The organism is Streptomyces sp. NPDC094034 (assembly GCF_040303865.1).
Taxonomy (GTDB): domain Bacteria; phylum Actinomycetota; class Actinomycetes; order Streptomycetales; family Streptomycetaceae; genus Streptomyces.
Genome location: NZ_JBEOUD010000009.1, coordinates 114,614 through 197,320, shown reverse-complemented (window position 1 = coordinate 197,320; position 82,707 = coordinate 114,614). Strand labels below are relative to the sequence as shown.

Sequence of the window (82,707 nt, the reverse complement as noted above, 5' to 3'; positions counted from 1 at the left end):
GCAGCACTTGCGGTGGAGGGTTGGGGGTCAAGGGTGGAGCGCAGCGGAATCGGCGCAGCCGACGCGACGAAGGAGCGCCCTTGACGCCCGACCCGGAACCGCGAAACTGAAACCTAGGGGCGGCCCCCACCCGACACCACACCCCCCGGCCCACCCCGACTACCCCTCGGCACGAACCCGCACCCAACACACCGGACACCCAGCAGCAGTTCCCCTCCGGTCACTCGCCGAGCAGCACCCCGAAGATCCAGAAGAAGAGGATCGGCACGCTGGATACCGCTCCCATGATGGCGAAGCGTCGGCGAGCCCGCCGTCGTCGGCTGACAAGCGCCACCACGAACCCCACCGTCGGTGCCGCCACCGCACTGATGAGAGCGGTCCACCCGAACACCAGGCCGTACTCGTCCCGTACCCCCGGGAACCCCATCGCGCGGGCGATCGGAGGAGTCAGCAGGACGAGTGGGGCGGCTACCCACCACCACGACAACCCCGTGATCGCCCAACGGGTCAGTGAAGCCCTCCGGGTAGCAGAGGGCGCAGATCCGTCAGTAGTGGCGCTGGGAGATGACATGCCCGAAGCATAGGCACCCCGGGAGACGGTCGGGTCGGTCCTCAGGCTCTCACCGTCTCCAGTGTCCGCGCGCGTGCCTGCGAGGGAGTTCGGAGGCGCGGAGGGTGATATGGATCGGTTCACGGTGGCAGTAACAGGTGTACGTGTACGCCTCTTCGGCGGCTGCCGAAAGCTGGGGCGGTTCGTGTTCGGGGCGCCAGGTCGCCGCGTACAGAATGCCGATCACCAGCACGATGAGGCTGATGGCGAGGGCGACGACGCCCCACAACGCCCGGTCGGTGACGGGGTCGATCATCGCGCCGTATCCGTCCGTACGTCGATCTCGGCATAGACGGTCTTGCCGACGCTGCGGGGCTGGGTGCCCCAGCGGTCGGCGAGTTGGCTGACGATGTGCAGCCCCCGGCCGAAGCATTCGTCGTCCTCGGCGATGCGCGGGCACGGCAGCCGCTCTCCGCGCGGGTCGCTGACCTCGATCCGGAGGATCTTCGGCCGCAGCGTGGTCCGTACCTGGAAGAGGCGGTCGCGCAAGCTGCCGTGCAGGAGGGCGTTGGTGGCGAGCTCGCTGACCACCAGGGCGGTGGACCAGGCGAGTTCGGGGTGTCCCCACTGGGTGACGAGCCGCGCGGCGCGCCGCCGCGCGAGGCTGACGCTGCCGGCGGTGGGGGTGTAGTTCAGCCGGTCCTCCTGGAGCACCGGCTCGGGGCTGGGCTGTGCCGCCTCTTGGGCTGAGGTCATGGACGCGCACCTCCGTGTGCGGTCGGGTCTGCCCGTACGGGGTGCGCCTGGCAGTGGCGATGCCGCGGGCTGCTCTGGGAGCAGGGCAGGGCGGTGCACTTCTGCCGCACGGCGCCGCAGTGCGAGCGGTTGCATACTCACGGTAGTGGTGGATTTCCATGCAGAGCAAGTTCAATGGGAGAGAATTCTACTGAAACGAAGTTGTGTTCGCGTTCGAGTGCGGCGCAGACTGTGACAACTCGTAGGGAGGGAGTGCCAGATGACCGGCAGTAGCCCGGATCGTGGTGTGTCGGTGTCGACCGTGCTCGGGCGCAGGCTGGGTGGTGAGCTGCTGCGCATGCGCGAAGAGCAGGGCATGCGGCAGGCCGAGGCCGCGAAGGCCCTGACCGCTTCGGTGGCCAAGGTCGCGAAGATGGAACGCGGTCTGGTCCCTATGCGGGATCCGGACATTCGGGCGCTCTGTCATCTCTATGGGGAGCGTGGCGAAGCCGTCATAGACCGGCTTCTGGAGCTGGCGGAAGCTGACCGCGACCGTCGCAAGGCGAAGGGCTGGTGGAATCAGTACCCGCAACTCAGTTCACAAGCTGAGTACTTCGCGCTGGAGGACGTCGCGACGCAGATGCGTACCTGGCAAATCACCTTCGTGCCAGGTTTGTTGCAGACGCCGGATTATGCCCGCGCGCTGGCTGTCGGTAACGGCGCCTGGGACGACCTCGATGAGATCCAACCGTTCGTCGAAGCCAGAATGGCGCGGCAGGCATGTCTGCATGGCGAGCGACCGCTCCAGCTATCCGTGGCGCTGCATGAAGGTGCCCTGAGGCAGTTGGTCGGCGACCGCGACGTTATGCGCAGTCAGCTCGCGAGAATGCTGGAAGTCGCAGAACTTCCGCATGTGAGCTTGCGGATCGTACCGTTCAGTGCCGGTGCCCACCCGGGCATGACCAGTGCCTTCACAGTGGTCTCCTTCGGGGAGCCAGGGGCCCTCGACGTGGTCCAGTCGGACACCATTTCGACTAAGATTTGGGTGGAGAACGATCGCGAGACCGCCCGCCATCTTGCGATTTTTGACCGCATCGTGGGGCTCGGCCTGGATGAACGCGACTCCATCAGCCTGATCGGCAGCGTCCGCAAGGAGTTGTAGAGACACGTGGACGGCTTCGACTTCAAGAAGTCCAGTTACAGCAGTGGCGATCCACACGGCGAGTGCGTAGAAGTCGCCCTCAACCTCCCCGGCACCGTCGCCGTCCGTGACTCCAAAGACCCAGCCGGCCCGGTACTGCTCCTCGCCCCCGCCGCATGGGAGGCGTTCCGGGCCGGCCTGCTCACGTCGTAGGACCCTGGATCAGTCGCGCTGCGCGTCCGCCGGGAGCGTCCGCAGCTTCATCGTCTTCGCGGCCGACGAGCCGAAGCCGTAGTCGAGCAGCTTCGCCGCGTCCTTGTAGCGGTCGGGGCCGTTCAGGACGACGCCCACGAGGGTCTTGCTGCCGCGCGTGGCGGCGAAGACCAGGCAGGGCCCCGCGGCCGTGCCGGTGCCCGTCTTGATGCCGATGGCGCCGCTGTAGGAGCCGAGCAGCTGGTTCGTGTTGTACCAGGTGTAGGTGCGCGTGCCGCCGGTGCTGGTCGGCGCCGTGCTCTTGTACGAGGTGGCCTTCACGACCGCGCGGAAGGTGGAGTTCTTCATCGCGTACTGGGCGATCTTGGCGAGGTCGCGCGGGGTGGTGTAGTTGTTCCCGGCCTGCGATATGCCGTCGAAGGAGTCGAACTTGGTGTTCTTGAGCTTGAGTTCGACGGCCTTCGCGTTCATCTTCGCGATGAACGACTTGGTGCGGGCGGCGTTGGTGGAGCCGGTGCCGAAGGTGTCGGCGAGGGCGTAGGCCGCGTCGCAGCCGGAGGGCAGCATCGTGCCGTACAGCAGCTGCCGCACGGTGACCTTGTCGCCGGTCCGCAGATCCGCGGTGCTCGCGCCCTCCTTGGCGACGTAGTCGCGGTAGGCCTGCTTGACGGTCACCTTGCGGTTGAGGTCGACGCCCTTGGTGCTGAGCACCACGGCGGCGGTCATGATCTTCGTCGTGCTCGCCATCTGGCGCCTGGTGTCGGCGGTCTTGCTGTAGACCGTCGCGCTGGTCGCGTTGTTGAGCACGAACCCGCCCTTACCGCTGATGGACGGCGCGGTGGCCGCCTGGGCGGGTGAGGCCAGGGCCGAGACGGCCATGAGCGCGCCGGCGGTGAGAGAGATCACGGCGGCTTTGCGCGCGCCCGGAAGGGTGGATATCAAGTGAAACGCTCCGAATCCGCGAATGCGAGGGGAAGCACCGAGTGGGGCCGTCTTGGGAAACAGGCCCCTATAGGTGACGCATGAGGGGACCGAAGGGATGCACGGGACGGGGGAGCGAGTCCGTGATGCGCGTCATGTCGGCTTGATCGCCGTGGTGGTTCGGCCCGGTCTCGGAGTACGTGGGCCGGCGTGTGCGGTCAGGTTCATCACCCTGGGTGACCCCTGTCCGAATCCCGGACGCGGCATGCTGTTGCACCTCTGTTGTATCTAAGCTGTGCGCATGCCGCCCGCTCCTGCCCCCGCCCCTGCCGTCCCCGCCGCTCCCATGAAGCAACCGCCCGCCGCGGACCGTGTGTACAGCCATATCAAGGAAGCCGTGCTCGACCGCCGTTTCGAAGGCGGCACCCTGTTGACCGAAGGCGAGTTGGCCGAAGCCGTCGGGGTGTCTCGTACACCCGTACGGGAAGCGTTGCTCAAGCTGGAGGTCGAGGGGCTGATCAAGCTCTATCCGAAGAAGGGCGCCCTCGTGCTCGCCGTCTCCGCGCAGGAGATCGCGGATGTCGTCGAGACCCGGCTGCTGGTCGAGGAGTTCACCGTACGGAAGGCCGTGCCGGCGTCCGCGCGGTTGATCGCGCGGCTGGAGGAGGTGCTGGAGGAGCAGCGGCGGCTGGCCGAGGACGGGGATCTCGCCGCCGTCGCCGTCGCCGACCGGTGCTTCCACGCCGAGATCGTGCGCCACGCGGGCAACGAGATCCTCTCCAAGCTCTACGACCAGCTCAGGGACCGTCAGTTGCGGATGGGCGTCGCCGTGCTCGAAGCGCACCCCGACCGCATCGCCAAGAACATCACCGAGCACGCCGAAATGCTCGACGCCATCAGAACCGGCGACGCGGACGGCGCCGCGCAATGCGTGCGCCGGCATGTCAGCCGGGTCAAGGTGCTGGTCCGGGGTGAAGCCCGGTGAGCGGCGGCTCGGTCACTCTCCCCGGCGATCCACCCGGCGGTCGCCGGGCCACCTATGTCTGGGGCATCGGCGTCGCCGTCTACTTCGTCGCCGTCATCTTCCGTACCAGCCTGGGCGTGGCCGGCCTCGACGCCGCCGACCGCTTCGGGGTCAACGCCTCGGCGCTGTCGACGTTCTCCATACTTCAGCTGCTCGTGTACGCGGGCATGCAGATACCCGTCGGCCTGATGGTCGACCGGCTCGGCACCAAGAGGGTGCTGACCATCGGCGTCGTGCTGTTCACCGTCGGGCAGCTCGGCTTCGCGCTCTCCCCCTCGTACGGCACCGCCCTCGTCTCCCGCGCGCTCCTCGGCTGCGGCGACGCGATGACCTTCATCAGCGTGCTGCGCCTCGGCACCCGCTGGTTCCCCGCCCGGCGCGGGCCGCTGATCGCCCAGGTCGCCGCGCTCTTCGGGATGGCGGGCAATCTCGTCTCCACCATCTTCATCTCCCGCACCCTGAACGGTCTCGGCTGGACCACGACCTTCGCGGGCAGCGCGCTCGCCGGGGTCCTCGTCCTCGTCCTGCTGCTGCTCTTCCTCAAGGACCATCCGGAGGGCCACGAGCCGCCGCCCGCCGAGCACGCGGGGGCCGCGTACGTGCGGAAGCAGATCGCCGAGTCCTGGCGTGAACCCGGTACCCGGCTGGGCATGTGGGTGCACTTCACCACCCAGTTCCCGGCGATGTTCTTCCTGCTGCTGTGGGGGATGCCGTTCCTCGTCGAGGCGCAGGGGCTGTCCCGTGCCGTCGCGGGCGAACTGCTCACCCTGATCGTGCTCTCCAACATGGTCGTCGGGCTGGTCTACGGGCAGGTCATCGCCCGCCACCACGCGGCGAGGGCGCCACTGGCCCTGGGCACCGTCGGGGCGTCGGCGCTGGTCTGGGCGGTGACGATCGGGTACCCCGGCGACCGTGCCCCGATGTGGCTGCTGATCACGCTCTGCGCGGTCCTGGGCGCGTGCGGGCCCGCGTCGATGATCGGCTTCGACTTCGCCAGGCCCGCGAATCCGCCGGAGCGTCAGGGCACGGCCTCCGGAATCGTCAACATGGGCGGTTTCACCGCCTCGATGACGACGCTGTTCGCGGTCGGCGTCCTGCTGGACGCGACCGGTGACAACTACCGGATCGCGTTCTCGACCGTCTTCGTTCTCCAGGCGATCGGGATCACGCAGATCCTGCGGCTGCGGAACCGCACCGCGCGCCGGGAGCGTGAGCGGCTGGTGGCGAGCCGGGTGGAGGCCGTGCACGTACCGGCATGACCGGCTCGACCGGCATGGTCGTACGTACGCGGGCAGGGCCGTGCGTACGCGGCAGGTCGTACGTACGCGGCGGGTCGTACGCACGCGGCAAGGCCGTGCGTACGGGCCGGGCCCGGTGCCGCCGCCGTGCCCGGCTCCCCTATGGCGTGACCGCGAACTCCCGCAGAATCGCCTCGGCCAGATCGAGATCACCGTCGATCTTGACGCGGTCCGCCACCGCCGCGGGCCGCACGCGTCCGCACGCCAGCCGGAAGTACGTCTCCCAGTCCGTCGTGAGCGTCACCAGGGGACCGAGCGACGGGGAGCCGTCCACCGAACCGCGTCCATCGGCGTTCACCCTGACCGTACGGAGGAACTCCACCGGGCCGCTGACATCGATGACGACCGCCGAGTTCGGCGGCGCGCCCGCCTTCTTGGCGACGACCTTCGGCAGCGCGGCCAGCAGTACGTCGCGGGCGACCACCGCGCCCGGCGAGTCCAGGTTGCCGGGCGCGTTCAGCGCGGTGCGCAGATCCTGCTCGTGCACCCAGATGTCGAACGCCCGCGCGCGCATGGCCTCTTCGAGGGTCCACTCGGCGCCCAGCGGGGCACGGACCATGGTGTCGGGGGAGCGGTTCTCGTTCCGCAACTGCCGGTTGCGGCGGATGATCGTGTACTCCAGTTCGGAGGTCATCTCCGGCGCCGTGTGGTGGCGCCGTACGTCGACCTGCATTTCCATGTAGCGGGTGTGGTCGTCCCGTACGTGGTAGAGGTCGCGCGGCAGCGAGTGGATGGGCCGCGGGTCTCCGAGCATCTCGCATTCCAGGCCGATGACATGCGAGACGATGTCTCGTACGGACCAACCGGGGCACGGTGTGCGGCGGTTCCATTCGCCCTCGACGAGCGGCTGTACCAGCTCGGCTATGGCCTCGATGGAGTGGGTCCAGGCATCGGCGTAGTTTTGAAGGCTGGGATGGACGGTCACGGGACCCCTCGGCGGTTCTGCGGTACGCGGGCTGGCTTGCTGGCGGGCGGGCTGCGGGCGGGCTGCGGGCTGCGTGGGAGGTTTGGCAGCTAAGTTACGCTGCCCGATGGCACCCCGGCAGTGCTTTCGTGTGACGATCGTAGGCCCGTGTTGACGGCTCGAATGCCAGGACGGTGGTACTGTGCGCGCCTCGTTGCTCCAGATCGCGGTAGATCCGTACGAATCGGCCGATTCGCGCCGGCGGCGCGTGGCGGCGCTGGTGAGGGAGCAGCGCGGCGCCGATCTGGTGGTGCTTCCGGAACTCTGGCCGGTCGGGGCCTTCGCGTACGAGTCGTTCGCCGACGAGGCGGAGGCGGCGGACGGCCCCACGTTCCGGGAGATGTCCGAGGCGGCGCGAGACGCGGGCGTCTGGCTGCACGCGGGATCCATCGTGGAGCGAGCCGAAGGCGGGCACGTATCGGACGGGCATGTATCGAACGGGCACGTATCGGACGGGCAGGCCCCGGACGGGCAGGCCCCGGACGGGATTCTCTACAACACCTCGCTCGTCCTCTCCCCCGCCGGTGAGCTCGTCGGCGCCTACCGCAAGATCCACCGCTTCGGGTTCGACAAGGGCGAGGCGACGCTGATGGGCGCGGGCGACGAACTGGTCACCGTCCGGCTTCCGGAGACCACCCTCGGCCTCGCCACCTGCTACGACCTGCGCTTCCCCGAACTGTTCCGCGGGCTGGTCGACGCGGGCGCCGAGACGCTCGTCGTCCCGGCCGGCTGGCCCGCCCGCAGGCGCGCGCACTGGACGCTGCTCGCCCGCGCACGCGCCGTGGAGAACCAGGCGTACGTCCTGGCCTGCGCGAGCGCCGGTACGCACGCCGGCGTGGAGCAGTCCGGGCACAGCATCGTGGTGGACCCCTGGGGCGAGGTGCTCGCGGAGGCGGGGACGGACGAGGAGGTCCTGACCGTCGATCTCGACCCGGCGTCGGTCGCGACGACCCGCGAGCGCTTTCCGGCGCTGAAGGACCGTCGGCTGGGGCTGGAGACGCCGACCGTGACCCGATAGGCCCGCGGCCCGTCCTCGCCATTCGGATCAGACGTCCTCGCCATTCGGATCGGACGTCCTCCGGATCAGATGTCTTCGTGCTCCTTCTCCGCCATCCTGATCACACACACCGCCACGGCGATCAGCAGCGCGTGGTCGGCGTCGTCCCGTACGACATTCACGCCGTACGTCTCCCGCATCCGCAGCCGGCGCCGCGAGACATGGGCCAGGAGTTCGCCGTCGTACTCGATCGCGAACTCCAGATCCAGGATCCGCCCGCTCACATCCAGTTCGGTGCCCTCGGCCAGGGAGACCCGGTAGTGATTGCGCAGCAGCGAGAGCCGCTTCCTGCGGATCGTCGCCAGCGTCCGGTCGTCCCGCTCGATGATCATGGCGTCCCGCAGACTGAGCAGTTTCTGGCGCAGCGTGATCAGCACCTGCCCGGTGGGCGCCTTCAGTTCGAGCGTGTCGCGCAGCCGCAGCGCCTTGCCGTCGACGCGGAAGGCCCGTCGGCCCTGTTCGTCCTCGATCCAGTAGTCGTCGCCGATCGCGAAGATCTTGTCGCGCACGAGATATCTCATGGAGGACGGGTACCCGGGGAGCGGAGGCGGCGGTCGGCGGGCGCGCAGGTGCACGCGTACGAGCGCGGGCGCACGCGTACGGCCGTGCGCGGGGTGCGGCCCCCGCGGTTGTGGGGTCCCCGGGGTTGTGGGGTCCCCGCCGTTGTGGGGTCCCTGGCCGCGGGGGCGTTTTCGGTGGTGGCACCCTTGTTTCATGACCGACGCGACCCCCGCCCCCGCTTCACCCCCGTCCCGCCGCGCCCGGGTCCGTGCCCCCGAACTGATCGGCAAGGGCGGCTGGCTCAATACGGGCGAGATGGCGTACACCCTCGCCGACCTGCGCGGGCGCATCGTCATTCTCGACTTCTGGACCTTCTGCTGCATCAACTGTCTGCATGTCCTCGATGAGCTGCGGGAGCTGGAGGAGAAGCACCGGGACACGGTCGTGATCATCGGTGTCCACTCACCGAAGTTCGTGCACGAGGCCGAGCACCAGTCCGTCGTGGACGCCGTCGAGCGGTACGGGGTGCACCACCCGGTGCTGGACGATCCCGAGCTGGCGACCTGGAAGCAGTACGCGGTACGCGCCTGGCCGACGCTGGTCGTCATCGACCCCGAGGGCTATGTCGTGGCCCAGCACGCCGGTGAGGGGCATGCGCACGCCATCGCGAAGCTGGTGGAGGAGCTGGAGGCCGAGCACGCCGCGAAGGGGACGCTGCGGCGGGGGGACGGTCCCTACGTACCGCCGGAGCCGGTCGCGACCGATCTGCGCTTCCCCGGCAAGGCGCTGGTGCTGCCCGGCGGACACTTCCTCGTCTCGGACTCCACCCGTCATCAGCTGGTCGAGCTGGAGGCGGACGGTGAGACGGTCGTCCGGCGGATCGGCAGCGGTGGGCGCGGCTCGGGACCGGACTCCTTCAGCGAACCGCAGGGGCTCGCGCTGCTCCCGGACGGCAAGGTGATCGTCGCGGACACCGTGAACCACGCGCTGCGGACGTACGACCCGGTCAGCGGCGCGGTCGAGACCGTCGCCGGGACCGGCAGGCAGTGGTGGCAGGGCTCGCCGACCGAGGGGCCCGCCCTGGAGGTGGATCTCTCCTCGCCGTGGGACGTCGCGTGGTGGGCGGACCGGGTCTGGATCGCGATGGCCGGGGTGCACCAGCTGTGGACGTACGACCCGGCCGCCGGGACGGTCGCGGTGGCGGCCGGTACGACCAATGAGGGGCTGGTGGACGGGCCCGCCGCCGAGGCGTGGTTCGCGCAGCCGTCCGGGCTCGCGGCGGCCGGTGACCGGCTGTGGATCGCCGACTCGGAGACCAGCGCCCTGCGCTACGTGGAGCGGGCGGGAGCCGGGAACGGTGAGGGCGAAGGTGAGGGCGAGGGCGACGGGTTCGTGATCCGTACGGCCGTCGGCTCCGGGCTCTTCGACTTCGGGCACCGCGACGGCGCCGCGGAACAGGCGCTGCTCCAGCACCCGCTGGGCGTCACCGCCCTGCCGGACGGCTCCGTCGCCGTCTCGGACACGTACAACCACGCGCTGCGCCGCTACGACCCGGCGACCGGTGAAGTGACCACGCTGGCAACGGATCTGCGGGAGCCGAGCGACGCGGTGCTGGTCGGCGAGGACATCGTCGTCGTCGAGTCCGCGCGGCACCGGCTGACCCGGCTGCGGCTGCCCGACGAGGCGGTCAAGGTCGAGGCCGTCGCCCACCGCACCCAGCGGGAGGCCACCGAGGTCGCCTCCGGCGCGCTGACGCTGGACGTCGTCTTCACGGCGCCGACGGGCCAGAAGCTCGACACGCGCTACGGTCCCTCGACCCGGCTGCTGGTCTCCGCCACCCCGCCCGAACTGCTGGCGGAGGGTGCCGGCGCCGGTACGGACCTCCACCGCGAACTGGTGCTGGCCGACGGGGTCACCGAGGGCGTGCTGCATGTCTCCGCGATGGCCGCCTCCTGCGACGACGACCCGGCGAACGAGTACCCGGCCTGTCATGTGCATCAGCAGGACTGGGGCGTGCCCGTCCGCGTCGGCGACAGCGGAACGTCCCGGCTCACGCTCGTACTGGCCGGCCTCGGCGCGTAACAGGCCCTAGCTAGCCCTCAAGGAACGCCACGAGGGCGTTCGCCAGCAGATACGGGTCGTCCGCGCCGCACAGCTCGCGCGCGCTGTGCATCGACAGGATCGCCACGCCGATGTCGACGGTCTGGATGCCGTGTCTCGCCGCGGTGATCGGACCGATCGTCGTGCCGCACGGCATCGAGTTGTTGGAGACGAACGACTGCCAGGGCACGCCGGCCTTCTCGCAGGCGGCGGCGAACACGGCCCGGCCGCTGCCGTCCGTCGCGTACCGCATGTTGACGTTGACCTTGAGGATGGGGCCGCCGTTGGCGCGCGGGTGGTGCGTCGGGTCGTGGCGGTCGCTGTAGTTCGGATGCACGGCGTGGCCGGTGTCGGACGACAGACAGACCGTGCCCGCGAAGGCCCGCGCCCGGTCCTCGTACGTACCGCCGCGGGCGAGCACCGAGCGTTCGAGGACGGTGCCGAGGAGCGGTCCGTCCGCGCCGGTGTCCGACTGGGAGCCGTTCTCCTCGTGGTCGAAGGCGGCGAGCACGGGGATGTACGGAAGCGGCTCGGCGGCGGCGGACGTGGCGACCGCGGCCAGCGCCGCCGTACCCGCGTGCACCGACAGCAGGTTGTCCATCCGGGGCCCGGCCAGCAGCTCACGGTCGCGGCCGAGATAGGAGGGCGGCTCGATGGCGTGCGGCATCAGGTCCCAGCCGGTGATGTCCGCTTCGTCGACGCCCGTCTCCCGCGCCACGAAGCGGATCAGATCGCCCTCCTGGGGGTCGCCGAGGCCCCAGATCGGCTGCATGTGCCGCTGCCGGTCCAGCTTCAGGCCCTCGGTGTTGACGGAGCGGTCCAGATGCACGGCCAGCTGCGGGACACGGAGCAGGGCGCGGTCGATATTGATCAGCCGGTGTGAGCCGTCGCGCAGGGTGATGCGGCCCGCGAGGCCCAGATCGCGGTCGAGCCAGGTGTTGAGCAGCGTCCCGCCGTAGATCTCCACGGCGATCTGGCGCCAGCCGTACGAGCCGGTGTCCGGCAGCGGCTTCACCCGCAGATTCGGGGAGTCCGTGTGGGCTCCGACGATACGGAACGGGGTGTGCGGATCGGCGCCTTCCGGTACGAACCAGGCGATGATCGCCCCGCCGCGCAGCACGAACCGCCCGCCCGTCGAACCGTCCCAGGCGTCCGTCTCCCGCAGCTGCCGGAAGCCTGCCTTCTCCAGTCGCTCCGCGGCATTGGCCACCGCGTGATACGGCGAGGGACTGGCCGCCAAGAAGGAGATGAGATCGTCGGTGTGGCCGCGGTCGAAGCGGGCGGAAGTGCTCATGGGGTTCACCATAACGACGGGTCCTGGCACCGGGCCCGTCACCGGTTGGAACGGCATGGAAGTGGGCGGGACAAGCTCCGCACATGGGGAGAACAGCCACGCGGGACGGAGCGGCGGGCGGCGGAAACCGGCCGGACGGACCGTGAGGAGACGGCGGACAGACGGCGGACAGGCGGCGGTGGACAGACGGCAGGACACCCCCGGGGAGAGGTGTCCTGCCGTCCTGTCGTCTTGTCGTGCTGTCCAGCGGACCAGCCGTCCAGCCCGTCGTGCCGTCCAGCCGTCGTGATCCGGCGGGCCCGGTCAGAAGGCCGCTTCGTCCAGCTCCATGAGGGAGTCGTCGACCGTCTCGGCGAGCGCGCGCTGCGTCGAGACGTCCGGCAGGACATTCGCGGCGAAGAACTTCGCCGCCGCGATCTTGCCCTGGTAGAACGCCACGTCCTTCGCGGCGGCCGTCTCCAGCTTCTCGGCGGCCACGGCGGCGCCGCGCAGCAGCAGATAGCCGACGACCACATCGCCCGAGGCCATCAGCAGCCGCGTCGTGTTCAGCCCGACCTTGTAGATGTTCTTGACGTCCTCGCCGGTGGAGGTGAGATCGGTCAGCATCCGGCCGACGATCGCCTCCAGGTCGACGGCCGCCTTGGCGAGCGCGTCGCGGGCCGGGGCCAGCTCCGTACCGCCGGTGCCGACCGCGAGGAACGTCTTGATCTCCTCGGCGAGCGTGTTCAGCGACTGGCCCTGGTCGCGGACGATCTTCCGGAAGAAGAAGTCCTGGCCCTGGATCGCGGTGGTGCCCTCGTAGAGAGTGTCGATCTTGGCGTCCCGGATGTACTGCTCGATCGGGTACTCCTGGAGATAGCCGGAGCCGCCGAAGATCTGGAGGGACTGGGCGAGCTGCTCGTACGACCGCTCCGAGCCGTAGCCCTTCACTATGGGCAGCAGCAGATCGTTCAGCCCGTGCAGCGCCTTCGCGTTCTCGCCCTCGGCCTCCTTGACGGCGATCTCGTCCTGGACGGAGGCGGTGTACATGACGAGGGCGCGCATGCCCTCGGCGTACGCCTTCTGCGTCATCAGCGAGCGGCGCACATCGGGGTGGTGCGTGATGGTGACCTTGGGCGCCGCCTTGTCCATGAACTGCGCCAGATCGGGGCCCTGGACGCGCTCCTTGGCGTACGCCAGCGCGTTCAGATAGCCGGTGGACAGCGTGGCGATGGCCTTCGTACCGACCATCATCCGGGCGAACTCGATGATGCGGAACATCTGGCGGATGCCCTCGTGCTTGTCACCGATCAGCCAGCCCTTGGCGGGGTGGCGGTCGCCGAAGGTCATCTCGCAGGTGTTGGAGGCCTTGAGGCCCATCTTGTGCTCGACGTTCGTGGCGTACACGCCGTTGCGCGCGCCCAGCTCGCCGGTCTCCCAGTCGAACTCGTACTTCGGTACGAGGAAGAGCGACAGGCCCTTGGTGCCGGGGCCGGCGCCCTCGGGGCGGGCGAGGACGTAGTGAAGGATGTTCTCCGACATGTCGTGCTCGCCGGAGGTGATGAAGCGCTTCACGCCCTCGATGTGCCAGCTGCCGTCCTCCTGCTCGACGGCCTTCGTACGGCCCGCGCCGACGTCCGAGCCGGCGTCCGGCTCGGTGAGGACCATCGTGGAGCCCCACTGCTTCTCGACGGCGAACGCGGCGACCTTCTTCTGCGCCTCATTGCCCTCGTCGAAAAGGATCCCGGCGAAGGCGGGACCCGACGCGTACATCCACACGGCCGGGTTCGCGCCGAGGAGCAGCTCCGCGTACGCCCAGATCAGGGAGCGCGGGGAGGTCGTGCCGCCGATCTCCTCCGGCAGGCCCAGGCGCCAGTACTCGGAGTCCATGTACGCCTGGTAGCTCTTCTTGAAGGCCGCCGGGACCGGAGCGGTGTTCGTCTCCGGGTCGAAGACCGGCGGGTTGCGGTCGGCGTCCGCGAACGACTCGGCGAGGTCGCTCTCCGCGAGGCGCGTGACCTCTTCGAGGATGCTCCTGGCGGTCTCCACGTCCATCTCCGCGAACGGTCCGGAGCCGTACAGCTTGTCGCGTCCGAGGACCTCGAAGAGGTTGAACTCGATGTCGCGCAGATTTGACTTGTAGTGCCCCATGGCGACGACTCCGTAAGGATCGGGGAGGCAGGTTCCTCATACATGTACCGGTAAGTAGCTACGATGATGCTACCCATGGGTAATAAGGCGCAACCCCGTCCGGGAGACTGTGACGAGGCCGACCCGGCTCCCCAGGACACCATTCCTCAGTACTCTTGCGCTCATGTACGGCTACGACCAGAACCCGGGCGCTCAGCAGCAGTACACGCACCCGCCTCAGCAGCCGCAGCAGCAGCCGATGGGCGGCCCAGGCGCGGGCGGATACGGCGAACAGCCGCTGTATCCGGAGCCCTCGCCCCCGTCGCTGGGGGACGCGGTACGCGCGTTCACGACGGGGTCGTTGTCGGCCGAGGACTTCCAGCAGATCTTCGCGACGTCGAAGGTCTACTGCCCGCGGGGTGACAACCCCGGGTTCCTGGCCCTGCACAACACGCAGCAGCCGGTGATCCCCATGTTCAGCACGCTCAAGGAGCTGCGGCGGTACGCGGGCAAGGAGTCGAAGTACTTCGTGATCACCGGCGCCGAGGTGATCGATCTGCTGCCCACGGGATACGGCTTCGTACTGGACATGGAGGGCGACCACCGCATGGTGTTCGACGCGAAGGCGGTCGAGCAGATGGTGGACTTCGCGATGCGCCGTATGTACGGCTAGAAACCGTACGGCCGTACGACTCCGCACGGCTGGAAACCGATGTGCCGGCCCGTCCGCCGGGGATGAGGTGGACGGGGGAATGCGTTGCGCCTTGCCAGATGTTCATTGTTCAACTAAATTGAACGTTGAATCATCAAGGAGGCCCTCATGCCCGCTGTGACTGTCGAAAACCCGCTGACCCTGCCCCGGGTGGCGGCCCCGGCCGACGCCGTGGCCCGCCCCGTACTCACCGTCACGACCGCCCCCGGCGGATTCGAGGGCGAGGGCTTCCCGGTACGTCGCGCGTTCGCGGGGATCAACTACGAGCACCTCGACCCGTTCATCATGATGGATCAGATGGGCGAGGTGGAGTACGCGCCGGGCGAGCCCAAGGGCACGCCGTGGCACCCGCACCGCGGCTTCGAGACCGTCACGTACCTGATCGACGGCACCTTCATCCACCAGGACAGCAACGGTGGCGGCGGCACCATCCAGAACGGTGACACCCAGTGGATGACGGCGGGCTCCGGCCTGCTGCACATCGAGGCTCCGCCGGAGTCGCTCGTCATGTCCGGCGGGCTGTTCCACGGCCTCCAGCTCTGGGTGAACCTCCCGGCGTCCGACAAGATGATGGACCCCCGGTACCAGGACATCCGCGGCGGCCAGGTCCAGCTGCTGACCTCGCCCGACGGCGGCGCGCTCCTCCGGGTGATCGCCGGCGAGCTGGACGGGCACGAGGGCCCCGGCATCACACACACCCCGATCACGATGATCCACGCGACGCTGCGGCCGGGTGCGGAGATCAACCTGCCGTGGCGGGAGGACTTCAACGGTCTCGCGTACGTACTGGCGGGGCGCGGCTCGGTCGGTACGGACCGGCGTCCGATACGGATGGGGCAGACGGCGGTGTTCGGCGCGGGCGGCGCGCTGAGCGTGCGCGCGGACGAGTCCCAGGACGGGAACACGCCGGACCTGGAGGTCGTGCTGCTGGGCGGACGCCCGATCCGGGAGCCGATGGCGCACTACGGCCCGTTCGTGATGAACAGTCACGCGGAGCTCAGGCAGGCGTTCGACGACTTCCAGGCGGGGCGGCTGGGCACGGTCCCGGCGGGGCCGGCGTAGCCGACGGTCGCGCCCCACCGGGGGCGCGCCGCCGGACGGCGGCTCACCCGCGCGGAGCCCAACGCGGGACAGGTCCCCCCTCGCGTGGTCGGGTGGGAACGTGCAGATCTCGCCGCCGTCCGTCCTCCCCGAGAGCGCCCGGCGCCTCGCCGCCTGGTGCGGTGTGGTGCTGGTGATCGCGGGGGTCGGGGCCGTCGCGATCTGGCTGGTCGTCACCTTCAAGACCGCCGTCACGCCCGTACTGCTCGCCATTCTCGGCACCGCGCTGCTCGGCCCCTTCTACCGCCGCCTCGTCGCACTGCGGCTGAACCGGTCGCTCGCCGCCGGGCTCACCTGCGTCGCCGTCGTGGCCGTGGTCGGCGGCGCGGGGTACATCGTCGTCAGCGCGCTGGTCGACAACGGGGACCAGATCATGACCTCGCTGCGGCAGGCGGCGCGGGACCTGGCCCGGCACTTCGGCGCCGCCGGGACCTCGCTCGACGATCTGACGAAGAACGCCAAGACACTGATCGGGAAGTTCGGCGCCACCGCCGCCTCCGGGGTGCTCACCGGGATCAGTGTCGTCGGCGAGCTGATCGCCACCGCCGTGCTCGCGCTGCTGCTGATGTTCTTCTTCCTGCGCGACTCGGAGCGCGCGGCCGGCGCGCTCAGGGCCCTCGCCCCGCGTACGACCGGGGACACGGTCGATGCCATGGCCCGCCGTGCCTTCGGCGCCGTCGAGGGGTTCATGCGCGGCACCACCGTCATCGCCTTCATCGACGCGGTCTGCATCACCGTAGGCCTGCTGATCCTGCGGGTACCCGGCGCGGTCGGGCTCGGCGCGCTCGTCTTCGTCGGGGCGTACATCCCGTATCTCGGCGCCTTCCTCTCCGGCGCCGTCGCCGTGCTGGTCGCCCTCGCCGACCGGGGCCTGGCGATCGGGCTGTGGGCGCTGGGGGTGGTGCTCGCCGTGCAGGTCCTTGAGGGCCATGTGCTCCAGCCGATGATCCAGAGCCGTACGGTCCAGATGCACCCGGCCGTGGTGATACTGGCGATCACCGCGGGCGCCAGCGTGGCCGGGATTCTGGGGATACTGCTCGCCGTGCCGTTGACGGCCGCCGCGTTCGGTGTCTTCTCCGAGCTGAAGGACCGTTACGGGCGCTACGACGAGGCCCCGGGTTCCGCGCCGCCGCACTCGTAGAGCTCGAACCAGATCGACTTCCCCTCGCCGCGCGGATCCACCCCCCACGCGTCGGCGAGCATCTCCATCAGCACCAGACCGCGCCCGCTGGAGGCCAGCTCCCCGGGGTGTCTGCGGTGCGGCAGTTCGTCGCTGGCGTCGGCGACCTCGACGCGCAGGCGCCGGTCCCCTGGCTCGCCGCGCGCCTCCGCGACGAGCCGGGCGTCGCCGTCGGTGTGTACCAGGACGTTGGTGATCATCTCGGAGACCATCAGCTCCGCGGCGTCGATCTGTTCCGGGTCGGCCCAATCGTGCAGCAGTTGGCGCAGCTGGCGTCGTACGCCCGCGATCCGCTCGGGCTCGGCCTGGGCGACGGTCACCGCGGTGCGCCGGGGAACGCCGCCGGGGAGCCGGGCCGGCGCGAGGTCCCGGGAGAGCAGCAGGAGCGCGATGTCGTCCTCGCGGCGGTCCACGAGCGGTCCGGTCGTGTAGTGCGAGGTGGGGCCGTGCACGGCCTGGATGAGGGTGTCGGCGAGCTTCTCCAGGGATCCGCCGGTGTCCTGCTCCAGTACGGGCCGCAGTCGCGCCCAGCCGGTCGCGAGATCGTGTCCGCCGGTCTCGATGAGCCCGTCGGTGCAGAGCATGAGCGTTTCGCCGGGCCCCAGGACGATTCGGGTCGTCGGATAGTCGGAGTCGGACTCGATGCCGAGCGGCAGTCCGCCCGCGGTCTGCCGGACGAACGCGGTCCCGTCCGCCGTACGGATCGCCGGGTCGGGATGGCCCGCGCGGGCGATGTCGAGCGTGCCGCTCTCCGGGTCGACCTCCATGTAGAGGCAGGTCGCGAAGCGCGGGCCGGCCACGGAGTACCACTCGTTCATCACGGCGGCCCCCGCGTCCGTGCGCGGCCCGCCGCCGGGGATGGCGCTGCCGACCTCGCCCCCCGGGTAGTACTGGAGACCGGCCAGGAAACGGGACGCGCGGGAGAGCACCGCGTCCGGTCGGTGGCCCTCGGAGGCGTAGGCGCGCAGGGCGATCCGCAGCTGGCCCATGAGTCCTGCGGCCCGTACGTCATGGCCCTGGACATCCCCGATGACCAGCGCGAAGCGTCCGCCCCAGCGCCCCTCGGAGTGCGAGGTGCCGCCGGGCAGCGGGATCATGTCGTACCAGTCGCCGCCGATCTGGAGGCCGCCGCCGGTCGGTACGTACCGGGCGGCCATCGTCATGCCGGGGATCTCGGGGCCGAGCGTCGGCATCATCGTGCGCTGAAGGCCGAGGGAGAGCTCGCGCTCGGTCTCGGCGACGCTCGCGCGGGCCAGCGCCTGTGCCATCATCCGGGCCACCGTCGTCAGGACGGACCGCTCGTCGGGCGAGAACGCGACCCGGTGTTTGAAGGCGGCCATCCAGGTGCCCAGCGTGCGGCCCGCGACGATCAGCGGGAGGAAGGCCCACGAGTGGCGGCCGAAGCGCTTCACATACCGCCAGGTGGCGGGGTACCGGTCGGCATACGAATCCGGGGTCGGCAGATAGATGGCCCGGCCGGTCCGCACGACCTCGGCCGCCGGGTAGTCGGTGTCCACCGTCATGCCCTCGAACGGGGCCGAGTCCTCCGGCGCGTGCCCGTGGTGGCCGATGATCGTCAGCCGCTCGCCGGAGACGCCGTAGACCGCGAGACCGTCCGGCGAGAAGCCGGGCATGGAGAGGGAGGCGGCGACCCGCAGCACCTCGGCGGTCGAGCGGGCCTCGGCCAGCGCGCGGCCGGCGTCGAGCAGGAACGCCTCGCGGGAGCGCCGCCAGTCGCCGGTGACGGAGGACCGTTCGACGGTGGTGCCCGGCTGGGGCTCGGTGATCGCCTGGACCGTGCCGATCATCTCGTACTCCCCGTCGGCCGAGGACGTGATGGCCGGCTTGGCCCGGACCCGTACGGTGCGGAGCACCCGGCCGCTCTCGTCCACGACCCGCAGCCGTGCCTCGGCGAGGGTCCCCTCGGCGAGCGCGAGATTGAAGATGCCGTCGATCTCGTTCCAGTCGATGGGGTGCAGACGGGCGCGCGCGGCGGACACGGTGAGCGTCACGGGTTCCTCGGGCATGCCGAGCAGCCGGGCCGCCTCCCCGTCGAGGGTGACTGTGTCGGACGCGTTCTCCCAGCGCCATAGACCGGTCGCGATCGCGGCCAGGACATCCTCGGTGCGCATTGTCCCACTTTATGAATATGTGTAGAACAAACGCCACCGAGGGGTGTGTCATGGCCGGGCGGTAACCTGTTACGGCGTACGAGGTAATGCCCTCCTACGACGTAGCGCTTCCGTCCGGCCAACCCCGACTTGCCAAGAACTGGATGAAACGACGATGCATCGGTACAGGTCCCACACCTGCGGCGAGCTCCGCGCCTCTGACGTCGGTGCCGACGTCCGGCTGAGCGGCTGGCTGCACAATCGCCGAGACCTGGGCGGCATCCTCTTCATCGATCTCCGCGATCACTACGGTCTGGTCCAGCTCGTGGCCCGCCCGGGCACCCCCGCGAACGAGGAGCTGTCCAAGCTCACGAAGGAGACCGTCGTCCGTATCGACGGCAAGGTCTCCGCGCGCGGTGCGGAGAACGTCAACCCGGAGCTGTCGACGGGCGAGATCGAGATCGAGGTCTCCGAGGTCGAGATCCTCGGCGCGGCGGGTCCGCTGCCGTTCACGGTCAACGCCGAGGACGGGGTGAACGAGGAGCGGCGCCTGGAGTACCGCTTCCTCGACCTGCGCCGTGAGCGCATGCACCGCAACATCATGCTGCGGACGGCCGTCATCTCCGCCATCCGGCACAAGATGACCGCGCTGGGCTTCAACGAGATGGCCACGCCCATCCTGACCGCGACCTCCCCCGAGGGCGCCCGCGACTTCGTGGTCCCGTCCCGGCTGAACCCGGGCAGGTTCTACGCGCTGCCGCAGGCCCCGCAGCAGTTCAAGCAGCTGCTGATGATCTCGGGGTTCGACCGCTACTTCCAGATCGCGCCGTGCTTCCGCGACGAGGACGCCCGCGCCGACCGCTCGCCCGGCGAGTTCTACCAGCTCGATGTCGAGATGAGCTTCGTCGAGCAGGAGGACGTCTTCCGGCCGATCGAGAAGCTGATGACCGAGCTGTTCGAGGAGTTCGGCAACGGCCGCCATGTCACCTCGCCGTTCCCACGCATCCCGTTCCGCGAGTCGATGCTGAAGTACGGCAACGACAAGCCTGACCTGCGCGCCAAGCTCGAACTGTCCGACATCTCGGACGTCTTCGAAGGCTCCGAGTTCAAGGCGTTCGCCGGGAAGCACGTCCGCGCGCTGCCGGTGCCCGACACGGCGGGCCAGTCGCGGAAGTTCTTCGACGGCCTCGGGGAGTACGCCGTCGAGCACGGCGCGAAGGGCCTGGCCTGGGTGCGGGTCGGCGAGGACGGCTCGCTGAGCGGCCCGATCGCCAAGTTCCTCACCGAGGAGAACGTCAAGCTGCTCACCGAGCGCCTGGGGCTCGTCCCCGGCCACGCCGTCTTCTTCGGCGCGGGCGAGTTCGACGAGGTCTCCAAGATCATGAGCGCGGTGCGCGTGGAGGCGGCCAAGCGCGCGGGCCACTTCGAGGAGGGCGTCTTCCGGTTCTGCTGGATCGTCGACTTCCCGATGTACGAGAAGGACGAGGAGACCGGGAAGATCGACTTCTCGCACAACCCGTTCTCGATGCCCCAGGGCGGTCTGGAAGACCTGGAGACGAAGGACCCGCTGGACATCCTGGCGTGGCAGTACGACATCGTCTGCAACGGAATCGAGCTGTCCTCGGGCGCGATCCGTAACCACGAGCCCGAGCTGATGATCAAGGCGTTCGAGATCGCCGGGTACGACCGCGAGACCGTCGAGCACGAGTTCGCGGGCATGCTCCGCGCGTTCCGTCTCGGCGCCCCGCCGCACGGCGGCATCGCCCCGGGCGTCGACCGCATCGTGATGCTGCTGGCCGACGAGCCGAACATCCGCGAGACGATCGCCTTCCCGCTCAATGGCAACGCGCAGGATCTGATGATGGGCGCGCCCACGGAGCTGGCCGAGTCCCGCCTGCGCGAGCTGAACATCGCGCTGCGCAAGCCGGCCGCGAAGTCCGGCGAGTAGCGCCTTTCGGCACACCCGAAGGGGCCCGGAACCACACGGTTCCGGGCCCCTTCGCCGTGTTGCCCTGGGCGGTGTGCCGTGCGCGCCTAGGTCCTGTCCGGTCGATCTTCGCGGATAAGCCTGGTGGTGGCGGCGGTGCCGGCGGGGCGGGCTCCGTCGCCCCGCGCGGCGCGGGCGACTCGCCGGGGACCGTCGAGGACGCCCACGCGCTGATCACCGGCGCAGACTTCGGCAGAGCACCTGAGAACGCCCCGACCACTACCGAGCATCCCCGGAACGCGAGATGAAAGAGGCCCGTACATGTCCGTGCGCCCTGTCCGCCCCGTCCGCAGAGGACCGCTGATCCCCGTGCTGCTGGCTGCCGGCCTGCTGCTCACCGGCTGCTCGGGCCTCACCGGCACCACGGACCACGCGGACAACGTGGGCTCGGCGCCGGGCGGGACGGCCGCGAAGGACAAGGCCGGCGCCGATGCCACCGGCGGTGCCGCGGGAGGGCCCGCCCCCGAGCCGGGGGGCGTCACACCGGAGGAGATCCCCGATCTCGGTCCCGCGACCCGCGCCGAGATCTCCCCCCAGGCGTCCCAGGCCGTCGTGGTGACCGGCACGGGCCGGGACTCCAGCATGGCCTCGGCCGTCGTCTACGAGCGCGATCCGGTCACCGGCTGGCATGCGGTCTCGGACGTCTGGCCCGCCCACAACGCCGTGCGCGGCTGGACCGACGACCACTTCCAGGGCGATCTGCGTTCACCCATCGGGGTGTTCGACCTCACCGACGCGGGCGGCAAGCTGTCCGACCCCGGTACGAAGCTCCCGTACGACCGCGAGGCCATCTTCGAGGCGTCGGGCGACGGCTTCGAGGGCGAGGCGCTCGCGGGGTCCTTCGACTATGTGGTCGCGATCAACTACAACCGGCTGCCCGGCACCACCCCCCTCGACTGGACCCGGCCGCTCGGCGAGGACAAGGGCGGTGGCATCTGGCTCCATGTGGACCACGGCGGGCCCACCCAGGGGTGTGTCTCGCTGCCGCGCCGGTGGATGAAGGAGCTGCTGAGGATGCTGGACCCGGCGAAGCGGCCGGTCGTGGTGATGGGCGACGCGGAATCGCTCGGCGACTGACCGCTGCAAGCAAGGCCCTCGGGCGTGTCCTCGACGTACGCGCGAGGGCCCGGGACGTGCCGTCCCGGGCCCTCGCATGACCATCTCGGCGTCAGCCGGGCGTTCCCCGGCCGCGCGTCACGCCGCCGCCGGGTCCTCGCCGCCGAAGCGCTCCCGGTACGCGGCCAGGTCCTCGTCACTGATCTTCGCGAAGAGCACCGGCGGGACGGTGAACGCCGTACCGGCCGGCACGGACGCCAGCGCCTTCGCCTCCTCGGCCGTGACCCAGCGCGCCGTGTCGTCGGTCAGCGCGAACGCCTCCCGCATGGCCCTGGAGGACGCCGGGATGAACGGCTCGGAGACCACCGCGTACAGATGGATCAGGTTCATCGCCGTCCGCAGGGTCAGCGCCGCGCCTTCCTCGTCGGACTTGATCTCCAGCCACGGAGCCTTCTCCTCCAGATACGAGTTGCCCGCGGACCACAGGGCGCGCAGCGCGGCGGCGGCCTTGCGGAACTGGAGCGTCTCCATGTGGCCCTCGTACTCCGCGAGCAGCCCCGCGATCTCCTCGCCGAGCCGCGCCTCCGCCTCGCCCGCCGGCTTGCCCGCCGGCACCGCGTCGCCGAAGCGCTTGCGCGAGAAGGACAGGACGCGGTTCACGAAGTTGCCGAGGGTGTCGGCGAGGTCCTTGTTGACCGTCGCCGTGAAGTGCTCCCAGGAGAAGGACGTGTCGTCCGACTCCGGCGCGTTCGCGATCAGGAAGTAGCGCCAGTAGTCGGCGGGCAGCAGGTCCAGCGCGGCGTCGGTGAAGACGCCCCGCTTCTGCGAGGTGGAGAACTTGCCGCCGTAGTAGTTGAGCCAGTTGAAGGCCTTGACGTAGTCGACCTTCTTCCAGGGCTCGCGGGTGCCGAGCTGGGTGGCCGGGAACATCACCGTGTGGAACGGGACGTTGTCCTTGGCCATGAACTCCGTGTAGCGGACGGTGTCGTCGGCCTCGTACCACCAGGACTTCCAGTCGCGGTCCGCCGGATTCTGGTCGGACCACTCCTTCGTCGCGCCGATGTACTCGACGGGCGCGTCGAACCAGACGTAGAAGACCTTGCCCTCGGCCGCCAGCTCCGGCCAGGTGTCGGCCGGGACCGGTACGCCCCAGTCCAGGTCGCGGGTGATCGCGCGGTCGTGCAGGCCCTCGCTCAGCCACTTGCGGGCGATGGAGGAGGCGAGCTGCGGCCACTCCGCGCTGGTCGCGTCGATCCAGGTCTCGACCTCGCCGGCCAGCTTCGACTGGAGGAGGAAGAGATGCTTGGTCTCGCGGACCTCCAGCTCGCTGCTGCCGCTGATCGCGGAGCGCGGGTTGATCAGATCCGTCGGGTCCAGCACGCGCGTGCAGTTCTCGCACTGGTCGCCGCGGGCCTTGTCGTAGCCGCAGTGCGGGCACGTGCCGACGATGTAGCGGTCCGGCAGGAAGCGGTCGTCGGCGATCGAGAAGACCTGGCGGATCGCCCGCTCCTCGATGAAGCCGTTCTCCTTGAGCCGGCGCGCGAAGTGCTGGGTGATCTCGCGGTTCTGCGCGGAGGAACTGCGGCCGAAGTAGTCGAAGGCCAGCTCGAAGCCGTCGTAGATCGCCTTCTGGGCGTCGTGCTGCTCGGCGCAGAAGACGTCGACCGGCACGCCCGCTTCCTTCGCCGCCAGCTCGGCGGGGGTGCCGTGCTCGTCGGTGGCGCAGATGTACAGGACCTCGTGGCCGCGCTGGCGGAGGTACCTGGCGTACACATCCGCCGGGAGCATGGACCCCACCATGTTGCCCAGGTGCTTGATCCCGTTGATATAGGGAAGGGCGCTGGTGATGAGGTGTCGAGCCATTGCGGGCTGCTCCCAAGTCGCTACATGGAGTGACCGATTGGTCTACGGAATGTCAATATCGTATCCGACCCATCAAGCGCGAGTCGCCCGCATTTGCCGGGGGTGCGCAGGGGTGCGCGGGGGTGCTGGAGGAGCGGGCGCGGGTGCGCGGGAGCGCTGGGGCGGGGGAGAGAGCTTTCCGAAACACCCCTTGCCGTAGACAGGCACATCCCGGGAGAGAAAGGGCATCATGTACGAGGCGGGGCAGGGGACAGGGGCAGGGGACAGCAGCATGCGGGTACTGGTCGCCGAGGACGAGGAGGTCCTGGCCGAGCTGGTGGCCACCGGGCTGCGACGGGCGGGATTCGCCGTCGACACCGTGTACAGCGGTGACGCCGCCCTCGCCTATCTGGGACTGCACGACTACGACGTCGTCGTCCTCGACCGCGATCTGCCACGTGTCCACGGCGACGACGTCGCGCGCAAGCTGGTCGCGGAGTCGTCCCGTACGCGCATCCTGATGCTCACCGCGTCCGCCTCCATGGAGGAGCGCGTCGAAGGGCTCGATCTGGGCGCCGACGACTATCTGGGCAAGCCCTTCGACTTCCCCGAGCTGGTCTCGCGCGTGCGCGCGCTGCGGCGGCGCAGCGCCAGGCCCGTGCCGCCGCAGTTGGAGCGGCATGGCGTACGGCTCGATTCCGTACGGCGGACGGCGTCGCGGGACGGGGTGGCGCTCGATCTCTCGCCCAAGGAGTTCTCGGTGCTGCAAATCCTTCTGGAGGCGGACGGGGCGCCGGTCTCCGCCGAGGAACTGCTGGAGCGGGCCTGGGACGCGCACGCCGACCCGTTCACCGGAGCGGTCCGGGTCTGTCTCAGCAAACTGCGGGCCAAGCTCGGGGATCCGCCGCTGATCCGTACGGTCCAGGGGGTGGGGTACGCGCTGTGATACGCGACGCGAACAGGCGCGCCGCGAAGAGAACGGGGCGGTGCGGGGCGGACAGGACGCTGGGGCCCGGCTCGACCATCCGTGCGCGGATGGCCCTGATCTATGGGGGCGTCTTCGTCGTCCTCGGTGGCTGTCTGCTCGCCGTCGTCAATCTGCTCTCCAGCGCCGGTACGCAGAACGAGGCGCAGGAGATCGCCGCCCGGGTGGCGCCGGCCCAGGTGTCGCCGGAGCTCCCCGTCTCGCCGGGGAGCGGGCTGATCCGCCGGCAACAGGGCCAGTACGTCGCCGTATATCAGCTCACCGACACGGTCACGGACGCCGCCTCCGACGAGATGATGTTCTGGTCGGTCGCCGCGCTGCTGGTCATGGCGGCGTGCGCGGTCGGGGTCGGCTGGTGGACGGCGGGGCGGGTACTGCGTCCGGTGCACGCGATGACGGCCAAGGCCCGCCGGCTGTCCGAACACAATCTTCACGAACGGATCGGCGCGAGCGGCCCGGACGACGAGCTGAAGGAACTGGGCGACACCCTGGACGCGCTCCTGGCGCGCCTGCAGAAAGCTTTCGACAGTCAGCGCCGGTTCATCGCCAACGCCTCGCACGAGCTGCGCACCCCGCTGGCGACCCAGCGCGCCGCGATCCAGGTCGGGTTGGACGACCTCTGCACGCCGGAGGAGCTGGCCCGTACGAAGGAGACCCTGCTCGACAACAACCGGCGCAGCGAACGGCTCATCGAAGGGCTGCTGCTGCTGGCGCGCAGCGAGCGCGAGGTGGAGGACCTGGAGCCGGTGGATCTGGGCGAGGCGGTGGCCGAGGAGACGGCACGCTACGGCCGGCGGGTCTCGCTCAGCGTCGCCGACGCCGACGTGGTGCGCGGAAACCGGCTGCTGCTCGGGCAGTTGGTGGGAAACCTGCTGGCCAACGCGGTGACGTACAACGTGCCCGGCGGGACGGTGGACGTCGAGGTACGGGGCGGGGAGCTGGTGGTGCGCAACACCGGCCCTGTGGTCGCCGAGACGGACATCCCCGCCCTGTTCGAACCGTTCCGGCGCGGTGAGGGCCGCGACCGGATGGGGCTCGGCGCGGGGCTCGGCCTCTCCATCGTCCGCTCGATCGCGGTGGCACACGGGGGGACGGTCACGGCGGAGCCCGGCGGCGCGGGCGGGGGGCTGGCGGTGACGGTGTCGCTGCCGAAGGCGGAGCGCGACGGCGACTGACGGCGACCACCGCGGCGACCCGGGAGAAACCGAAACCGCAACCGAAACCGCCGCCGGAACCGAAACCGCCGCCGGCGCCGCGTACGGGACGCGGGCCGACGGCGGTGCATACGGCAATGGTGGTAAAGGCCCTACGGGTCAGGTCAGTTGGCGGCGGCGGACGGCTGCCAGGCGGCGAGCAGTTCGCGGTAGAACGTGGCGTTCGGCACCTCGCTGGGCACCGGACCCGCGTGGTAGAAGCCGACGTTCGCGGTGGCCTCGTCCGCGCCGAGCTTGCGCGCGAAGTCGAAGCCCTTGGCGTCCTCCTCGCCGAACGCCACGAACTGCCAGAAGAGCGGGTGCTTCGCGGCCTCGGTGAGGGCCTGCTCGGCGAGGCGTACGGCGCTGGGCGCACCGTCCGTCTGGAAGATCACCAACGCGGGCCCGGCCGAACCGGACTTCTCGTGGAGCGCGACGACCTCTTCGACGGCGCGGTGGTAGTTCGTACGCCCCATGCGTCCGAGGGAGCCGTGCAGTTCGTCGATCTTCCCCTCGTAGTCGGTGAGACCGATCTCGCCGGTCCCGTCGATCTCGGTGGAGAAGAACACGACGGAGACGGTCGCACTCTCGTCCAGGTGTGCGGCGAGCGCGAGCGCCTGCTCGCCGAGGTGCTGGGCGCTGCCGTCCTTGAAGTACGGCCGCATGGAACCGGACCGGTCGAGAATGAGATAGACGGTGGCCCGCTCCCCGGCGAGGCCGCGCTTCTTGAGGGCGGCGCCGGCGGCCTTGTAGTGGTCGGTGAGGCCGGGAGCACGGGACTTGACGCGGGCGAGGGTGAAGGCGGGGCGGGCCGCGGCGCCGGTGCTGGGGTCGTCGGCGACGGCGGCGGCGACGGCGGCGGCGACGGGCTCAGGCTCGGGCTCGGTTTCCCGTACGGGCTCGGGCTTGGTTTCGAGTACGGGCTCGACCTCGGCGGCCTTGTCCTTGACCTCGACGCCCTCGGCCTCCGTCTCCACCTTGAGCTCGGGTTCGGGTTCGGGTTCGGGCTCCCGTTCCGACTCCGGTTCCGGCTCCGCGGGAACAACCGCCTCCCGCACGGGAGTCCTGTCGAGTTCGGGCTCCGCCGTGGCCTGCGCGGGGACCGTGGGCGTGGGGGCGACCGCGGGGGTGAGGTCCGGGGCGGGCATGGCCGTCGCCGCCGGAGGCTCCTCGATCGCGCTCGTCCGCGGCAACTGCGAGGGGACCGCGCGGTCCGGATCGGCCGGACGGGGGTTGTCGAACGCGGCGGCCACCAGATCCGCCGCCACCCCCGCGACATCCCCGGGCTCCACCGGGTCCTTGGGCTCAACCCGGGCGGGAGCCGCGGCAGGCGCCGGATCGGGGGCCGTGGTGGAGGACGGGACCGAGGCCGCGTCCGAGGACGTGGCCGTCGTCGTGGCCCCGGCCGCGTCCTCCGGGACGGCCGTCGTGTCCGTACCCGAGTCCTTGGTCGTCGGCTCCGCCGGATCCGTACGGTCGGAACGCCCCGCCTGCGACGGTACCGAGGCCGAGACCGGCACCGACTCGTGGTGCTCCTCCGCACGGTCGCGTCCGAACACCTTGCGCAGCAAGCTCCGAATGCCCATGGGCGAGGCCTTTCAGATGAGTTGGGTGCGGTGTCCGCCCCCGGGGAAACGCGCATCCCTGGCCAGGGCGGATACGTAAGGTTAGCGGCCACCGCGAATGATCTCCGGCAGGGGCGGTCCACGTGTGGGGCGGGCCCTCCGGGCAGGACGGTATCCTCCCTGCCGCCGAAGGCATTACTCTCCCCCGACCACGCGGTCGGCGCAGGTTCATGTGTCGTTCACCTGAAGGCCGCCACCCTGGTGGCGGCCACACCTAGCGTCACCAGCCGAGACATCCCGACACCGTGTCGGCGCGGTGCGCGCCGAATACATCGCATTCCGGAGGCGAAAGTGCGCAAACTGCTGCCGCTGCTCAATTCGAGTTCCAGCCCCCACCCGGGCGGGCGTTCGGCCCTGACCTGCCGCTTCCGCTGCGGTGACGCCTGCTTCCACGAGGTCCCGAACAAGAGCGACAACGCGTACGTCGGTGACATCATCGCCGGTGCCATGACGCGCCGTTCCATGGTGCGCGCCGCCGCCGTCGTGACGGTCGCCACCGCTGCGGGCAGCGCGCTCGCGCTCGGCCCCGGCAACTCCCCGGCGTCCGCCGCCGCTGTCGCCGGAAACGGCAACGGCAACGGCAACACCGGTGGCGCGGGCGGCAAGGTCGACGGCGCCCGCGGTCTGCGTTTCACCCCGGTCGCCCCCAACACCGCGGACAAGGTGACCATCCCCGCCGGCCACGACCAGAACGTGGTCATCCGCTGGGGTGACCCGATCCTGCGCGGTGCGCCGGAGTTCAACCCGGACAAGCAGACCGCCAAGGCGCAGGCCGGCCAGTTCGGTTACAACGTCGACTTCCTGAGCCTGCTCCCGCTGAAGGGCGAGCGGGACCGTCAGGTCCTCGTGGCCAACCACGAGTACACCGACGAGATCCTGATGTTCAAGGGCTACGACTCGGCCAAGCCGACCCGCGAGCAGGTGGAGATCGCCTGGGCCGCCCACGGTCTCTCCGTCGTCGTGGTCCAGGAGGACCGCAAGAGCGGCAAGCTCACCGCCGTCACCCGTCACGAGCTCAACCGCCGCCTCACGGTCACCAGCGAGTTCCGGCTCACCGGCCCGGCCGCGGGCAGCGATCTGCTCCGTACCTCGGCGGACCGTACGGGCAGCAGGGTCCTCGGCACGCTGAACAACTGCGCCGGCGGCACCACCCCCTGGGGCACGACGCTGCACGGCGAGGAGAACTTCAACCAGTACTTCGCCAACGGTTCGAGCGACACGGACAAGCGCTACGGCATCGGCACCGCCGCCAGCGAGCGCAAGTGGGAGCTCTTCGACAAGCGCTTCGACCTCAAGCAGGAGCCCAACGAGGCCCACCGCCACGGCTGGGTCGTCGAGCTGGACCCGTACGACCCGAACTTCACGCCCCGTAAGCGCACCGCCCTCGGCCGCTTCAAGCACGAGGCCGCGCAGCCCCGGCTGACCGCCGACGGCCGCCCCGTCGTCTACATGGGCGACGACGAGCGCTTCGACTACCTGTACAAGTTCGTCTCGTCGAAGCAGATGAAGCAGGGCAACAGCCGCGCCGCCCACGAGCACAACCTGACGCTGCTCGACGAGGGCACGCTGTACGTGGCCAAGCTGACCGGTGACAGCCCGGCGGGCGAGATCGACGGCACGGGCAAGCTCCCGAACGACGGCGAGTTCGACGGTTCCGGCGTGTGGATACCGCTGGCGACCGGCGATGTCTCGCACGTGCCCGGCATGAGCGCCGACGAGGTGTACGTCTTCACGCGTCTCGCGGGTGACAAGGTCGGCGCCACCAAGATGGACCGTCCCGAGGACGTCGAGCCGTCGCCGCGCACGGGCCGGGTCTACGTCGCGCTGACGAACAACACCGACCGTGGCAAGGCGGGCAAGGCGGGCGTCGACGAGGCCAACCCCCGTAACGCCAACAAGCACGGTCACATCCTGGAGCTGGCGGAGAACTGGGACGACCCGGCGGGCGACGGGTTCGCCTGGCGCCTCTTCCTGGTCGCGGGTGACCCCAACGACCCGGCCACCTACTTCGCGGGCTTCCCCAAGGACAAGGTCAGCCCGATCTCCTGCCCGGACAATGTCGCCTTCGACTCACACGGCAACCTGTGGATCTCGACGGACGGCAACGCGCTCGGCAACCACGACGGTCTGTTCGGTGTCGCGACGCAGGGCGAGCGGCGTGGTGAGCTGAAGCAGTTCCTGACCATGCCGAACGGCGCGGAGACCTGTGGTCCGATCATCCAGGACAACCGCGTCCTGGTCGCCGTGCAGCACCCGGGTGAGATCGACGGCGCGACCGTCGAGAAGCCGGCGAGCGCGTGGCCCGACGGTCCCGGCAAGATGGTCCGTCCGTCGGTCGTCTGCGTCTGGCGCAAGGACGGCGGGAACATCGGCGTCTGACGCCGACTGACCTGACCCGACCGCGGGGTGGCGCCGTCTCGGACCGGCGTCACCCCGCTCGGCGTTTCAGCCCGGTCGATGACACAGGACCCGGTCGATGACAAAAGAGGGGAGCCGCGGGGCCGTCCGCGATTACCCTCGATGTATGACTTCTGAGGCTTCGGACACCGGGACCGCACGGGTCGACTCCTGGATCTGGTCCGTACGGCTCACCAAGACCCGCTCCCAGGCCGCCGCCGCCTGCCGGGGCGGTCACGTCCGCGTCAACGGGGAGCGGGTCAAGCCCGCGTACGCGATCAAGCCGGGCGACGAGGTCCGGCTGCGCCACGCGGCCCGCGACCGGGTCGTGGTGGTCTCGCGCATCGTGAAGAAGCGGGTGGGCGCGCCGGTCGCCGTGGAGTGCTACGTGGACAACAGCCCGCCGCCCCCGCCGCGCGAACTGACCGTTCCCATCGCCCTGCGCGACCGGGGGACGGGCCGTCCGACGAAGCGCGACCGCAGGGAGCTGGACCGGCTCCAGGACAGGGTTCAGGACCAGTGGTTTCAGGGCTGACCGCCCGGGTTCGGAACTGTCAGCGAATGAGTGAGTTTAGCTGCACACAGTCACCTTTGGTGCACGGAAAGTAAAACTCGCACCACAGGGAAGGTCCTTCCCATGAACCACGACGGTGAACAGCGCGACCAGCAGCACCAGCACACACAGCGCTTCATGTTCCGCCTCCCCAGTCACCCCCGTAGCGTCGGCCGGGCCCGCGAAGTCCTTCATACACAAGTGGGTCTGCCCGGAGATCCCGGCGAGACCGCGGCCCTCCTGCTCTCGGAGCTCGTCACCAACGCGCTGCGCCACGGCAGCCCACCCGGCCGGGAGATCGCCGTCACCCTGGAGCGGGCCGACGGGCTGCTCAGACTGGAGGTCGAGGACGCGGGGGACTATCTGCCACGTCCACGCACCCCCGACCTGGAGGACGAGTGCGGGCGGGGGCTCGCGCTGGTGGCCGCGCTCGCCGACGACTGGGGTGTGGCGCCCAGGCGGGGCCCCGGGAAGCGGGTCTGGGTGACGCTGAAAGTGCCCGAGAGATCCCTCAGGACGTCCGATCAATGAGACCGGTCCCGCGCTGTGGAGAGGCGATCGCCAGCGCCGCCCCGACCTCCTGGCGCAGTGGAGCCAGGACGCTCTTCTCGTCGCCGGGCGGCGGCTCGGTCCGTACCTCCACCAGGACCTCGCTCGACCGCACCCCGGCCGCCAGCTCCCGCAACTGGCGCTCGACGCCGGCGATCTCGGCCGGGGTGGGCGGCTCGGCGCCGTAGTCGACGCGCACCCGGGCCGCCGTCGTCGCGTCCACGACGCGTTCCACCGCGACGACCAGCGGCAGCCACGCCGCGGCGCGCGTCCCGGTGGGCGGCGGCTCGGTCACGGCGCGCTGGAACTCGCTGCGTACGACGGACAGATCGCGGTAGAGACGGCGCCGCATGCGGGCGCGTTCGCCTTGGTCGGGCCCGTACACGAACGCGCGCCGCACATACTCCGCCGTGTCCTCGACCGTGTCCGCGAGCCGGTGCCCGATCCGGCTGCGCCAGCTCTCCGGCCAGAGCAGATAGCCCACGATCAGGGCGATCGCACAGCCCACCATGCTGTCGACGAAGCGCGGAAGCACGAGTTCGAAACCCTCGTGGTTGAGGATGTCGGAGATCAGCAGGATCACCGGCGTGATGGCCGCCGTCTGGAACGCGTACCCCTTCGCGGCGAACGCCGGGATCAGCCCCGCGATGACGGGCATGATCGCCACGTCCCACCAGCCGATCGGCACCGCCGCCAGGATCGCGGCGGAGGTGACGAGGCCGAGCACCGTGCCGAGCGCGCGCAGCAGCGCGCGCGAGAAGACCGAGCCGAAGTCCGGTTTGAGGATGAAGGTGACGGTGAGCGCCACCCAGTACGAGCGGGGTACGGGGATGAGCGACACCAGCGCCTGGGCGAGGCCGATACAGAGCGCGAGGCGCAGCCCGTACCGCCAGGACGCCTCGGAGAGCAGGACGTTGCGCGCGCCGCGGCGGGCGCGGACCCACAGCGGGGCGGGGCGGCCGAGCCGGTCGTCGGTGTCGACACCGACGTAGGCGGCGCCGGGGTCGTTGTGAATGTCGGGGCGGTGCACCACGGCGAACGCGTGCCGCAGCGCGGTGTCGACGGCGCGCGCGCACCGGTCGTCGGGCGCGGGCAGCTCGGGCGGCGCCGGCGGCGGGCCTTCGGTACGGCCCATGGCGACCGCGTCCGCCAACTCGCGCACGGCGGCCGGGATCGCGGCGGGCAGCGGTCGCTCGCGCAGACGGGCGGCGGGCGCGGCCTCGACCAGCGGGATGATCACATTGAGCTGCGCGAGCAGCCGCACGAGCGGCCTGGAACGGCCGTGTTCGCGGGCGCGGCGGGCGAGGACGAGGTCGTAGGAGTGGTTGAGGGATTCGGTGACGGCCAGCCGTTCGGCGTCGTACGTGTTCCCCTTCGCGTCCTCGGTACGGCCGGCCGCCTCCAGCAGATCGGCCACCGCGCGGTACGTCGCGGCCACGGCGGCCCGTTCCGGCACCCCGCGGCGCAGCGGCCAGGCCAGCAGCGAGAGCGCGAGGACGAACAGCCCGCCGAGAACGAACAGCAGCGGGGCCTTCCACCAGGGCTGGGGCAGCGGCAGTCCCGCGCCGATCACCGCGTCGAGCAGCAGGAGCAGCCCGGCGGACGAGGCCACCGCGCCGATCGAGGAGATCATCCCGGAGACGAGCGCCACCACGGTCAGTACCCCGACGGCGACCCATCCGTGGCCGTAGACGAGCGTGCCGAGCGTGACGCCGAGGGCGCCGAAGAGCTGGGGGACCCCGGTGGTGAGGATCCGCAGCCGGTACGCGTCCGCGGTGCGGCCGGCGACCGCGAGCAGCGCGCCCAACGAGACGAGCGCGCCGTAGTCGGGGACCCCCATGGCGAGACCCGCGGCCAGGGGCACGGTCAGGGCGATGGCGGCGCGGGCGACGGCGGCCCAGGGGATGGGGGCGGACTGCGGGCGCAGCCCGGCGAGCAGCCATTCGGGCGGGGCCAGATGGGAGGCCGGTCCCAGGCGCCCGGACAGGCGCCGCCGGAGCGGCCGGGGTTTCCGCGTGGGGTTTCGGCTGTCTCCCATGGCTGCCACGGCTCCCACGGAGGGTGGGCGGCTTCAGCCCTGGTAGCCCTCGACCTCGCCCGGGGGCCGCACCGCCGCCTCGTCGGGGTTCTCGCCGAACTCCGACTTGGCGCGCCGCTGCCGCAGCAGATCCCAGCACTGATCGAGCTGGACCTCGACGGAGCGCAGCCGCGCCTTTTCGTCCGCGTCGAGGCCGAGCTTCTCGGACGAGCGTGCGCGCAGGGCGCGTTCCTCCGCGACGAGTGCGCCGATGTTGTCGAGGATCTCGTCGTCCTTGCCGGCGGCGTTGCTGGCTGCGTTCATGGTTCGATCCTCGCGCTCGCGCGGCACCCTCGCACCTCGGCCCCCTCGCCCGTGCTCTTCCGCAACGCACGTCCGCCACGCATATCGCGCACGTCGCACGTCGCGCGTCACGCGTCACGCACGTCACGCGCGTCACGTCACGCACGCGTATACGGGCACAGAAGCGGGAGCCGCTGTGCCCGTATGCGCGGACGTTGGTGGTCGGGGGGTCGGTTCGGCGAGCGGAGGGGAAGGGCCCCTCAGTGTCTGTTGCCCGCCCAGGACGTCGCGCGATCCGTGGTCAGTGCCCAGATCACGAACGCCGCCAGCGCCATGCCGACGATCGCCCAGATCGGCGCGTACGGCAGGTACATGAACTGCGCGACCAGATAGAGCGCCGCCACCCCTATTCCGAAGTACCTGGCCATCGGGACGCGCATGAGAATGGCCAGTCCAGTGGCGGCGAGCAGGATTCCGAGGGCTATGTTGATCCAGCCCCAGGCGCTGAGGTTGAACGTGTAGGCGTAGCCGGTGACCGCGTTGAACACCGCGTTGTGCCGTACGGCCGCCACGCCCTGAAGGATGTCTATCGCTCCCGCGACCAGCATGAGAACACCGGCGAAGAAGCTACCGCCAGTAGCCCAGGCTGCCTTCCTTTCCGCATGTGCGCCGGTATGCGCGCCGGTACCTGCTCCGGTGCCGGTGCCGGTACCCATGCCTGTTCCTGTGCCCGTACCTGTGCCCATGCCCGTGGTGGGGGGCCTCTGTGCTGTGTTCTGGCTCATAACCCCATGGTGCTCCAAATGCCGCAAAAGGGACATTCGGTCGAGTGGGATCGGCATAAAGATTTCGTAAAGTCAGACGGGGGAGGAGCTGTGCGGGGTGCTGGGCGCGATATGCGGCGCCTGCGAAGCCCGGGGTAACCGGCCACTCAGCCAGGCCCCGAGGCTCAGGGCGAGTCCACAGGCGAGCACACACCAGCCCGCCGTACGCAACGAGGCGGTCAACGCGTCGAAGATGGCGGCGGCGGCCGATCTGTCCCCGTTGTCCGGCAGGTCCTGGAGGATCGATCCGCGCGCCACGGCGACCACGACGAACAGCAGCGCCGCACCGGCCGCGTACGCGAGACCGGTGCCGATGAGCGCGCGGCGCCGGTGGACGGCGAGCAGCACGGCCGCGCCGCTGAGGGCCAGTGTGCCGACGGCGGGCCAGATCCCCGCCGCGCGCAGCCCCTGGGCGACCTCGCGCCAGATCCCGAGTCCGTTGGCCTCCAGGACGATGATCTGCGTATGCCGCACGGGGATCCGGTTGGCGTACGGCACGCTGTCGTCGGTCAGCTGCTTCTTGACCCGCGCGGTGATGGGCGCCAGATCGATCGTCACCGCGTTGCCGCCGCCGCTGGTCAGCGCGTGTTCCGCGGTGGCGTGGGCGGCGCGGGTCGCCGTGTTCCACGCGTTCTTGAAGGCATGGGTGGTCTCGAACGACAGCACGGCGTCGTGCAGCAGACCGCGTACCCCCTCCTGAAGGAGCGGCCCCACGGGGACCTCGGTCAGCACCTCGTCGGTGATCCGGTCGGCGACGGCGTTCTGTACGTCCGGATCGGAGGCGAGCGGCGCCATGGTGGAGACGAAGCGGTCGGTGTCGCCGATCTCCAGGTCGACCCAGGCCGCGACCGCGCTCAGCGGGACGAGGACCGTCAGCAGGACGATCAGCGCCGTGGAGAGGTAGGTCCGCACTCCTCAAGGGAACGGGTACGCGGCGGCGGGCGCGAGCGGTGCGCCGCCGACCCGGTGAGAGAGCGCGCCGGTCCGTCACCCCCGCTGAGGTTGACGCGTGGGGCGGGTGGGGTGTGCCCTGGAGAGGCGGGGGCGGACCCGGGGGGTGCGACGGAAGGAGCCCCTTGCCATGGCGACCCGGACACCGACGCCCACCCGGCACCGCACGCCGAGGCCCCATCTCCCCTGGCACAAGGACACGCGGTACGACGACACGCGGCAGGTCGACACGCGGTACGAGAACACGCGGCAGGTCGACACGCGGCAGGTCGACACGCGCCACGAGGACACGCGGCACGACGCAGCGCGGCATGAAGGGGGGCGGCGCGGAGGCGCGTCCCACGACGGCCTCCGGCGCGGCGGCGAGCGGCCTCCGGGCGCGCGGGACACCCGCCCCCAGGACGCGGCCCGGCCCCCAGTCTCGCCACGCCTCGTGGGGAACTCCCTCCTGCTGGGCGTCGCCTACGGCGCCTACGCGTCGTACATCGCCCGGGGCGGCGGCCCCGCCACCTTCGGACAGCTCGCCCTGGCCCTGATCTCCGGCGCGCTCGCGGCCCTGCTGGTCTTCGGCCTCGTCCGCGTACAGCACGGACTGATGCGTGAAGTACGCGCCGCGGCCTGGGGCGTACTTGTCGGCGGGGGCATGGGCTTTCTCTACAGCCTCGCCAATCACAGCGTTCTGCTGTCCTCCGGGATCGGGCTGGCGTTCGGCGTGGCCACGGTCATCGTGGTCTTCTACCGGCTCTACACGCGAGAACCCCGAGAACCCCAAGAACGCCGAGAACCCCGACAACGCCGAGAACCCCGAGAATCCTGAGGCGCCCGCTCACCCCATCGGCACCCCAGCGCTCGCGCCGCTCCCCCGCAGGCCATAGGACGGAGTCGGGGCGGCGCGCGGAGGCCGCGGAGGAGTGGACCGGGATGCAGATCGTTGTCGACCTCAACCGCTGCCAGGCGTACGCGCAGTGCGTGTTCCTCGCCCCTCAGGTGTTCGAGCTGCATGGCGAGGAGGCCCTGATGTTCACGCCGGCCGTACCCGACGGGCAGCATGGACACGTACGCCGGGCCGCGGCGGCGTGTCCGGTGCAGGCCATCCTCGTCGGCGAGCGGGCGGGCCCCGGTGACCGGTGAACCGTGGGACGGCCGGATCGTCATCGTCGGCGCGTCGCTGGCCGGTCTGCGCGCCGCCGAGACGCTGCGGGACAAAGGCTTCAGCGGACCGCTGACGCTGGTCGGGGACGAACCGCACCCCCCGTACGACAGGCCACCGCTGTCCAAACAGGTGCTGCTCGGGCGGGCGGACGCGCAGGGCCTCGGGCTGCCGCGCCGCCGCGAAGTGGACGCGCGGTGGAAGCTCGGCGTACGGGCAGGCGGCATCGATCCGATCGGGAAGCGGGTGATCCTCGCCGACGGTGAACTCCTGCCGTTCGACCGGCTGCTGATCGCCACCGGAACCCGGGCGCGCCCCTGGCCGGACCCCGCGGAGGCCCGGCTGGACGGCGTACTGATGCTGCGTACGAGCGACGACGCGGCACAGCTCGCGCGGCGGCTCGACGCCGGACCGCGCCGGGTCCTGGTGATCGGCGCCGGGTTCACCGGCTCGGAGATCGCCTCCGCCTGCCGGGAACGCGGCCTGGAGGTCACCGTCGCAGAACGCGGACCCGCACCGCTCGTCGGGGCGCTCGGCGGCGCCCTCGGCGCGTTCGCCGCCAAACTCCAGCGCGCGCACGGCGTCGATCTGCGCTGCGGTGTGACCGTCACCTCCCTGAAGAGCCGCGACGGACGGCTCACCGGCGCCGAGTTCTCCGACGGCAGCCGGATCGAGGCCGATGTCGCCGTGGTCGCCCTGGGCGCGGTACGCAACACCGAATGGCTCGCCGAATCGGGTCTGGCGGCCGGCCCCCGGGGCGTGGCGTGCGACGCGGGGTGCCGTGCGTTCGACATGTACGGGATCGTCACGGACGACGTCTTCGTCGCCGGTGACGTGGCGCGCTTCCCGCATCCGCTCTTCGAGTACCAGATGCTGGCACTCGAACACTGGGGCAACGCGGTCGCGCAGGCGGAGGTGGCTGCCCACAACATGGTCAGCGCGGGCCCGCACAGGCGCCCGCATCTGGCGGTGCCCGCCTTCTGGTCCAGTCAGTTCGGCCTCAACATCAAGTCCGTCGGCGTACCGACCTACTCCGACCAAGTGGTCATCGCCCAGGGCTCGTTGCGGGAGCGCCGGCTGGTCGCCGTCTACGGCTACCGGGGACGGATCACCGCCGCGGTCACGGTGAACCGGGCCAAGTGGCTTGAGCACTACGCCTACCTCATCGAGACGGCGGCGCCGTTTCCTCCCGAGACCGGCGCCGCCGACCGGCCCGACTCGGCGGTGCCCGTCCCCTCCGATGTGCCGGACCCGCGACTGATCTCGCACGCACCGACCATGGCCCTCACCGGCCATGTGCCGGACCGCCGCCTGACCGTGGTGCGGCACGAACCGATCCCGACCGCCGTCCGCCGTCGCTGAGCCGCCCACCCTTGTTGAGGAGCCCCCCGCATGTCCCCGTCCCCGGACACCCTCTACCAGCGCATCACCGACTACGCGAACCGCGCCGACCCCTATCCGCTCTACGCCGAACTCCGCGAGAACGGGGTGACGCGGCAGAACGACGGCAGCTATCTGGTCGGCACGTACCACGAGATCGCCGCACTGCTCCATGACCCGCGGATCAGCTCGGACAGCCGCAACCGCGCCGACCCGGCCACGGTCCCGCCGCTCAGACGGCTCGCCCAGGCTTCCTTCATCGGCCTCGACGACCCCGAGCACGACCGGCTGCGCCGCATCGTGACGCGCCCCTTCGGGCCGCCCCACACTCCGGGCAGGATCGACGCGCTGCGCGCCGACATCACCCGGATCTCCGACGAACTGATCGACGCGTTCCGGGACAAGGACCGCGTCGATGTCGTCGAGGAGTTCGCGTACCCGCTCCCCGTCACCGTGATCTGCCGGCTGCTCGGTGTGCCCCACGAGGACGTGCCCCGGATCCGCGCCTGGACGAACGAGATCATCGCCAGTCTCGACCTGAAGCCGGGGACATACGACGAGAGCCACCGCACCGCGGGCATGGACGCCCGGGAGGCGATGGGGGAGTACCTCGGGGATCTCTCCGACAAGCGCCGCGACCACCCCTCGGACGACATGCTCTCCGCGCTCGTCCACGACATCGGCCCCGACGGGCGGCTGACCAGGGCCGAACTGATGGCGACCGGGACCCTCCTGCTCATCGCCGGGCACGAGACGACCGTCAATCTCATCAGCAACGGCGCGCTCACCTTCCTGCGCTTCCCCGACGCCTACCGGCTCCTGCGCGACAAGCCCGAACTGATGCCCAGGGCGGTCGAGGAACTGCTGCGCTACGAACCGCCCGTCCATCTGCTCCCCCAGCGCACCCCGCTGGCGGACATCGAGGTCGCGGACGTCACCGTCCCCGAGGGCGCCCCGCTGGTCCTCGTACTCGCCGCGGGGAACCGGGACCCGCTGCGGTTCGACGACCCCGACCACTTCGACCCGACCCGCGAGGACAACCAGCACTTCGGGTTCGGCAGCGGGGTCCACAACTGCTTCGGCGCGCCGCTGGCCCGCGTGGAGGCCCAGATCGCCCTGAACGCGCTGCTCCCCCTTCTGGAGGGCTTCCGACTGTCCGAGGACCCGCCGCCCTACCGGCGGAGCCCGATCCTCCGAGGACCCCGGCACCTGCCGATCGAGCAGACGTGAACCGGCGTTCCGAACCGGCCTTCCGAACCGGCCTTCTGAACACCAGCCTTCTGCACCAGCGATCCGAACCGGCCTTCTGAACCAGCTCTCTGAACGATCGTTCAGAACGAAGCCCCGACCACCCCTCCGCCACGTCAGATCACCGGCGGCCGACCCAGCGCCGTCATCCGTCCCACCGTTCGCCACCGCATCGGCCGTCGCGTCCCGCACGCCGTGCGCACTCCCTCGAAGAAGCCGCCGAACCACGCCCGCAGCCCGCTCACCGACCGCGTGCGCGCCACGGTGAGCAGAATCCACGTACCGAGATAGAGCGGTACGAGCGGCGCGGGCAGATGCCGGCGTGCCAGCCAGACCCGGTTGCGGGCGGTCATCCGGTAGAACTCGGCGTGCCTCGCGGGTGAGGTGCGCGGGTGCTGGAGCACCAGCTCCGGCTCGTAACGGATCGTCCAGCCCGCGTCCAGCGCGCGCCACGCGAGGTCGGTCTCCTCGTGCGTGAAGAAGAACGCGTCGGGCCAGCCGCCCGTCTGCGCCAGCATCGCCATGGACAGCGCGTGCCCGCCGCCCAGGAAGGTGGTCACCTCGCCCGCGCGCATCGGATCGTCCACCCGCAGCCGGGGCACATGCCGCCGCTGGGTGAGGCCGGTCTCGTCCGCGATACGGAAGCTGACGATGCCGAGCCGGGGGTGCGCCTCGTACAGATCGGCGACGCGGGTGATCACATCGGCCTCGATCAGCAGGCCGTCATCGTCCAGGTCCACCAGAACGTCCACGTCGCCGCAGTCGCGGAGCCTCTCCATGGCGACATTGCGCCCGCCGGAGACCCCGAGGTTCTTCGTCAGCTCGACTCCGATGACGCCCTCGGGCAGCTCGGGCAGCGGAGCGCCGTTGCCCACGACCACGATCCGCGTCGGGGCCTCCCGCTGCTTGGCGACGGAGTCCAGCAGGGCCCGCAGTTCGACGGGCCTGTTCCCCATCGTCAGCACGGCCACACCCACACGCGGTCGGGACACGTCCAGATCACTCCAGCTCTCGGTGACGGGCAGGGAAGGGGGCACAGGGGAGACGCGATTCGATGCTAACCGGCGGACGCCATCCTGAGGACACCGGAAGGTATCCCCGTCGACGTCGTGGGTTCATCTTGCTGGCCGGCCGGAACCACGGCGTCCATCCACGCCGATGCCCCCGTGTGCGTGTTCGGGCCCCTGTGGCAAACTGCCCGCATGCTGGTGGCTGGTGGTGGGGTGTGAGCGAGCCGCGGTCTGCCCCGACAATTGGGCAACTCGTCCTGAGCAAAAGGCTCCAGGGGCTGCGCGAGAGAGCCGGCCTCAGCCGCGACCGGGCCGCCGGACTGCTGCATGTCGCCCCCGCGACGATACGGCGCATGGAGATGGCCGAGGTCGCGCTCAAGGTCCCGTACGTACAGCTGCTGCTGCCCGCGTACGGGGTGACGGGCGACGCGGCCGCCGCCTTCCTCCAACTGGTCGACGAGGCCAACAAGCCCGGCTGGTGGCAGCGCTTCCACGACGTTCTGCCGGAGTGGTTCGGCGGCCATGTCAGCCTGGAGGAAGCGGCCAAGACCATACGGTGCTACGAGCCGCATTTCGTGCCGGGGCTCCTCCAGACCGAGGACTATGCCCGCGCGATACTGACCTACGGCGAGGTCGGCCGGAACGACCCGGCGCGCATCGAACGCCATGTGGCGCTGCGCCTGGAGCGCCAGTCGCTGCTGACCGGACCGGAGGCCCCGGTCTTCTGGGTTGTCATGGACGAGACGGTTCTGCACCGCCCCGTCGGCTCGTCCGCCGTGATGCGCGCGCAGATCGACCGGCTGCTGGCCGCGGCCGAGCTGCCGAATGTGACGCTCCAGATCGCCGAGTTCGCCGCCGGGCATCACCCCGGCACCTACAGCCCCTTCGTGCTGTTCCGCTTCGCCATCCCCGAATTGCCCGATATGGTCATCGTCGAATATCTGACCGGTGCGCTCTATATCGACAACACCGGCGAGGTGGCGGAGCACATGGAGGCGATGGACCGCATGGTGGCCCACGCGGAATCCGCGCGCCGCACCAAACAGATCCTCGCCGATTTCCGTAAGGAGCTGTGAACGGAGATGACGGCAGGCATCCCCGGGCCCCAGGGCGAATGCCGGCCGCGGTAGGCGGGCCGAGGCCCCAGGTCACCCACACACAAGGGCACTTCTATGTGGGCGTCGCCCGGGTCCGCTGAGGCGGAACCGCGCAGGCGCCCACCCACACGCTGGTGATCGCGCTGATGTAGCGCGCCCCGCAGCGGTCCGTGGGCACCACCAGCTGGCTGCCCGCCGACTCCAGGCCGCGCCCGTCCATCGCCGTGGCCAGCAGGATCGGTACGTTGCCGAAGTCGGCGTCGATCTCCGCCCAGGAGAGCACCGTATGGTGCCCGTCCCCGCCGGTGACGGCGACAAGGAACCGGGACCTGTCCTTGCGGCGGCGGGGGTCGAAGACCGGCTTCGCTTCGTCGACCACCTCCCGGAGCAGCGGTCCCTCGAAGGTGTGGTGCCGCGGCCCGCTGGTCGCGCAGTCGAAGACCACCTCGGCGCGGTGCTGCTCCCAGCGCTCCCGCAGATCGGCGACGGTCAGCGAGACCGGACACGCGACCTCTCCACGGAGGGTGAGGGACATGCGCGCCGGGGCGGGCGGGACCGGCGATACGGTCGTGTCCGGCGGCAGGCAGGGTCGGCTCATCAGATTCCCCCTCGGGAGGTCCGCTGAGAGGTCCGCGTGGCGGCTGCACCCTGGTGATGCCCCGCCGAGCCGCCGGGGAATCGCGGATACGAGCCGACTGTGCTTCTTTGCCTCGCCTTTGTGAGGCGATACCCGCGCATGAGATGGCAACTGCGGAACCGTGTAACTGCGCAACTGCACACGCCCGAGGGGCCCGGTCGGCTTCCCCCCCCCGCCGACCGGGCCCCTCGCTGTGGTGCGGACAGAGCGCTCGCCCAGCCCGTCCAGAGCGCTCGCTCAGTCCGTGACCTCGATCTGCCCGTTGGCCTTGGCGGTCCCCGACGTCTTCGCCACCGCGCCCGCGCCCCCCGTCGTGCCCGCCGCGAGGCCCTTCAGCAGCTCGGCCAGGTCGACTCCGGTGGTGGAGCTGAGCAGTTCGACGCCCTGCGCGACATTGTCGGCGACGGTACGGGCCAGCTGACCGGCGCCGTCCGTCGAGATCACCGTCATCTTGTCCACCGCGCTCAGCGGCTCGGACGCCTTCTCGACGACCGACGGCAGCACCTCCACCAGCATCTGGAGGACGGCCGCGTCCCCGTACCGTGCGAACGCGTCGGCCTTCTTGTGCATCGCTTCCGCCTCCGCGGCACCCTTGGCGCCGATCGCGGCGGCCTCCGCCTCGCCCTCGATCCGTACGGCGGCGGCGAGCGCGGCGCGGTGCGCCTTCTCGCCCTCACCGGTGAGCCGGGACCGCTCGGCGTCCGCCTCGGCCTGCTTGACCAGTGCGATCCGCCGCGCCTCGGCCTCCTGCTCGGCCTGGTACCGCGCGGCGTCCGCGGGCTTACGTACCTTCGTGTCCAGCTCGCGGTCGGTCAGCGCGGCCTGGCGCTGGGCCACCTTCTCCTGCTCCATGAGCACGTCCTGCTCGCGCGCCGCCTGTGCCAGCGGTCCCGCCGCCGCGGCGCGCGCCGCCGCCTCATCCGTCTCGGCCTTGATCTCGGCCTGCTTCAGATAGAAGGTCCGCTGGGCGATCGCGATCTCTTCCTCCGCCTTCAGCCGTGCCTGCTCGGCGGCGCGGCGCGCCACCGCCTCGGCGATGTCGGCCTCCTGCTTGGCACGCGCGGCCTCGGGCCGGCCGAGGTCCTCCAGATACGAGCCCTCGGTGGTGATGTCCTGGATCTGGAAGGCGTCCAGCACCAGGCCCTGCCCGGAGAGGCTTGCCTCGGCCTCCTCCGCGACCTGGCCGGCGAAGGCCGCGCGGTCGCGGATGATGTCCTCGACCGACATCCGGCCGACGATGGAGCGCAGCGCACCCGAGAGCACTTCCTGGGTGAAGCCGACGATGCCGCCCTGCTGCTGGAGGAAGCGCTGGGCCGCGGCCCGGATGGAGTCCTCGGTGCCGCCGACCTTGACGATGGCGACGCCTTCGAGGTTCGCCTTCACCCCGCGCAGCGTGACCGCGCCGCGCACGGCCACCGGGATGTGCCGGCTGGACAGGTCAAGCGTGAACTTCTGCTGTACGAACGGGACGACGAAGACGCCGCCGCCGACCACGACCTTCTGGCCGCTGGTGTCCATGGACACCCGGCCGGTGGTCGGATCGGTCGACTGCTTGCCGCGCCGGCCGGTGACGATGAACGCCTGGCTGGGCCCGGCGACCTTGTAGCGCGTGATGACGGCGAGTGCCAGCAGGACGACGAGTGCGACGACCCCCACCACGGCGATGAGAAGTGGACTCATGGTGCTCTCTCCCTTGCCTCCCGAAGGGACGGCAAACTAAGGCGATCGAAGTGAACGAGGATGAACAAGGATGAAAAAGACATCTTTGGGCGAGGCGGGCCGGGGAGGGCCCGGGCAGGGCGAGGCGGGCGGGGTGGCGCGGTGCGGTGCCGTGCTGAGCAGGTCAGCGCTGGACGGGACGCACCAGGACCGAGGTCGACGAGAGCGTCTCCTCCACCCAGATCTCGGCGCCGTTCTCCACGGGCCCCGCGCTCTTCGCCGAGTACTTCACCGGCTGCCCGCCGAGCCGTAGCAGCACCTCGCCATAGCCGCCGGCCGGAATCGCGGTGACCACCGTGCCCGCCGACCCCACGAGATCGTCGCCCCGCGGGGTGACGGCTGTCTGGTCACGCATCAGCGCCTTGCTGAACTTCCAGGTGAGCCACCCGGCACCGAACCCGGCCGCCACCCCCGTGACGGCGGCCGGTCCGGTGCCGAGCTGCGTGGTGCCCAGCACGATCGCTCCCCCGAAGCCGAGCATCGAGACGAAACCGGCGATCACCGGCAGCGAAAGCAGCCCGTCGAACAGTCCGTTGAGCACCCCGACCCCGTCGAAGAGCCCTTCGAGAATGCCGTCGAAGATCAGTGACAGGACGAGCAGCACGATCCCCGCGATGCCGAGACCGAGAAACAAGGTCATCGGATCCATCGGTTTCCCCCCTCCCCCTCTGCCGCTGATTTCCTCGGCAGGGCCCCATGGTCCCATCTTTGTCCGGAACCGGACATTGCCGTTTTCCGGCAGTCTTAACGCGGTCTTAATGCCGACAGTCGCGGGTCTCCCCGCTCGGAAGGACGCGCGGCGGCTCGCGGCCGGAATATCTCCCGGTTCAGATGGACTTCGCCGGCCAGTCCATGAGCCTGGCCCCGATCACAGCGGTTTGCAAGGTGTAGCGATGCACCGGATCAGTGGGATCGGCACCGGTGAGCTTATGGATCCTTTCCAGCCGGTATGTCAGGGCCCGCACGCTCAGTGAGAGCCGCCGCGCCGCCTCCGCCGCCACACACCCCGCGTCGAAGTAGACGGTGAGGGTTTCGATGAGCGGCAGCGCCCCGCCGCGCGCCGCCTCCAGGGGACCGAGCGCGCTGAGGACGAGTTCCGTCATGGCCTGCCGGTCCCGGGTGAGGACCGGGTAGACGAGCAGATCGGCGGCGTGCAGGACGGGATCGTCCAGGTCGAGCCGCTCGGCGAGGTCGAGTACGTTCAGCGCTTCCTCGTACGACTGCACGACCCCGCCCACCCCGGGCCGCGGCCGGCCGATGGCGACCCGGCCGCCGTCCGTGGCGCCGAACGCCTGCTTGGCGAAGTGGGCGAGGACTTCCGCCTGGTCGCCCGGCGCGATACAGACGAGCCGGCCCGTCTTCGTCGTGAGCAGCACACTGCGATCGCCGAACCGGCCGATCAGCGCCTGCTCCACCGCGCGCGGAACCGCGTCCTCCTCGTCGTACGGGACGGCGCCTTCCGCGACCGCCACGGCATGCTCGTACGAGAGCCGCAGCCCGAACCGCTCGGCGCGCTCGGCCAGCCGCCCCAGATCGCTGCGCCCGTACAGCAGGTCGTCGATGAACTCCCGGCGCGCGGCGACCTCCTGGCGCACGGCGAGCCGCTGCGCGCGTTCGTACCCCTCGGCGAACGCGTCCACGGCCTGCTCGATGGCGGCGAGCACGCTGTCGGTGGACCCGCCGCCGGACCCGCCGCCGTCGCGGGCGCCGGGAGACGCGGTGACGGGCCAGTGGGCACGGGCCGCGGCGAGATGCGCGCCGACCAGGGCACGCAGCCCGAAGCCGGCCTCCGCGGCCCGTTCCCCCATCTCCCGGCGGGCCAGCAACTCGTCCCGGGTGAGCCTGCGGCCCGTTGGGGCGACCGCCGCCAGGATGCGGGCGTACCCGTCCAGATACTCGTCGGGTATCCCGTTCTCCGCCACGTCCGCTCCTGCCCTGGTGTCCCGATGCCGCTCGATGTCTCTCGATGCCCGGATGTCGCGCATCCCCACCATGGTGCACGTGGGGCGATCCGTACGGAGAGATACAGGTGCGGGCACAGATACAGGCGCGGGCACAGATACGAGTACGGGCACAGGTATGAGTACGGGCACAGAGACGAGTACGGGCACAGATACGAGTACGGGCTACTCCGGCGCGTCCCCGAAGTCCGGGATCTCCAGCCGCTCCCCGCCCTTCAGCGCCGAGTCGTGCGCGATGATGCCGGGCAGGGTGTAGCGCGCCGCGGCCCAGGCGTTGACCGGCGGAAGCGTGCCCGTGGTGACCGCCCTGACGAAGTCGTCCGCGAGAAAATGGTGGCTTCCCTCGTGCCCGTTGGAGACATGGGCGAACTCCGCGGGGAGGCGCGTGCGGTCGTGGACCGGCGCCGAGCCGGAGGTGAACGCGTCCCGTAGCGCGGGTGCCACATGCCGGAGGGACGGGTCGTCGGGCGACAGGGTCGGCTTCGGCCGGAGATGGTCCGTTACATCCCTCACGCCCTCCTTGTCCTGCCAGAAGCTGACGGTCGCGAGCTGTTCGAGGCTCGCCTCCGTACCGAAGAACCGGAACCGCGATTCCCGGATGTGCGACGGATAGCCCACCCGCCGGAACTCGTTCGTACGGAACGAACCGCCGCCCGCGACCTCGAACAGCGCCGTGGCGTTGGAGAAGTCATTGCCGAACTGGCTGATGTCCTTGTCGAAGACCCCGTCCCCCCGGTCGTCGGCGACCCCGATCGCGGACACGCTCACCGCATGCGTCTGCCAGGCGCCGAGCACCCCGCCGACCGAGTGCGTGGGGTAGAGCAGCGGCGGATAGCTGGCGGTGGACTTCCACTCCTCGCCGCCGCTGTACTGATACGCCGCGTAGAAGCCGAGGTCCATGTCGTGGACATAGTCACCCTCGGCGTAGAACAGCCGGCCGAAGGCGCCGTCGGCGATCCGGTCGCGGGCGTAGACGGTGGCGGGGTTGTACTGGCTGGTCTCGCCCATCATGTACGTCAGCCCGGTGTCCCGTACGGCGTCGATGATGGCCGCGATCTCGTCGCGGGTCACCGCCATCGGCACCGCCGAGTACACATGCTTGCCCGCGCGCAGGGCTTTGAGGACGAGCGGGCCATGCGTCCAGCGCTGGGTGAAGACGGCGACCGCGTCAACGTCCGAGTCGAGGAGGGCCTCGAAGGAGGGGAGGGTCCCCGCGAGGTCGTACTCGGCGGCGAGCCGGCCCGCCCGGTCCGGGAGCAGATCGGTCGCGAAGATGTCGCCGACGCCCGGATGGAGCCGCCAGAGCTTCGCGAACTGCCCGGCGAACTGCCCGGCGCCGACGATGCCAAGGGAAAAGGACATGAAACACCCTTCTGATGAGCTTTCCTGCCTGCTCTTGTCCTGCTCTTGCCCTGCTGTTGTTTTGCTCTTGTTCTGCTCTTGTCTGCCCGGTTCGGTCAATCGCCCTGCGAGAGGATGAGGTTGATCTGCCGGTTGGTCGTGGAGAGGCTGCCCACCGGTCTGCCGTTCGCGTACACGTCCTGCAAGGCGGGCTTCATGAGGGCCGCGACATCCGCCGCGTAGTTGGTGATGGGAAAGGAGAACGTCGTCTTGTCGGCGACGGGCCGGGTGAAGGCCGTGACGTCGATGTCTTCCTTCTCATAGGCGGCGATGGCCGCCGCCGTTCCGGCCTCGGTGGCGGGGAAGACGACGCCCTGCTTCCCGACGGTCGTCTGACAGGCGTCGGAGGCCAGATGGGCGACCCACTGCTGTGCCGCGGGCTTGTCCGCCGCCCGCTTGGTGAGGGAGTCGGCGAGGCCGTTCATCATGGTGGCGCGCTTGCCGGAGGGGCCGACGGGAGTGAGTGCGGTCCCGACGTCGAGGCCCTTGATCCCGTAGAACGTCTTCGTCATCCACGAGCCGTGCAGCGCGATCGCCGCCGAGCCCGAACCGACCTGGACATCGGGCCCGTTGGACGGTGAGTAGTTCTCGAAGGGGGCCAGATATCCCTTCTCGGCGAGGCCGAAGTACCAGTCGATCGTGGACTGGAAGGACTTCTGGTCGTAGTTGTAGTGCCGCCCCCACGCCTTCTGATCGGTGTACTTCCAGCCGGCCGACCCGGTGAAGGCGCTCCACTGGGTCTGCCCGTCGGTCTCGCCCGCGTCATTGGTGGCCAGCCCGTAGGTCTTGACGTCGTTCTTGTCGAAGCCGGGCTCGTCACCCCGGCGGCCCTGGGAATCGATGGTGAGACGGGCGAGGGCCTTCTCGAACGTACCGCCGTCCACCGGGTTCCAGACGAGGCGGTTGAGGGCGTCGGCGGAGATCCCCGCCGAGTCCGTCATCTCCTTGTCGTAGAACATGGCGACGGTGTCCCAGTCCTTCGGGGCGCCGTAGCGATGACCGTCCTGGCCCTTCCAGACCGCGGCCAGTCCCGCCTGGTAGTCGGAGTCCTCGATCCCCGCGGTCGCGGGCAGCTCGTCCAGCGGCGCGAGTACGTCGAGATCGATGAACTGCGCGAACTTGGTGATGTGGTTGGTGAAGACATCCGGCTCGGTGCCCGCGATCATGCTCGCCGTGAGCTTGGTCCAGTAGTTCTCCCAGCCCAGCTGGGTGATCTCCACGTCGATGCCCGGGTTCCGCTGCTCGAACCCCTCGGCGCACGCCTGGTATCCGGGCAGTTGATTGGCGTCCCAGAGCCAGTACGTGACGGTACGGGACGAGGACGCGGTCGACGAGCCCTGCCCGCCGCACCCGGCGGAGAGGAGGGCGAGCGCGACCGTACCGGCCAGGGCGGCGACGACCCGCGCCCGACCGCGGGACCGGACCTGGGACGGGACCTGGGGCCGGATCTGGGGCCTGGTGTGGGATCCGGTGCGGGGCCTGGCGTGGGACTCGCGTATACGCATAACGGGGCCGGCCTCCCTACTTGAGCCCGCTGAAGCCGATGGAGTTGACGATCCGCCGAGCGAAGACGCTGAACAGCACGAGCATCGGCAGCGCGGCGACCAGAGTGGCGGCCATCAGCCCGGCCCAGTCCGTACCGGACTGCGGAGTCTGCGACCGGAAGACGGAGAGAGCGACGGTCAGCACCCGCGAGCTGTCGCTGTACGACACCATGAGCGGCCAGAAGTAGTCGTTCCACGCCGTGATGTACGTCAGGACACCGAGGGTGACCAGCGGCGCGGACGCCATGGGCAAGGAGAGCTGGAAGAAGATCCGCACCTTGCCCGCGCCGTCCAGCAGGGCGGCCTCCTCCATCTCCAGGGGCAGGTTCATGAAGAACTGCCGGAGGAAGAAGACCGCGAACGGGGTCATGAACATGGTCGGCAGAGCGATCCCCAGCAGGGTGTCCACCAGCCCGAGTTCCTTGATCAGGACGAAGTTCGGCAGCAGGGTGAAGATCGTCGGCACCATCAGCCCGGCGAGGAAGAGCCCGAACACCCGGTCCCGCCCGCGCCAGCGCAGCCGGGCGAAGGCATAGGCGGCCATGGCCGAGAAGAACACCTGACAGCCCGTCACCAGTGCCGCGACGAAGGTGGAGTTGAGGAGATAGCGCCAGAAGTCCAGCGAGGCGCCCGCACCGCCCTGGGCAAGGGCCTCCTCCGTGCTCTGGAGACCGAAGACGCGCGCGAAGCCGCCCCAGCCGAAGCCGACGGGGAGCGGGGAGGACGGGTCGCTGGTGAGCGCCGTATTGGAGGACAGCGCGGTACGCACGATCCAGTAGAAGGGCAGCAGGGTGATGAGGACGATCGCGACCATCACCGCCCAGGCCACCACCCGGCCGGACGACGGACGGCGCCGGACCCGTTTGCCGGGCGTCGGCGCCGGGGTGCCGGGGCTCTTGGCGGGCGCCGAGGTCAGTACAGCCATGGCGTATCTCCTTTCCGGGCAGACAGGGGGCGGGCAGGTAGGCGGGCGGGGCGGGCAGGTAGGCGGCTTGGCAGATTGGCGGGTTGGCAGATTGGCGGGTGGGCAGGGGGCCAGGCAGGCCGCGTCCGGTCCGCGTCAGCCGAGGTCTGTTTCGCCGGCCCTGGTGAGCCGGTACTGGACGATGGTGATCACGCTCAGTACGGCGAGCAGCGCGACGGACATGGCGGACGCGTAGCCGAACTGGAACCGCCCGAACGCCGAGCCGTAGATGTACAGCTGAAGCACATTGCTGGCGTTGGCCGGACCGCCGGGACCGGGGGTGGCCACCGCCACGGTGTCGAAGACCTGGAACGATCCGATGACCGTCATGATCAGTACGACCGCGAGCACCGGCCGCAGCAGCGGCAGCGAGATCCGCCAGAACATCCGTAGCTCACCGGCGCCGTCCATGCGCGCGGCCTCGTACACATCACCGGGTATCGCCTGGAGCCCGGCGAAGAGCAGCAGCGCCGTATAGCCGACATGCCGCCATACGTTGATCAGCGCGATGCTCGGGATGACCCACTCCTTACTGGCGAGGAAGGCGATGTGGTCGAAGCCCAGCGCGCCCAGGATCTCGTTGCCGATGCCGAGTTGGGTGTCCAGAACCCACAGGAACACGACACCGGCGACGACGTTCGAGACGAGATACGGCGTGAGCACGACACCGCGCAGGAGGGACGAGGTGGTCAGCCGCTGCATGAGGACGGCGATGCAGAGGGCCGCGACCGTCTGTACACCGATGTTGATGACGACGTACTCGACGGTGACGCGCAACGACCCCCAGAAGATGGGGTCGTTGACCATCCGCCGGTAGTTGTCCAGGCCCACCCACTCGGCGGGAGTGAGCAGGTTGTACCGGGTGAAGCTGAGATAGACGCCGCGCAGAGTGGGCCAGAGCAGGAAGACCAGGAAGCCGGCCAGGGCCGGGGCGATGAAGACCGCCGCGAGTCGGCCGTCCCCGCGGGGACTTCGCGGTGCGCGTGCCTTCGTTCCCGGTGCTCCGCTGGAGACGACAGCCATCAGAGACTCCTTGTCCATGACTCGTCCTCGTCTCCCATTACTTTTGACGTGAAAGAATCGAGGCGTCAAGAGGTGTGCTCGCACTGGATCTGATGACGTTTGGGCGGATCATGGCGCTGACGGGGGCGGTTCTTTCTTCTGTTGTGAAATAAACTGATCGGGGAGAGTGGCTGATCCTGGCTACGATGAGCGGGAACCGGGAGCACTGTCATGGTGAGGAACGCAGGGGGCACGCGCATGCCGGCCGCCAGTTGGGCACCTCTGAGCCCCGCCGAACGCGCGGTGGCGATCGAGGTGCTGACGCACGGCCCCATCTCGCGCACGGAGATCGCCAGAAGGCTCGATCTGTCGGCAGGCAGCCTGACCCGGCTGACGAAACCGCTGATCGAGTCGGGCCTGCTGATCGAGGATCCGGCGCTGGTGACGACGGCAGGCGCGCGGCAGGGCAGGCCCTCGCAGCCGCTGGACATAGTGGCCGATTCCCGCTATTTCGCCGGGTTCAAGATCACGGCCGACGCCGTCTACGGTGTCGTCACGACGCTCAAGAGCGACATCGTGGCCGAGCGGACCGTACCTCTCCCTACGCACGACCCGGACCAGGTCGCCGATCTGCTGCACGCCATGACCGAGGAGTTCGCGGCCGCGTTTCCGCGGCTGTCCGGTATCGGGGTCGGGGTCGGCGGCCAGGTCGACAGCCGGGCGGGGAACGGCGGCGCGGGTACGGCCCCGTCCCCGTCGAGTACGGTCCCGTCCGCGTCGGGTACGGCCTCGTCCCCGTCGGATACGGCTTCGTCCCCTTCGGAGACGGCTTCGTTCTCCGCGGGTACGGTCTCGTCCCCGTTCCTGGGCTGGCGACGTGTCCCCTTCGCCGACCTCCTCGAACGGCGCACGGGCCTGCCCGTCGTCGTCGAGAACGATGTCGCGGCGCTGATCGAGGCCGAGGCGTGGTTCGGCGCGGGACGCGGCCTCGACCGCTTCGCGGTCCTCACCATAGGCGCGGGAATCGGCTACGGCCTGGTCATCGGCGGCCAGTTGGTCCGCACGCCCGACAGCGACCATGGCATCGGCCCGCGCTGGATCGTCAGCCAGAACGGCCCCCTCACCCCGGACGGCGACCGCGGCAGCGTCGTATCCTTCCTCGCCATCCCCAGCATCCGCTACCAGGTCAGGGCCGCCACCGGCCGCGACCACAGCTACGACGAGATCCTCGCCCTCGCCGCGGCGGGCGACCCGATGCCGACCCGCGTGCTGGACGAGGCGGCGCGCGCCCTCGGGACCGTGGTGGCACAGATCGCCAACTTCGTGATGCCGCAGAAGATCCTGCTCGCCGGGGAGGGCGTCGGTCTGGTGGAGGTGGCGGGCGCGGCCATCGAGGAGGCCATCGCCGCGAACCGCGATCCGTTCGCGGCGCCGGTCCCGCTGGAGACCAAGGTCTCCGACTTCAACGACTGGGCGCGCGGGGCGGCGGTGCTGGCGATCCAGATTCTGGTGCTGGGCAGACCGGGGGTATGAGGTCCCGCCGGCCGCGAGGTCTCACTTGCAGACGGGGCAACTCACCTTCTTGCGCGCGCCGTCCTGGTGTTCGTAGACCCATCCCTTGCCGTGACAGGTGCCGCAGTCAGCCAAGGGAAGCTCCCACCGCCGGTCTCGCGTCCGGCGTCTCGTCGAGCGCCCGAACGGCGGGTACGGCCGGATCGTCCACCCACACATACTGCCGCTGGGGGGTGACGGTGAAGCCGATACGGTCCAGCCCCGGTCGGCCCCGCCGGATCCAGGCGCGATGGACGGACTCGGCCTCGTCCCAGAGATCGCGCGGCCCGGTCTGCGTCAGTCGGCCGCCGTTCTCGACGACGGCGCGGGAGACTCCGTCCGTCAGCAGCACGCTGCCGGAAGCGCCCGTCCAGGGCTCGTCGCCGACGAGGGCGGCGAGCAGGACCTGAAGGCCGGGGGCGGGGTGGAGCAGGGACTCGGTGTCGGAGTCGGAGGCCGAGTCGAGGGAACGGACGCGGGGTGGGGTGTCGGTGCGGGTCGCGCCCTCGTCAGGCCGCTGGGGCTGCCGCTCAGAACGCAACGGCATGTACGAACACTCCTCCCCGAACCGGCCGGTGGCCGAGCCGTCCTCGTGGACGGTCAGACGCAGGAGTCTGCCGACGGGCGGGTTGTACGGGAGCACGATGTGCCCGCCGGGACGGGTGTGCTCCACCCATACGTACGGGATGTCCGTGACGCCACAGGTGACATGCACGCGGTCGAACAGTCCGTCTGACTCGCCGTCCGAGCTGGGCAGTTCGGAGGCCGCGTCACCGGTGACGATGGCGGGGCGCAGGCCGCAACGGGCCAGATTCCCGGCGGCGGTCCGCGCGAGGTCGGGATCGATCTCCACGGTGGTGACGAGGGCGTCGTCCCCGGTGAGGTACGCGCACAGGCCAGAGGTCCAGCCCGTACCGGTGCCGATGTCGAGCACCCGGTTGCCAGGCCGAGGCGCGAGGTGCCGTAACCCGGCGGTCACGAGGAGGGGACTGGAGGCGGCACAACTCGGCGCGGACGACGGGGCGGCGGCGTTGGCGGGGGTGAGTTCGGTCCGGCCGCCGTCGAGCTGAGTGACGATCACGGTGTCGGAGTAGACGGCCCGCCACCAGCGGTCGGGGTCACGGTGCTGATCGATCCAGTACCCGGAGGCGGCGGCGGGAGGAGTTCCGCTGCCTTGTGGCACGGCCCAGCCCTGGGCCGGAATGAACGTGTGCCGGGGTACGCGGATCAGGGCATCGGCGAGGACGTCGGGTTGGGGCGGGGGCATGGTGATCCTTTCGGTCGCGGATGGTGCGGGGCGCGGGCGGTGGGCGGTCACCGCGGTGGCGGGTCCCCGAAGATCCGCTGAAACAGCTCGGCTTCGTCGGGGAGGGCAGGGGACGCGTCCGGGCATGGGGCGGCAGTGGCGGTGGCCGTGGTCATGGTCGTGGCCGTGGTCGTGGTCGTGGGGACCATGAGCGTCCCGTGCACACCGAACATGTCGATCAACATGGACAGACGCTGCCGCGCCTCACTGCCGGTCGCGGTTGTGGGGGTGGGGGGTTCTGGTGGGAGTGCGGGTGGGGGTGGAGGTGTGGGTGGGCGTGAGGGTGGGGGTGGGGCCATGGTCGTGGTGCCCTTCTCCTCAGTGCGGGATGCGGGGGCAGAGTTGTCCCCCGCCCACGCGCCGGCATGACGAGCGGCGGGCGGGGGACAACCCTTCGGGACTCTCCCCAATGGGGCGCGGGACGGGGAGAGTTGCGCCGGTCAGGGCGATGTCCTGCCGAGGGACGACCCTGGATCGGCGACGCACAGCGACGCTAGCGTTACGGAGAGAGGGTACGCAAGTGTGTACCGGAGCATTTATGTTGGCCGCTACATGGTGAGAGCCCCTCACCGTCGGGGGTGAGGGGCTCCGGTCGCAGGTGGGAGGGCTCGGTCAGTCAGTGAAGTGGTCGAACTCGCCTGCTTTGATACCGAGGATGAAGGCGCGCAGCTTCTCGGGACTTGTTGTGACGAAGGTGTCCGGGGTGTCGCTTTCGCGCAACTTGATCTGCCCGTTAACGCTGGCCAGTTCGACACAGTTCGGATTGTTGTCACCTCCCGAGAAGGAGGACTTCTGCCAGCTGATCTCTGTGCTCATGCCTCTGCTCCAGGGTGTCGAGCGGGTGTTGGCACGCAGGTAGGCATTCAGTTGGTGAAGTGGTCGAACTCGCCTGCTTTGACGCCTGCGATGAAGGCGGCGAACTTGGTGCGGCTGGTGGTCGTGACTGCGTTCGGGTCGTCACTCTCCCGCATGAGGATGGCGTCATTGTGTTCGGCGATCTCGACGCATTGCGCTCCTCCTTCGGAGAACGACGACTTCTGCCACTTGATCTCTGTGCTCACGCCATTGCCTTTCGAGTCGAAGGGGATGTCGGCCTAGGCGGCGATTCAGTTGGTGAAGTGGTCGAACTCGCCTGCTTTGACGCCTGCGATGAAGGCGGCGAACTTGGTGCGGCTGGTGGTCGTGACTGCGTTCGGGTCGTCACTCTCGCGCAGCAGGATCGCGCCGTTGTGTTCGGCGACCTCGACACACTGCGGCCCATCGCCTGACAGTGAAGATTTCTGCCACTTGATCTCTGTGCTCATGCCTCTGTCTCTCACAGTTCTCGCGCGATGTGATGAATGAAGCTGCGCGACTCGGCAGGCTCCAGGGAAGCCTGTTCGGCAAAGTCGAGCAGCGTTCGATTATTCTCCAATTCGGTGGCAGCATCCAGGAAGCGGCCACCGTAGCGATTGTCGATATGAACCGTATCGAACCGTGGTGTGACGCCGCCCGCGTAGAGCACGGTGTGGGTGAGGTCGAGGAAGTCCTCGTTGGTGAATGGGATGATCCGGATCATTATGTCCGGTCGTTCCGACATCTCCATGAGATGGCCAAGTTGCTCGCGGGCGACGCTCCGCCCGCCAACCCGCATGCGGAGCGCGGCCTCGTGAATGATTGCCTCCAGATCTGGAGGAGCCTCACGATCGAAGATCGACTTCCGTCTCATCCGGTGTTCGACTCGCGCCTGTACCTCATTTGCGGGAAGTTTCGGAAGCGTGCTGCCGAATAGGGCCCGTGCGTAGTCTTCAGTCTGCAAGACGCCCGGAAAGGTGACCGGTTGCAGGTAGCGCAAGTATCCCGCGTGATGCTCAAGCTCGGCGATGTCCAAGAAGCCAGGAGGGAGGACGCCGCGATACTCATCCCACCAGTACTGGCCGCGATGTTCATTCGTGATGGTGCACAAAGCCTCGATCAGCGCGCTGTCCGTGCAGTCGTAGAAGACCGCCAGCTTGCGGATCCTCTCCTCGCTGATCCCGAGGCGCCCGGACTCGATGTTGCTGATCCGGGCCTGATCCGTCGAAAAGAGGCCGGCCGCTTCGCGAGCCGTTTTGCCCGCGCGAATGCGTAGCTTCTTCAACTCCGCGCCGAGGCGCGCCTGGCGGGCGGTCGGGTTGTCCCTTGGCGGCATGTCACCTTCCCCTGTCTGCTCACAGTGTTGCGCGTACCCGGGTCACCGGTCCACCGGCTATCCCCAGATTGAGTTACTTGGGTGGACCGGTGAATGTATTTACCCTACCTTCGTCACAGTGCCGCGTTGCACGTCAGTAAGACCGAAGTGCAGCCGCTCTGGCGCGCCTTGTGGCGCGCCCTCGCGGCCATCGCCACGCATGGCGGGCCACGCGCCAGTTCAGACCGCACCGCGTTGGGAGAACGACATGACCACCGTGACCGCCACCGCAACTCCCGTACCCCCACCACCCCAGGGCGCCGAGACCTACCGGCTGGTCCTGCCCAGTACGGCGACCGCGCCCAGGATCGCGCGTGACTTCGTCACGTCGTTACTCGGGCTCGGCCGGCACCGCAGCCTCGTCGACGACGCGCGCCTCTGCGTGACCGAAGTGGTCACCAACGCGCACCGGCACACCCGGACGCCCCTGATCCGCGTCCGTGTCACGGTCAACCGCAAACAGGTCACCGTCTCCGTCGCAGACGACAAACCGTGGGCGCTGCCCACGCCCTCCGCGCGCACCGCGCCCGCTGCGGCGGGCGCGGTCGGCGAACAGAACTCGGGGCGTGGACTCGTCCTCGTGGAGAGCCTGGCCCTCGCATGGGGGTCGACGATCTACGGGGGATGCTCGCCCAGTCACAAGACCGTCTGGTTCACGTTGGCCGAGGCCAGGAACGAGGTGGCCGGGTGATGGCACCCGTAACGGACCCCGCCCTGTGGGGTGTTGTGTCGATCGCGATGAGTGCGATCGTGCTGGCGGTGGGGGTGCTGTACGCGGTGATGCCGAGTGCGGAGAGTGCCCTTCCGCCGGTGCCGCTCGATGCGGAGGAGGGGTTCACGTACACGTGCTACTGCTGCCCTGATCCGGTGCGGGTGACGGTCCGTGCGCCGCAGGCGCACTTGGTGGGGCGGGTGGCGGATGGTCGGCGTCGGGTCAGTGCCGAGGGGTAGTCGGGGGCACCCGGTGCGTTCGATGACGGGTGGGGGCCGCCCCTAGGTTTCAGTTTCGCGGTTGCGGGTTGGGCGTCAAGGGCGCTCCTTCGTCGCGTCGGCTGCGCCGATTCCGCTGCGCTCCTCCCTTGACTCCCAACCCTCCACCGCAAGTGCTGCTTTGAGGGGGGGGCGGCCCGGGGGGAGGGGTCCCCGGAGGGGCTGCGTTGTTCCGGGGGCTGGTTGCCGACCGCAGGTCGGTGGGCCCTGCGGGGCTGCGCGGGAGTGGAGTGGGGCGGCCCGGCACCGGCTCAGCGAGCTGATGTGGGTGGGTGGTGGAGACTCATGCCCCGCTGGTGACGGTCCGTTGACGGGTGCACCTGTTGCCTGAGGGGGACGGACTCGCCACCCGCCCCCTATGTCCCATTTTGGCGGGCCATTTCAGGGGCCCCGGGCAGGTCGTGCGTCCTGGGTTCGGTTAAGTCGTCTCCACGGCACATCGCCACCCCTGACCGGCCCCCTGGCCGCCCCGGGAGTCACATTCACCCCATCACCCACACCCCTAGCGGCGGGGCACCAGCCCTGGCCGCTCCCCCGCCCCGCACCGTGAGGAATGGGACGGATGTGACCGATGAGGCCGGTCGGAGGGGGGTGATGCGTGCCACCGGCCCCCAATGTCCCAGTTTGGCGGGCCATTCCAGGGGCCCCGGGCAGGTCATGCGTCCTGGGTTCGGTTAAGTCGCCTCCACGGCACATCGCCACCCCTGACCGGCCCCCTGGCCGCCCCGGGAGTCACACCCACCCCACCACCCACACACCCAGCAGCGGGGCACCAGCCCCGGCCTCTTCCCGGCCCCGGACCGTGGGAAATGAGGCGGATGTGACTGATGAGGCGACCAGTAGGCCTCTCAGAGGGGGGCATGCGTCGTGGGGCCCGGTTAACCGAACTTGGGACGCATGACCCGCCGGAGCACTCCCCAAAGCCCCTTCCAAAACGGGACATTGAGGGCAGGTGGCGAGTCCGTCCGCCCCAGGGCACAGGTGTCACCCGACAACGGACCGTCACCAGCGGGGCATGAGTCCCCACCACCCACCCACATCCACTCGCTGAGCCGGTGCCGGGCCGCCCCACTCCACTCCTGCGCAGCCCCGCAGGGCCCACCCACCCAAGGCCGGGACCCGGCCCCCGGAACAGAGCTGCTTCCCCGGGGACCCCTCCCCCCCCGGGCCGCCCCCCTCAAAGCTGCACTTGCGGTGGAGGGTTGGGTGTCAAGGGTGGAGCGAAGCGGAATCGGCGCAGCCGACGCGACGAAGGAGCGCCCTTGACGCCCAACCCGCAACCGCGAAACTGAAACCTAGGGGCGGCCCCCACCCGTCATCGAACGCACCGGGTGCCCCCGACTACCCCTCGGCACTGACCCGACGCCGACCATCCGCCACCCGCCCCACCCGAACCCCAGTCCCGTCCGCCCCGGCAGAGGTTCACGCGTCCCTGTACTGGTCCCGTACCTCAGGGCGCTGCCGGAAGCCGGCTGACTTGTACGTGGCGACGGCCCCGGCATTCGAGCTCGGGGTGCAGACGATCGCGCTCGACGATCCCAGCTCCCTGAGCGCGGACGCCGCGGCGACGCAGATCGCCTCGCCGTAGCCCTGACGGCGATGTTCCCGATGTACACCCATCGGTTCGAGCAACCCGGGCCTGCCCGGGCCGGCCGACCACACCGTCACCGCCGCCACCGCGTTGTCCCGGTCGTCGTACGCGACCAGACACCGGGCGTCGGCGTACGGCGGTCCGGCCACCATCGCGTGCCAGCGCTCCTCCGTGAACCTCGATCCGTCCCACGCTGCCCGATGCGCGGTGGTGAACACATGTGCCTGTTCCGGCCCGATCACCCCGATCCGCACGCCCGGTGCCTTCACCGGCTCGGTGAGGTCGCGGCACAGCGGCGTCCATGGCTCGTCGGCGTTCCAGCCGTCCTCGGACAGCAGATCCCGGACCAGTACACCCATCGGCGACTCGACGCTCACCTTTCCCCGGGGCAGTACGCCGCGCTCCGGCTCGGTCACGTCCTCCACCAGCCGCCGTGTCAACTCCTCGTCCTGCTGGGCCTCCGGCGCGATCGTCAGCCGCAACAGCCCGGGACCGTCCAGCAGTCCCACGGCGAGAATCCGTCCGTCCCGGCTCCACGTCCTGACCGCCGCGGCGGTCGCTTCCGTACCTGACCGCCAGAACCAGCCCAGGTCCCCCGGATGCAGTTGCATCGGGGCCCCGTCGTTCTGCCACTCCCGCAGCACGCCCACAGCCCTGCTCAGTCCGTCGGCTTCCAACGTGCTCAATGCGATCGCCATGCCTTCGATCACACACCACCGCACCGAGGCCCCGCACCTGGATTCCGGCCGGAGGGAGACGGACGGAGTCCAGGAGTGGAAGGAGCGCTGGGGCAAGGCGACCGCGGCAGCCCACACGGGTGACAGCAATCAGGACGCGTTGTAATAGCCTCCGAAATATTTCACGGGTGACCATGCCGGCATTACTTCCGGGAGTTCGGGAGCCAGGTCCCGATATTCGCTGTCGCCGAATACTACGCGGCCGTCTACGACGGTGAGTACGGAGGAGATGCCTCTGATCTCCTCATCTGGTACGGAAAAATAATCCGCGTTGAGCACGGCGAAGTCGGCCAGGTTGCCCGGTGCTATTCTGCCTTTTTCGTGTTCGCTGTTCTCGAACCAGGCGGCACCCAGGGTGAAGAGCCTCAATGCTTCTGCTCGGCTCAGGCGGTTGTCGCTGCCCAACACCTCCGAGCCTGACACGGATTTGCCGGTAACCGCCCAGCTTATGGTTGTCCAGGGATGATACGAGGATGCCCGGTATCCGTCAGTGGTCAGAGCTACCGGAATACCACTTTGCAGGAGATGACGGAAGGGCGGCGTCTGCAAGGCCTTTTCTCTGCTGTAGGTCTTTGCAAAGCCGTCGCCGTGCACGGCCATTTTGCCATCCAGGGCCACGGCTCCGCCGAGCTTCCTGACCCGCGCTATGTTTTCCGGGCTGATGGTTTCGGCATGCTCAATGGACCAGCGCAAGCCATCGAGCGGCGTCTGCTGATCTACTTCCTCCAAGGCATCCAGGAAGGGAGTAATGTTCTCGTTGTAACTGAAGTGCACCCGGAAGGGAATCCTTCGCTTGACGAGCTTCGCGAAATCTTCCGTTACCTTCGAACGCATCAACTCCGGATCGATGATGATCGCCGGCTGATCAAAATCTTCGTGATCGTGCAGCTCAGGCCCGAGAGCCTCCCCGTAGCCCAGGTATTCATGACCGTGCTGCCACCTCGGATGCAAGTTTTGACCGGGACTGATCGGGGCCTTTTTGGTTATGGTCTCGATCGCGTCGTCTACATTTATCTCGAAGCCGCTGCTCGTGATCGCGATCTGTATGTCAATAAAGGGAAGCCGAACCCTCAGGAGGTCTTCCTTGATCAATGCGCCAACAATATTGTGGCCCTCCGGATAAGGTTCTGAGCTCGCGCAGTCTATAACGGAGGTTACGCCGAAGCGATTCAGATCCCTGATTGCCCGGCCCAGTGAGTTCACTTGCTCTTCGAAGCCCGGTTCAGGAAGCATGGCCTCGATGGTGAGGAAGTTGAAGGTATTGCCGTATACGACTCCCGTATAGCGGCCGTCCTGGTCCTTCTCAAGGACCATCCCGGGCACGTCCGGAAAGGCAGAGGTGCCTACCCCCAACTGTTCCCTGGCCTGAGCGTTTATGAAGGCCTGGTTGTAGGCGTATTGCACGTGAAGAGGTCGGTTGGGCACAGCCCTTTCGAGCTCTTCCATGGTAGGAAGTCGGTCCTCTTCGAACTGGTGGGGCGACCAGCCGCCGGACACCCTTACCCACTGACCTTCCGGCGTCCTCTCGGCCTGCTCGTGGAGCATTTCCAGTGCCCGTGCCAGAGTGGGGACGCCATCCCATCTGGTTTCGTAATTGTAGAATTTGCTATTGAGCAGGTGCAGATGCGCGTCTTCCAGGCCTGGTATCAACCGCCGACCGCCGGCGTCAATCACCTTTGTGCCTTGGTCCTTTAGGGCAAGGATCTCGGCATCGTTGCCAACAGCGTAAATCCTCCCCCGCTTCACAGCGAGCGCTTCCGCCTCCGGCTGGGCTAAATTCTGCGTGGCAATTTTTGCGTTATGAACGATGAGATCGGCACCCACAAATGTGTCCTGCATCTTCCCTGCCTCCTCTGGTCGTGCCGCGGGGATACGCCCCGTTCGGGCATGGCACTGCGAACCTGATAAAGGCGGACGCCAGGGTCGGTTTCGTTCCTCACCGGCGTCCCTTCCCCTTGAGCGGCGTAATATATGACATGTCAACTAACTTCAACCGTAGCAGGAATCTTTGACGTGTCAACTACCTCTACGGCGCCAGTCATGACCCGAGGTTCAGACGTTCGGACGGCCTTACGGGGCGGTGAGGTCGTCCAGTTCGGCCGCGTAGAGCAGCGCGGGGTCGAATTCCATCCCGGCGAACTGGCCCGCGAGTTCGAGGGACAGCGCGCCGTGCAGCCGGGTCCAGAACGTCAGGGCCCGGTGAAGGGTCTCGGGTGAGGCGGGGTGGTCGGCCGCCCACGGCCGGTGGTCTTCGAGATGGGTGGCGAACGGTGTCGTGGGGCGGTCCGAGGGCAGTGCCGTGTAGGCGTCGAGCAGGGTCGTCATGATCTCGGAGGCGATGGCCGTGATGTCGTCGGGTGCCTCGTAGCCAGGGACGGGTGTGCCGTAGATGAGGAAATACCGTTGGGGGTCGGCCAGCGCCCATGTGCGGAGGACGTGCGCCAGCCCGGCCACGTCGGCGCCGGACTCGTGGGCCGCGCGGAAGGTGTCGGCGAGGCTTCGGTACGCGTCCCTGATGAGTTCGGTGATCAGCTCGTCGCGGCCGGCGAAATACCGGTAGAGCGCGGGTCCGCTCATGCCCATCCGCTTGGCGATCGCGTTGAGGGAGAGCGCCGACGCGCCCGCCGTGGCGATCTGTTCCCACGCGCGTTCCTTGATTTCCGCGCGTACTTGGCCGCGATAGCGCTCGCGCGGGGTCCTTGTGCCTGCTTCTGCCATGGCCTGCCACCTTCCACACCTGCGCGACTACACGCTCAAGATTTAGTTAGAAGCTATCACGGAAGCTATTGACGTCCCCTTCTCCCGTGAGTTAGAACTTCTAACGAACGCCAAATTGTCTAGCGAAGTCACGCGAGAGGGAATGTCATGACAGCCACCTCCGAGTCACTCGTCGGCGCCCGACGGCGCACCTCCTTGCCGGTCACCATCTCCGCCTGGGCGGTTCCGATCATGGTTCTCGGCCAGTTCGCCCTGCTCGCGATCATCCCGGTCACGATCGCGCTGGTCGGCGCTCTTCGCGGCACCCCCGACCGGGCGGTTCGCCGGGCGGCCTCACTCGTCGCCGTCACGTTCGCCATCCCGCTCGTCGTATGGCTCACGCGGCCCGACGGCGCGGAAAGCCTGTCCAAGGACATTCACCCGGGGTTCGTGGGGCTGATCGTCGCCGCGTCCGCCGCGCTCATCCTCACCATCCACCGGGCCCGTCGGCACTGAGGGGCGTGGTGCCATGCTGCTGAGATGCCCCGGAGGGGACGGACCGGGGGAGTTCTCCCGTCGTCCCCTCCAGGGGGCAGACCGTCAGTGGACGATCAGTAGCCTCGCCAGACGTTGTCGAAAGCAGCCTGCTCGATGGACCGCCGCTGCCGTACGGCCTCCAGTTCCAGCAACGCCTCATTGACCGCGACGACTACGGTCTCGACCGCGTCCCCCGCGTCTCCCGCGTCCCCTGCGGTGACTGGGGCTTCTCCCGTCCCCTCCTTGTCGTCCCTGCCGTCCTGGCCGTCCCTGCCGTCCTTGCCGTCCTCGTCGTTCTTGTCGCGGATCCCGACGGCCGTCGCGAGGGCGGTGAGGACCGGCTCGTTCGATGCCCAGCGTTCACCCGCCAGACGACGTTCGGGCGAATCGACCAGCACCGTACGGCCCGTACGGAAAGGCAGCCCGCGGCGCCGCGGTCGCGTCAGCCGGCCCTCCGCCTCAAAAGCGGCCAGATACGCCGCGGCCAGGCCTTGGCCTCTCCGCCACAGCCAGTCGGCGACCAGCTCGTACGGCGCTTCCCTGGCGAGCGACTCCGCGGCCTGGTCCAGTGGACCATCAGCGATGTCCGGCCGGTGGCCGGGCACGATCCGGTCGCCCTCCAGCCGAATCGCCTCGGCCGACAGAAGGTCGATCAGCTCGGCCCCCGCGAGCGCGAGCGACAGCTCACCGGCCTCGGGCGGTGGACTGGGCGCCACGTCCAAGGCGGTGATCATCAGGTCCCGGGCTGTGGTCATAGCGGGTTCCACCTCACTCGATCACTCCACCTCGCTGGCATAGGCATAGACGGACAGGCCGCGTCCGATGTTCCCGGCCGGGCTCCGCCGGCCCCCGGTCAGCCTCCGCGGGCCCCCGGTCAGCCTCAGCGGGCAGCAATTCGCCGTCGGCCTGACGTTCGACGCGGCCGTCGTGCTCACGCCTCGACCGGCTGCCGCGTCCCCCTGATCTCGGCCCTGAGCGCCTTCAGCGCGGCGGCGTGGATCTCCGAGAAGCTGGGGAACGGCTGGATCGTGTCGCGCAGCACGCCGAGCGGGACGCGGGCGCGGATCGCGAGCGTGGCCTGCTGCATCCACTCCCCGGCCTCGGGACCGAGCCCGTAGGCGCCGGTCAGCACGTCACCATCGCTGAGAAGTGTCAGAAAGCCGTTCGATTCGGCGTAGGCGTGCATGTACGTAGCCGTCTTGGCGACCTCCGACAGCGGCGCGGTGGCGCTGAACCGGGCCTCGGCCGCGCCCACCGACGCCGCCTGCGGATCGGTGTACGTGACGCGCGGGACTGCCTCGTAATGGGCCTCACGGGGTTCGCCGAGGATGTTCGCGGCGACGATCTCGCCCTGGTACTCACCGACGTGCGTCAGCGGCCAGATACCGGTCACATCGCCGATCGCCCACAACCGCTCGCCCGCCCTCATGCGCGCGTCGACCGGGATCCCCCGGCCGGCCCCGGTGATGCCGACGGTCTCCAGCCCGATCCCCTCGACGCGCGGGCGGCGTCCGGTCGCGATGAGCAGACGATCGCCGCGCACCTCGCGTCCGTCCTCCAGCTCCAGAACGTAGTCCTCCCCGTCGCGGCGCGCCTTGGTCGCGTGCATGCCCAGTACGAGCTCGATTCCGTCGCGGCGCAGGGCCTTGCCGAGCGCCTCGCCCAGCGGCGCCGGCTCGCGGGCGAGCAGATGCGCGGAGGCCTCGACGAGAACGACCTCGCCGCCGAAGCGACGTACCACCTGCGCCAGTTCGACCCCGGCCGGCCCGCCGCCGAGCACGAGCAGCCGCGCGGGCACCGCCTTCATGCCCGTCGCCTCGCGTGTGCCCCACACGCCGTCGAGGTCCCGCAGGCCGGGAAGCGGCGGTACGACGGGATCGGCGCCGTTCGCCAGCACGATGTGCTCGGCGGTGTACCGCACGCCGTCGACCTCCACCGCCCCGGTGCCCGCCAGGCGACCGCGGCCGCGCAGCAGAGCGATCCCCTTGTCCGCCAGCCACCGCGCGGCTCCGGCGTCGGAGTAGTCCGAGACCATGTAGTCACGCCAGGCCAGGGCCGCCTTTACGGCTACTTCGGCGCTCCCCGCCGCGTCACGCGCGCCCTGCACCGCCTCGCCGGGGCGCAGTAGCGTCTTCGACGGAATGCACGCCCAGTACGTGCACTCGCCGCCGGCCAGGTCGCGCTCCACGACGGCGACACGCAGGCCGCCCTCGGCGAGCGCACCGGCGGCGTGCTCGCCAGGGGCGCCACCGCCGAGGACGATCACGTCATAGTCCTGGGTCGTGCCGGTGCCGCTCATCGCGTTCTCCGTTCGAACTCGCGTGCTGCTCCAACGGTCGCTTCTAACCGTCGCTCTTTTCCCGACGCGTCGCACCTTGATCCGATTGATCCGTCCGTGACGCGTCCGATCCGGCCGCGACGCCTCGGATCCGTCCGTGACGCGTCTGATCCGACCGCGACGCCTCGCCCGGACGACTTGTTGACCGGACGGGGCGAAGATTAGGTTTGCCTTACTTAGGTCGGAAGGGTCCGGCCTGCTGTCAGGGAGGCCTCCCCACCGTGTCCAGAACCTTCGCTCGCCGCCGTATCACCATGGCCGCCACCACCGCGCTCGCCGTCACGCTTGCCGGGTGCGGTGGCGGCGACAAGGCCGGCGACAAGGGGGGCGAGGCCGCCGACGGCGGTGCTGGTACGCACATCGTCAAGACGGTCATGGGCGATGTGAAGGTCAGTGACGCGCCGAAGCGGGTCGTCGTGCTGGACACGGACGCGCTCGACTCGGCCGTCACCCTCGGCGTCACGCCGGTCGGCGCCACCACGGTCGTCGACAAGGCCCCCTTCTCCACGTACCTCCCCGAGGACAAGCTCACGGGCATCCGGCCCGTCGGCCTGATCGCCGGGGCGGACCTCGAAGCCATCGCCGCGCTCAAGCCGGACCTGATCCTGAGCAGCAAGGTCCGCGACGAGAAGAACTACCCGTCCCTCTCGCAGATCGCCCCGACCGTCTTCTCCGACACCACCGGGCCGACCTGGCGCGAGAACTTCGAGCTGCACGCGGACGCCCTCGGCAGGACGAACGAGGCGAAGAAGGTCGTCTCCGACTACAACGCGCACGTCAAGCGGCTGACCGACGCGCTGGGCGGGGCCGCGAAGGCGAAGCAGACCAAGGTCGGCTTCGTACGCTTCGTGGAGGGCGCGGACACCCGGCTCTACCTGAACGACACCTTCGTCGGCTCCATCTTCAAGGACCTCCAGCTCGGCCGGCCCGCCAACCAGGACACCACCGGCTTCGCGGTCGACGTCAGCCCCGAGCAGATCGACAAGGCCAACGCCGACGTCATCTTCTACTCCACCTACGGCGACGCGAAGAAGGCCAAGGAGACCGACACCATCGGCGGCCCGCTGTGGAAGAACCTGGACGCGGTGAAGAAGGACATGGCCTTCAAGGTCGACGACAACCTGTGGATGCTCGGCATCGGTTACACCGGCGCGGGCCAGGTGCTGGACGCGATGGAGAAGAGCTACGTCGCCGCACGTTAGGCCGTGCCGCTGGACTACGTGCCCGACGCCGTCCCGGTGGCCGCCACGCCGGTAGCCGCCACCCCGGTCCCCGGCGTCCCGAACGTCGTCCAAGCGGCGCGCTCCGGCACCCGCAGTACCTCCCGCCCCGCGACCGCGTTGAGGATCGTCGCCGCCCGCCACGCGCCGAGCGTGAGATCCGGAGCCCCTATGCCGTGCGTGTGCAGCTCCGCGTTCTGCACGTACAGCGCGCCGGACACGCTCGCGTCCAACGCGACCCGGTAGTCGCCGTCGATCCGGTAGCGCCCCTGCTCGTCCCAGTCCACCAGCTTCGCCATGCTGTCCAGGAAGGCCGGGCGCGCCGCCGCGTATCCGGTGGCCGCCACGATCGCCGACGTACGCACCTCGAACAGCGCGTCCTGTTCCGTATGCCGGCAGGTCAGCACATAGCCGCCCCTGTCCCCGTCGCCGTCCCCGCCTTCGCCCCCGTCGCCGCCGTCGCCGCCCCGCTCGGGCTCCGCCGCGACGAGCGTGACGCCCGGGTGCAGAGCCGCGCGCGGCTCCGTACCGCCGATGGTCCGCTCGTACAGCTCGTCGTGGATCTCGCCCAGCGTCTCCTCGCTGACGCCCTTGTACAGCTGCCACTGCTCGCGTACGAGCCGCTCGCGCCGCTCCTCGGGCAGGGCGCGGAAGTACCGGATGTAGTCGGGCGTGAAGTGCTCAAGGCCGATCTTGGAGTACTCCATCGGCGCGAAGGCGGGGGTACGGGCCAGCCAACGGACATACGGGCCGCCCGCACCGGAACCGTCCTGATGGCGCAGGAGATCGAGGGCGACCTCGGCGCCGGACTGGCCCGCCCCGAGGACCGTGACATCGGCGAGAGCGGCCAGCCGCGCCCGGTGGGTGCGGTAGTCGGAGCTGTGCAGCACGCGCCCCGCGTGCGCGGGGGTGAGCAGCGGGCGCAACGGCTCGGGGACGACCGGGTTCGTACCGACGCCCAGCACGATCTGCCGGGCCCGTACGCGCGAGACCGCGCCGTCGGCCGCGCGGTGGGTGACGACGAACACCTCGTCGCGTTCCTCCCACTCGACCTCCGTGACGCGTGCGTCGAAGCGGCAGGACGGCAGGCTTTCGGCGACCCAGCGGCAGTAGTGGTCGTACTCGCGACGCGGTATGTGGAAGCGCTCGGAGAAGAAGAAGGGGAACATCCGGTCGTGTTGCCGCAGATAGTTGAGGTATGACCAGGGGCTGGTGGGGTCGGCCATGGTCACCAGGTCGGCGAGGAAGGGGACTTGGAGAACCGTTCCCTCCATCAGCAGCCCGGGATGCCAGGAGAAGGCGGGCTTGGCGTCGAGGAAGAGCGTACGGAGCCCAGGAGCGCTGTCGGAGAGAGCGGCCAACGAGAGATTGAACGGCCCGATGCCGACGCCGACCAGGTCATAGGTCTCGTGGCTCTCGTGGCTCTCGTGGCTCTCGTGGCTCTCGTGGGTCTTGTCGGTCTCGTGGGTCTTGTTCTCGGGGCCTTGCTGGTGCCGGTGCTGGTGCTGGTGCCGGTGCTCGTGCTCACCCGCGTGTATGTCTTCGGTCGTCACCGCTTGGCCTCCGCGAGGGGATGGGGAAGGTCGATGTGGACGGACTGAGTGTCGTTGCCGCGACGGGAGTTGGTGAGCCGCGTACCGAGGGACAGTCTCAGCGTGACGTCGACGCCCGGCGGGTCCGGGGTCCGTACGGAGGGTCCGGCCGTCTTCCGTAAGGTCACCCTGCCTCTCCCTTCTCCTCCGCACGCCCCGCCGCCACGACGGCGCCGAGCAGCCGCTCCACCTCGGCGGCGGTGGTGTGCGGGTTGAGCAGCGTGAGCTTGAGCCGTACGCGCCCCGGCCCCTCACCGGGGAGTTCCGTACGGCCGACGACGGCGCTGCCCTCGCGCAGGAGCCTGCGGCGCAGGGCGGCGTTGACCGCGTCGCAGCGCGCCTCGTACCCCGCCGAAGCGTTGGTCGTGTCCGCCGATTCCACCGTGTCCGTCGGGGCGTTCGCCGGATCCGTCGGACGCTCCGGCAGATAGCGGAACAGGAAGGCCGTCAGCACCGGTTCGGAGTGCAGCTCCAGCCGTGGCTGGTACGCGACCGCCCGTGCTCCCGATACGGCCAGCTCACGGCAGGCGTCCACGAGCCGGCCCAGCCCCTCCCTGCCCAGCGTCCGCAGGGTGACCGCGATCTTGAAGGCGTCGGCCCGGCGTGTCGTACGCAGCGAGAGTCCGAGCAGGCTCGGGTAACCGGCCTCCTCGTCGTCGGCCGGATTGAGATAGACGGCCCGGCGCGCGAGCGACGCGTACGTCTCCGACCGCCGCACCAGGAAGACGCCCGCGGCGGCCGGCTGCCAGCCCAGCTTGTGCCAGTCGAGCGAGACGGAGTCGGCGAGTCCGAGACCGTCCAGGAGCGGTGCGAGCCGGTCGGAGAGCAGGGCGCCGCCGCCGTACGCGGCGTCCACATGCAGCCAGGCGCCGTGCTCGGCCGCGAGCGCCGCGCACGCGCGCAGCGGGTCGATGGAGCCGGTGTCGGTCGTACCGGCGGTGGCGACGATCGCGACCGGCAGTTCCCCGCGCTCGGCGCAGCTGTCCAGCACGGCCGCCAACGCTTCCGTATCCATACGGAGTTGACGGTCGACCGGGACAGACAGCACCGCGTCCTCCCCGAGGCCGAGCAGGGCGGCGGCGCGCTGTACGGAGAAGTGCGCCGCGGCGGAGGCGAGGATACGGGGACGGGGTGCCGGGCCCGTTCCGGCGCCGGCGCCGGTGCCGGGCACCCCCGTCAGCTCGATCTGCCAGCCGGACGCCGCGCCGAGGACCCGGTCCCTGGCCAGCATCAGGCCCATCAGATTGGACTCCGTGCCACCCGAGGTGAGCACTCCGGCGGCCCGCTCGGGGTCGTACCCGACCAGGGCGGCCAACTCCTGGAGCAGCAGGGACTCCAGAGCGGTGGCGGCGGGTGCCTGGTCCCAGGAGTCCTGGGACGGGTTGAGGGCCGAGACCGCGAGGTCGGCGGCGACGGCGATGGCGAGGGGCGGGCAGTGCAGGTGGGCGGCGCAGGAGGCGTCCGCCGGGTCGGCGCTGCCGTGCGCGAGGAGTTCGGTGAGCCGGTCGAGCGCCTCGGCTCCGGTGACGGCGGCCGGACCGCCGAACACCTCGCCGACCGCGGCCGCGACATCTCCGGGCCGACCGGGCGCGATGGGGCCGCCGCGCCGCCGGGCGCCTCGGGCGAGGGCGTCCATCACCGTGTCCACGAGCGGCGCCAGGGCATCGGCGCCGCCGGTCCCGCCGGACAGGGCGGTGACGCGGGCGCCGTCGTCCGGTCGCGCTACGGGAGCCGATTCCGATGACGAGCCCGGTGGCGACTGCGTGATCCGCTCCGAGGCCGGCGCGAGATCCGGCGCCGTTCCCGACACGGGACCCGCCGCGACATCCGGCGCCGAGGCTGCGGCAGAGGTAGGGGCTGGGGCCGAGGCAACAGTCCCCGTATCCGGCCTCATGAGCGCCGTCCCGGCTGCTGCCCCGACACGTCGGCGATCGCGTCCGTCAGCCGCTCCAGAACCGCTTCCGTCTGCTCGTCCGTGATGACGAGCGGCGGGAGAAGCCGGACGGTCGAGCCGAAACGCCCGCCCAGTTCGACGATCAGCCCCCGGTCGAGGCAGGCCGACCGCACCCGCTCCGCCACCGCCGGGGCGACCGGATGAGCGCCGCACGAGTCCAACTCCCCCTCCGGGTCGACGATCTCGACCCCGATCATCAGCCCGCGTCCTCGGACGTCACCGATCACCGGCAGTTCGGAACGCAGCCCCTCCAGCCGCGCGGTCATCCTGGCGCCGACGACCGCCGCGCGCTCGGTCAGCCCTTCGTCGGCCACGTACCGCAGTGTCGCCGCGCCCGCGGTCATGGCCAAGGTGTTGCCCCGGAACGTCCCGGTATGGGCGCCGGGCAGCCAGCCGTCGTAGTCCTGGTCGTACACGATCACGGCCAGCGGCAGACTCCCCCCGATCGCCTTCGACATGACCATCGCGTCCGGAACGATCCCGCTGTGCTCGACCGCCCAGAACGCGCCCGTGCGTCCGACGCCCGTCTGCACCTCGTCCACGATCAGCGGGATGCCCCGCTCGCCGGTGATCCGCCGCATCTCGCGCAGCCAGCCGTCCGGCGCGGGCACCGCGCCGCCTTCGCCCTGCACCGCTTCGACGATCATCGCCGCGGGCGGTACGACACCGCCCGAGGGATCGTCCAGCAGCCGTTCCGTATATGTGGCGGCCAGTTCGGCGCCACGCTCGCCGCCGACCCCGAACGGGCAGCGGTACGGGTACGGATAAGGCAGCCGCGTCACCTCGGCCGCGCCGCCCGCGACCCGCTCCCTGACCGCGACGCCGCCGGTCGCCGACAGCGCGCCCGCGGTCATGCCGTGGTACGCGCCGGTGAACGCGAGCACCCCGCGCCGGCCGGTCGCGGTCTGCATCAGCTTCAGCGCCGCCTCGACGGCGTCCGTACCCGCGGGCCCGCAGAAGTGGATCCTGGCCCGGTCCGCGAAGGGCTTCGGCAGGGTGGCGAAGAGCGCGTCGGTGAAATCGTCCTTCTCCGGGGTCGCCAGGTCGAGGACGTGCAGCGGCGCCCCGCTCTCCACCGTGCGCCGGATGGCCTCCAGCACCACGGGGTGGTTGTGGCCGAGTGCGAGTGTCCCCGCACCGGAGAGGCAGTCGAGATAACGGCGGCCGTCCGTCCCCTCGATCGTCATGCCCTTGGCGCGGGCCGGGACGATCGGGAACGAACGGGCGTAGGTGCGTGCCGACGACTCCCTGGCGCGCTGACGCCGCAGTATGCCGTCCGCGGTGGCGGCGGAGGCGGGCCGCCCGCTCGTGGCGGGCCGCCCGCTCGTGGGCAGGGTGATGGGGGGCACGGTCATGACATGGCTCCGGCGGAGTAGGAGAAGGAACGGCACACGGAGAGACGGCGGGCTCAGCGCGGAGGGCGCTCGGCGACGGGGTGGCCGAGGAACGAGTGCACGGCGAACTCCCGTCCCTAGGAGCCCTCGTAAGGGAAAACGATCAGGCCGCCCTCGCGTATCCGGTCGATCAGGACATCGCGCGGAAGTGTGTCCTCGGGGGTGCGCGGTTCACCGACAACGGTGACGCGGGTGTTCTCGGCCATGGGGCGCGGACACCCCTCGCCCCTCTTCTCGACGGCGGCGTGGGCGGATCGCGGCGCGGCGGAGGGCGGTAACGTGACGGACACGGCTGGCTCTACCTCGGGGTGGGGGTGAGGGGCAGGGCGGAACGGACGGGGTGCATGCCACACAGCTTGCGGCGTACGGGAACGCGGCGGCCGCGGAATGCCGGATACGCCGTCAGGTGGTCCGCCGTGGGACGGGATACGGCGAGCATGGTCCCCCCGGATCGGACTGAACGGTCGAGCACTACGACAGAGCGGACCAAAGACTTAGGTGAGCCTAACCTAATGGATTTCTGTGCGCGTGCAAGGGTGCCTTGGCACCCCGGGGCGAGCCGTGGACACGGCCCTCATGGCCTGCGGGATCCACCGGACCTGGGAGACCCGCCTACGTGTGATCACCGGAGGCCGATACCGATACCGATACCGCCACCGAAACCGCCGCCGCCACGGCCGTCTTCGCCGCCTTCTCCACCAGCGAGATCCCGGCCTCCTTGCTGACGTTGCCGCTCGACAGCACGGCCACCAGATAACCGTGCCCGTCCGCCACGACCCGACCGATGCTGTTGATGTCCCACAGTTTCGTCGCAGTCCGTTGCAGCCATCCGTTCTTCAGCCCCGTCACCGCGCCCGCGGCCGACACTCCCCAGTCCTGGTCCGCCGATATCCCGTTCATCAGGCCCTGGACGTACGTCCGCGAGCGCGAGCTCAGCGGGGAATCGGAGTCGTCGCCGAACACGGCTGAGAGAAGCGCGAGTTGGTCCGTCGCCGTCGACTGCGTAAGGCCCCACAGAGGCCCGCTGCCGCCGGTCGTCGCCGTCAGACCGAGCCGCTTGTTCGCCGCGTCCAGACCGTCCGCCCCGCCGATCGTCTGCCACAGGGCGTCCGCCGATTCGTTGTCGCTCACCTGGATCATCGAGGTCGCGTACTTCTTCTCCTGCGCGGTGAGCACCCGGCCCTGGTCCTGCGCCTTCAGCAGCAGGGCCGCCAGGATGTCGACCTTCACGATGCTGGCCGTGTCGTATGTCTTCCCGGCCTGCACGCCGTAGTCCGCGCTGTCCCCGCCCTCGACATCGAGCACGGCCACGGAGAGGGAGGCCGTCGTGGCGTTCAGGATCGGGGCGAGCCGCTCGGAGAGCGCGTGATCCGGATCGGCGGAGGGCGAAGGCGAGGGCGTGGGGGAGGGGGAAGGCGAAGGCGAAGTGGAGGCCGGGGTGGCGGGTGTCGCGGACCACCCCGGATCACCGGACCGCGCTTTGGCGTCCGAGTCGCCGCCGGACAGCGGCGGGAGGTCCATGGCCACCCAGACGGCCAGGAGTACGACGGCGGCCACGGCCGCGAGTATCGGGAACGCGGCCCGGCTCCGTAGGGAACCGCGGGCTCTGAAGCCGCGGGTCTTGCGGGCGGAACGATGGCGGGACATCCCGCGAGGCTAGAAAGCTTAGATGTGTCCAGAATGTGTCTTGCGTTAACCTTCCATAACGATCCGGCGCGGTCACGACGTCAGCGCGCGGCTCCAGATGTCCGTAACCGTGCCGGAACCGACCCCAGGTACGGGTACGGCGGTGAACGGCACGGTCGCGGCCACCCCGTCCGACGAGAGATCCGACGAGAGGCCCGATGACACGCCCGATGACACGCCCGATGACACGTCCGATGACACGTCCGATGGCACATCCGGCGTGATGTGCGACGAGACGACCGGCCGCGCGACCGCGCCCAGCCTCGTCCAGCCCCAGGCCCTGAGCGCCCCCACGGCGGCCTCGTTCAGCGGATCGACCCGCGCGGCCACCAGCGCCGCGTCCGTCCGGATCAGCAGCTGCTCGACCAGTTGTGTGGCCACCCCGTTCCGCCGGTGCGCAGGCAGGACCATCAGCCCGGCGAGGGCGAAGACCTGCCCCGAGACGGTCAGCTCCTCGATGTCGCAGTCCCACGGCAGCTCGCCGCTCAGCGCGCGCCACCACTCCCCGGCCCGGTCCAGGACGAACCCGTACGCGTACGCCGCCGGCTTGTTTCCGCCACTCGCCACCACCATGTCGAAGCCGGGCCGCTGCACATCCTCGGCGAAGGTGGCCAGGAACTCCTGGCGGTCGCGGGACTCCTCGCCATGGGCGTGGGGGTACGCCTCGACATAGACATCGGCGAGGGCTTCCCGCTGCTGTTCGGCCTGCCACCGGCTCAGGCGGCGAATGAACACCCCTGTCATCTGTTGCTTCCCCCTGTACTTCCCCCGGCCGGCACATCGGTGTTCATCGTCCCAGGGGGAGGACCACCACGGGAATACCGAGTCCGAGGTTCTGTCCATGGGCTCTGTCCATGGGTTCTGTCCATGGCTCTGCGCACGGTTCTGTCCACGGCTCTGTCCACCTTCCGCAGTACGCTGGAAAAGCCGCGAATCCCGCTCACGCAGGGAGGAGGCGAGGGCACGATGAGCAACTGGATCAGCGTTGTGGTGATCCTGGGCCTGATCGTCGTGGGCGTCATGGTGATCCACCTGGTGAACGGGCAGCACAGGAATCGCATCGCCACCTACAGCTTCGGCCGCTCCTTGTGGCAGCCCCAGGACCGCGCCACCCGAACCGACGCCACGGAACCCCCTTCCCCCGGCGCACACCGCGCCGCGACGGACGAGCAGGCGGAGGCGGGCGTGGCGGAGACGGGCGTGGGCGCGGCGGCGGGCACGAGCCACGGCCTTCACCGGCTGAGCGGGCTTTTTCCGAGGCGCGCTCGCCGACGTAGAAGAGCAGCCGGATGAACCACGCGAAGACATGCGTCGCGAAGACATGCGTCGCGAAGACCGCGAAGAAGTGCGTCGCGATGATGTAGAGGAGGGAGACGAAGGCGCGCGGAGAGCCACCCCCGCACATGTCACCCCCACCATCCGAACGATCCGAACGATCCGAACCGTCTGAACTATCCGACTCATCGGAGGGCGGGTTCCCAGCGCGGCCCCGTGTCCTTGTCACCGCTCCATACGTACTGCTCTTGGGGGGTCCGGGTGATGCCGAAGTCGTACAGATCCGGTGCCCCGGCGCTCTCCCACCTCTGCCACGCCCGGTCGATCTCATCAGCCAGGCGACGGGGCCCGCCCTGGTACACCACGGCGTGCTCGTCAGGCATCGCGACCAGCGTCGCCCAGGAGGAACTGCCGTCATGCAGCCAGGCGGTCATGCCCTCGTCGGCTTCCGTGGTGATACGTACGTCCGGCAGCATGACGCGCAGGGCGAAGAGGAGGCCGGAGTCGGTACGCAGGGGCAGTGGGCTCCGCGGGAAAGGTCCTTCGACCCCGGGCGGACCCTCACCGCGGACCTCATGCCAGCTCCGGCCCTGGTCGGTGCCACGGCTCGGCATGAACGTGGCGAGCCCCTGAACCCAGCCGGAGGCCGAGCGGCCATCGGCGGCCACGGTGAGCGCCACATGACCCAGCCTGCCCCAGGGAGTGACGATACGGCCGCCCGGCCTGGTCTGTTCCACCCATGACCACGGCACCTCATCGACCGCATACGTCGCCATGAGCCGGTCGTACGGAGCACCCTCCGGGTCCCCGTGAGTGCCGTCACCGACCTTCACGACCACCCCCGCGCCCACCGCGTCGAGACGCTCGCGCGCCACGGCCGCCAGCCCGTCGTCGACCTCCACACTGGTCACGAGACCGGGTCCCGCCCGCGCGGCGAGCAGCGCCGCGTTCCAGCCCGTCCCCGTACCCAGCTCCAGCACGCGATGCCCGGGGTTCACCATCAGTGAGTCGAGCATGTCCACCACGATCGCCTGACAGGAGAGGCTGGAGGACGGCAGACCGTCGGTGATCTGCGTAATGGTGGCCCCGTCGGGTCCCGGGTAGACGAGCTCCGCCCAGCGCCCGGGTGCGGTGGCGCGCTCCGCCGGGACGTAGTCGGAGCCGTCCCAGGACCACAGCCGGTCCGGAGCGAACCGATGCCTCGGCAGCTCCCGGACCGCCTCGCGGATCCATGGAGAGTCCGCGGGCCAATCGCACCGGGCGTCCATGGCATGCGCGAGTCGGTGGCGGAGTTCGGCGAACTCTTCGCGCTCTTCCACTGGTTACTTTCTGCGCGTGCCGCTGGGTGGAGGCTGATCGGGCACTTTCCCGTCCGACCCGTCCGACCCGTCCGACCCGTCCGAGTTGCCAGGCGGCGGCCTGCCCTGGCCCGGGTCGGGATCGGGTTTGCGATGTTCTCCCACAACTACCGCCTCTCTCGGCGAATCGGAACCGGACGGCGTCCTCTTCTTCCCTTCGGCTTCTTCCCTTCAGCAGGACGCTCACGACTCTGAACTGTCCACTCAGAGCCACAGATAATCACTCACGGTGACCTCTCGGGGGTCGCTGTCGAGTACTCGCCACAGGTCGCGCACTCCCCGCAGCTCGCGGGCCGGGGGGCCCGCCGGAGCGGGGGCGGAATAGAGGCCGGGGGTGTTCCGTTGTAAGCTTCAGTTGAATCTTCAACCAATCGACCGATCAACAATCTCTGAGAAAGGCGAGAGGTGAGCGCGATGCAGTTCGGGATCTTCACCGTCGGCGATGTCACGCCCGACCCGACCACCGGACGTACGCCGACCGAGCACGAGCGGATCAAGGCCATGGTCGCCATCGCGCAAAAGGCGGAGGAGGTCGGGCTGGATGTCTTCGCCACCGGCGAGCACCACAACCCGCCCTTCGTCCCCTCGTCGCCCACCACGATGCTCGGCTATATCGCGGCCACCACCGAGCGGCTGATCCTGTCGACGTCCACCACACTGATCACCACCAACGACCCGGTGAAGATCGCGGAGGACTTCGCGATGCTCCAGCATCTGGCCGACGGGCGCGTCGATCTGATGATGGGACGCGGTAACACCGGGCCCGTCTATCCGTGGTTCGGCGAGGACATCCGGCAGGGCATCCCGCTCGCCATCGAGAAGTACGCGCTGCTCCACAAGTTGTGGCGCGAGGACGTCGTCGACTGGGAAGGCAAGTTCCGTACGCCGCTCCAGGGCTTCACCTCGACGCCCCGGCCGCTGAACGGCACCCCGCCGTTCGTCTGGCACGGCTCGATCCGCTCGCCCGAGATCGCCGAGCAGGCCGCCTACTACGGAGACGGCTTCTTCGCGAACAACATCTTCTGGCCCAAGGAGCACTTCCAGAAGCTGATCCGGCTCTACCGGAAGCGCTACGCGCACTACGGGCACGGCACCCCGGAACAGGCCATCGTCGGTCTGGGCGGTCAGGCGTTCATCCGGAAGAACTCGCAGGACGCGGTACGGGAATTCCGCCCGTACTTCGACAACGCGCCGGTCTACGGGCACGGGCCCTCCCTGGAGGAATTCACGGAGCAGACGCCGCTGGTCGTGGGCAGCCCTCAGGAGGTCATCGAGAAGACCCTCGCCTTCCGAGACGCCTTCGGCGACTACCAGCGCCAGCTGTTCCTGATGGACCACGCGGGGCTGCCGCTGAAGACCGTGCTTGAGCAGCTGGATCTGCTGGGCGAGGAGGTCGTACCCGTACTGCGCAAGGAGTTCGCGGCGCTGCGGCCGGCCGGCGTCCCGGACGGTCCTGTGCACCCGGCCGCCGACACGCCGGTGAAGGAGGGGGTCTGACGATGGAGCGTACGAGCACCGGGGCGGGTACGAGCACCCTGGCGGGCACGAGCACGGCTAGGCGTACGGGCACCGGTACGCGTGCGGGCGGAGCCGGGCCGTTGCGGCTCGTCGCCGTATCGGCCGGGCTGAGCAAGCCGTCCTCCACCAGGCTGCTGGCGGACCGGCTGGCGGAGGCGACCAGCCGTGAACTGGCCGCCGACGACCGGAAGGCCGAGGTCGAGATCGTCGAACTGCGCGATCTGGCCGTCGAGATCGCGAACCACCTGGTCACCGGCTTCCCGGCGGCCGCGCTGAGCGCGGCGCTGGAGGCGGTGACCGGCGCGGACGGGCTCATTGTCGTGAGCCCGGTCTTCGCGGGCTCGTACAGCGGACTGTTCAAGTCGTTCTTCGACCTGATCGAGCCGGACGCGCTCACCGGAACGCCCGTACTGCTCGCCGCCACCGGCGGCACCGCGCGCCACTCGCTCGTGGTGGAGCACGCGATGCGCCCGCTCTTCTCGTATCTGCACGCGCTCACCCTGCCGACGGCCGTCTTCGCGGCGACCGACGACTGGGGCGCGGGCGCCGACGTGTACGGGGGCGGCCTGCCGGCCCGGATCGACCGCGCCGGTGGCGAGTTCGCCCGGCTGCTGCGGGGGCTGACGCCCGTGACCGGTGGGACGGGCGTGTACGAGAGCGCCGGCCCGGACGGGACGGGCGAGGTGGGCGAGCTGGACGACGCGGACGAGATGGACGACGGGGACGCGATGGACGAGATGGACGAAGTGGTGCCCTTCGAGCGCCTTCTCGCGAACCTTAAGTAGATTCGCCCCATAGGGAGATTCGGGGCAAAAGCGAACGATCAATCAACAGGAGGAATGTCATGAGTGGCACCATCGTGGTCGGCGTCGACGGCTCGGAGCCTTCGCTGAAGGCGCTGCGCTGGGCCGTACGGCAGGCGAAGCTGACCGGTGACGAGGTGGGCGCGGTGATCGGCTGGGAGTACCCGGCCACCGGCTGGGCGGGCATGCTGCCGGGCGTGCCGCCGGAGTTCGAACCGGAGCAGCTGGCCTGGCAGATCCTGGACGAGGCGCTGGACAAGACGCTGGAGGCGGATGTCGCGGCCGTGGTCGAACGCCGCGTCGTCGCCGGCCCCGCCGCGCAGGTCCTGCTGGACAGCGCCGAGGGGGCCTCGCTCCTGGTGGTCGGCGACCGTGGATACAGCGGCTTCAAGGCGGCCCTGCTCGGGTCGGTGAGCCTGCATGTCACGCAGCACGCCAAGTGCCCGGTGGTCGTGGTGCGCGGCGAGATCGCCGAGGACTGAGAACGGCTCGGAGGCGGTTCGGAGTCGGCTTCGAGTCGGCTCGGAGGCGGTTAGGAGCAGGCTCGGAGTCGGTTCGGAGTCGGTTCGGAGCGGGCTTGGAGTCGGCTCGGACGCGGCGTCGCTCCTCGCCGGGTTCCGAAAGACGGCGCTCGGCCGGGGGAGTGCGCCGGGTGTGCTCCGTTCACGCCGGGTGAGCTGTCGTGAGGGTCCTTCGGTCTGGGCATCGAACATCCATGGCATCGCGACGGAAACCCCGTACCACCAGTGAGGTCACCAGCGAGACGGAGCGTGTGGAGACGTCCGAGTCCGAGGAGACGCTGTTCGGCGGTCCGCTGCGGTACGACATGGGCTGGAACAAGCATGACGACGCCTTCCTCCAGCTCAACTTACGGTCCATGGTCACGCGGCTGCCCCGGCTGGTCGGTACGACGGCCCGCTTGGCGTGGGAGGCGGACAGGGCCGCCCTGCGCCTGGTGACCTGCGCGGAGATCGGCCGAGGGGTCAGTCAGGCGGTCGGACTGATCGCCGTGAACCGCGTCCTCGGACATCTCCTGGGCGAGGGCACCACCGTCGAGCGGCTCACCCACGCGGGCCCGGCGCTGGCGGTCGCCGGTGGTGCAGCTCTGGCGGGCGCGGTGCTGCGGGCCCTGTCCACCGCCGGTACGGGACAGCTGGAACCGAAGGTCGAACGGGTCGCCACCGAGCGGTACTTGTCACATACCGCCAACGTCGAGCTGGAAGCGGTCGAGGACGACGAGTTCCACAAGCTTCTCGACAGCGCTCAGTACGGCGCCGGTTCGGCCCGGCGGATGGTGCAGTACTGCCAGAATGTCCTCAACGCCCTGATGTCGCTGATCGCGGCGGCCGGCGTGCTCGCCGTACTGCACCCCGTACTGCTCCCGCTGCTCGTGGCGATGACGCTGCCCAGCGCCTGGGCGGCCCTGTCGATGGCGCGGCGCCGTTACATCTCGTTCCAGGTGTGGGTACAGCACTCACGGGCCGGGAGTCTGATCAGCCGTCTGCTGATCTCCACCGACGCGGCGCCGGAGATACGGGTCCACAATGTCGGACCGTTCCTGCTGCATCACTTCCGCGAGATGTCGCGGTCGCAGGAGGCGGAGCAGCGCAGGCTCGCCCGGCTCGCCGCCCGTACGGGGCTGATCGCCGCCGGATGGACCGGGCTGGCGACGGGCGCCGCGTATGCCACGCTCGGCGGGCTGCTGTGGACGGGCACGATGGCGCTCTCCGTCGGCGGCACCGCCGTACTCGCGATCCGTAGCGGCTCCTCCAGCCTGGAGAATCTGGTGCTCCAGGTGAACTACCTGCACGAGGAAAGCCTGTTTGTCGGGGACCTGCACCGGCTGTGCGAGGAGGCGGTCGAGCGCGCGATTCCGGTCGGCGGGCTGCCGCTGCCCGAGAAGCCGGAGACGATCACCTTCGAGGATGTCGTCTTCACCTACCGGGGCAAGGACAACAAACGCGCGCTCGACGGCGCCAGCCTGACCATCCCCGCCGGCCGGATCGTCGCGCTGGTGGGGGAGAACGGCAGTGGCAAGTCCACCCTGGTCAAGCTGTTGTGCGGGCTCTACCGGCCGGACTCCGGCCGCATCCTGTGGGACGGGGTCGACGCGGCGGAGGCGGACCGGCAGGAACTGGTCTCGCGGGTCGCGGTGGTGGGCCAGGACTTCTACCGGTGGCCCTTCACCGCCACGGTGAACGTCAGCATCGGACGGCCCGAGGCGCCGGTGAGCCAGGAGAGGCTGGACGCGGCGGTACGGTACGCGGGCGCCGAGGAGCTGATGGCGGAGCTGCCGCGCGGCTGGAAGACGCTGCTGGCCCGGGGGTACAAGGGCGGTCACCAACTCTCCGGCGGTCAATGGCAGCGAATCGGTCTCGGCCGCGCGCACTACCGCGCGGGACAGATCCTCATCGTCGACGAGCCGACCTCCGCCCTCGACGCCAAGGCCGAGCAGCAACTCTTCGAGCAGATCCGCAGCCTCGCGGACTCCGGCCAGACGGTCATCCTGATCACGCACCGGCTCGGCTCGGTACGGGCGGCGGATCTGATCCATGTCCTGGACCGGGGGCGGGTCGTGGAGAGCGGCACCTTCTCGGAACTGCTGTCGGACGAGGTCGAGGGCCCGAAGGTCTTCCGCGGCCTGTACCGGATCCAGGCGGCCCAGTACGCGACGGAGGCCCCGGCCTCGTCGGTTCCGTCTGTCCCGTCGGTTCCGTCCGTCCGGTCCTAGGACCGGGAGGACCGGGACGGCACCGCTTCGGAGAGATCCATACGCAGGCCCGGATGCGCTACGTCGGCGCCCGTCGCGGCCTCGCGGCCTGTTTGTTACCGAGGCACTTCAGCGGGCGCGGTGCGGGCCCAAGTCACGGAGGACGCTGCTGAGTTCATCGAGGGTGAGGGGCGGTGCGGGAAGTGGTGGGGTGGGTGCGGCGGTCGCGGCGGACGTGGCGGACGTGGCGGGCGCTGTCGGTTCGCCGGGCTGTGCGCGCAGCCCGTCGAGGAGAAGGGCGAGGTAGCGCCGCCAGGCGTCCGGGGCCGTGGTGGTCAGGGCGGGCACGGCGCGGCCGAGCGCGGCCAGGCTGAAGAGCAGGTCCTCGGTGGTGATGTCACGACGCATCGTCCCCTGCCGCTGGGCGCGCGCCAGGAGGATGCCGACGGTCTCCCGGTTCTCGGCATGCAGGGCTTCGAGCGAGGGCACGCCCCGTATGCCGGTGGTCATCAGGTCGTTGGCCCCACGGTCGGCGGCCAGCCCCGCGAAGATCGAGGAGAGATACGTGGTGAGCCCCGCCCAGGCATCGTCACTCAGCCGCGCCTCCTCACCGGCGCGCTGTGTCTCACCGAGGGATTCGTGGAAGACGGCCTCGATGAGGGCGGCCCGGTCGGGGAAGTGCCGGTACAGAGTGGCGTTACCGACGCCGGCCCGACGAGCGATCTCATCCAGCGACGCGTCGAGCCCCTGCTCGGCGAACACCTCCCGCGCGGAGGCGATCAACAACTCCCGATTGCGCCGAGCATCGCGCCGCAGCGGCGCCGCCTCCGCCGGTTTCCGCTCGCTGGCTCCCATGACCACCCTTCCAAGGAAAGCGTGGAGCGCTCCCCGATTGAGATGCTACCTGGGGTGGTTGGCGTCGGGTGAGGGCCGAGGGGTAGTCGGGGTGGGCCGGTGTCGGTCATGGCGGGTGGGGGCCGCCCCTAGGTTTCAGTTTCGCGGTTGCGGGTTGGGCGTCAAGGGCGCTCCTTCGTCGCGTCGGCAAGCCGATGGGCTGCGCCCACCCTTGACACCCAACCCTCCACCGCAAGTGCAGCTTTGAGGGGGGCGGCCCGGGGGGGAGGGGTCCCCGGGGAAGCTCCCATGTTCCGGGGGCCGGATCCCGACCGCAGGTCGGTGGGCCCTGCGGGGCTGCGCAGGAGTGGAGTGGGGCGGCCCGGCACCGGCTCAGCGAGTGGATGTGGGTGGGTGGTGGGGCTTCATGCCCCGCTGGTGACGGTCCGTTGTCGGGTGACACCTGTGCCCTGGGGCGGAGGGACCCCACCTGCCCCCAATGTCCCGGTTTAGAAGGGGCTTTGGGGAGTGCTCCGGCGGGTCATGCGTCCTGAGTTCGGTTAACCGGGCCCGATGGCGCATCCCCCCTCTGACCGGCCTCATCAGTCACATCCACCCCATTCCCCACGGTCCGGGGCCGGGGAGCGGCCAGGGCTGGTGCCCCGCTGCTAGGGGTGTGGGTGATGGGGGGGTGTGACTCCCGGGGCGGCCAGGGGGCCGGTCAGGGGTGGCGATGTGCCGTGGAGACGACTTAACCGAACCCAGGACGCATGACCTGCCCGGGGCCCCTGGAATGGCTCGCCAAACTGGGACATAGGGGGCGGGTGGCGAGTCCGTCCCCCTCAGGCAACAGGTGCACCCGCCAACGGACTGTCACCAGCGGGGCATGAGTCCCGACCATTCCCCGACCGTCAGTCGCTTTGCCGGTGCCGGGCCGCCCCACTCCACTCCTGCGCAGCCCCGCAGGGCCCACCGACCTGCGGTCGGGATCCGGCCCCCGGAACAGAGCTGCTTCCCCGGGGACCCCTCCCCCCGGGCCGCCCCCCCTCAAAGCTGCACTTGCGGTGGAGGGTTGGGTGTCAAGGGTGGGCGCAGCCCATCGGCTTGCCGACGCGACGAAGGAGCGCCCTTGACGCCCAACCCGCAACCGCGAAACTGAAACCTAGGGGCGGCCCCCACCCGCCATGACCGACCCCGGCCCACCCCGACTACCCCTCGGTCCTCGCGCCGGCAAGCGAGGACGCCGATCAGCGGGACGTTGCGGGGCTGGAAGATGTCGGTGACGGTGCGGTCGCGGGGACGGTGGTGGTGCGCATGCACCTACCGCGATTCCGGGTTCGCTTCCGGGGCCGATGTCGCGTCCGTGTTCCCACCGTCCGGGTTCCTACCCTCCGCGTTCCCGTCACCCGTCCCCCCGCCCCTCCCGCTCCCTCCGGCCTCGGTGTCCTTCAGCAGCGACAGCGCGAATTGCAGTAGCTCCGGGGAGAGTTCGGCGCCGTGGAGACCGCGCGCCGTGATTCCGTTGATCTCTCCCGTGCGGCACTTCGCGAGGAACTGGAGTCCGGCCACGACATCGTCGACGACCTCGGACTTTTCCTTGAAGAAGCGCCAGTCCACGCCGAAACCCAGCCCTAGGGCCCGCAGGATCTCTTCCGACGGCCGAGTCACCTTCCCTGCGAGGATGTTGGAGAAGTAGCTGTGGGAAAGGGAGCCGCCGCGCTCCTTGACCAGGTCCGCGAAGACCCGGCCCGAGATCTTCTGGCCCGGGAAGGTCTTCTCCACCATGTACTCGACCTTCTGACGCAGCGTCCGCAGTTCCCGCACGCGCTCTTCGGGGTCGAGATCGCGGTGGCCGTCACTGCCCCGGCCGTCCCGGCCGTCGCCGCCGTCCCCGGCGGCCGCGGGGTTGACATCGTTGTCCATACTGGCCACCGATTTCGGTCAGCGGGCTCGTGCTTGTAGCCGGCCCCGATGAGGACGCCCCAGGGGCAGAACACGCTT

77 protein-coding genes are annotated in these 82,707 nt (G+C 69.7%); 31 read left to right on the top strand and 46 right to left on the bottom strand.

The genetic code is table 11. The features are described 5' to 3' along the window. Positions 1–220 precede the first annotated feature (220 nt). The 3 genes from ABTZ59_RS11755 to ABTZ59_RS11745 all read right to left on the bottom strand — a co-directional run bounded on the left by ABTZ59_RS11755 (position 221) and on the right by ABTZ59_RS11745 (position 1,306). The gene (locus ABTZ59_RS11755) at positions 221–427 is read right to left on the bottom strand and encodes a hypothetical protein (protein WP_351394505.1); all 207 of its coding nucleotides are present in this window, start codon (positions 425–427) and stop codon (positions 221–223) included. Between the two features lie 193 nt (positions 428–620). Then, positions 621–866: a hypothetical protein gene (locus ABTZ59_RS11750; protein WP_351394502.1), complete on the bottom strand. Its 246-nt coding sequence runs from the start codon at positions 864–866 to the stop codon at positions 621–623. After that, on the bottom strand, positions 863–1,306 hold the full coding sequence (locus ABTZ59_RS11745; RefSeq protein ID WP_351394499.1) for an ATP-binding protein: 444 nt from the start codon (positions 1,304–1,306) through the stop codon (positions 863–865). Before ABTZ59_RS11745 ends, ABTZ59_RS11750 begins: the two co-directional genes overlap by 4 nt. A 259-nt stretch (positions 1,307–1,565) precedes the next feature. Between ABTZ59_RS11745 and ABTZ59_RS11740 the strand changes: the two genes are divergently transcribed. Together ABTZ59_RS11740 and ABTZ59_RS11735 are read left to right on the top strand one after the other, a co-directional pair. Beyond that, the gene (locus ABTZ59_RS11740) at positions 1,566–2,447 is read left to right on the top strand and encodes a helix-turn-helix domain-containing protein (protein ID WP_351394496.1); all 882 of its coding nucleotides are present in this window, start codon (positions 1,566–1,568) and stop codon (positions 2,445–2,447) included. Between the two features lie 6 nt (positions 2,448–2,453). Beyond that, a complete protein-coding gene (locus ABTZ59_RS11735; RefSeq protein WP_351394493.1) occupies positions 2,454–2,639 on the top strand; it encodes a DUF397 domain-containing protein in 186 nt (61 codons plus the stop codon). Between the two features lie 9 nt (positions 2,640–2,648). On the opposite strand, the gene ABTZ59_RS11730 is transcribed toward ABTZ59_RS11735, so the two are convergent. Beyond that, positions 2,649–3,581, bottom strand: a complete 933-nt coding sequence (locus ABTZ59_RS11730) for a D-alanyl-D-alanine carboxypeptidase family protein (protein ID WP_351394490.1) — start codon at positions 3,579–3,581, stop codon at positions 2,649–2,651. 280 nt (positions 3,582–3,861) lie between these two features. Between ABTZ59_RS11730 and ABTZ59_RS11725 the strand changes: the two genes are divergently transcribed. Both ABTZ59_RS11725 and ABTZ59_RS11720 read left to right on the top strand, forming a co-directional pair. After that, complete coding sequence (locus ABTZ59_RS11725) at positions 3,862–4,545, top strand: GntR family transcriptional regulator (RefSeq protein ID WP_351394487.1); 684 nt, start codon at positions 3,862–3,864, stop codon at positions 4,543–4,545. Further along, positions 4,542–5,843 carry an MFS transporter gene (locus ABTZ59_RS11720; protein ID WP_351394484.1) on the top strand — a complete coding sequence of 434 codons (1,302 nt, stop codon included), beginning with the start codon at positions 4,542–4,544 and terminating at the stop codon, positions 5,841–5,843. Before ABTZ59_RS11725 ends, ABTZ59_RS11720 begins: the two co-directional genes overlap by 4 nt. 139 nt (positions 5,844–5,982) lie before the next feature. On the opposite strand, the gene ABTZ59_RS11715 is transcribed toward ABTZ59_RS11720, so the two are convergent. Next, entirely contained in the window at positions 5,983–6,807 is an 825-nt protein-coding gene (locus ABTZ59_RS11715; RefSeq protein WP_351394481.1) for a maleylpyruvate isomerase family mycothiol-dependent enzyme, read from the bottom strand. Between the two features lie 181 nt (positions 6,808–6,988). Here ABTZ59_RS11715 and ABTZ59_RS11710 point away from each other — a divergent pair, with 181 nt between their 5' ends. Beyond that, the gene (locus tag ABTZ59_RS11710; RefSeq protein WP_351394478.1) at positions 6,989–7,864 is read left to right on the top strand and encodes a carbon-nitrogen family hydrolase; all 876 of its coding nucleotides are present in this window, start codon (positions 6,989–6,991) and stop codon (positions 7,862–7,864) included. 65 nt (positions 7,865–7,929) lie between these two features. Here ABTZ59_RS11710 and ABTZ59_RS11705 read toward each other — a convergent pair whose 3' ends face one another. Then, a complete protein-coding gene (locus ABTZ59_RS11705) occupies positions 7,930–8,424 on the bottom strand; it encodes an LURP-one-related/scramblase family protein (RefSeq protein ID WP_351394475.1) in 495 nt (164 codons plus the stop codon). 193 nt (positions 8,425–8,617) lie between these two features. Here ABTZ59_RS11705 and ABTZ59_RS11700 point away from each other — a divergent pair, with 193 nt between their 5' ends. Further along, positions 8,618–10,486 carry an NHL domain-containing thioredoxin family protein gene (locus ABTZ59_RS11700; protein ID WP_351394472.1) on the top strand — a complete coding sequence of 623 codons (1,869 nt, stop codon included), beginning with the start codon at positions 8,618–8,620 and terminating at the stop codon, positions 10,484–10,486. 10 nt (positions 10,487–10,496) lie between these two features. Here the strand turns inward: ABTZ59_RS11700 and ABTZ59_RS11695 are convergent, their stop codons facing one another. Continuing rightward, on the bottom strand, positions 10,497–11,798 hold the full coding sequence (locus ABTZ59_RS11695; RefSeq protein WP_351394469.1) for a M18 family aminopeptidase: 1,302 nt from the start codon (positions 11,796–11,798) through the stop codon (positions 10,497–10,499). A 303-nt stretch (positions 11,799–12,101) separates the two neighbouring features. After that, positions 12,102–13,928 (bottom strand): acyl-CoA dehydrogenase, encoded by a 1,827-nt coding sequence (locus ABTZ59_RS11690; RefSeq protein WP_351394466.1) that lies wholly within the window; start codon positions 13,926–13,928, stop codon positions 12,102–12,104. A 163-nt stretch (positions 13,929–14,091) separates the two neighbouring features. On the opposite strand from ABTZ59_RS11690, the gene ABTZ59_RS11685 reads away from it, so the two are divergent. The 3 genes from ABTZ59_RS11685 (at position 14,092) to ABTZ59_RS11675 (ending at position 16,861) form a co-directional block, all read left to right on the top strand. Further along, a complete protein-coding gene (locus tag ABTZ59_RS11685) occupies positions 14,092–14,580 on the top strand; it encodes an SseB family protein (protein ID WP_129772895.1) in 489 nt (162 codons plus the stop codon). A gap of 147 nt (positions 14,581–14,727) precedes the next feature. Further along, positions 14,728–15,681: a pirin family protein gene (locus tag ABTZ59_RS11680; RefSeq protein WP_351394461.1), complete on the top strand. Its 954-nt coding sequence runs from the start codon at positions 14,728–14,730 to the stop codon at positions 15,679–15,681. Positions 15,682–15,781: 100 nt separating this feature from the next. After that, positions 15,782–16,861 carry an AI-2E family transporter gene (locus ABTZ59_RS11675; RefSeq protein ID WP_503002612.1) on the top strand — a complete coding sequence of 360 codons (1,080 nt, stop codon included), beginning with the start codon at positions 15,782–15,784 and terminating at the stop codon, positions 16,859–16,861. Here ABTZ59_RS11675 and ABTZ59_RS11670 read toward each other — a convergent pair. After that, the gene (locus ABTZ59_RS11670; protein WP_351394458.1) at positions 16,822–19,032 is read right to left on the bottom strand and encodes an ATP-binding SpoIIE family protein phosphatase; all 2,211 of its coding nucleotides are present in this window, start codon (positions 19,030–19,032) and stop codon (positions 16,822–16,824) included. The two genes, ABTZ59_RS11675 and ABTZ59_RS11670, sit on opposite strands and share 40 nt — an antisense overlap. A gap of 154 nt (positions 19,033–19,186) precedes the next feature. On the opposite strand from ABTZ59_RS11670, the gene aspS reads away from it, so the two are divergent. Then, positions 19,187–20,959 carry an aspartate--tRNA ligase gene (gene aspS / locus ABTZ59_RS11665; RefSeq protein ID WP_351394455.1) on the top strand — a complete coding sequence of 591 codons (1,773 nt, stop codon included), beginning with the start codon at positions 19,187–19,189 and terminating at the stop codon, positions 20,957–20,959. A 300-nt stretch (positions 20,960–21,259) separates the two neighbouring features. Beyond that, positions 21,260–22,075 (top strand): hypothetical protein, encoded by an 816-nt coding sequence (locus tag ABTZ59_RS11660; protein ID WP_351394452.1) that lies wholly within the window; start codon positions 21,260–21,262, stop codon positions 22,073–22,075. 117 nt (positions 22,076–22,192) lie between these two features. Here ABTZ59_RS11660 and metG read toward each other — a convergent pair whose 3' ends face one another. Beyond that, positions 22,193–23,917: a methionine--tRNA ligase gene (metG, locus tag ABTZ59_RS11655; RefSeq protein WP_351394449.1), complete on the bottom strand. Its 1,725-nt coding sequence runs from the start codon at positions 23,915–23,917 to the stop codon at positions 22,193–22,195. 271 nt (positions 23,918–24,188) lie between these two features. Between metG and ABTZ59_RS11650 the strand changes: the two genes are divergently transcribed. Both ABTZ59_RS11650 and ABTZ59_RS11645 read left to right on the top strand, forming a co-directional pair. After that, positions 24,189–24,842 carry a response regulator transcription factor gene (locus ABTZ59_RS11650; RefSeq protein ID WP_351394535.1) on the top strand — a complete coding sequence of 218 codons (654 nt, stop codon included), beginning with the start codon at positions 24,189–24,191 and terminating at the stop codon, positions 24,840–24,842. Between the two features lie 89 nt (positions 24,843–24,931). After that, the gene (locus tag ABTZ59_RS11645; RefSeq protein WP_351394446.1) at positions 24,932–26,056 is read left to right on the top strand and encodes a HAMP domain-containing sensor histidine kinase; all 1,125 of its coding nucleotides are present in this window, start codon (positions 24,932–24,934) and stop codon (positions 26,054–26,056) included. A gap of 143 nt (positions 26,057–26,199) precedes the next feature. Here ABTZ59_RS11645 and ABTZ59_RS11640 read toward each other — a convergent pair whose 3' ends face one another. Next, complete coding sequence (locus ABTZ59_RS11640) at positions 26,200–27,660, bottom strand: VWA domain-containing protein (RefSeq protein WP_351394443.1); 1,461 nt, start codon at positions 27,658–27,660, stop codon at positions 26,200–26,202. A gap of 330 nt (positions 27,661–27,990) precedes the next feature. Here ABTZ59_RS11640 and ABTZ59_RS11635 point away from each other — a divergent pair, with 330 nt between their 5' ends. The 3 genes from ABTZ59_RS11635 (at position 27,991) to ABTZ59_RS11625 (ending at position 31,180) form a co-directional block, all read left to right on the top strand. Further along, complete coding sequence (locus tag ABTZ59_RS11635; protein WP_351394439.1) at positions 27,991–30,078, top strand: PhoX family protein; 2,088 nt, start codon at positions 27,991–27,993, stop codon at positions 30,076–30,078. Positions 30,079–30,223: 145 nt separating this feature from the next. Next, positions 30,224–30,631: an RNA-binding S4 domain-containing protein gene (locus ABTZ59_RS11630; RefSeq protein WP_249951373.1), complete on the top strand. Its 408-nt coding sequence runs from the start codon at positions 30,224–30,226 to the stop codon at positions 30,629–30,631. A 102-nt stretch (positions 30,632–30,733) separates the two neighbouring features. Further along, on the top strand, positions 30,734–31,180 hold the full coding sequence (locus ABTZ59_RS11625) for an ATP-binding protein (protein ID WP_351394435.1): 447 nt from the start codon (positions 30,734–30,736) through the stop codon (positions 31,178–31,180). Here ABTZ59_RS11625 and ABTZ59_RS11620 read toward each other — a convergent pair. The 4 genes from ABTZ59_RS11620 to ABTZ59_RS11605 all read right to left on the bottom strand — a co-directional run bounded on the left by ABTZ59_RS11620 (position 31,161) and on the right by ABTZ59_RS11605 (position 35,254). Continuing rightward, entirely contained in the window at positions 31,161–33,155 is a 1,995-nt protein-coding gene (locus tag ABTZ59_RS11620; protein WP_503002622.1) for an FUSC family protein, read from the bottom strand. The two genes, ABTZ59_RS11625 and ABTZ59_RS11620, sit on opposite strands and share 20 nt — an antisense overlap. A gap of 114 nt (positions 33,156–33,269) precedes the next feature. After that, positions 33,270–33,539, bottom strand: a complete 270-nt coding sequence (locus tag ABTZ59_RS11615; protein ID WP_351394429.1) for a DUF2630 family protein — start codon at positions 33,537–33,539, stop codon at positions 33,270–33,272. A gap of 239 nt (positions 33,540–33,778) precedes the next feature. Further along, a complete protein-coding gene (locus ABTZ59_RS11610) occupies positions 33,779–34,234 on the bottom strand; it encodes a DUF7144 family membrane protein (protein ID WP_503002606.1) in 456 nt (151 codons plus the stop codon). 141 nt (positions 34,235–34,375) lie between these two features. Next, positions 34,376–35,254, bottom strand: coding sequence for a hypothetical protein (locus ABTZ59_RS11605; protein ID WP_351394423.1), 879 nt, complete (start codon positions 35,252–35,254; stop codon positions 34,376–34,378). Between the two features lie 169 nt (positions 35,255–35,423). Between ABTZ59_RS11605 and ABTZ59_RS11600 the strand changes: the two genes are divergently transcribed. From ABTZ59_RS11600 to ABTZ59_RS11585, 4 genes are all read left to right on the top strand, one after another. Then, positions 35,424–36,110 (top strand): hypothetical protein, encoded by a 687-nt coding sequence (locus ABTZ59_RS11600; RefSeq protein WP_351394420.1) that lies wholly within the window; start codon positions 35,424–35,426, stop codon positions 36,108–36,110. 104 nt (positions 36,111–36,214) lie between these two features. Further along, on the top strand, positions 36,215–36,424 hold the full coding sequence (locus ABTZ59_RS11595; protein ID WP_351394418.1) for a ferredoxin: 210 nt from the start codon (positions 36,215–36,217) through the stop codon (positions 36,422–36,424). Next, complete coding sequence (locus ABTZ59_RS11590) at positions 36,414–37,805, top strand: NAD(P)/FAD-dependent oxidoreductase (protein WP_351394415.1); 1,392 nt, start codon at positions 36,414–36,416, stop codon at positions 37,803–37,805. The genes ABTZ59_RS11595 and ABTZ59_RS11590 overlap by 11 nt, the downstream gene beginning before the upstream one ends. A gap of 30 nt (positions 37,806–37,835) precedes the next feature. Then, on the top strand, positions 37,836–39,053 hold the full coding sequence (locus ABTZ59_RS11585) for a cytochrome P450 (RefSeq protein ID WP_351394411.1): 1,218 nt from the start codon (positions 37,836–37,838) through the stop codon (positions 39,051–39,053). Positions 39,054–39,187: 134 nt separating this feature from the next. Here ABTZ59_RS11585 and ABTZ59_RS11580 read toward each other — a convergent pair whose 3' ends face one another. Continuing rightward, the gene (locus ABTZ59_RS11580; RefSeq protein ID WP_351394408.1) at positions 39,188–40,063 is read right to left on the bottom strand and encodes a glycosyltransferase family 2 protein; all 876 of its coding nucleotides are present in this window, start codon (positions 40,061–40,063) and stop codon (positions 39,188–39,190) included. Between the two features lie 233 nt (positions 40,064–40,296). On the opposite strand from ABTZ59_RS11580, the gene ABTZ59_RS11575 reads away from it, so the two are divergent. Beyond that, positions 40,297–41,157, top strand: coding sequence for a Sco1979 family transcriptional regulator (locus tag ABTZ59_RS11575; RefSeq protein WP_351394405.1), 861 nt, complete (start codon positions 40,297–40,299; stop codon positions 41,155–41,157). Positions 41,158–41,251: 94 nt separating this feature from the next. Here ABTZ59_RS11575 and ABTZ59_RS11570 read toward each other — a convergent pair whose 3' ends face one another. The 8 genes from ABTZ59_RS11570 to ABTZ59_RS11535 all read right to left on the bottom strand — a co-directional run bounded on the left by ABTZ59_RS11570 (position 41,252) and on the right by ABTZ59_RS11535 (position 50,427). Then, on the bottom strand, positions 41,252–41,776 hold the full coding sequence (locus ABTZ59_RS11570; RefSeq protein ID WP_351394402.1) for a molybdopterin-dependent oxidoreductase: 525 nt from the start codon (positions 41,774–41,776) through the stop codon (positions 41,252–41,254). A gap of 276 nt (positions 41,777–42,052) precedes the next feature. Beyond that, positions 42,053–43,495 carry a flotillin family protein gene (locus ABTZ59_RS11565; RefSeq protein WP_351394399.1) on the bottom strand — a complete coding sequence of 481 codons (1,443 nt, stop codon included), beginning with the start codon at positions 43,493–43,495 and terminating at the stop codon, positions 42,053–42,055. Between the two features lie 163 nt (positions 43,496–43,658). Then, complete coding sequence (locus tag ABTZ59_RS11560) at positions 43,659–44,174, bottom strand: NfeD C-terminal domain-containing protein (protein WP_351394532.1); 516 nt, start codon at positions 44,172–44,174, stop codon at positions 43,659–43,661. A 187-nt stretch (positions 44,175–44,361) separates the two neighbouring features. Beyond that, positions 44,362–45,456, bottom strand: coding sequence for a PucR family transcriptional regulator (locus ABTZ59_RS11555; RefSeq protein WP_351394529.1), 1,095 nt, complete (start codon positions 45,454–45,456; stop codon positions 44,362–44,364). A 204-nt stretch (positions 45,457–45,660) separates the two neighbouring features. Then, positions 45,661–46,857 (bottom strand): Gfo/Idh/MocA family protein, encoded by a 1,197-nt coding sequence (locus ABTZ59_RS11550; protein ID WP_351394396.1) that lies wholly within the window; start codon positions 46,855–46,857, stop codon positions 45,661–45,663. A 95-nt stretch (positions 46,858–46,952) separates the two neighbouring features. Next, a complete protein-coding gene (locus tag ABTZ59_RS11545; protein WP_351394393.1) occupies positions 46,953–48,401 on the bottom strand; it encodes an ABC transporter substrate-binding protein in 1,449 nt (482 codons plus the stop codon). Between the two features lie 16 nt (positions 48,402–48,417). Further along, entirely contained in the window at positions 48,418–49,365 is a 948-nt protein-coding gene (locus tag ABTZ59_RS11540; RefSeq protein ID WP_351394390.1) for a carbohydrate ABC transporter permease, read from the bottom strand. A 135-nt stretch (positions 49,366–49,500) separates the two neighbouring features. Continuing rightward, on the bottom strand, positions 49,501–50,427 hold the full coding sequence (locus tag ABTZ59_RS11535) for a carbohydrate ABC transporter permease (protein ID WP_351394526.1): 927 nt from the start codon (positions 50,425–50,427) through the stop codon (positions 49,501–49,503). 237 nt (positions 50,428–50,664) lie between these two features. Here ABTZ59_RS11535 and ABTZ59_RS11530 point away from each other — a divergent pair, with 237 nt between their 5' ends. Continuing rightward, the gene (locus ABTZ59_RS11530) at positions 50,665–51,939 is read left to right on the top strand and encodes an ROK family protein (RefSeq protein WP_351394387.1); all 1,275 of its coding nucleotides are present in this window, start codon (positions 50,665–50,667) and stop codon (positions 51,937–51,939) included. A gap of 106 nt (positions 51,940–52,045) precedes the next feature. Here ABTZ59_RS11530 and ABTZ59_RS11525 read toward each other — a convergent pair whose 3' ends face one another. From ABTZ59_RS11525 to ABTZ59_RS11500, 6 genes are all read right to left on the bottom strand, one after another. Beyond that, complete coding sequence (locus ABTZ59_RS11525; RefSeq protein WP_351394384.1) at positions 52,046–53,224, bottom strand: methyltransferase domain-containing protein; 1,179 nt, start codon at positions 53,222–53,224, stop codon at positions 52,046–52,048. A 47-nt stretch (positions 53,225–53,271) separates the two neighbouring features. Next, positions 53,272–53,448: a hypothetical protein gene (locus ABTZ59_RS11520; protein WP_351394381.1), complete on the bottom strand. Its 177-nt coding sequence runs from the start codon at positions 53,446–53,448 to the stop codon at positions 53,272–53,274. A 427-nt stretch (positions 53,449–53,875) separates the two neighbouring features. Beyond that, complete coding sequence (locus ABTZ59_RS11515; RefSeq protein ID WP_351394378.1) at positions 53,876–54,079, bottom strand: DUF397 domain-containing protein; 204 nt, start codon at positions 54,077–54,079, stop codon at positions 53,876–53,878. 47 nt (positions 54,080–54,126) lie between these two features. After that, on the bottom strand, positions 54,127–54,324 hold the full coding sequence (locus ABTZ59_RS11510) for a DUF397 domain-containing protein (RefSeq protein WP_351394375.1): 198 nt from the start codon (positions 54,322–54,324) through the stop codon (positions 54,127–54,129). A gap of 45 nt (positions 54,325–54,369) precedes the next feature. Beyond that, complete coding sequence (locus tag ABTZ59_RS11505) at positions 54,370–54,567, bottom strand: DUF397 domain-containing protein (RefSeq protein ID WP_351394372.1); 198 nt, start codon at positions 54,565–54,567, stop codon at positions 54,370–54,372. A gap of 11 nt (positions 54,568–54,578) precedes the next feature. Continuing rightward, positions 54,579–55,433 carry a helix-turn-helix domain-containing protein gene (locus tag ABTZ59_RS11500; protein ID WP_351394369.1) on the bottom strand — a complete coding sequence of 285 codons (855 nt, stop codon included), beginning with the start codon at positions 55,431–55,433 and terminating at the stop codon, positions 54,579–54,581. A 247-nt stretch (positions 55,434–55,680) separates the two neighbouring features. On the opposite strand from ABTZ59_RS11500, the gene ABTZ59_RS11495 reads away from it, so the two are divergent. Both ABTZ59_RS11495 and ABTZ59_RS11490 read left to right on the top strand, forming a co-directional pair. Then, positions 55,681–56,163, top strand: a complete 483-nt coding sequence (locus ABTZ59_RS11495; RefSeq protein ID WP_351394366.1) for an ATP-binding protein — start codon at positions 55,681–55,683, stop codon at positions 56,161–56,163. Continuing rightward, positions 56,163–56,423 (top strand): hypothetical protein, encoded by a 261-nt coding sequence (locus tag ABTZ59_RS11490; RefSeq protein WP_351394364.1) that lies wholly within the window; start codon positions 56,163–56,165, stop codon positions 56,421–56,423. The genes ABTZ59_RS11495 and ABTZ59_RS11490 overlap by 1 nt, the downstream gene beginning before the upstream one ends. A gap of 1,461 nt (positions 56,424–57,884) precedes the next feature. Here the strand turns inward: ABTZ59_RS11490 and ABTZ59_RS11485 are convergent. Continuing rightward, entirely contained in the window at positions 57,885–58,751 is an 867-nt protein-coding gene (locus ABTZ59_RS11485) for a GNAT family N-acetyltransferase (protein ID WP_351394362.1), read from the bottom strand. Between ABTZ59_RS11485 and ABTZ59_RS11480 the strand changes: the two genes are divergently transcribed. Then, positions 58,750–58,896, top strand: coding sequence for a hypothetical protein (locus ABTZ59_RS11480; RefSeq protein WP_351394359.1), 147 nt, complete (start codon positions 58,750–58,752; stop codon positions 58,894–58,896). The two genes, ABTZ59_RS11485 and ABTZ59_RS11480, sit on opposite strands and share 2 nt — an antisense overlap. Here ABTZ59_RS11480 and ABTZ59_RS11475 read toward each other — a convergent pair. Together ABTZ59_RS11475 and ABTZ59_RS11470 are read right to left on the bottom strand one after the other, a co-directional pair. Next, positions 58,881–60,629, bottom strand: a complete 1,749-nt coding sequence (locus ABTZ59_RS11475) for an amidohydrolase (protein WP_351394356.1) — start codon at positions 60,627–60,629, stop codon at positions 58,881–58,883. The genes ABTZ59_RS11480 and ABTZ59_RS11475 overlap by 16 nt on opposite strands. A gap of 231 nt (positions 60,630–60,860) precedes the next feature. Then, the gene (locus tag ABTZ59_RS11470) at positions 60,861–61,508 is read right to left on the bottom strand and encodes a TetR/AcrR family transcriptional regulator (RefSeq protein ID WP_351394353.1); all 648 of its coding nucleotides are present in this window, start codon (positions 61,506–61,508) and stop codon (positions 60,861–60,863) included. Between the two features lie 147 nt (positions 61,509–61,655). Between ABTZ59_RS11470 and ABTZ59_RS11465 the strand changes: the two genes are divergently transcribed. After that, positions 61,656–62,003, top strand: a complete 348-nt coding sequence (locus ABTZ59_RS11465) for a hypothetical protein (RefSeq protein ID WP_351394351.1) — start codon at positions 61,656–61,658, stop codon at positions 62,001–62,003. 95 nt (positions 62,004–62,098) lie between these two features. Here the strand turns inward: ABTZ59_RS11465 and ABTZ59_RS11460 are convergent, their stop codons facing one another. Both ABTZ59_RS11460 and ABTZ59_RS11455 read right to left on the bottom strand, forming a co-directional pair. Next, a complete protein-coding gene (locus tag ABTZ59_RS11460) occupies positions 62,099–62,779 on the bottom strand; it encodes a GPP34 family phosphoprotein (protein WP_351394348.1) in 681 nt (226 codons plus the stop codon). 176 nt (positions 62,780–62,955) lie between these two features. After that, positions 62,956–64,323, bottom strand: a complete 1,368-nt coding sequence (locus tag ABTZ59_RS11455; protein ID WP_351394345.1) for a dihydrolipoyl dehydrogenase family protein — start codon at positions 64,321–64,323, stop codon at positions 62,956–62,958. Positions 64,324–64,583: 260 nt separating this feature from the next. On the opposite strand from ABTZ59_RS11455, the gene ABTZ59_RS11450 reads away from it, so the two are divergent. Further along, complete coding sequence (locus ABTZ59_RS11450; RefSeq protein ID WP_503002600.1) at positions 64,584–65,564, top strand: ABC transporter substrate-binding protein; 981 nt, start codon at positions 64,584–64,586, stop codon at positions 65,562–65,564. 14 nt (positions 65,565–65,578) lie between these two features. Here ABTZ59_RS11450 and ABTZ59_RS11445 read toward each other — a convergent pair whose 3' ends face one another. The 9 genes from ABTZ59_RS11445 to ABTZ59_RS11405 all read right to left on the bottom strand — a co-directional run bounded on the left by ABTZ59_RS11445 (position 65,579) and on the right by ABTZ59_RS11405 (position 74,802). After that, positions 65,579–67,135 carry a lysine N(6)-hydroxylase/L-ornithine N(5)-oxygenase family protein gene (locus ABTZ59_RS11445; protein ID WP_351394342.1) on the bottom strand — a complete coding sequence of 519 codons (1,557 nt, stop codon included), beginning with the start codon at positions 67,133–67,135 and terminating at the stop codon, positions 65,579–65,581. Next, the gene (locus ABTZ59_RS11440; protein WP_351394339.1) at positions 67,132–67,302 is read right to left on the bottom strand and encodes a hypothetical protein; all 171 of its coding nucleotides are present in this window, start codon (positions 67,300–67,302) and stop codon (positions 67,132–67,134) included. The genes ABTZ59_RS11445 and ABTZ59_RS11440 overlap by 4 nt, the downstream gene beginning before the upstream one ends. Continuing rightward, positions 67,299–68,984, bottom strand: coding sequence for a pyridoxal phosphate-dependent decarboxylase family protein (locus tag ABTZ59_RS11435; protein WP_351394336.1), 1,686 nt, complete (start codon positions 68,982–68,984; stop codon positions 67,299–67,301). Before ABTZ59_RS11435 ends, ABTZ59_RS11440 begins: the two co-directional genes overlap by 4 nt. An 80-nt stretch (positions 68,985–69,064) precedes the next feature. Beyond that, on the bottom strand, positions 69,065–70,483 hold the full coding sequence (locus tag ABTZ59_RS11430; RefSeq protein WP_351394332.1) for a diaminobutyrate--2-oxoglutarate transaminase: 1,419 nt from the start codon (positions 70,481–70,483) through the stop codon (positions 69,065–69,067). Positions 70,484–70,599: 116 nt separating this feature from the next. After that, positions 70,600–70,728, bottom strand: a complete 129-nt coding sequence (locus ABTZ59_RS11425; RefSeq protein ID WP_351394329.1) for a hypothetical protein — start codon at positions 70,726–70,728, stop codon at positions 70,600–70,602. A gap of 406 nt (positions 70,729–71,134) precedes the next feature. Beyond that, complete coding sequence (locus tag ABTZ59_RS11420) at positions 71,135–72,169, bottom strand: serine hydrolase (protein WP_351394326.1); 1,035 nt, start codon at positions 72,167–72,169, stop codon at positions 71,135–71,137. Between the two features lie 72 nt (positions 72,170–72,241). After that, positions 72,242–72,952: a GNAT family N-acetyltransferase gene (locus ABTZ59_RS11415; RefSeq protein WP_351394324.1), complete on the bottom strand. Its 711-nt coding sequence runs from the start codon at positions 72,950–72,952 to the stop codon at positions 72,242–72,244. A 274-nt stretch (positions 72,953–73,226) separates the two neighbouring features. Continuing rightward, positions 73,227–73,613 carry a DUF6126 family protein gene (locus ABTZ59_RS11410; protein WP_351394321.1) on the bottom strand — a complete coding sequence of 129 codons (387 nt, stop codon included), beginning with the start codon at positions 73,611–73,613 and terminating at the stop codon, positions 73,227–73,229. A gap of 55 nt (positions 73,614–73,668) precedes the next feature. After that, a complete protein-coding gene (locus tag ABTZ59_RS11405; RefSeq protein ID WP_351394317.1) occupies positions 73,669–74,802 on the bottom strand; it encodes a methyltransferase domain-containing protein in 1,134 nt (377 codons plus the stop codon). A 453-nt stretch (positions 74,803–75,255) separates the two neighbouring features. On the opposite strand from ABTZ59_RS11405, the gene ABTZ59_RS11400 reads away from it, so the two are divergent. The 4 genes from ABTZ59_RS11400 to ABTZ59_RS11385 all read left to right on the top strand — a co-directional run bounded on the left by ABTZ59_RS11400 (position 75,256) and on the right by ABTZ59_RS11385 (position 79,893). After that, positions 75,256–76,338, top strand: a complete 1,083-nt coding sequence (locus tag ABTZ59_RS11400) for an LLM class flavin-dependent oxidoreductase (RefSeq protein ID WP_351394314.1) — start codon at positions 75,256–75,258, stop codon at positions 76,336–76,338. 101 nt (positions 76,339–76,439) lie between these two features. Further along, positions 76,440–77,144 (top strand): FMN reductase, encoded by a 705-nt coding sequence (locus ABTZ59_RS11395; protein WP_351394521.1) that lies wholly within the window; start codon positions 76,440–76,442, stop codon positions 77,142–77,144. Between the two features lie 59 nt (positions 77,145–77,203). Next, a complete protein-coding gene (locus ABTZ59_RS11390) occupies positions 77,204–77,644 on the top strand; it encodes a universal stress protein (RefSeq protein WP_351394311.1) in 441 nt (146 codons plus the stop codon). A gap of 233 nt (positions 77,645–77,877) precedes the next feature. Next, complete coding sequence (locus ABTZ59_RS11385) at positions 77,878–79,893, top strand: ABC transporter ATP-binding protein (protein WP_351394308.1); 2,016 nt, start codon at positions 77,878–77,880, stop codon at positions 79,891–79,893. A gap of 108 nt (positions 79,894–80,001) precedes the next feature. Here ABTZ59_RS11385 and ABTZ59_RS11380 read toward each other — a convergent pair whose 3' ends face one another. After that, a complete protein-coding gene (locus tag ABTZ59_RS11380; protein ID WP_351394305.1) occupies positions 80,002–80,727 on the bottom strand; it encodes a TetR/AcrR family transcriptional regulator in 726 nt (241 codons plus the stop codon). A 1,299-nt stretch (positions 80,728–82,026) separates the two neighbouring features. Continuing rightward, positions 82,027–82,629 (bottom strand): hypothetical protein, encoded by a 603-nt coding sequence (locus tag ABTZ59_RS11375; RefSeq protein ID WP_351394302.1) that lies wholly within the window; start codon positions 82,627–82,629, stop codon positions 82,027–82,029. Positions 82,630–82,707 lie beyond the last annotated feature (78 nt).

Bases quoted from the DNA above. Each gene is read 5' to 3' on its own strand.
- ABTZ59_RS11755 (WP_351394505.1), bottom strand. From the start codon at position 427: ATGGGGTTCCCGGGGGTACGGGACGAGTACGGCCTGGTGTTCGGGTGG.
- ABTZ59_RS11750 (WP_351394502.1), bottom strand. From the start codon at position 866: ATGATCGACCCCGTCACCGACCGGGCGTTGTGGGGCGTCGTCGCCCTC.
- ABTZ59_RS11745 (WP_351394499.1), bottom strand. From the start codon at position 1,306: ATGACCTCAGCCCAAGAGGCGGCACAGCCCAGCCCCGAGCCGGTGCTC.
- ABTZ59_RS11740 (WP_351394496.1), top strand. From the start codon at position 1,566: ATGACCGGCAGTAGCCCGGATCGTGGTGTGTCGGTGTCGACCGTGCTC.
- ABTZ59_RS11725 (WP_351394487.1), top strand. From the start codon at position 3,862: ATGCCGCCCGCTCCTGCCCCCGCCCCTGCCGTCCCCGCCGCTCCCATG.
- ABTZ59_RS11705 (WP_351394475.1), bottom strand. From the start codon at position 8,424: ATGAGATATCTCGTGCGCGACAAGATCTTCGCGATCGGCGACGACTAC.
- ABTZ59_RS11700 (WP_351394472.1), top strand. From the start codon at position 8,618: ATGACCGACGCGACCCCCGCCCCCGCTTCACCCCCGTCCCGCCGCGCC.
- ABTZ59_RS11695 (WP_351394469.1), bottom strand. From the start codon at position 11,798: ATGAGCACTTCCGCCCGCTTCGACCGCGGCCACACCGACGATCTCATC.
- ABTZ59_RS11690 (WP_351394466.1), bottom strand. From the start codon at position 13,928: ATGGGGCACTACAAGTCAAATCTGCGCGACATCGAGTTCAACCTCTTC.
- ABTZ59_RS11685 (WP_129772895.1), top strand. From the start codon at position 14,092: ATGTACGGCTACGACCAGAACCCGGGCGCTCAGCAGCAGTACACGCAC.
- ABTZ59_RS11680 (WP_351394461.1), top strand. From the start codon at position 14,728: ATGCCCGCTGTGACTGTCGAAAACCCGCTGACCCTGCCCCGGGTGGCG.
- ABTZ59_RS11670 (WP_351394458.1), bottom strand. From the start codon at position 19,032: ATGCGCACCGAGGATGTCCTGGCCGCGATCGCGACCGGTCTATGGCGC.
- aspS (WP_351394455.1), top strand. From the start codon at position 19,187: ATGCATCGGTACAGGTCCCACACCTGCGGCGAGCTCCGCGCCTCTGAC.
- ABTZ59_RS11660 (WP_351394452.1), top strand. From the start codon at position 21,260: ATGTCCGTGCGCCCTGTCCGCCCCGTCCGCAGAGGACCGCTGATCCCC.
- metG (WP_351394449.1), bottom strand. From the start codon at position 23,917: ATGGCTCGACACCTCATCACCAGCGCCCTTCCCTATATCAACGGGATC.
- ABTZ59_RS11650 (WP_351394535.1), top strand. From the start codon at position 24,189: ATGCGGGTACTGGTCGCCGAGGACGAGGAGGTCCTGGCCGAGCTGGTG.
- ABTZ59_RS11645 (WP_351394446.1), top strand. From the start codon at position 24,932: ATGGCCCTGATCTATGGGGGCGTCTTCGTCGTCCTCGGTGGCTGTCTG.
- ABTZ59_RS11640 (WP_351394443.1), bottom strand. From the start codon at position 27,660: ATGGGCATTCGGAGCTTGCTGCGCAAGGTGTTCGGACGCGACCGTGCG.
- ABTZ59_RS11630 (WP_249951373.1), top strand. From the start codon at position 30,224: ATGACTTCTGAGGCTTCGGACACCGGGACCGCACGGGTCGACTCCTGG.
- ABTZ59_RS11625 (WP_351394435.1), top strand. From the start codon at position 30,734: ATGAACCACGACGGTGAACAGCGCGACCAGCAGCACCAGCACACACAG.
- ABTZ59_RS11615 (WP_351394429.1), bottom strand. From the start codon at position 33,539: ATGAACGCAGCCAGCAACGCCGCCGGCAAGGACGACGAGATCCTCGAC.
- ABTZ59_RS11610 (WP_503002606.1), bottom strand. From the start codon at position 34,234: ATGGGTACCGGCACCGGCACCGGAGCAGGTACCGGCGCGCATACCGGC.
- ABTZ59_RS11600 (WP_351394420.1), top strand. From the start codon at position 35,424: ATGGCGACCCGGACACCGACGCCCACCCGGCACCGCACGCCGAGGCCC.
- ABTZ59_RS11595 (WP_351394418.1), top strand. From the start codon at position 36,215: ATGCAGATCGTTGTCGACCTCAACCGCTGCCAGGCGTACGCGCAGTGC.
- ABTZ59_RS11585 (WP_351394411.1), top strand. From the start codon at position 37,836: ATGTCCCCGTCCCCGGACACCCTCTACCAGCGCATCACCGACTACGCG.
- ABTZ59_RS11570 (WP_351394402.1), bottom strand. From the start codon at position 41,776: ATGAGCCGACCCTGCCTGCCGCCGGACACGACCGTATCGCCGGTCCCG.
- ABTZ59_RS11565 (WP_351394399.1), bottom strand. From the start codon at position 43,495: ATGAGTCCACTTCTCATCGCCGTGGTGGGGGTCGTCGCACTCGTCGTC.
- ABTZ59_RS11560 (WP_351394532.1), bottom strand. From the start codon at position 44,174: ATGACCTTGTTTCTCGGTCTCGGCATCGCGGGGATCGTGCTGCTCGTC.
- ABTZ59_RS11550 (WP_351394396.1), bottom strand. From the start codon at position 46,857: ATGTCCTTTTCCCTTGGCATCGTCGGCGCCGGGCAGTTCGCCGGGCAG.
- ABTZ59_RS11545 (WP_351394393.1), bottom strand. From the start codon at position 48,401: ATGCGTATACGCGAGTCCCACGCCAGGCCCCGCACCGGATCCCACACC.
- ABTZ59_RS11540 (WP_351394390.1), bottom strand. From the start codon at position 49,365: ATGGCTGTACTGACCTCGGCGCCCGCCAAGAGCCCCGGCACCCCGGCG.
- ABTZ59_RS11535 (WP_351394526.1), bottom strand. From the start codon at position 50,427: ATGGCTGTCGTCTCCAGCGGAGCACCGGGAACGAAGGCACGCGCACCG.
- ABTZ59_RS11530 (WP_351394387.1), top strand. From the start codon at position 50,665: ATGCCGGCCGCCAGTTGGGCACCTCTGAGCCCCGCCGAACGCGCGGTG.
- ABTZ59_RS11525 (WP_351394384.1), bottom strand. From the start codon at position 53,224: ATGCCCCCGCCCCAACCCGACGTCCTCGCCGATGCCCTGATCCGCGTA.
- ABTZ59_RS11520 (WP_351394381.1), bottom strand. From the start codon at position 53,448: ATGTTGATCGACATGTTCGGTGTGCACGGGACGCTCATGGTCCCCACG.
- ABTZ59_RS11515 (WP_351394378.1), bottom strand. From the start codon at position 54,079: ATGAGCACAGAGATCAGCTGGCAGAAGTCCTCCTTCTCGGGAGGTGAC.
- ABTZ59_RS11505 (WP_351394372.1), bottom strand. From the start codon at position 54,567: ATGAGCACAGAGATCAAGTGGCAGAAATCTTCACTGTCAGGCGATGGG.
- ABTZ59_RS11500 (WP_351394369.1), bottom strand. From the start codon at position 55,433: ATGCCGCCAAGGGACAACCCGACCGCCCGCCAGGCGCGCCTCGGCGCG.
- ABTZ59_RS11495 (WP_351394366.1), top strand. From the start codon at position 55,681: ATGACCACCGTGACCGCCACCGCAACTCCCGTACCCCCACCACCCCAG.
- ABTZ59_RS11490 (WP_351394364.1), top strand. From the start codon at position 56,163: ATGGCACCCGTAACGGACCCCGCCCTGTGGGGTGTTGTGTCGATCGCG.
- ABTZ59_RS11480 (WP_351394359.1), top strand. From the start codon at position 58,750: ATGCCTTCGATCACACACCACCGCACCGAGGCCCCGCACCTGGATTCC.
- ABTZ59_RS11485 (WP_351394362.1), bottom strand. From the start codon at position 58,751: ATGGCGATCGCATTGAGCACGTTGGAAGCCGACGGACTGAGCAGGGCT.
- ABTZ59_RS11475 (WP_351394356.1), bottom strand. From the start codon at position 60,629: ATGCAGGACACATTTGTGGGTGCCGATCTCATCGTTCATAACGCAAAA.
- ABTZ59_RS11470 (WP_351394353.1), bottom strand. From the start codon at position 61,508: ATGGCAGAAGCAGGCACAAGGACCCCGCGCGAGCGCTATCGCGGCCAA.
- ABTZ59_RS11465 (WP_351394351.1), top strand. From the start codon at position 61,656: ATGACAGCCACCTCCGAGTCACTCGTCGGCGCCCGACGGCGCACCTCC.
- ABTZ59_RS11460 (WP_351394348.1), bottom strand. From the start codon at position 62,779: ATGACCACAGCCCGGGACCTGATGATCACCGCCTTGGACGTGGCGCCC.
- ABTZ59_RS11455 (WP_351394345.1), bottom strand. From the start codon at position 64,323: ATGAGCGGCACCGGCACGACCCAGGACTATGACGTGATCGTCCTCGGC.
- ABTZ59_RS11430 (WP_351394332.1), bottom strand. From the start codon at position 70,483: ATGACCGTGCCCCCCATCACCCTGCCCACGAGCGGGCGGCCCGCCACG.
- ABTZ59_RS11425 (WP_351394329.1), bottom strand. From the start codon at position 70,728: ATGGCCGAGAACACCCGCGTCACCGTTGTCGGTGAACCGCGCACCCCC.
- ABTZ59_RS11420 (WP_351394326.1), bottom strand. From the start codon at position 72,169: ATGTCCCGCCATCGTTCCGCCCGCAAGACCCGCGGCTTCAGAGCCCGC.
- ABTZ59_RS11415 (WP_351394324.1), bottom strand. From the start codon at position 72,952: ATGACAGGGGTGTTCATTCGCCGCCTGAGCCGGTGGCAGGCCGAACAG.
- ABTZ59_RS11410 (WP_351394321.1), bottom strand. From the start codon at position 73,613: ATGTGCGGGGGTGGCTCTCCGCGCGCCTTCGTCTCCCTCCTCTACATC.
- ABTZ59_RS11400 (WP_351394314.1), top strand. From the start codon at position 75,256: ATGCAGTTCGGGATCTTCACCGTCGGCGATGTCACGCCCGACCCGACC.
- ABTZ59_RS11390 (WP_351394311.1), top strand. From the start codon at position 77,204: ATGAGTGGCACCATCGTGGTCGGCGTCGACGGCTCGGAGCCTTCGCTG.
- ABTZ59_RS11385 (WP_351394308.1), top strand. From the start codon at position 77,878: ATGGCATCGCGACGGAAACCCCGTACCACCAGTGAGGTCACCAGCGAG.
- ABTZ59_RS11380 (WP_351394305.1), bottom strand. From the start codon at position 80,727: ATGGGAGCCAGCGAGCGGAAACCGGCGGAGGCGGCGCCGCTGCGGCGC.
- ABTZ59_RS11375 (WP_351394302.1), bottom strand. From the start codon at position 82,629: ATGGACAACGATGTCAACCCCGCGGCCGCCGGGGACGGCGGCGACGGC.